The organism is Citrobacter sp. On2M (assembly GCF_018035235.1).
Lineage (GTDB): Bacteria > Pseudomonadota > Gammaproteobacteria > Enterobacterales > Enterobacteriaceae > Citrobacter > Citrobacter meridianamericanus.
Map to the genome: position 1 here is coordinate 1 of NZ_WPCV01000008.1, position 115343 is coordinate 115343.

Sequence of the window (115343 nt, forward strand, 5' to 3'; positions counted from 1 at the left end):
CGAAGTTCTCAGTGGAACCCCGCTGACCCGGCGGCTTGTAATCCGTTGTTCCGTGTCAGTGGAGGCGCATTATAGGGAGTTATTTCAGGCTGACAAGGGGAAATTTAAAATAACTTTCCGAACGCGTATTTTTTCATCAAAACTACCTAAACTGCCAGTTTTTCGAGCGTCTTAAAGCCATAACGCTGCAGTACGGGCAATAGTTGTTCAGCTTCTGTCGTCATTGCCATACAGAATGCGACATTGTCGTCGGATGATTTTGCATCTGGTGCTTCATGTTCTAATAACCAGGCCGTGCGACGCGCAATCGCAGCACCAGAATCAACCAGCCGCGTCCCCTCGGGCAGAACCTGTAAAAGCTCTTCCTGTAATAGAGGGAAATGAGTACACCCGAGCACCACTGTGTCAGGGGGTTCCGACATCCGCAGCCACGGACGCAGAATGCGGCGCAGCTCTTCCAGAGAAACTGTTTCACCGTGCAGCTTCGCTTCAGCCAGTTCCACCAGCTCGGCAGAACCCAGCATCGCTATCTGACATTCGTTTGCAAACCGCGCAATCAACTCATGAGTATATGAACGTTTCACCGTTGCACGCGTAGCCAGCAACCCCACCACGCCATTCGCCGTGAGTCGCGCCGCCGGTTTAATCGCAGGCACCACGCCAACTACCGGAAAAGCAAATTTCTCCCGTAACGCAGGGAGCGACACCGTGCTTGCCGTATTACACGCGATAACCGCAAGAGAGAGGGGATAGCGCTGCTGGACCGCAGTCACAATCTCAACAACGCGCTCAACGATAAACGCCTCGCTCTTCTCTCCATAAGGAAAGGCGACGTTATCAAAAGCGTAGATATAGTGGAGATCCGGGAGAAGACGCCGGATCTCGTCATAGACCGACAACCCACCGACGCCGGAATCAAACACCAGCACGGTGGGACGTGGATCAGAAGGTGTAGCTGCCAGACAAGGTGTATTCCCGTCCTGCAGTTGCGTAGCCATAAACTGTCTCGTAATCTTTATCGAACAGGTTGGCGATTTTACCACGAACTGTCAGCTGTGAGGTGATTGGATATGATAATCCGATATCCCATAAGCTGACGCCGCCCAATTTAACATCACGATTATTGTCGAAATCATTATCGTAACGTTTACCTATATATTGATACGCAACGTTCCAGCCCAAATCCTGGACCTGTCCGGTTAACTCATACTTAACCTGCTGTTTTGCACGGCGATAGAGCACCTTGTTTGTGTCATCATCACGCGGGTCAACGTATTGTAGCGTCAGATTATGTTCTACGGGGCCTGTCGTAAAGTTTCCGGTCCATTCCAGCCCTTTAATCGTGGCTGATTTAACGTTGACGTACTGATTATTCTTGTAGTCGATCAGGTTTTGAATTTCATAGTGGTATGCGGAAAGACGCCAATTAAGCGGCCCTGTCAATCCATCAATACCTGCTTCCCACTGTTTAGATTCTTCCGGTTTCAGATTCGGGTTGGCAGCGATACCCGGCCCATAGGATGAGGCAAAGCGCGTCGCCCCGTATTGCTGACCCAGCGAGGGCGCCAGGAAACCAGTACCGTAAGAGAGCGTTGCACGATAACCATCAACAAACTCCCAGCCAGCTGCGGTCTGCCAGGTACCATGCCAGCCGAATTGTTCGTCATGATCTTCACGGCCCGAGGCTTCCAGCGTGACGCTCTCAATTTGTTGCTGCCCGGTCAGATAAAGTCCCGTTGTATCACGTTTATAAGCATCTGATTTCGTCGTACTGCTGGATGTCAGCTTCTCTTGTTTCCAGTCGACACCGCCGCTAATTGCCCCATGCCCAACCGCAACGTTATTTCCCCACTGAATATAGCGTTGTTCCATATTATCCAGCGTAGCGTCTCCCGCATAACGGCCGAGTTCGTTGCTATAGTTGTAATCTTTGAGATGCTGGTAGTTAGCAATAAGTTGGGAGGAGTAGATACCAGAGCTGTAACGAAGACCTGAATCCCAGGACTGCGTGTAATTCTGGGCTTCGTCATTCCCTCCAGGATTACCCCACGAACCCTGGTCATAATCACTATTAGCGGTATATCCATAACCACGGAAGAAGCCGGAGACGTTATCGCTAAACTTGTGTTGAACGCCGCCCCAGAACAGCTTATTACGATAACCATCGCGGTCGCTGTCACCGCTGTAGGGTGAGTCGGGTTGAATGTTAAAACCTTTCGTCGTCTGGTAAGCACCAGCCGCCGTCACCATCGTGTCACCAAACCGCTTATTAACCGAGCCGTCATAGGTTTGATAACCATCAGTCCCCATACCCGCGTTGATCTGCGATTTCTCTTCATCACTCATCGTAATGATGTTAACCACACCACCGATCGCACCAGAGCCGTACACTGCTGAACGGGGTCCGCGAATGTATTCAACACGCTGCACCAACGATACCGGAATCTGGCCAATGTCGATCGCATTGCCGATGCCGGCACGTGCCATCGGCACACCATCAATCAATACCAGAACGTGACGAGATTCAGTGCCGCGAACATACAGAGAGGAACTTTTACCCATACCGCCGCTCTGGGAGATATCTACGCCTGGCAATCGACGCATGACATCGTTCAGATCTTTTGACTGCCAGCGTTGAATATCTTCACGCGTGACCACATCGGTGGGGGCAAGAACAGTATTAACAGGCTGCTGAAAACGGTTGGCAGTGACGACGAGAGTATCCGGGCGAGTGTCCTGTGCCCAACCAGAAAATGCCGTGACGGACAACGCCGTGCACAGCAATGATTTTTTGATCATTGTAAAGCATCCACAATTTAAGAAGGATGCCGCAGGTCCCACCGATAGTACGCGATGATGAAGACCAGATGCGACGTTAGCCGGCAGGTCTTCGGGCTTGGAGGCGACATAAAGAGACGATGACTTCCCGCGGCAAGCCGCAGTGTCTGCACCAGGTGCGCTCATCTCTTACCTTCCTTACCGCTGCGCGTCAGCTCCAGATTTACACTGGATTCCCTTTTAACTCACAGGACCGGAAAACGGATGCTACAGTTTGTTACAACCTGGTGTCCAGACCGCATATCACATTATCGGAAATCATCAATGACTGGACATCTGTTGAGCAATCCCTACAATCCCCGCGTACTTTTATTTTTCAGGACGCATCATGACCCCCGAACACCTTCCGACAGAACAGTACGACGCCCAGTTAGCTGAAAAAGTAGTGCGTCTGCAGAGCTTAATGACGCCATTTTATGCACAGGCTCCGGAAGTGTTTCGCTCACCGGTCAGCCATTACCGTATGCGCGCCGAATTCCGCCTGTGGCATGACGGTGATGACCTGTACCACATCATGTTCGACAGCCAGACCAAAAGCCGTATTCGCGTCGACAGCTTCCCGGCTGCCAGCGAGCTCATCAACACGCTGATGACGGCAATGATCGACGGCGTTCGCAACAACCACGTCCTGCGCCACAAACTGTTTCAGATTGATTACCTCACAACCCTGAGCGATCAGGCGGTGGTATCGATGCTGTACCATAAAAAATTAGATGATGAATGGCGTCAGGAAGCCGAAGCGCTGCGAGATGCGCTGCGGGCGCAAAACCTGAACGTCCATATGATTGGTCGGGCAACCAAAACCAAAATTGAGCTGGACCAGGACTACATTGACGAACGCTTGCCGGTAGCAGGTAAAGAGATTATCTACCGCCAGGTTGAGAACAGTTTTACCCAGCCGAATGCCGCCATGAATATCCAGATGCTGGAATGGGCAATTGATGTCACCAAAGGGTCAAAAGGCGATCTGCTTGAGCTGTACTGCGGCAATGGCAACTTCTCGTTAGCCCTGGCGCAAAACTTCAACCGTGTACTGGCCACCGAAATCGCCAAACCGTCCGTGGCTGCTGCGCAGTACAACATCGCGGCTAACCACATTGATAATGTACAAATTATTCGCATGGCGGCCGAAGAGTTTACTCAGGCGATGAACGGGGTACGCGAGTTCAACCGTTTGCAGGGAATCGATCTGAAGAGTTACCAATGTGAAACCATTTTCGTGGACCCACCGCGCAGCGGTCTGGACAGCGAAACAGAGAAAATGGTGCAGGCGTATCCGCGTATTCTGTATATATCCTGCAATCCGGAGACATTATGTAAGAACCTGGAAACGTTAAGCCAGACGCACAATGTTTCACGTCTGGCTCTGTTTGATCAGTTCCCGTATACGCACCATATGGAGTGCGGCGTGTTACTGACCGCAAAATAAGTGATGACCTGGCCGGGAGCGCTTCGCTTGCCCGGCCGACAAAGATTACTCCACAATTTCCTGTTTACGGTTACGCACTTTAAAACCGATCCAGAACACCAGAATCACCGACAGTACCGCCGGGAAGAAGTTAGAGCCAATATCCGGGTATTCAGCGCGTACCACGGTGCTGTACAACAGAACACCGAGAATAAAACAGGCGGCAGCCAGGCCCGGTAGTCCCACAGGCATGGTGCGGTTCTGATAGCGCTGATGCAGACAATAAACCGTCAGCACCAGCGAAATAATCGGGAATACTGAGAATGGCACAATGGAGCTAAACAGCGCCGCAAATGTGCCATTGATCGATAAGCCAGCAACCAGCGCCAGCAGCAGCGTACCTTTATCTTGACCTGACTGTTTCATTGCTTGTCCTTCTCGTTACTCGGAGTGGTGCGTCATCTTTTCTTGTTCACGGCGGTACCAATAGAATGCGCCTTTCGCGATCATGCGCAATTGCAATACCAGCCGCTCTTCCAGCTGCCGACGCTGTTCAGCGCCAACATCCAGTGCTTCTGCCCCGGCGCTGAACACAATGGTTACCATGGCTTCGGCTTGCGCTTCAGTAAACGCACGAGGCATATGGTTTTCGAGTTCCAGATAGTCCGCAAGTTCCGCAATGAAGTGCTGAATTTCACGTGCGACCGCTGCACGAAACGCTGCGGAAGTCCCCGAACGCTCGCGCAATAATAAACGGAAGGCGTTGGGATTGTTGCCAATGAACTCCATAAATGTTGAGACCGAGGTGCGGATCACACTCCCCCCCTTAGCAATACGCTGACGCGCCTGACGCATCAACTGGCGCAGCATCAGACCACTCTCGTCCACCATCGTCAGGCCGAGTTCATCCACATCGCGGAAATGGCGATAAAACGAGGTTGGCGCAATGCCCGCTTCACGAGCGACTTCGCGTAAACTGAGGCTGGCAAAACTACGCTCAGCGCTGAGTTGACTAAATGCGGCTTCTACCAGCGAACGCCGGGTTTTTTCTTTTTGTTGCGCTCTAACGCCCATCACGATGTCTGAATCCTTCCACATACCTTGCTGGCACTATACCAGAGATTAGGCGGTTGGCATGGCTTTGTGAATGATTGTTTACGCGCAGTTTGTGCTTCGACTTCGCAAAAAAGCACAACGATAATTGGGTTATCCTGACAACGATGTTACTATTCTGTTGCTTTTATGTATAAGAACAGGTAAGCCTGACCATGTCACATTCCTACGATTACGATGCAATAGTAATAGGTTCCGGTCCCGGCGGCGAAGGCGCTGCGATGGGTCTGGTTAAGCAAGGAGCGCGCGTCGCGGTGATTGAGCGCTATCATAACGTCGGTGGAGGCTGTACCCACTGGGGCACCATCCCGTCGAAAGCTCTCCGCCACGCCGTCAGCCGTATCATTGAATTCAATCAGAACCCACTTTACAGCGACCACTCCCGACTCCTTCGTTCTTCTTTCGCCGATATTCTCAACCACGCTGATAACGTCATAAATCAGCAGACACGTATGCGGCAAGGATTTTACGAGCGTAACCACTGCGAAATTTTGCAGGGCAATGCCCGTTTTGTTGATGAACACACGCTCGCTCTGGAATGCCACGACGGCACGGTGGAAACGCTGACCGCGGATAAGTTCGTTATCGCCTGCGGTTCACGCCCCTATCACCCTGTAGACGTCGACTTTTCGCATCCCCGGGTGTATGACAGCGACTCGATCCTGAGCCTGCACCACGAACCCCGCCACGTTTTGATTTATGGCGCAGGGGTCATTGGCTGCGAATATGCATCGATTTTTCGTGGAATGGACGTCAAAGTCGATTTAATCAACACTCGCGATCGTCTGCTGGCGTTCCTCGATCAAGAGATGTCCGACTCGCTCTCTTATCACTTCTGGAATAGCGGTGTCGTCATTCGCCACAACGAAGAGTACGAGAAGATTGAAGGCTGCGATGATGGCGTCATCATGCATCTGAAATCCGGTAAAAAACTGAAGGCCGACTGCCTGTTGTACGCCAATGGTCGCACCGGTAATACCGATTCGCTGGCGCTGGAAAATATTGGTCTGAAAACTGACAGCCGCGGACAGCTGAAGGTCAACAGCATGTACCAGACAGCGTTACCGCACGTCTATGCCGTTGGCGATGTGATCGGCTATCCGAGCCTGGCATCAGCAGCCTACGATCAGGGACGCATTGCCGCCCAGGCGTTGGTAAAAGGCGAAGCGACTGCGCATCTGATCGAAGATATCCCGACCGGGATTTATACCATTCCGGAAATCAGCTCCGTCGGTAAAACGGAACAGCAGCTCACGGCAATGAAAGTTCCCTACGAAGTCGGTCGCGCCCAGTTTAAACACCTGGCACGGGCACAAATCGTCGGTATGAGCGTCGGAACGCTGAAGATTCTGTTCCATCGTGAAACTAAAGAGATTCTGGGGATCCACTGCTTTGGGGAACGCGCGGCCGAAATTATTCATATCGGTCAGGCGATTATGGAGCAAAAAGGTGGTGGTAACACCATCGAGTACTTCGTTAACACCACCTTTAACTACCCAACGATGGCGGAAGCCTATCGGGTAGCGGCGCTAAATGGCTTAAACCGCCTGTTTTAACGCACTGTCGAAATGGCCATCCATTGATCCACGGATGGCCTCTGCCAGCTGTTCATAACGACTGCGCAGCGGCGAACCTGGACGATACACCAGGCCAATCGTCCGGCGTGGTTCAGGCTTGATGCAGGGCAGATAAACAACACCATCACGCTTACGCTCAGACGGAACAGCCAGCGCAGGCAATAAAGTAATACCGCTGCCTGCCGCCACCATGTTGCGTAGTGTTTCCAGACTGGTTGCCCGAAAATGGGTATCCTCATCAGCGCCCGCTTCAAAGCAGAAGCCCATCGCCTGATCGCGCAGGCAGTGACCATCCTCCAGCATCAGCAGTTTTTCACCCGCCAGATCGGACATCGGCACACAATCCCGGTTTGCCCATGGGTGATCTTCATAGATCGCCAGCAACATAGGCTCATCAAATAACGGCACTTCGATGAACGCTTCACTCTCTTTCACCAGCGCCAGAATGACGCAGTCGAGCTTACCGCTGTCCAGTTGCGCCAGCAGTTGATGCGTCTGCGCCTCATGGAGATACATTTCCAGTTTTGGGAAGGTCTGGTGCAACATAGGAATAATATGCGGCAGCAGGTATGGCCCCACCGTTGGGATCAAACCAATATGCAGCGGGCCAGACATTGTCTCGCCTTGTTGGCTTGCCATCTCCTTGAGCACTTTGACCTCGCGCAGCACGGTACGCGCCTGATCCACCAGCAGTAAACCTGCCTGAGTGAACAGCACCTTGCGACTTGTACGCTCCAGCAACATAACGCCAAGCTCATCTTCCAGCTTACGGATCTGGCCGCTCAGCGTTGGTTGGCTTACGTGACAGGAGTCTGCCGCTCGTCGGAAGTGACGATGTTCGGCGAGTGCCACCAGGTATTCAAGATCACGAATATTCATTATTCATCCTCCATCGCCACGATAGTTCGTAGCGATAGGTAGCATAGCAACGAACGATTATCCCTATCAAGCTTTCTGTTTAATAATGCACCACAGAAACGGAACGGTACCCCTTTAACCCTTGAAGCTACTGTCCGTTCTCATACTCGAAATAACTAAAGCCAACGTGAACTTTTGCGGACCTTGTGTCCGCATTTTTTTGCATAAAAAAGCCCGGCGTAGCGCCAGGCTCGAATCATTACCCATCAATTTACGCCAGACGCGCCTTCGCATAGTCGATCGCCTGCGCAACCTGCAGGGGCGAAACGCCGCCTTTCGCCGCACGTTTGTCTAAGCAAGATTGCAACGAGAGGATCGGGTAAACGTCATCGCCAATGACCTGGCTGAACCGTTGTAAATCGGCAAGCGACAGAGCTTCCAGCGGTTTGCCCTGCCGAATCGCCTCAACTACCGTTTCACCCACAATATGGTGCGCTTCGCGGAACGGAACACCTTTTGCCACCAGATAATCCGCCAGTTCAGTGGCGTTAGCATAGCCCTGCTGCGCAGCCTCCTGACAACGCGGACGTTTCACCTGAATGCCATCCAGCACCAGCGCGGCCATATGCAGGCAATCCAGCCAGGTGTCGAGCGCGTCAAACACCCCTTCTTTGTCTTCCTGCATATCTTTGTTGTATGCCAGCGGGAGGCCTTTTAACGTCATCATCATGCCGGTCAGCGCCCCCTGCACACGACCGCATTTACCGCGGATCAGCTCCAGTGCATCCGGGTTTTTCTTCTGCGGCATCAGAGATGAGCCCGAAGTCACACGATCGGACAGCTCAACAAAGCCCGCTTCCCCGGTATTAAAGAAAATAAGGTCTTCAGCAAAACGTGACAGATGCACCATACCGATAGAGGCGTCGGAGAGTAGCTCCAGCACGTGATCACGGTCAGAAACGCTATCCAAACTGTTGCGCGTCGCCGAGGCAAAACCCAGCCAACCGGCCAACTGCTCGCGATCGATTTCATATGCCGTACCCGCCAGCGCGCCACAGCCTAACGGGCTAACGTCTAAGCGTTTGAGTGTGTCCTGCAGACGGCTCTCGTCACGCGCCAGCATTTCAACATAGGCCAGGCACCAGTGGGCAAACGTCACAGGTTGCGCACGTTGCAGGTGGGTGTAACCCGGCATAACCGCGTCCTGGTTATTCTCTGCCGTCACCACCAACGCACTTTGCAACTGACGATTGGCCGACAGCAATTCAATAACCGTATCTTTACACCACAGTTTAAGATCGGTCGCGACCTGGTCGTTACGGCTACGTCCGGTATGCAGTTTTTTGCCAAGCTGGCCGACTTTATCGATCAGCTTTCCTTCTACCCAGCTATGAATATCTTCGGCATCGCTTTGCAGGATCTGCTGCGGATTCGCCCTAACCTCTTCCAGCAGAGTATTCAGCGCCTCTTCCAGCTGAAGCTGCTCATCGGCGGTCAGTACGCCAACTGTTACCAACGCTTTGGACCAGGCCACAGAGCCGACAATATCCTGTTCTGCCAGGCGGTAGTCAAAACGCAACGAGTCGTTGAACTGTTTGAACCGCTGATCTGCTGCCTGTGTAAAACGCCCACCCCAAAGTGCCATAACATCGTTCCTTTATTCATTAGTTCCGCCGGGTAGCGCTGCGCTTACCCGGCCTACAGTCATTCAATAAAAACTTACGCTAAAATCCGCGTACCAATTGGCGTGCCGTTAAACAGCGCCGGAAGTTGATCGGCATGACGCCAGGAGGCGATATCCACCGGACGGCCCAGCGTACGCGCAGCATCCAGTGCCGCATTGACCTTCACGATCATGCCATCAGTAATAATACCTTGTTCAATCAGTTGTTCCGCTTTGACGGCGGTCATTTCAGCAATACGCTGACCTTTACCATCCAGAATACCACTTACGTCAGAGAGCAGGATCAGATCCGCCCCCAACGTTGCTGCCAGCGCCGTTGCCGCCTGGTCGGCATTAACATTCATCAGTAGCCCGTCTTCAGTAACGCCAATGGAGCTCACTACCGGCAGAAAACCACCTTCCAGCAGCGTGTTAATCAGCTTAGGCGAACCCGGCTGCGCCAGTCCAACATGACCCAGCTCTTTATCGAGCGGCGTCACCTTTACGCTGTCACCATCGCCAAGATACAGACCCACAGACGCGATGTGATGTTTTTTTGCCCAGGCCAGTAAGGTTTTATTCGCTGTTCCCGCCAGGGCGCCGGTAATAATGTCAATTTGATCGGCTGGCGTGACGCGCAGGCCATTTTTCTTTTTTACCGGCAGATTGAGCTGCTTCATCAGCTCATCAACCACGCAGCCGCCACCGTGCACAATGACCAGTGGACGCTGATGCGACTCACGATAATTCACCAATGCGGTAAACAGACGCTCCAGCGCCTCTTCGCTATCCAGTAAAACGCCGCCCAGCTTGATAATTAATGGATTCATTGTTGCACCTTTACATAAGAGACTGCGTTTGGGCAAAGCCAAAACGAATATTTGCGCACTGCATCGCCTGTGCTGCCGCGCCTTTCAATAAGTTATCTTCAGTTGCCACCACGATCAGGTGCTCACCCTGTACAGCGAACCCGATATCACAGAACGGTAAGCCAACCACGTTCTTCAGCGCTGGAACGCCTTTGTCATACAAACGCACCAGTGGCTTATCGCCATACGCCTGTTGCAACGTCTGGGCCACTTGCGCATGGGTTACGCCCGCTTGCAAACGGCAGGTGATAGTTTCCAGGATGCCGCGGGGGAAGTTACCCAGATGCGGGGTGAAGATCACTTCCGCACCAAGGTGAATCGCGATTTCCGGCTGATGACGATGGGTAAACACGCCATACGGCTGTAGGCTCACCTCACAAAAGCTGTTGGAAATAGCCGCCTTACGCCCCGCGCCGCTCACGCCGCTGGTGGCGTTGATCACCGGCCACTGGCTGAGATCCAGCAGCCCGGCATCAATCAGCGGTTTAAGCGAAAGCTGCGCCGCTGTTGGGTAACAACCTGGTACGGCAATCAGATTCGCGTCTTTTAGTTGGTCTTCGCTCCACTCCGCCAGCCCATAAACGGCCTGCTCCAGCAGGTCAGGGTGCTGATGGGTAAAGCCGTAATATTTTTCATAGAACGCGCCGTCGTTTACGCGAAACGCGCCCGAAAGGTCAAACACCACGCATCCAGCCTGCAGGAACTGCGGGGCCAGGTCATGACTCACCTCATGAGCCGTTGCGAGGAACACAATGTCCACCCCTGCGCTAAACTCGCTGATATCTGACATTGGCTGCAACGGTAAATCGACAATGCCTTTCAACTGCGGATGCAAATCGGAGATTAATTTTCCTGCATCATTGCTTTGCGCTGAGACGGTCAAAGCGGTTATGTTCATATCAGGATGGCGATTTACATAGGTCACAAGCTCTGCGCCGGCATAACCACTGGCGCCCACAATCAGCGTATTCAACATCGGGGCTGCTCACCTTCTTAGATTCTGTTGCCAGGTATAAGCCTTTATCACCTCACCTTACACTTGGTGGGTTTTATTATGCTTAACGTTAATGTATTTTTATTCACAAATGTTGCATGAATATTGATACTATCATGACCCGAGGTGTGTCAACAATGAAAAACAATTTACCGCCATTTATCGAGATTTACCGCGCTCTGATTGCCACACCGTCGATTAGCGCCACCGAAGAAGCGCTCGATCAAAGCAATGCAGGTTTAATCACTCTGCTTGCGGGCTGGTTTAAAGATTTAGGCTTCAATGTAGAGGTCCAGCCGGTTCCCGATACGCGAAATAAATTCAATATGCTGGCGAGCATCGGGCAAGGGGCTGGCGGTCTGTTGTTGGCGGGCCATACCGATACCGTCCCGTTTGATGACGGACGCTGGACGCGCGATCCGTTCACTCTCACCGAGCATGACAATAAGCTCTACGGTCTGGGTACGGCGGATATGAAAGGCTTCTTCGCCTTTATCCTCGATGCGCTGCGCGACGTCGATGTCACGAAGTTGAAAAAACCCCTGTACATTCTGGCCACTGCCGACGAAGAAACCAGCATGGCGGGTGCACGCTACTTCTCTGAAACCACCGCCCTGCGACCGGACTGTGCGATCATCGGTGAACCCACCTCCCTGCAACCGGTCCGCGCGCACAAAGGTCATATCTCTAATGCGATTCGCATTTTGGGGCAATCGGGCCACTCAAGCGATCCGGCGCGTGGCGTCAATGCGATTGAGCTGATGCATGACTCCATTGGCCATATCATGACTTTGCGCGACGACCTGAAAGAGCGTTATCACCATGATGCGTTTACCGTCCCGTATCCGACGTTAAATTTGGGTCACATCCACGGTGGCGATGCTGCCAACCGCATCTGCGCCTGCTGCGAACTGCATATGGATATTCGCCCCCTCCCCGGCATGACGCTCAACGATCTCAGTGGCTTACTTAACGATGCGCTGGCCCCGGTCAGCGAGCGCTGGCCGGGTCGCCTGACGGTGTCGGAACTGCATCCGCCCATTCCAGGCTATGAGTGCCCACCTGACCATCAACTGGTACAAGTGGTTGAGAAACTGCTGGGCGCGCAAACGGAAGTGGTGAACTACTGCACCGAAGCGCCGTTTATCCAGACGCTTTGCCCAACGCTGGTGTTGGGTCCTGGCTCCATTAATCAGGCGCATCAGCCGGATGAGTATCTGGAAACGCGTTTTATCAAGCCGACGCGGGAGTTAATTACCCAGGTAGTGCACCACTTCTGCTGGCATTAACCGCTTATCGCCTCGCTAACCCTTTAGTGGTAAGCGAGGTAATTTATTAACATTTCCATAAGCAACGCTTATTTGATTCGATGTGAATTAAATAACGTAAATTGCCGCCATTTTTTCGTTTGCTGAACCGATTTCGCAGCAATTGACGCCACGAGTTTTACGTGGCTTTATAAAAGACGGCTAAAAAGTTAAGTCCGAAAAATACAGGGCTAATAATTTCAAAATGGGGTGTCTGGGTTAATGAACGAACAATATTCCGCGTTGCGTAGTAATGTCAGTATGCTCGGCAAAGTGCTGGGAGAGACCATCAAGGACGCGCTGGGAGAGAACATTCTCGACCGCGTAGAAACAATCCGTAAGTTGTCCAAGTCATCCCGCGCTGGCAATGAAGTCAATCGCCAGGAATTGCTCACTACGCTGCAAAACCTGTCTAACGACGAGCTGCTGCCGGTTGCCCGCGCGTTTAGCCAGTTTCTGAACCTGGCCAACACTGCCGAGCAGCACCACAGCATTTCGCCAAAAGGCGAAGCCGCCAGCAACCCGGAAGTGATTGCTCGCACCCTGCGTAAATTGAAAGACCAGCCCAACCTCGATGAAGCCACCATCAAGAAAGCCGTGGAGTCTCTCTCGCTGGAACTGGTACTCACCGCCCACCCGACCGAGATCACCCGCCGCACGTTGATCCATAAAATGGGCGAGGTAAACGCCTGCCTCAAACAGCTTGATAACAAAGACCTCGTCGATTACGAACGCCACCAGCTGATGCGCCGTCTGCGCCAGCTGATTGCCCAGTCCTGGCATACGGATGAAATTCGTAAACTGCGCCCAAGCCCGGTTGATGAAGCCAAATGGGGCTTCGCGGTGGTTGAAAACAGCCTGTGGGAAGGCGTGCCGAACTATCTGCGCGAACTGAACGAACAGTTGGAAGAGCACCTGGGTTATAAGCTGCCGGTTGATTTTGTCCCGGTTCGCTTTACCTCCTGGATGGGCGGTGACCGTGACGGCAACCCGAACGTAACGGCGGATATCACCCGCCACGTGCTGCTGCTCAGTCGTTGGAAAGCCACCGATCTGTTCCTGAAAGACATCCAGTTTTTGATTTCTGAACTGTCGATGGTAGATGCCACACCGGAACTGCTGGCGCTGGTGGGCGAAGAAGGTGCGGCGGAACCTTACCGTTATCTGATGAAAACGTTGCGTTCACGTCTGATGGCAACCCAGGCCTGGCTGGAAGCCCGTCTGAAAGGCGAGAAATTGCCGAAGCCTGCGGGCCTTCTTACCCAAAACGAACAACTTTGGGACCCGCTGTATGCGTGTTACCAGTCTCTGCAAGCTTGTGGCATGGGTATCATCGCCAATGGCGAACTGCTCGACACCCTGAGGCGCGTGAAATGTTTCGGCGTACCGCTGGTACGTATCGATATTCGTCAGGAAAGCACCCGTCATACTGAAGCTCTGGGCGAACTGACCCGTTATCTGGGCATTGGCGACTACGAAAACTGGTCAGAAGCCGATAAACAAGCTTTCCTGATCCGCGAACTGAATTCCAAACGTCCGCTGCTGCCGCGTCACTGGGAACCAAGCAACGACACCCGTGAAGTGCTGGACACCTGCCAGGTTATTGCCGAAGCACCGTACGGTTCCATTGCCGCCTATGTTATCTCGATGGCGAAAACGCCATCAGATGTGTTGGCCGTACACTTGTTACTGAAAGAAGCCGGTATCGGTTTTGCTATGCCGGTCGCACCGCTGTTTGAAACGCTGGACGACCTCAACAATGCCGATGACGTCATGTCCCAGCTCCTGAATATCGACTGGTATCGCGGCTTTATTCAGGGCAAACAGATGGTCATGATTGGCTACTCTGACTCCGCAAAAGATGCGGGCGTGATGGCCGCCTCCTGGGCACAATATCAGGCTCAGGATGCGCTGATCAAAACCTGCGAAAAAGCCGGTATCGAACTGACGCTGTTCCACGGTCGCGGCGGGTCCATTGGTCGCGGCGGCGCACCTGCCCATGCGGCACTGCTCTCCCAACCGCCAGGCAGCCTTAAAGGCGGCCTGCGCGTGACAGAACAAGGTGAGATGATCCGCTTTAAGTACGGCCTGCCGGAAGTGACCATCAGCAGCCTGTCGCTGTATACCGCAGCAATTCTGGAGGCCAACCTGTTACCGCCGCCAGAGCCGAAAGATAACTGGCGTCATATCATGGATGAGCTTTCCGATATCTCCTGTGAGCTTTATCGTGGATATGTGCGTGAAAATAAAGACTTCGTTCCTTATTTCCGCTCCGCGACGCCAGAGCAAGAACTGGGTAAATTGCCGCTCGGTTCACGTCCGGCAAAACGTCGCCCAACCGGCGGGGTTGAGTCTCTGCGCGCCATTCCGTGGATCTTTGCCTGGACGCAGAACCGCCTGATGCTCCCGGCATGGCTGGGTGCTGGTACCGCGCTGCAAAAAGTGGTTGAAGACGGTAAGCAAAGCGAACTCGAAGCAATGTGCCGCGACTGGCCATTCTTCTCCACGCGTCTTGGCATGCTGGAAATGGTTTTCGCCAAAGCGGATCTGTGGCTGGCAGAATACTACGATCAGCGCCTGGTCAAAAAAGAGCTGTGGCCGCTGGGCGAAGAACTTCGTCAGCGCCTGGAAGCAGATATCGATGTCGTGCTGGCGATTGCCAACGACTCACATTTGATGGCCGACCTGCCGTGGATTGCCGAGTCCATTCAGTTAAGAAATATTTATACTGATCCACTGAACGTCTTACAGGCTGAGCTGTTACACCGTTCACGCCTGGCCGAAGAGCAAGGACATGAACCGGATCCACGCGTTGAACAAGCGCTGATGGTGACTATCGCTGGTGTTGCCGCCGGTATGCGCAATACAGGCTAACACCCCTCCAGCTGTCGCCTTCGTGCTACTGTACGAAGGCGACAGTAAAAACCGCTGTTACAATCATTTCATTTTCAATATATTCCTGCCTGAACATATTCACTACGTGAATATTACAACAGCGAAACACGATCCTGAGATCGTGATGCTTCAGTTCCTCTTAATGTTTAGCCGCTACTCTTGGCGCTACAATTAAAGACAGGCTCATACTATGCAATCCTTACAACTCCAGTCTAAACCCGCGTTTAGCTGGAAAGCCCTGGGTTGGGCGCTCCTCTATTTTTGGTTTTTTTCCTCATTACTGCAGGCCGTTATCTATTTCAGCGGCTATAGCGGATCTACCGGCCTACGCGACTCCCTGCTGTTCAGCTCGCTGTGGTTGATCCCGGTATTTTTATTTCCAAACCGTATCCGCATTATTGCTGCCGTCATTGGCATAGTGCTATGGGCGGCCTCGCTGGCTGCTCTGAGCTATTACGTCATTTACGGGCAAGAGTTCTCGCAAAGCGTTCTGTACGTGATGTTTGAAACCAATGCGAACGAAGCCAGCGAGTACCTGAGTCAATACTTCAGTCTGAAGATCGTCTTAATTGCGCTGGCCTATACGGCAATAGCAATTCTGCTATGGACGCGCCTGCGCCCGGTACATATTCCATCGCCCTGGCGCTACCTGGTGTCGTTTGCGCTTTTATACGGTTTGATTCTGCATCCAATGACGGTGAACACCTTCATCAAACAAAAACCGTTTGAAAAAACGTTGGATGGCCTTGCTTCACGTATGGAGCCCGCCGCGCCGTGGCAATTCATCTCCGGGTATTATCAATATCGTCAGCAGTTGACCTCGCTCAATAGCCTGCTGAATGAGAACAATGCCCTGCCACCACTGGCCAACTTTAAAGACAGCTCAGGTGACGCACCGCGTACGCTAGTGCTGGTGATTGGCGAGTCAACGCAACGTGGCCGCATGAGCCTGTATGGCTACCCGCGTGAAACGACGCCAGAACTGGATGCGTTGCATAAATCCGATCCTAACTTCACCGTGTTCAATAATGTTGTGACCTCACGTCCGTACACCATTGAAATCCTGCAGCAGGCGCTGACCTTCGCTAACGAGAAGAACCCGGATCTGTATCTGACTCAGCCGTCTCTGATGAACATGATGAAACAAGCGGGTTATAAAACCTTCTGGATCACCAATCAGCAGACAATGACGGCCCGCAACACCATGCTGACCGTGTTCTCTAAGCAGACGGATAAGCAGTTCTATATGAACCAGCAGCGTACGCAAAGCGCACGCGAATATGACAGCAACGTGCTGGCACCATTTAAAGAAGTGCTGGCCGACCCGGCGCCGAAAAAGTTCATCATCGTGCACCTGCTGGGAACGCATATTAAGTACAAATTCCGCTATCCGGATGGCCAGGGTAAGTTCGACAATAATATCGACAATGTTCCCGCTGGCCTGAGTAACGATGAGCTGGAAGCCTACAACGATTACGACAGCGCGAATGTCTACAATGATCATATTATTGCCAGTCTGATCAAAGACTATAAAGCGACCGATCCGAACGGCTTCCTGCTGTACTTCTCCGATCATGGTGAAGAGGTTTACGATACGCCACCGCACAAAACGCAAGGTCGTAATGAGGACAGCCCAACGCGCCATATGTATACGGTGCCGTTCCTGTTGTGGACCTCGGAAAAATGGCAGGCCGCGCATCCACGTGACTTTTCACAGGATGTGAATCGTAAATACAGCAGCTCTGAGCTTATCCACACCTGGTCTGACTTAGCGGGCTTCACCTACGATGGTTTCGATCCAACTCGCGCCATTACCAACCCGCAGTTCAAAGAGACAACCCGCTGGATTGGCAATCCGTACAAGAAGAATGCCCTGATAGATTACGATTCCCTGCCTTACGGCGATCAGATCGGTAATCAGTAACTCTCGCACCGGCCACTCTTAAAGAGTGGCCTTTTTTTAGGATGGCGGTTACTGTTTCCCTGTCTGCTGCCTGCAAGGGATTAACATGTATCACGACGTAAGCCATCTTCTCTCCCGCCTGATTAACGGCCCCGCACCGCTGCGCCAGGTGTATTTTGCCAGCACCACTAGCACAACACCGGAACTGGCGTATCAGGTCGATTTTCCCCGGCTGGAAATTGTGCTGGAAGGTGAATTTGCGGATTCTGGCGTTGATAAGGTGCTTACCCCCGGCGATGTCTTGTTCGTTCCGGCTGGCGGCTGGAACTATCCGCAGTGGGTCACACCGGTCACAACACTCAGCATTCTGTTCGGCAAACAGCAACTGGGTTTCAGCATCGTCCAGTGGGACGGCAAGCAATATCAAAATCTTACCCGCCAACACGTCGCACGGCGCGGGCCACGTATTGGTTCTTTTCTGCTGCAAACGCTCCATGAGATGCAAATGCAGCCGCAAGAACAGCAAACGGCCAGGCTAATCGTTGCGAGTTTGCTGAGCCATTGTCGCGATCTGCTCGGCAGCCAGATCCAGACCGCATCCCGCAGCCAGGCCCTTTTCGAAGCCATTCGGGGTTATATTGACGAGCGTTACGCTGCGCCGCTCACCCGAGAATCCGTTGCGCAGGCGTTTTACATTTCACCCAATTACCTCTCCCACCTGTTTCAAAAAACGGGCGCAATCGGTTTTAACGAATACCTGAATCATACGCGACTGGAACACGCAAAAACGCTGTTAAAGGGTTACGAGCTGAAGATCAAAGAAGTAGCACACACCTGTGGATTTGTTGACAGCAACTACTTCTGCCGCCTGTTTCGCAAGAATACTGAACGTTCACCGTCAGAGTATCGTCGGCAGTATCACAGCCAGTTGACGGAGAAAAAAACTACTCCAGAGTAAGATGTGTGTGCTGCGGCGCTGACAGCAGCTTTCGTACTGCACTCATCACCCGTTGTGGTTCACGCAGAAAAGCGCTAATGCCCGACTGCACGTATCGACTCTGCGTAAAGCGTTCCGCCCCCGCAAGTTCAATATCGGTAATGAGCAACACCGCATCAGCGCGGTTAATATCTTCTTCCGTTAAGCGATTTTCGGTTCCCAGCGCGCCCTGAGTTTCAATCTTAATGCTCCACTTCTCTTGCTGGCAGAGCTTCTCCAGCCGTTCGGCAGCCATATAGGTATGTGCCACGCCGCTTACGCACGCGGTAACCGCAACCAGATATCGTACAGGTGCGACTGTCATATTAACCTCCTGTGGTTACCTGAAAACCAGCGCGTACCGCCATCCCACGCAATGCAGCCAACTCTTGCGCCGATGGCGCGGGCACATCTTTCATCGACCAGGGCAGGCCGAGCAGGCTGTATTTCGGTTCGCCATACCGATGAAACGGTAGCAGATGAACCTGTTTTATGCCTAAGGATGTCAGCAGCGTCAAAGCTTGTCGCAGGTTTTCCGCATTGAGCGTATATCCAGGAATTAACGGCAAACGGGGAATCACATTGATTCCCTCCCTCACTAACAGCCGCAAATTTTCAAGCACGCGCGGCAGGTTCATATTGACCACCTCGCGCGCCTGCACCACATCCATAATTTTGAGATCAAACAACACTTCATCGCATGCTTTTGCCAGCGGAAGCAGGCGGCTGGCCGGGGCGTCACCTGCAGTTTCAATAGCGCACCTAATCCCCAGCCGCTTCAGACGCTGTAAAAAGCGGATGGCAAAGGGCGCTTGCATCAGCACTTCACCACCGGAAAGCGTCACTCCGCCACCTGAGGTGCGAAAAAAGAGTTCATCTTTCAGCACCTCGCGTTCCAGCTCATCCAGCGTGATATCACGGCCAATATGTTCAAACGCCCCGGAAGGGCATTCATCAGCATCACGCAGGCAAGGCGCACAATGCAGGCATTTACTCTCTCGTCGTACCGTTTCAATACGTGGAGAGAGAGATTCGGGGTTAGCACACCACGGGCAGGTGTGCGGACAGCCTTTAAAAAAGACGACTGTGCGAATGCCTTGCCCATCATTTAGCGAGTAACGCTGAATGTTGAAGATGCGTGCGGCTTCATCGTCGCACTGCTCCACAACCTCACAGCTGATGCGCGGTGCGACGAATGATGTCATCCTGAATCTCCTTCGACAGCTCGACAAAGAAGGCGCTGTAACCCGCCACGCGCACCACCAGCCCGGCAAAATCTTGCGGACGATGCTGTGCCTCGCGCAATGTTTCGGCATTCACCACGTTAAACTGGATGTGCTGTAGCTTAAGTTGAGTAAACGCACGCAGGAAATCTGCCAACTTGCGTAATCCCACCTCTCCTTCAAGGGTAGCTGGCGTAAACTTCACGTTCAGCAAGGTACCGTTTGAAAGCAATGTGTTATCCAGCTTACTGACCGATTTCAGCACCGCAGTCGGCCCCTGCATATCCTGTCCCAGCATCGGCGACAGGCCACCGTCTGCCAGTTGCTCTCCGGTGAAACGGCCATCCGGCGTCGCCCCCACTACCGAACCCAGCGGCACGTGAGCAGAAACGGTATACGAACCTGGCGTAAATTGCCCACCGCGCGGATTTTGGTATTTTTCTACCTCTTTACAGTAAAAACGTAGCAGTTCAGCGCTGATGTTATCCACATCATCAATATCGTTGCCGTATTTTTCAAAACGGTTGATCAACCTGGCGCGTACCTTTTCACCTTCCGGCGTGGCAAAATTGTCTTTTAATACCGACAGCAGCTCGTCAAAACTTAAGCGCTGCTGTTCGAACACCAATCCATTAAGCGCATGTAAAGAATCACTCAGGTTGGCGATACCAATACCTTGCACGCCAGAGAAGTTATAGCGTGCGCCGCCGTCGGTAATATCACAACCTTTATCCAGGCAGTCGCTGATAAACGAAGAGAGCAGCGGTACCGGCGCCCAGTCACGATGGCCGATATCGCAGATATTGCTGCCCTCCACCATTAGCGTGATGTAGTGGCTAATTTTGGCGCGAATATGCGCCAGCAGACCGTCATACGTCAGCGCGCTGTTGCCTTCGTTCTCATACAGACTGATTTCCATCACTTTCAACAGGTTGAACATGGCAATGTCATGCAAGCCGTAAGTTCTGCCCGGAATCGACAGCTCCACACAGCCGACCACGGCGTAATCCCGCGCATCCTCCAGCGATACGCCACGGTTCAGAAACGCAGGCACCACCACTTCATCGTTAAAGATCTGCGGAATACCGGTGCCAAGACGAATGGTCTCCGCCGTCTTCATCAGGAAAGGTGTATCAATCAACGCATTGGTGCGCACGCCAAGATTTGGCTGCGGCAGTTGTACACTCTGGTAAGCATCAAGGCAGAGGAATGAGAGAACGTTTACCGCGCTGCGTCCGTTCTCCGTCAATCCGCCGAGCAGCGCGGTATATCCCGTCGGGAATCCAGCGAAATAACGCGCGCTACTGGTAGAACGCAACAATACGATGTCATTGCACTTTACCCACAATGATTCGAGGATCTCCTTTAAGAAAGCCGGATCGTCCCCCTGAGTCAGTGAGGTCTGGTAGAACGGCAGCATATACTGGTCGAAACGCCCCAGCGAAAGCGAGCTGGCGTTGGACTCATACTGCAAAATAATATTCATGTACCAGAACAGCTGGCACGCCTGCCAGAAGGTTTGCGGCTTGTGCTGCATGTTGTGGCGGGAGTTTGCGGCAATGGCGAGCAGTTCCTGACGACGCTGCGCATCCGGGCAATCTTCCGCCATTTTTTCTGCCAGCAGAGCGTAACGCAGAATATGGCTTTGCGAAGCTTCAAGCAGCAGCAACGCAGCCTGATAAAAGTGGTTATCCGGCTGCTGCTCGCAGTGTTGCCGCATCTGCGTGACCAGCTCACCAAGCCCGTGATTCAGCAGGCGCGGATAATCAATAATGATATGTCCCTGCCCTTTGTCCGTCTGGTTAATGCTAAAAATCTGGGTGCTGACGGCGGCTTTTACCTCATCGGTCATCTGACCGTTGATGAAATCCTTCATCGAGCGCTTTTCCCAGTACGGGTACAGCACATCACGATAGAGACGTTTATCTTCGTCACTAATATCAAAACGGTCCTGCGGACGCGTCGGGAACTGGTCCAGCTCTTTCAACAGCCAGTACGGATCCATCTCCGGCGACATTATTCCCGCCCGCGGCTTAACGGTACGGTTGCCTGCAATCAGCTCTTCATCACGAATCGAAATTTCAACGTACTCAAGGATATACGCGGTTGCTTTCGCCCGACGCAGAATGACCGGATCCCCTTCCGTCTGCTGATGGCTGGCGGTATACAGTTGCGCGCGCTCAAGTGAGATTTCACGATTATGTTGAAACAGAGCGGCTTTCAAACGTTGGATGCGATTGGTCATGAAAAACTCCTGTGGGCAAGCTTGTTGCCTGATGGCGGCGTGAACGCCTTATCTGGCCTACAGGATTAATAGCGTAGGACAGATAAGCTTGCGCCATCGGGCATTCTAAAGTTAAGCGGTTTGCGCAAGGTGTGCGCCAATCTTGTTCATGATGGCGTCGGCGCGTTTCACTGCATCGCTGATGTTGACGCGAACGATAGTTTTGCCCGCAAAACGCTCTTCAAACTTAATACCAATGTCCTTGGTCAGAATGACCATGTCGGCCTCAGCCACATCCGCCAGGGTCAGTTCGTTTTCCAGACCGATCGACCCCTGAGTCTCAACCTTTACGTCCCAACCTTTGGCTTTAGCGGCGCTTTCCAACGCTTCGGCTGCCATATAGGTGTGAGCAACGCCAGAAGGACATGCGGTTACTGCGATAATCTTAGTCATGACTCTTTCCTCACTTAATTCATTTCAAAATCTAAATCCAGATCGTCCTCTTTCTGCTCGACCTGAGACACTTTTTTCCGTGCCAGACTTTTCAGTACGTTAACGCACACGGCGGTCACCACAGCACCAACGGCAACCGCCGCGATATAACCCAGTTTTCCTTCCACAACGGGCAGAACAATCAGCCCACCCCAACCGGCATAACACTGCGCTCCAAACAGGGCGGCGGTTACTGTGCCACAGGCTGAGCCAACCATAATGGATGGGATAACGCGCAGCGGATCGGCGGCGGCAAATGGAATCGCGCCTTCCGTTACGCCAACGCAGCCCATCACTAGCGCAGCTTTACCGGCTTCACGTTCTTCAGAAGAGAAATTCTTGCGGCCAATCAGCGTCGCCAGCCCTAAGCCCAACGGAGGCACGCAGATCCCCACAGCGGCAATAGCGACCACGGTATAAACCCCTTGCGACACACAAATCAGCATGAAGGCATAAGCAACTTTGTTGACGGGACCACCCATATCAAATGCCAGCATGAGGCCTAAAATAACGGCCAACACGACAATGCTCCCCTGCTGCATCCCCTGCAGCCACTCGGTCAGACTCGTAGTTAATGCGCCAACGGGTTCTCCCAGGCCCCACATCATGATGCCTGCGGTAATAAACGTGCCGACAATAGGAATAACGAAGATAGGCATTACCGAACGCAATACCTTATGTACGGGGATTTTCTTCAGATAATGGACGACAATACCGCCAATAATCCCGGCGATTAGTGCGCCGAAAAAACCTGCGCCGAAGCTGTTTCCCACCCATGCGCCAATCGCACAAGGGGCCAGAGCGGAACGCTCGGCAATGGAATAACCGATATACGCGGCAAGGAATGGCACCATCAGCGTCAGCCCTGCAACGCCAATATCAAACAGCTTCTTGAGATTAGGATCCGTTGCGGCGTCCGGTACCGCGCCCTTGCCATACAGCATGACGGAGACCGCCAGTAAAATACCACCCGCCACGACAAAAGGGATCATATGCGAAACACCGGTCATCAGGTGCTGACGGGTATTTTTCAGGATCTGCACCAACTCTTTCATAAGTCGCTCCCGGGCTGCCTACAGCCCATATCCATAAGGTTGTTGGGGAAAACAATAGGCAATCCGTAGCGACGCAAACAGTGGATAAAAAGGCCATTTGCTGGATTTTTGTAATATCAGTACAAAAATGCGATCCGACTCATAACTTGCGGCTTCTCGGAATTTATAAGGAACACACTGACTTGTGAGGGATATCTCACTTTGATGGTTACATTACATTTATCCAGTTTTTGGCAGATTTATCACATGGCAAGCTCAGGCGTTGCCCTTTTATCCTGTAGCGAGAACTCGTTATGGGAGAGAGGCGATGGCCCTGATTGTGGAATTTACCTGTGAGCTGCCCAATGGCGTACATGCCCGTCCGGCAAGCCACGTTGAGACACTGTGCAATACGTTTACCTCACACATTGAGTGGCATAACCTGCGCACCGACCGTAAGGGCAATGCCAAAAGCGCGCTCGCGTTGATTGGCACCGACACGCTGGCTGGCGATAGCTGCAAGCTGTTGATTTCAGGCGCTGATGAGCTGGCTGCCCATCAGCGCCTGAGCCAGTGGCTGCGTGATGAGTTTCCACACTGTGATGCGCCGCTGGCGGAGATCAAAAACAGCGAACTGGAGCCGCTTCCCGCATCGTTGACCAACCTGAATCCTCAGCTGTTTCGTGCTCGCGCCGTTTGCAGCGGCAGTGCAGGCGGTGTTCTGAACCGGCTTTCCTCACTGGATCTCAACGCGCTGGATTCCCTCCCATCCGCGAAAGACATTGAAACCGAGCAAGCAGCGCTGGATAACGGTTTAACGCTACTGATGAAAAACCTTGAATTCCGCTTGCTCGACAGCGACGGCGCGACCAGTGCGATTCTGGAAGCACATCGCTCGCTGGCGGGCGATACATCATTGCGTCAGCACCTGCTTGCCGGAGTATCACGCGGGTTAAGCTGCGCTCAGGCGGTTGTCGAAAGCGCCGGGCATTTCTGTGATGAATTCACCCGCTCCAGCAGCAGTTATTTACAGGAACGTGCGCTGGACGTACGCGACGTCTGTTTCCAGCTCCTGCAGCAAATTTATGGCGAACAACGTTTCCCCGCACCGGGGAAGCTGACCCAGCCGACTGTCTGTATGGCTGATGAACTCACACCCAGCCAGTTCCTCGAACTGGACAAAACACTGCTGAAAGGCTTGTTGTTGAAAAGCGGCGGTACCACCTCGCACACGGTGATTCTCGCCCGCTCATTCAACATTCCTACGCTGGTTGGCGTAGATATTGAAGTCTTGACGCCATGGCTGCAGAAAATGGTTTATATCGATGGGAACGCAGGCGCGATTATCGTTGCACCAGATGAACCCGTCGTACGTTACTATCAGCAGGAAATGCGTGTACAAAATGCTCTGCGTGAACAGCAACGTATCTGGCTGACCCAGGAGGCGCGTACGACGGATGGCATCCGCATGGAAGTCGCCGCTAACATCGCCCACTCCGTGGAGGCGCAATCCGCCTTTGGTAACGGTGCCGAAGCGGTTGGGTTATTCCGTACAGAAATGCTTTATATGGACCGTTCCTGCGCCCCGAATGAAAATGAGCTATACAACATTTTCTGCCAGGCGCTGGAGCCTGCACAGGGGCGCAGCATTATTGTACGCACCATGGATATCGGTGGTGATAAACCCGTTGATTACCTGAATATTCCTGCCGAAGCCAACCCGTTTCTCGGCTATCGTGCGGTGCGTATCTATGAAGAATATGCCGCGCTGTTCACCACCCAGTTGCGCTCAATCCTCCGCGCATCGGCCCACGGTAGCCTAAAAATCATGATCCCAATGATCTCCTCGATGGAAGAGATCCTGTGGGTCAAAGAGAAGCTGGCAGAGGCTAAGCAGCAGCTACGTAACGAACATATTCCGTTTGATGAGAAGATCCAGCTTGGCATTATGCTGGAGGTTCCTTCAGTGATGTTCATCATTGATCAATGCTGTGAAGAGATTGATTTCTTTAGTATTGGCAGCAATGACCTGACACAATATCTGCTGGCGGTCGACCGCGACAACGCCAAAGTCACCCGCCACTACAACAGCCTGAATCCGGCCTTCCTGCGCGCACTGGATTTCGCCGTGCAGGCGGTACATCGTCAAGGAAAATGGATTGGCCTGTGCGGCGAATTGGGCGCCAAAGGTTCAGTGCTACCCCTGCTGATCGGATTGGGGCTGGACGAGATCAGCATGAGCGCCCCGTCAATTCCCGCCGCTAAAGCACGCATGGCGCAACTCGACAGCCGCGCCTGCCGTCAGTTGCTGAATCAGGCGATGGCCTGTCGTACCTCACTCGAAGTGGAACATCTGCTGGCTCAGTTCCGCATGACCCAACAGGATACGCCTCTGGTTACCGCCGAGTGCATCACACTGGATAGCGACTGGCGCAGCAAAGAAGAGGTCATTAAAGGCATGACCGACAATCTGCTGCTGGCCAATCGCTGCCGTTACCCGCGCAAGCTGGAGACCGATCTGTGGGCTCGCGAAGCGGTGTTCTCCACGGGTCTGGGCTTTAGCTTTGCCATTCCACACAGCAAATCTGAACATATTGAGCAGTCGACCATCAGCGTGGCGCGCCTTAAAGCACCGGTACGCTGGGGCGATGACGATGCGCAGTTCATCATTATGCTGACGCTCAACAAGCACGCCGCAGGTGACCAGCATATGCGTATCTTCTCGCGCCTGGCACGCCGCATTATGCACGAAGAATTCCGCAACGCGCTGGTTAACGCCGCCTCTGCCGAGGCTATCGCCAGCCTGCTGCAACATGAACTTGAACTTTAAAGAGGGTGTTTTTGTATGGAACTTTACCTTGATACCGCCAACGTCGCGGAAGTTGAACGTCTGGCACGCATCTTTCCTATCGCGGGTGTCACCACCAACCCAAGCATTGTAGCAGCAAGCAAAGAATCCATCTGGGATGTGCTGCCGCGCCTGCAAAACGCCATTGGCAAAGAGAGCATTCTGTTTGCCCAAACTATGAGCCGCGACGCGCAGGGCATGGTGGAGGAAGCCAAACGGTTGAGTCACGCTATACCCGGCCTGGTAGTGAAAATCCCCGTAACGTCTGAAGGTCTGGCCGCAATCAAGATGCTGAAAAAGGAAGGTATCACCACGCTGGGAACCGCTGTGTACAGCGCCTCTCAAGGGCTGCTGGCAGCGCTGGCGGGAGCTAAATACGTCGCGCCTTACGTTAACCGTATTGATGCTCAGGGCGGCGATGGAATTCGCACGGTACAAGAACTGCAAACATTGCTGGAACTGCATGCGCCAAACAGCATGGTACTGGCGGCCAGCTTTAAAACTCCGCGTCAGGCGCTGGATTGCTTGCTGGCAGGATGTGAAGCAATCACTCTGCCATTAGACGTAGCGCAACAAATGCTCAATACCCCTGCGGTAGAGTCAGCAATAGAGAAGTTTGAGCAGGACTGGAACAACGCATTTGGTCACATCAACCTGTGAGGTAAATAAAGTATGGATCGCATTATTCAATCGCCTGGTAAGTACATCCAGGGTGCCGATGTTATTACCCGTCTTGGCAGCTACCTCAAACCACTGGCAGAGCGCTGGCTGGTCGTTGGGGACAAGTTTGTCTTAGGCTTCGCCCAACCAGCACTGGAAAAAAGCTTCCAGGATGCCGGACTGACGCTGGAGATTGCACCATTTGGCGGCGAGTGTTCACAAAACGAAATCGACCGTCTGCGCGGCGTAGCGGAAAAAGCGCAATGTGGCGCAGTACTCGGTATTGGCGGCGGTAAAACGCTGGATACCGCCAAAGCGCTGGCGCACTTTATGAGCGTGCCTGTCGCCATTGCGCCAACCATCGCTTCCACCGATGCACCGTGTAGCGCGCTGTCCGTTATTTACACCGACGCGGGTGAATTCGACCGCTATTTGTTGCTGCCGAACAACCCGGACAGGGTCATTGTTGATACTAAAATTGTCGCGGGCGCACCGGCGCGTCTGTTAGCCGCGGGTATTGGCGATGCGCTGGCGACCTGGTTCGAAGCACGCGCCTGTTCGCGCAGCGGTGCCACCACCATGGCAGGCGGTCAATGTACTCAGGCGGCGTTGGCACTGGCTGAGCTGTGCTTTAATACGCTAATAGAAGAAGGTGAAAAAGCGATGCTGGCCGCCGAGCAGCATGTGGTCACGCCTGCGCTGGAGCGTGTGATTGAAGCCAACACCTATCTGAGTGGCGTCGGTTTTGAAAGCGGCGGTCTGGCTGCGGCACACGCCATTCATAATGGACTGACGGCAATCCCGGATGCGCACCACTACTACCACGGCGAAAAAGTGGCTTTCGGTACGCTGACGCAACTGGTGCTGGAAAACGCGCCGGTCGATGAAATTGAAACCGTTGCGGCACTGTGCCATTCAGTTGGTTTGCCAATTACGCTGGCGCAGCTGGATATCAAACAGGATATCCCGACGAAAATGCGCATTGTGGCAGAAGCCGCTTGTGCAGAAGGCGAAACCATCCACAACATGCCTGGCGGCGCAACCCCAGATCAGGTGTATGCCGCCCTGTTGGTGGCCGACCAGTACGGCCAACGTTACCTGCAAGAGTGGGAATAACCTGCCAATAAAAAATCCCCGCAAATGCGGGGATTTTTTATTCCTACCATGCCGGACCCGCGCAAGCGGCATCCGGCATCGTCTGTTACAGCAGATCGAAACGATCCAGGTTCATCACTTTCACCCATGCGGCAACGAAATCTCTCACGAACTTCTCGTGGGCATCGCTACAGGCATAGACTTCAGCCACTGCGCGCAGCACAGAGTTAGAACCAAACACCAGATCGGCGCGAGTTGCGGTGTATTTTACTTCGCCGCTCAGACGGTCACGACCTTCAAACAGCTCTTTTGACTCATCAACCGCCTTCCACTCATGACGCATATCCAGCAGATTGACGAAGAAGTCAGTGCTGAGTACGCCAGGACGATCGGTAAAGACGCCGTGCTGGCTACCATCAAAGTTGGTGCCCAGTACGCGCATACCACCCACCAGCACGGTCATTTCCGGTGCGGTCAGCGTCAGCTGTTGCGCTTTATCGATCAGCAGCGACTCGGTGGTCGATACGTCAGGACGGGCGCGATAGTTACGGAAACCGTCAGCAATCGGCTCAAGCAGCTCAAACATCTCAATATCTGTTTGATCCTGACGCGCATCCACACGACCCGGCGCAAAAGGTACCTTAATGCTGACTCCCGCAGCGCTAGCCGCCTGCTCGACACCAACCACACCGGCCAGCACGATAATATCGGCCAACGAGGCGGTATGGGCAGACTTATAAATCCCTTCCAGCACAGGCAGAACGCGTGCCGCGGTGGCATTCACATCCCAGCCGCGCTGTGGGTCCAGTGCCAGACGCGCACCGTTAGCGCCGCCACGCTTATCTCCACCGCGGAAAGTCGATGCCGAAGCCCATGCTACCGATACCAGTTCGCCCACGGACAGCCCGGAAGCAGCGATGGTCGCCTTCAGTTTCAGGATATCTTCTTCGCTTGGGTTGAAGAACGCATGCGGCAGCGGATCTTGCCAAATCAGATCTTCTTTTGGCACTTCCGGTCCGATGTAACGCGCTTTTGGCCCCATATCACGGTGCGTCAGTTTAAACCACGCACGAGCAAACGCTTCGTTGAACGCCTGCGGATCGTTCAGGAAACGGCGGGAGATTTTCTCGAACTCAGGATCGAAACGCAGCGTCAGGTCGGTAACCAGCATCGTCGGCTTACGTTTTTTCGACGGATCAAACGGATCGGGAATAATTTCTGGCGCATCAACCGCTTCAAACTGAATAGCGCCTGCCGGACTGCGAGTTTGTACCCACTCATATTTGAACAGGTTCTCGAAGAAATAGTTGCTCCATTGGGTTGGCGTCTGCGTCCAGACCACTTCCAGACCGGATGTAATGGCATCCGCACCCGCGCCGCTGCCGTAGCTGCTGGCCCAGCCCAGGCCCTGCGCTTCAATCGGTGCGGATTCTGGATCGGCACCAACATGCGATGCCGGTGCAGCCCCGTGGGTTTTACCCAACGTATGACCGCCACCAATCAGCGCTACGGTTTCTTCGTCGTTCATTCCCATGTTACCGAAGGTCGCGCGAATAGCCGCTGCCGCTGAAAGCGGTTCGCCGCTATGGTCCGGCCCTTCCGGGTTCACATAGATAAGACCCATTTCGGTTGCGCCCAGCGGCGCCTTAGCCAGCTCTTCCGGGTGACGGTGGGTCAGCCAGGCTTTTTCATCACCCCAGTTTACGTCGAGATCCGGTTCCCAGACATCTTCACGACCGGCACCAAAGCCAAAGGTACGAAAGCCTGAGTTTTCCAGCGCCACGTTACCCGCGAGGATAAACAGGTCAGCCCAGGAAATCTTCTGACCATATTTTTGCTTAATTGGCCACAGCAGACGACGCGCTTTATCAAGGCTAACGTTATCCGGCCAGGAATTTAGTGGTGCAAAACGCTGCTGTCCGCGACCCGCGCCACCGCGTCCATCAATGGAGCGATAGGTCCCTGCACCGTGCCATGCCATGCGGATAAACAATCCGGCATAGGTTCCCCAGTCAGCTGGCCACCACGGTTGAGATTCGGACAGAAGGGCTCTGAGATCCCCTTTCAGGGCAGAGTAGTCGAGTTTGCTAAATTCTTTGCGGTAGTCGAAATCCTCACCCAGCGGGTTAGAACGGTTGGAATGTTGGTTTAAAAGATCAACGCGCAGTTGATTTGGCCACCAGTCGCGGTTGTTCGTTCCAGCTCCCGCGCTCTGGTCGTGACCGCCCTGATGAAAAGGACACTTACCGGCAGTTGATGCGTTTTGGCTATCGTCGGACATGCTCATCTATATGCTCCCTTTACAGTGTTCTGACTACGATATACACCACCAGAGATAAGATATAGTCGAAATAACCCACAGATTCGATAGCTAATTCCTTTTATATTTTGCGTTACAGAGATGTAGATCAAAATGATCAAAAAAAGCCCTCCGTAGAGGGCTGAGTATCTGTTTAGTTCGGTCTTACACCCAGTGTATGACAAATAGCGTAGCTCATCTCGGCACGGTTGAGAGTATAGAAGTGAAAATCTTTCACCCCTTCGCGGCTGAGAATCTTCACCATGTCCATGGCGATATTGGCACCCACCAACTTGCGGGTTTCCGCGTCATCATCCAGACCATCAAACATGGTCGACATCCACGCCGGAATGCGGACGTTGGTCATGTCGGCAAATTTTTTCGCCTGCTTGAAGTTAGATACCGGCAAGATGCCAGGAATAATTTCCACATCGATTCCCGCAGACACGCAGCGATCTCGAAAACGCAGATAGCTTTCTACATCGAAGAAAAACTGAGTGATCGCACGGTTCGCACCGGCATCAACCTTGCGCTTCAGATTCAGCAAATCAGCCTGAGCACTCTTCGCTTCCGGGTGCACTTCCGGGTAAGCCGCAACGGAGATATCAAAGTCTGCAACGTCTTTCAGCAGTGTCACCAGGTCAGAAGCATACATATCCGGTTTACCGCTTCCCGGCGGCAGGTCACCACGCAGGGCAACAATATGACGAATACCGTTATTCCAGTAGTCCTGAGCAATAGTACGCAGCTCATCACGGGTCGCATCAATGCAGGTCAGGTGCGGCGCTGCTTCAAGACCCGTGCGATCCTTAATACCTTTAATAATGCTGTGCGTACGGTCGCGCTCACCAGAGTTTGCACCGTAAGTGACTGAAACAAACTTCGGCTTCAGGCTGCTCAGGCGATCGATGGAGTTCCACAGGGTTTGCTCCATTTCACTGGTGCGCGGCGGGAAAAACTCAAATGAAACGTTAATCTGACCGGCAACTTCTGCCAGGCTCTGATTCAGGGCTTCCCGCTGGTTGGCGTGAAAAAAGCTCATACCTTACCTCATCAATCTTTTGTTGTTATATGTTGTGTTGTGAACTGCTATACGTTTAGACGTCTAGATGTAAAAATGACGGAAAAGCATGCTGGCGTCAACACAAAAATCATCGCCAAAGGTGAGGAATACTCAGCCAACGTGAAAAAAATTCACATCAGTCTGAATTGATGAGGGATTGCGTCATGACCGTCTGCAGCCACTCTAATTTTTTTACGTTTTCAGGCAACATCACCAACCCCGTACTGATACGCAATTCGCTATCGGTAAGCGGCAGGAATATCACCCCCCGACGTTGGATTGCGGAAAAGGAGGCAGGAAGCAGGCTCAGACCGTCACCCTGCGCGATCCGCGCCAACAACACGTCATGTTCCAGCGGTTCTTCAATACAGGCAGGAGAGTAACCGGCACGACTAAAAATGTGTCGGGTGTAATCAAAATAGGCAGGGTTACGTTCACGTTTGAACCAGAACAGCGGTCGGTGGCTTAGCGACGTTAACGAGAGCGAAGGCAGCGCCGCTTCTGGCCAGAACGCGGGTAAGGCGACGATCAACGATTCTTGCCAGCCAAGTGGCGTGACGCTAAGCCCCGAGGTCTCAAGCGGTAGCGCCACCAGCGCGGCATCCAGTTTTCCACGACGCACCTGGCGCGCCAGTTCAGGCGAACCATGACGGACAATATGTCGCTTCTGCACATGCGTAGTCAGCTGTGACTCAAGCGCAGCAAAAACGCCCTGTTCAAACGCCGTACTTAGCCCTAAGCGCAGAGATGGCTCCCCGGCTTGCGTTAACTGACTCAACGCAACGTAGGTTTTGTCCTGGAGATCAAGCAGCGGGCGCACCATTTCAAGTACGCGCTGGCCGTCCTCCGTCAGCGTTAATCCACGGGTATGACGGACAAAAAGCGTGACCCCCAGGCGATCTTCAAGCTGGCGAATGTGGCGGCTCAACGGCGGCTGCGACATGAACAAACGCTGCGCCGCGCGGCTCATATTGTTCTCTTGTGCCACAACGGCAAAGTAACGCAGCAGACGAATATCCAGAGAGTGTAATGGCGATGTTGTCATACCGAAAAGGTATCACGGAAACGGTATTATCCAAATCATTCTACGCCCCCTATTCTCTCGCCATACGCCACACCTACGAGGGGAAAATCATGGAATCAGAACGTTTTGTTACTGGCCAGAAAATGCTGCAACAGGTAGATGGTAAAGGGGGAGAGGCCGTCGTTGAGAGCCTGAAGGAAATCGCGCCGGATTTTGCCCGCTACCTGCTGGAATTTCCGTTTGGCGACATCTACGCACGGCCAGGTCTGGATCTGCGCAGCCGGGAAATTGCCACCATCGCAGCGTTAACGGCCATGGGCAATGCCGCCCCACAATTGAAAGTGCATATTGGCGCGGCATTACACGTTGGTTTAACGCAGGATGAGATCGTTGAAGTGATTATGCAGATGGCCGTATATGCCGGCTTCCCTGCAGCTCTCAATGGTTTATTCGCCGCGAAAGAGGTGTTTGCCTCTCACAGAGGCTAAAACAACAGGCCAGCGGATTATCTGCTGGCCTGAGCTCACTATGGTTTCACATCTGCCACACGCATGCCTTTAAGCTGCTCATCCGTCAGCGTATTTCCCGCTTTGAAGTAATCAACGACAGCATTAGAGACATAATAACCGCCGGAGGTATTTCGCGCTTTACCTTCGGTAAATGCCGTAAAACCATCACCACCATCGGCCAGGAAGCTATTGGTGGCTATGTGATAAACCGTGGCGTCCTCAATCGGTTTACCGTTTAACGTTAATACGGTGACTCGCTGGCCGACCGGTTTACTGCTGTCATACTTCATCTCCAGTCCTTTGGACACCTGCAATACACCGTTGCTTAAACCCGCACCGTGCTCCATCAAGCCACGCAACTGCTTACCGGTGAGTTCCATCGTAGCCAGCTCATTTGGGAACGGGAAGGTGCTAATGACTGCACCCATCGTGATAGCACCCGCTGGGATTTCATTCCGGATCCCGCCTGAGTTAGTGAGCGCCAACTGGGTATCTTTACCCGCCGCCGCCAACAGTGCATCCGCCGCCAGATTGCCCAACGAAGAAGATTCTCCGTAAGCACGCGTCAGCTCAACCGGAGAGTTTGCAACCGTCTGTTGTACCACTTTATCGAGCTTTTTATTCCAGCCATCAATGACCTGTTTCGTCTGTGGGTTTGGCTGCCATTCATCAGCAAAAATGGTCTTCAGCTCGAAGTTCTTCACGGTCAATCGATGCGGTTTCTGCTGATAATCCAGCACCAGTTTACCCACATCAATACCGCCGCTGTCGGTAGAAAGAATCAGGGTGTTACCGACTTTAATCGGCTCCGGCGTGCCAACATGCGCATGGCCGGTAATCAGGATATCCAGCCCCTGCACCTGGCCTGCGGTCTGGATGTCTTTATCCAGCGCACGACGCACATCAGTACCCCCCAGACTGGACTGACGTGCTGGAGTGCCTTCATGGATCAACGCCACAGTGAGATCGACTTTACCTTTGAGTTCATCAATATAGCGTTGCAACCACTTCACTTCATCCCGCGCTTCAATACCGACACGTGTCGCAGCGGAAACCGTATCATCAAAAGCAAATACGCCGTGCAGGCCAAACACGCCAACCTTCACACCATCTTTTTCAATAATAGTGTAAGGCTTATCCCAGAACATTTTGCTGCTGTTTTGATAAAAGATATTACCCTGCACAATGGGGAATTTCGCCTGACTCAGCTGCAGCAGCGTATTGTCCCAACCGTGATCGAATTCATGATTACCTATGGTGACAGCATCAAAATTCATGGTGTTCATGATATCGATAATCGCCTTACCCTTAGTCAGACTGCTGATGTAAGGGCCCGTAAAGTAGTCGCCCGCATCAAAAAACCAGGTGGCGCTATTTTTCGCTTTCTCCTGCTTCACCATCGTGGCGATATTGGCCCAACCGCCAATATCGCGTGCGCCATTGGCAATCCATGGGACCTTATAAGGCTCAACGTGGGCGTGAAGATCGTTGGTGTAGATAATCGTGACATCTTTTGCCGATGCCCATAACGGCAGTGATACCAGAACACCAACAGCAAGCATTTTTAACTTCATAATCAATCCCTTTCAGTCATATAAAGAATCGCTACGTTACGTTCTGAAAGGTTTTTTTATGTGAGAAAACTCACATCCAGCTGTGATAGTTGCAGGTCAAAATCAACGACCATTAAAAATCGTTGGTAATACGATGACGTCGCTGTTCACCATCAATTGCTGTAAGTCTTTTGGCTGCAAAAATCTGGGGCTGGCGAGCTCACCAGATTACAGCTGGCCAGAGTATCGGTTGGGTTATGCTGCACTGCACTGCCGGGTATGCGGCAGTTATCCCCCGTTGTTTAATGAGGAACAGTTTCGTAGCTGGTTGTCGGAATATTTAACGGATTTTGCCGCCAAAAGCGGTCATTTTTGCCCACGTTGTTATCAGCGAGAAACCATCCGCTATGGGCATAATCCCCAGGGCAGCCAACGCCTTCAGTGCCGGAGCTGCAAAAAGGTCTGGACGCCAAAGCAGCAGCCGCTCGCCACCATTGTTCCACCAGAACAAATAGCAACGGTTCCCTTAATCGTCCCTTTTCAGGGAGCCTGCACCGAGCAGAAACTTTATGTATTATTCAGTTTTGATGCTATTCGTGGCAATGTTTTGCATATTTCCAGTAATTTCACGCCCCATCTCGTAGGGGATTCATTACGATACCGCTGGCGTGACAATGTTGAACCCGAAGTCATTCATGACGATATCGTTGAGCGAGTAAGACAGCGGGAAACCCTGTTTTTACGCCGTAGCCAGTTTGATGAAATCCAGTACGGTAGCGCCATGCTCAAACGGAGCGCCAACGGCGCGGTTTTACGTCCGGTCATTACCGCACACGGGCATTTCCGCATACTAAGTCACCTCTGGCCAGAGGTAAAAACACACATTATCTCTCACGAATGTTTTCTACGCGGCGCGACAATCACCGCTTGGGCAGAATCGTTTCGTAATCGTCACGCATCGCTGTGGTTTATAGATGAAGAGATAAATGACAATAAATGCACATTACCCTGGCAACTCCGGGGTAAAACGGACCAGGGATGGTGGCAGAACCAATGGCAGATTTTGGAGCAAGGCAGTAATCGTAAAATGGTATGTCTGCTAACAGAGGGGCACGTTGAAAAAGGGATATCAATAACTCTGGCGGCAGGCCATAATTTTCTCGACTGGTTGCGGCAACAGACGGAATTTCAGTGCAGTGCCCGTTACTCTGCCCATTCTGTTTTTCAGGCGATAAGAGCGCTGACAGGGAAATACAACGCCCTCATTGATAAACGGTAATGCTGCCGGATAGTAATACTGACGCATTTTATCCGGCAACAAAAACTACAGCAGTTGCGCCAGACGGTTGATGTCAGACTGAATCGCCCCAGCGGTAACATCACGGCCCGCGCCCGGCCCACGGATCACCAGCGGGTTGTCGCGATACCAACGGCTTTCAATGGCAAACACGTTATCGCACGGCAACAGCGCCGCCAGCGGGTGCTCAGGGCGTACCGCTTCAACACCAACGCGTGCTTTTCCGTTAGCGTCAAAACGCGCTACATAGCGCAGCACCAGCCCCATTTCACGGGCCGCTTCCAGGCGTTGCACCATCTGTTCGTTCAGCTCATCGCCATTTTCAAAGAAATGGTCAATGGAGCCTTCTTCACAGTGCGCAGGCACCAGTGACTCCACGCGTACCTGGTCCGGTTCGATGTCATATCCTGCCTCACGCGCCAGGATCACCAGCTTACGCATCACATCTTTACCCGAAAGATCCACGCGCGGGTCAGGCTCAGTCAGACCCTGCTGCCATGCCTGATCAACCAGATCGGTGAACGGGACCGTGCCATCAAATTGCAGGAACAGCCACGACAACGTGCCGGAGAAGATCCCGCTGATCGACAGAATGGTATCGCCACTATCAATCAGATCGCGCACGGTATGGTTGATCGGTAAGCCTGCTCCTACGGTGGCGTTATACAGCCAGTGGCGACCCGTCTTTTCGAAGGCATCATGAATCTGGCGGTAATTATTACTGCTGCTCGCCCCTGCCAGTTTGTTGGCGCTGATGACGTGGAAGCCATGACTGGCAAAATCCAGATATTGATCTGCCAGTTGCTCGCTGGCAGTGACGTCCAGCACCACTAAATCATCATACGGATGGGCGCGCATCCACAGGAATAATGATTCCTCATCCTGTTCTACCGCCTCGTCATCAAAAAAGGCCAACGCACGGCTGGCATCCAGCCCTTCATAATTAAGCAGGCTACGACGACTATCAACCACACCTGCCAGCACAAACTCTAATCCGGTGCGCGCAGAAAGCGTGCTCTGCTCGCGGGCAAACAGCTCCAGCCAGCGTGACCCAATATTGCCTTTGCCGAACAGCACCAGACCGATGCGTTTTTCAGCACGGAAGATTGACTGATGTAGCCCCTGGATCAGACTCTCCGTCGGCCCGGTACGCAATACCGCGACCAGGCTGATGCCCTCTTCCGATTGCCAGGTAAATTCAACCGGCTGACCTTTCAGCTGTTGCCAGAAACGGTGGCAATGCAGCGGATTACGCGTCACGCCCGCCCCAACCATCGCCACCAACGCCAGCCCCTGACGCAGGCGTAGCTCACCAGGCAGGCCTGCTTCATCAAGAATTTTCAGCGCGCCGTCGGCAACTTCGGAGGTGTAGCAAAATTGCAGCAGTTGGCGGTCAGGATGCACGCCCACCGCCAGCGGACGCACTTGGGCACGCTTCAGGATCTGGTCAATATCCTTATGCGCCAGCTTAAAGTCCTTGCTGGCAGGAACCTGAAACTCAATCAGGCAGACGTCGTCATGGCTGGTCACAATACGCGCCCCGGTACCAGAAGCCAGTACGCGTTCAATACGCGTCGATCCCTGATCCGGCGTGTAGCTACAACGCAACTGGAGGTCGATATCGCTGCCGGAAACTGGCTGTAAGGTGCGGGCATGCAGAACCGGTGCCGCCAGACGCGCCAACTCGCTGGCTTCATCCAGACGCAGCAGCGGCAGCAGGCACGCATCTTTCACTTTACGCGGGTCAGCGCTATATACCCCGGCAACGTCGCTCCAGATAGTGACGCGGGAAACACCTGCCAGCGCGCCAACCTGCGTCGCCGAGTAGTCCGAGCCGTTACGCCCCAGCAGTACCGTTTCACCCGCATTACTGCGGCTAATGAAGCCTGTTACTACCAGGCGCTTACCCGGATGCTGCGCCAGCAGTTGCTGCAATAATGGGTAAGAAAGACCTTCATCCACCTGCGGCTGAGCGCCGCGTTCAGCACGTAAAAAATCGCGCGCATCCAGCCAGGCCGACTCCAGCCCTTGTTGGTTAAGAACGGCAGACATCAAACGTGCGGACCACACCTCGCCATGCCCGACGACTTCAGCATAGACGGCATCGTTCACGCCGCTGTCGAGTAACCCGGCCAGGCGTTCCAGATCGTGAATAAACGCGCCGATCAACCCATCCGCCACCTCGGGGGGTAACAAACCGCTAATAAGCTCGCTTTGATAGCGACGTAACGCCTGTTGAACCTGATGCGCAGAGAGACGATCGGTCTGGCTTAACTTCAGCCAGCTAATCAACTGGTTAGTGGTACTGCCTGCGGCTGAAACAACCATCATGTCATCGGGCTGCGAGTACTCCGCCATAATGCCTGCGACACGCAGATAACATTTCACATCAGCCAGACTACTACCACCAAATTTGTGCAGTTGACGACCCTTCGTCCCTGCCTGCGCAATCACACTCATGTTTACCCCTTGTTTGCAGCCCGGAAGCCATTTTCCAGGTCGGCAATTAAATCTTCGCCATCTTCAATACCGGTGGAGATACGCAACAGCGTTTCCGAAATCCCGGCAGCAGCACGCGCTTCTGGCGCCATACCCGCGTGTGTCATGGTTGCAGCGTGGGAGATCAGACTTTCAACGCCCCCTAACGATTCCGCCAGCGTAAACAATGACAACCCGCCCAGGAAGCGACGCAGCGTTTGCTCATCGCCATCCAGTTCAAAACTCAACATCGCGCCAAACCCTTTTTGCTGGCGCGCGGCAATCTCATGGCCCTGGTTATCCGGCAATGACGGGTGATACAATTTTTTCACCAGCGGCTGAGTTTGCAGATAATCCACAATCGCCTGAGCATTACGTTGCGCCACCTCCATACGCGGTGACAGAGTACGCAGGCCGCGCAACAGCAGATAACTATCAAACGCGCCGCCGGTCACACCAATATTATTCGCCCACCATGCCAGTTCAGTGACCGTTTCCGGATCTTTCGCTATCACCACACCAGCCACCACGTCTGAGTGACCGTTTAAATATTTCGTGCATGAATGCAACACCAGATCGGCGCCTAATGCCAGTGGATTTTGCAGTGCCGGGCTTAAAAAAGTGTTGTCTACCACGCTGACCGCGCCAGCCTCACGCGCCAGTTGGCAGATTTTCGCAATATCCACCACGCGCAGTAGTGGGTTGCTTGGGCTTTCTACCAGCACCAGCTTCGGTTTTTCTGCCAGCGCCGCCTGCAATGCCTGCTCATCTCCTTGATCGACAAACAGTACGCGATAACAGCCACGTTTTGCCAGACTGTCAAACAGACGATAGCTCCCGCCGTAGCAGTCGTGCGGTGCAACCAGCAGATCGCCAGGCTTGAGGAATACCGTGGTCACCAGATGAATCGCCGACATACCGGTATTGGTCAGTACCGCTCCGGCCCCCCCTTCCAGTTCCGCGAGCGCACGCTGAACGACATCACGCGTCGGGTTACCGCGGCGTGAATAGTCATGGGCGCGAGGCTCATTAAAACCGGTAAAATTATAGGTACTGGAGAGGTGAATTGGCGGGACAACGCAACCGTACTGTTCGTCGTCATTTAATCCGCTACGCACTGCGATGGTGGCCTGTTTACGCGTCATATTGAGGAGATCCTGGCTGAGTCGGTGAAAAGTCAGGCACCAGAGTAAACATTGTCACAATAGACGTCAATACATCTGGACATCTAAACTTCTTTGCGTATAGATTGAGCAAACTGGAAATAGCCGTTAAAATTATATGCATTAGCGCACACATGCGACGGCTAACATCGTGTCACAACCGCGCCACTACGGTAAACTACGCGCAATGCAATTATGGCTCGGGCTCAGGTTCCGGCCTCATTATTACTGACAAAGAGGATTAGGTATCTCATGGCTGAATGGAGCGGCGAATATATCAGCCCATACGCTGAGCACGGTAAGAAGAGTGAGCAAGTCAAAAAAATTACGGTTTCCATTCCTCTGAAGGTGTTAAAAATCCTTACCGATGAACGCACGCGTCGTCAGGTCAACAACCTGCGCCACGCCACCAACAGCGAACTGCTGTGTGAAGCGTTTCTGCATGCTTTTACCGGGCAACCATTACCCAACGATGAAGACCTGCGTAAAGAGCGCAGTGATGAAATCCCGGAAGAAGCAAAGGTAATCATGCGTGAACTGGGTATCAACCCGGAAACGTGGGAATACTGATTGTTAGAACAAATGAGAAAAGGCGGGATTACTCCCGCCGCTTCTCGCTATTTTACTTACTGATACCATTAAGTTTATTCAATGTCTCTTCCATTTTTAGCGTCTCTTTACGGTTCAATGGATAGAAATAAATCAGAATAACCGCGGCCAAAAACAGGCATAACGCTGGTAAAAGATTCGCCATTGTATAGATGTTTTCCTGTACGATGCTGGTTTGCACAGCGCCGCCCGTTGACGAAGATTGATAACCAATGATGGCCAGCATAAAGCCGCCAATGGCTCCTGCGCACGCCTGACCAACCTTGCGGGCAAAGAAGTTCACGCCATAGACGGTGCCATCCTCACGATCGCCGGTGACATACTGGTGATAATCACAAACATCGGTCATAAACGCCCAAATCATCAGGTTGAATAGTCCAGCCCCCAACGTCGCCAGGAACAGGAAAACCAAATAGACTTTCGCGTCGGTAATATGGATGAAGTACATAATCAAATACATCGCTACTGCAAAGAGTAGTGCGCCGACGCTGGCCTCTTTTTTACCAAACCGCTTCGTGAGCCAGGATGCCGATGGCGCCAGCAGAACCAGAGAGCCAAAGGTGAAGAGCAAGGCAACGGACATGGCCTCTTTGTTATGGAAATAGTCATTAAACAGGTAAGTCATGTTGGTACCAGACAACCCCTGATTAATTACGATCAGCAGATCCACAACCACTAAAACAATCAGCGCTTTATTGCGTAATAGCCCTTTCAACAGCACTGAAACAGGCATGCTCTCTTTTTTCTCTACGCGCACACGCTCCGTCGTTAACTGGCAGGTCAATGTTAAAAAGATAAACCCCAACACCGCACAACCGATGGCGATCCAGAAGAAATGCTGCCCGGAGATCACCTGACTTCCGTCCACCAGCGTAGTGTACATCAGGATTGGAATAAAAAAGCCGGTTGCGCCGCCGCCGATAGCTGACCCAACGCTGCGCCAGGTTGACAGCGAGACACGATCTTCCGGGTTCGAGCTAATGGCTGCAGACATGGCCCCATACGGAATGCTCACGGTCGATAACAGTGAACCGTAGATAAAATAAGAACAGCAAATGTAGATAATTTTCGCCGTATAAGAAAAATCATTCACAAACGGCAGGAACAGGACGACCGCAATGATACAGAACGGGTACTTCATACGGCGTACCCACGGATTAAACCGTCCATGTATCGTCAGTTTAGAGGTATCACATAAGCGCCCTACGCCAACGTCGACAAACGCGTCAAAGAGTTTGGTCACAAAATAGAGTGAACCAACAATAACACCGGAAATACCGAGTACGTTGGTGTAATAAATCATTAAAAAACTATTTACCAGACCAAGAATAAAACAGGTTCCAAGGTCGCCACACAAATAACCAAATTTATCTCTTAATCCGAAAGGTCTGACAGCAATACTTTGATGATTTTCGATCATAGTTCCATCATTAGACATGATGTTAACTCCTTAGACACATTATTCACGCAAACTATGCGTATATACCGATACTCAGCGTAATAAACTGATATGAAATGTATTAATGGTCAGAAGTTATAACCAAGACCAACGCGATAACGAGTCTGACGATCGTCTGTGGTTGTGGTGTTATACCCCGAGGAAACGTTACCAACTTCAACAAATGGAACCCAGGAACCAATTTTATAAGCCACGCGGAAGTTATATTCGTAATCATCTTTTCGGTTATTATATAAATCTTCGCTGTCGGCAATTTTATAAATGCCGTTTAGCTCAAACATCCAGTCATTGATGTTATAACCGAGCCAGGCTTCCGGACGATAGACCATACGGTCATCCTTGCCGTCGGTGTTTCTGCGCATGTATTCCTGGCGATAGCGGAACGCGGTCCACCAGTTGTCATTGATGTTGTACTGCACGCGAATATACGGTTTATAAATCGCGATGTTATCACCCGTTTCAATCGCAATACCCGGTTGCCAGATAAGACCTTGCCAGGTGAACTGGTAGCTTGCCGTATACTCGTTACCATTACTCTCCATGTTATTCCACGCATCATTAGATTGCGTGTCTTCGGAACGTGAAATAGCTTCTACTGCCACGCCGAAACCTGTGGCAAAACGATGCGACATATAAACACGATCGTAATTACGACCATCATCATAATATTCATGCCGATAATCAACATAACCCGCTTGCGCGGCCGCAGAGAATAATGGAATCAGTAATAATGCGGTTTTAAATTTCATAGCCATCCCTCTTCACACTCAATCAAGGAAATTGCCCATCTCGTTTCGCCGATAAATGGAAAAACGATGAAGGATTAAGAATAATTTTATATTTCCACAAAAGTGTATTTTAGAAAGAAGAGAGAAACATTTGGTATTTTGCCAAGAATTGGCTTAAGTGGCAAAAACCAGAAGATGAAAATGACGAAGATCACCAGTTGAAACAATTTATCGTAAAAATAAAAACACTGTTTTATTTATTAGATAATAGACATCATTCAATACATCAATACGAACTTCAGACTACAGGTGTAGAAACAAAAAAAGCGCCATATGGCGCTTTTTTCTGACAGCTGAAACTTATTTGCTGCCTGGGATGCTGAAACGCTTGTTGAAGCGATCAACACGGCCACCGGTAGCAACATCACGCTGCTTGCCAGTATAGAACGGGTGGCACTTACTGCACACGTCCAGGTTCAGATCGTGACCGACTGTAGAGCGGATTTTCATGACGTTACCGCAAGAGCAGTTTGCAGTAATTTCTTCGTATTTCGGGTGAATATCTTTTTTCATGGGAAAACCTCGGTTTAAGGCCGCGTCGCTCTTCCAGCCCTAACGCCAGACACCACGCGATGTTAATAGTATAGGCCTATGATACAAATTCATATCAAAGGCGGCGAATCATACAGAAATTAACCTGCTCTTGCAAACTGATCCGCATTCTGTCCTTCACTAATGTGTATACTAACCCGCCAGATTTCAAGTCAGGATGATTCAATGCCCGTTGCGCACGTTGCCTTACCCGTTCCGCTACCTCGCACCTTTGACTACCTCTTGCCGGAAGGCATGAGCGCCAAAGCCGGGTGTCGAGTACGCGTGCCTTTTGGCAAACAACAGGAGCGCGTGGGTATCGTCCTTTCCGTCAACGAAAGCAGCGAACTGCCGCGGAGCGAATTAAAAACTATTCTTGAAGTGCTGGACAGCGAACCGGTTTATTCGACCTCCGTCTGGCGTCTGCTGTTGTGGGCGGCAGACTATTATCACCATCCTATCGGCGACGTACTGTTTCATGCCCTGCCGATTCTGTTGCGCCAGGGACGCCCGGCGACTAACGCGCCCATGTGGTACTGGTTTGCCACAGAAGAAGGTCAGATCATTGATCTGAACAGCCTGAAGCGCTCTCCCAAGCAGCAGCAGGCGCTGGCTGCGCTACGCCAGGGAAAAATATGGCGCGACCAGGTCGCTGAACTGGAATTTAATGACGCCGCATTACAGGCACTGCGGAAAAAAGGACTGTGCGATCTGGCGAGTGAAACGCCAGGCTTTAGCGACTGGCGTACGCACTACGCCGTTTCCGGTGAGCGTCTTCGACTGAATACCGAGCAAGCCACCGCCGTCGGCGCGATTCATAGCGCCTCGGACAGCTTTAGCGCCTGGCTATTAGCGGGCGTGACGGGGTCGGGCAAAACAGAGGTCTATCTAAGCGTACTGGAAAATGTCCTTGCCCAGGGTAAGCAGGCGCTGGTGATGGTGCCTGAGATTGGCCTGACGCCGCAAACTATTGCCCGTTTTCGCGAACGCTTCAATGCGCCGGTCGAAGTCCTGCACTCCGGATTGAACGACAGCGAACGTCTTTCAGCCTGGCTGAAAGCAAAGAATGGCGAAGCGGCGATAGTTATCGGTACGCGCTCCTCGCTGTTTACGCCGTTTAAAAACCTCGGCGTGATCGTCATCGACGAAGAGCACGACAGCTCTTATAAACAGCAGGAAGGCTGGCGCTATCATGCGCGCGACCTCGCAGTTTATCGCGCCCACAGCGAGCAGATTCCGATTATTCTCGGCTCTGCAACCCCGGCGCTGGAAACGCTGTGCAACGTGCGGCAGAAAAAATATCGCATGCTGCGCCTGACGCGACGCGCCGGAAATGCGCGCCCAGCCACTCAGCACGTGCTGGATCTCAAAGGTCAGCAAGTGCAGGCAGGACTCGCCCCTGCGCTTATCACCCGCATGCGTCAACATTTGCAGGCAGATAACCAGGTAATTCTGTTTTTGAACCGCCGGGGTTTTGCCCCTGCGCTGCTGTGCCACGACTGCGGCTGGATTGCCGAATGTCCGCGCTGCGATCACTACTACACCCTGCATCAGGCGCAGCACCATTTACGCTGCCACCACTGCGACAGCCAGCGCCCAATACCGCGTCAGTGCCCTTCCTGCGGTTCGACGCATATGGTTCCGGTTGGCCTCGGCACCGAACAGCTTGAGCAGGCTTTGGCACCTTTTTTCCCCGGTGTGCCAATTTCACGCATCGATCGCGATACCACCAGCCGTAAAGGCTCGCTGGAGCAGCATCTGGCGGAAGTACATCGCGGCGGCGCGCGAATTCTGATCGGCACGCAAATGCTGGCTAAAGGCCACCACTTCCCGGACGTCACCCTGGTGGCGCTTCTGGACGTTGACGGTGCACTGTTCTCTGCGGATTTCCGGTCGGCAGAACGCTTCGCCCAGCTCTACACACAGGTCTCCGGACGAGCAGGACGCGCCGGGAAACAGGGCGAAGTGGTGCTGCAAACGCACCACCCTGAACATCCGTTGCTGCAAACCTTGCTGTATAAAGGTTATGACGCGTTTGCCGAACAGGCGCTGGCCGAGCGACAAACGCTCCAGCTTCCACCGTGGACCAGCCATGTGATCGTGCGGGCTGAAGATCATAATAACCAGCATGCGCCAATGTTCTTACAGCAGTTACGAAACCTGATTCAGGCCAGTCCACTGGCCGATGACAAACTGTGGGTGCTCGGCCCGGTTCCCGCTCTGGCACCAAAGCGCGGCGGTCGGTATCGCTGGCAAATTTTGTTACAGCATCCGTCGCGAATTCGCCTGCAGCATATCGTCAGTGGCACATTGGCGCTGATCAATACGTTACCCGATGCACGTAAGGTTAAATGGGTGCTGGATGTCGATCCCATCGAGGGATAATCCCTCACGATGCGAGGCGGATCGTAAAATTAAAGATCCATCACACTTTTTATGAAAATTCTGTAACCGCTTCCATTAACTATCTGATAAAAATGTTTCAGATGAAGGCTATTCAAGGACGAGTCTGTGCCAGCAGCTCTCTGGCGAGGAGAAAGAGTGAAACCGAATAAGCAGGTTGCCGCCGCTACGATGAAAGATGTTGCTCTGAAGGCGAAAGTCTCAACGGCAACCGTATCCCGCGCATTAATGAACCCGGACAAAGTCTCACAGTCAACCCGTAACAAGGTTGAGCAGGCAGCCCTGGAAGTGGGATATTTACCTCAATCGATGGGACGCAATGTTAAGCGTAATGAATCACGTACCATTCTGGTGATTGTGCCGGATATCTGCGATCCGTTTTTTAGCGAAGTGATTCGCGGCATAGAAGTGACCGCCGCAGAGCAAGGATATCTGGTGCTTATCGGCGATTGTGCGCACCAGAACCAGCAGGAAAAGACCTTCCTCAACCTCATAATCACCAAGCAGATCGATGGCATGGTGCTGCTCAGCTCGCGCCTGCCGTTTGATGCCAGCGTGGAAGAGCAACGCAACTTGCCGCCGATGGTCATGTCCAACGAGTTCGCGCCAGAGCTGGAATTGCCCACCGTGCACATTGATAATCTCACCGCCGCCTTCAACGCGATGAACTATCTGCTGGAGCTGGGGCACAAACGCATTGGCTGTATCGCTGGACCAGAGGATATGCCGCTGTGCCATTACCGTCTGCAAGGCTACGTTCAGGCACTACGCCGTAGCGGAATTACGGTCGATCCGCATTTCATCGCGCGTGGTGACTTTACCTATGCAGCGGGAGCCGATGCACTGAAGCAGCTTCTTGAACTTCCGCAGCCGCCTACCGCGGTCTTTTGCCACAGCGACGTCATGGCACTAGGCGCGCTCTCATATGCCAAACGTCAGGGCCTGAAGGTGCCTGACGATTTATCCATCATTGGCTTTGATAACATTTCGCTCACAGAATTCTGTGATCCACCCCTGACAACCGTTGCACAGCCGCGTTTTGATATCGGACGTGAAGCTATGCTGTTACTGCTCGATCAATTACAAGGGCAGAACGTCAGCAGTGGCTCACGTTTACTGGACTGCGAGCTAATTATTCGGGGTACTACCCGGGCACTGACGTAAAGTAAAGTGCTTTCGGACTCCCCTGTCTGGTCAAAGGCCCGCCGCTTAAGTAACATGGCGGGCTGACGAACGAATAAATACAGCGAAACGATAGTGGCACAACGAGATTATGTACGTCGCGGCCAACCGGCACCTTCGCGGCGCAAGAAGAGCACATCACGGAAAAAACAACGCAATACGCCTGCGGTATCGCCCGCTATGGTTGCTATTGCTGCAGCCGTACTCGTGACCTTTATCGGTGGTCTGTACTTCATTACGCATCACAAGAAAGAAGAGTCCGAAACGCTGCAAAACCAGAAAGTCACCGGCAATGGCATCCCACCAAAACCGGAAGAACGCTGGCGATACATCAAAGAGCTGGAAAGCCGCCAGCCTGGCGTACGTGCGCCTACCGAACCGTCCGCTGGCGGCGAGGTGCTGAACGCCGATCAGCTAACCAATGAGCAGCGACAGCTATTAGCGCAAATGCAGGCTGATATGCGTCAACAGCCAACGCAGCTCAACGAAGTGCCGTGGAACGAGCAAACGCCTGAACAGCGTCAGCAAACGTTGCAGCGCCAGCGTCAGGTGCAGCAACAGCAATGGGCCAACACGCAGCAGCAGGCTCAGCAGCCGCGCACGCAACCACGGGTAACGGAACAACCGTACCAGCAGCAGCAAACGCGTACGGCGCAAGCAGCTCCAGTACAACAACAGCCGAAAGCACAGCCAAAACCGGCGGCCCAACAGCCGTACCAGGACCTGCTGCAAACGCCTGCGCATACTACCGCCGCTCAGCCGAAAACGCAGCCGGCCGCGCCAATAACGAATGAAACCCAGCCGCCAAAACAAACGGCGGAGAAAAAAGATGAACGCCGCTGGATGGTGCAGTGCGGGTCATTTAAAGGCGCAGAGCAAGCAGAAACCGTACGGGCGCAGCTGGCCTTTGAAGGCTTCAATTCACGTATTACCACTAATAACGGCTGGAATCGCGTGGTCATTGGTCCGGTTAAAGGCAAAGAGAATGCCGACAACACCATCAGCCGCCTGAAGGTTGCTGGTCACACAAACTGCATTCGACTCGCTACTGGGGGTTGAAACCCCTAAAATCCCCCCCATCTATACTTACATTCTGCCCCGTACGTGGTACGGGGCCCCTACGTCCGTATTTGTAAGAAGGGGTCTGCTCGTGACAACAATAGTAAGTGTTCGCCGTAACGGCCACGTCGTAATCGCCGGTGATGGCCAGGCCACACTGGGCAATACCGTCATGAAAGGCAACGTGAAGAAAGTCCGCCGTCTGTACAACGACAAAGTCATCGCGGGCTTTGCGGGTGGTACTGCGGATGCATTCACGCTGTTTGAACTGTTTGAACGCAAGCTGGAAATGCATCAGGGTCACCTGGTGAAAGCGGCCGTTGAACTGGCAAAAGACTGGCGTACCGACCGTATGCTACGCAAACTCGAAGCGCTGCTGGCCGTCGCAGATGAAACGGCATCACTCATCATCACCGGTAACGGCGACGTCATCCAGCCAGAAAACGATCTGATTGCCATCGGCTCCGGCGGTCCCTACGCCCAGGCTGCTGCACGCGCTCTGCTGGAAAACACCGAGCTTGGCGCGCGCGAGATCGCTGAGAAAGCGTTGGATATTGCAGGGGATATCTGCATTTATACCAACCACTTCCATACCATCGAAGAATTGAACTCCAAAGCGTAAGGATCCCCCATGTCTGAAATGACCCCACGCGAAATTGTCAGCGAGCTGAACAAACACATCATCGGCCAGGATAACGCTAAGCGTTCCGTGGCGATTGCCCTGCGTAACCGCTGGCGTCGTATGCAGCTCAACGAAGAGTTGCGCCATGAAGTCACGCCGAAAAACATTCTGATGATTGGCCCGACCGGCGTCGGTAAAACCGAAATCGCCCGTCGTCTGGCAAAACTGGCCAACGCGCCGTTCATCAAAGTTGAAGCAACGAAATTCACCGAAGTCGGCTATGTAGGTAAAGAAGTTGACTCGATCATCCGCGATCTGACCGATGCAGCCATCAAAATGGTTCGCGTTCAGGCGATCGAGAAAAACCGCTTCCGTGCTGAAGAGATGGCGGAAGAACGTATTCTCGACGTACTGATCCCACCGGCTAAAAATAACTGGGGACAGTCAGAGCAGCCGCAGGAACCTTCAGCAGCGCGTCAGGCATTCCGTAAAAAACTGCGTGAAGGCCAACTGGATGATAAAGAGATCGAAATCGATCTCGCGGCCGCACCGATGGGCGTTGAAATCATGGCACCTCCGGGAATGGAAGAGATGACCAGCCAGTTGCAGTCTATGTTCCAGAATCTGGGCGGACAGAAACAAAAACCGCGTAAGCTGAAAATCAAAGACGCGATGAAGCTGCTAATTGAAGAAGAAGCGGCCAAACTGGTGAATCCGGAAGAGCTAAAACAGGAAGCTATCGACGCCGTTGAACAGCACGGGATCGTGTTTATCGACGAAATCGACAAAATCTGTAAGCGCGGCGAATCCTCCGGCCCGGACGTATCCCGTGAAGGCGTTCAGCGCGACCTGCTGCCGCTGGTTGAAGGCTGCACGGTCTCCACCAAGCACGGTATGGTGAAAACAGATCACATTCTGTTTATCGCCTCTGGCGCATTCCAGGTGGCGAAACCGTCTGATCTGATCCCGGAACTGCAGGGTCGTCTGCCGATTCGTGTGGAGCTTCAGGCGCTGACCACCAGCGATTTTGAACGTATCCTTACCGAACCGAATGCCTCCATCACTGTGCAGTACAAAGCGCTGATGGCGACCGAAGGTGTGGACATTAACTTCACCGAGTCGGGCATTAAACGCATTGCCGAAGCGGCCTGGCAGGTCAACGAAACCACCGAAAACATCGGTGCGCGTCGTCTGCATACCGTTCTTGAGCGTCTGATGGAAGATATTTCCTATGATGCGAGCGATTTGAACGGCCAAAGCATCACAATTGATGCCGAATATGTGAGCAAACATCTGGATGCGCTGGTCGCAGATGAAGATCTGAGCCGTTTTATCCTATAATCGCGTTCAATGCATTTTCATCACTGTTGATGGGGCTGATAAAGCCCCATTTTTATTGGCGCTAAATATGACTGAACAACAACAAATTAGCCGCTCACAAGCCTGGCTGGAAAGTTTACGACCTAAGACCTTACCGCTCGCCTTCGCGGCGATCATCGTCGGTACGGCATTAGCATGGTGGCAAGGGTTCTTTGATCCACTGGTCGCTCTGCTGGCACTCATTACCGCGGGACTGCTGCAAATCCTGTCGAATCTCGCGAACGACTATGGCGATGCCGTCAAAGGCAGCGACAAGCCCGACCGCATAGGACCGCTGCGCGGTATGCAAAAAGGGGTTATCACCCAACAGCAGATGAAGCGGGCGCTGATCGTCACCGTGGTGCTGATCTGCTTGTCCGGTCTGGCCCTGGTTGCTGTGGCTTGTCACACGCTGGCAGATTTTGTCGGCTTCCTGGTGCTCGGCGGCCTGTCGATCATTGCCGCAATCACTTACACCGTGGGCAATCGCCCTTACGGATATATCGGTCTGGGCGATATTTCCGTGCTGGTGTTCTTCGGCTGGCTGAGCGTTATGGGAAGCTGGTATCTGCAGGCGCATACGCTGATTCCGGCGCTCATTCTGCCTGCCACCGCCTGCGGCCTGCTGGCAACTGCCGTGCTCAACGTCAACAATCTGCGCGATATCAACAGCGACAGAGAGAACGGCAAGAACACGCTGGTCGTGCGTTTAGGCGCCGTCAATGCCCGCCGCTACCACGCCTGTCTGCTGATGGGCACGCTGGTCTGTCTGGCGCTGTTTAACCTGTTCTCACTGCAAAGCCTGTGGGGATGGCTGTTTGTTCTCGCCGCTCCGTTGCTGATTAAACAGGCGCGATACGTGATGCGTGAGATGAACCCTGAGGCAATGCGCCCGATGCTGGAACGCACCGTAAAAGCGGCACTGTTAACTAACCTGCTGTTTGTCGTTGGAATTTTCTTGAGTCAGTGGTCTCTTTAACTGACAAATATCAATTAACAATTGATGATTTTGCCAACAGTACACATAGCGCGATATACTAAAAATTCTCGCAGCAACTGAACGTTGAGCCTATGAAATACGATACATCCGAGCTTTGTGACATCTATCAGGAAGATGTCAACGTCGTGGAACCACTGTTCTCTAACTTTGGAGGGCGGTCGTCGTTTGGCGGACAAATCATCACGGTAAAATGTTTCGAGGACAACGGGTTGCTGTACGATCTGCTCGAACAAAACGGCCGTGGTCGCATTCTGCTGGTCGATGGCGGCGGTTCTGTCCGTCGTGCGCTGGTCGATGCCGAACTGGCTCGACTGGCCGTACAGAATGAATGGGAAGGTCTGGTCATCTACGGCTCAGTCCGTCAGGTAGACGATCTGGAAGAACTGGATATCGGCATTCAGGCGATTGCCGCAATTCCGGTCGGTGCCGCAGGGGAAGGTATTGGAGAAAGCGATGTACGCGTCAACTTTGGCGGTGTAACGTTCTTCTCCGGCGATCACCTGTACGCTGACAACACCGGGATAATCCTCTCCGAAGACCCGCTTGATATCGAGTAAGTAAAAAAGGCCATCAGCAAATTTGATGGCCTTTTTTTCATTCATTTGATTCGTAATGAATGACTTTAATATCATACTTTTCATTTTTTTCTTCGGCAACGACGCTCATCATCTCACGACTGGCAGGATAAGTTTCGATATAAGCATTTAATTTATCCTCAGCTATCTGAAGGTCACTCTTTTGTATTCCGGTAAAAATTATTTCACTGAGTTGAAGATGGCTACCTTCATCTGAATAGCTTACAAAAAACCAGTCGCTGGATACCCTTGGAACCTGTTTAAGAGGTGTCGGTGTTAGCAGATGATAGAATAATAAATTCTGCTGTGTATAGATTTTTTCTGTAAAGATGCTCAACATGAAACAGCAATAAAGTAGCGAAATTAAAATCATAAATACAATAATAAAACCTGATTTCCTGAACTTCATATGCGGAGTTCCCGAACATAATTTGGATTCGCAACAGGTTTTATTATATCCATAAATAAAGGTAATTCCCCTGAGTAGGGTTCATGTTTCTTATTCTTATCTATTGGGTCAGGAAATAGTAACGGAATAACGCTTTTGTTTTTATACTCACCAACAGGACCATAGAAGTCCCAGATACGATAAGCCTTTTCTTTCGAACAGATCCGAAGACGAGAGGTGTAATCTGCATAATTTACAGCTTGGTAAAAACCAAATAAGTTCGATACCAAATCTTCAGCACTATAGCCACTATCCGTTAAATATACGTAAGGCCAAAAATCCTGCAAGGATTCGAAGCGATGTGACGTACCTAAGAATATCGATAAAGCAATACCTTGTAAGGTTCGTTCCGGTAATCCTCGTCGCACCATAAATCTACGATATATACCAGTATTAATATTTAGGCCATGAATGTTTTTGGACATACTTTGATGATAATTTACTTCATAAAATTCGCTATCACCACCACGAGCGCTTATCATTTCAAACCATAATCTTTCAGCCCCTACTGGATTAGCATGGCCTAAATCAATCCATCCTAGATTCTCTGTATAGATAAGGCCATATTTAATATCACTGGTGATAAATCGATCCGAATTATCAATAATATCGTTTCTTTTTGTCATATCGTATTCTTTGAAATTTAAAAGTTACGATATCCTAATATCTACATAGTAAAAAGGCATCCATTATGGATGCCTTTTTAAAGAAATCAGAATTAGACTTCTTCCATACGACCCAGGAGGGCATGCAGACGATCCTGCCAGCCATTCTGCTGTTCTTTCAGGTTGTTGTTCTCACGCTCCAGCTCTTCACGCTGCTGCAGTGCAGTCTGAACTTCCTGCGACAGTGAGTTGTTTTTTTCTTTCAGCTCTTCGATTTCCATCTGTAACAGCGTGATGGTATCAATCGCCTGCTGTACTTTTGCTTCCAGTTTCTCAAACACTTCTAATGACATCGTCATACCTCTCCTGAATTGCAAGGCGTTGATGGATAAAAATCCTCGTCCCGATAACCGGCGACGCCTTAATAAAAACGAGCGCACTCTACTTAGCTCCGATTGTATGAAGCCGCGCCATCGCTGTCCAGCGGCATCCCGCGCAGATTGCGGTTTGCAACACTTTTCGTCTTTCTCCTGGTGACATTACTGTCATAACTCTTAAGTGTTAACGAATTGATCATTGAAATGATTCAGCTCACACTATTTTTGTATAACAAATACCGCCAGATGGCGCGATAACGCTCATTTTGTTGATGCAGTACACACATTTTAATTTCGATATTTCTCGTTTTTGAGCGTTAACGATAAATTAACAGTGTGCCTACCGGCTCCGGGGATGTCAGTGACCTTCTCGCACATAAACATTAATCTCTCTTCAGGATCCGATTATGAGTCAAACCTCAACCTTAAAAGGCCAGTGCATTGCTGAATTCCTCGGTACCGGGTTGTTGATTTTCTTCGGTGTGGGCTGTGTCGCTGCACTCAAAGTGGCCGGGGCTACTTTTGGTCAGTGGGAAATCAGTGTCATCTGGGGCCTGGGGGTAGCGATGGCTATCTATCTGACCGCAGGCGTTTCTGGTGCACACCTGAATCCCGCGGTAACCATCGCACTCTGGCTGTTCGCCTGTTTTGATAAACGCAAAGTTATCCCTTTTATTATTTCGCAAATTGCCGGCGCCTTTTGCGCAGCGGCACTGGTTTACGGGCTTTATTACAATCTATTCCTCGATTTCGAACAAACTAACCATATCGTGCGCGGCAGTACCGAGAGCCTGGGTCTGGCAGGTACTTTCTCCACCTATCCGAACCCGCATATCAATTTTGTGCAGGCCTTCGCGGTTGAAATGGTCATTACCGCTATTCTAATGGGGCTGATTCTGGCTCTGACCGACGATGGTAACGGTGTACCTCGTGGTCCGCTGGCACCACTGCTGATCGGCTTGTTGATTGCCGTTATTGGTGCTTCCATGGGTCCGCTGACAGGTTTTGCGATGAACCCGGCACGTGACTTCGGACCGAAACTCTTCGCCTGGATGGCCGGATGGGGTGAGATTGCCTTCACGGGTGGTCGTGATATCCCTTACTTCCTGGTACCGGTGTTTGGCCCAATTACCGGCGCGATTTTGGGCGCATGGGCATATCGCAAACTGATTGGTCGCCATTTACCGTGCGATGTCTGCGTGATTGAAGAAAAAGACGCGGCGGCCAACACTCAACAAAAAGCTTCGCTGTAATGTGACTACGGGACAAAAATTATGACTGAAAAAAAATATATCGTTGCGCTCGACCAGGGCACCACCAGCTCCCGCGCGGTCGTAATGGACCACGATGCGAATATCGTTGCCGTTTCACAGCGCGAATTCGAGCAAATCTACCCGAAAGCAGGTTGGGTAGAACACGACCCAATGGAAATTTGGGCAACCCAAAGCTCTACGCTGGTTGAAGTTCTGGCGAAAGCCGATATCAGTTCCGATGAAATTGCAGCAATCGGTATTACTAACCAGCGTGAAACCACCATCGTCTGGGAGCGTGAAACCGGTAAACCAATCTATAACGCCATTGTGTGGCAGTGTCGTCGCACCGCGGATATCTGCGAAAAGCTCAAGCGCGATGGCATGGAAGAGTATATCCGTAACAACACCGGCCTGGTGATTGACCCGTACTTCTCCGGTACCAAGGTGAAGTGGATCCTCGACCACGTTGAAGGCTCACGTGAGCGCGCTCGTCGCGGCGAACTGCTGTTTGGTACCGTGGACACCTGGCTTATCTGGAAAATGACGCAGGGACGCGTACACGTCACGGATTACACCAACGCTTCACGTACCATGCTGTTTAACATCCATACCCTGGACTGGGATGACACGATGCTGGATGCGCTGGATATTCCGCGCGCCATGCTGCCAGAAGTGCGTCGTTCTTCTGAAGTGTACGGCCAGACCAACATTGGTGGTAAAGGCGGCATTCGTATTCCTATCTCCGGTATTGCCGGTGACCAGCAGGCGGCTCTCTTTGGTCAGCTGTGCGTGAAGGAAGGGATGGCGAAAAACACGTACGGTACCGGCTGCTTCATGCTGATGAACACCGGCGAGAAAGCCGTTAAGTCCGAAAACGGGTTGCTGACTACTATCGCCTGCGGACCGACCGGGGAAGTGAACTACGCGCTGGAAGGTGCGGTATTTATGGCTGGCGCATCCATTCAGTGGTTGCGCGATGAAATGAAGCTCATCAGCGATGCATTCGACTCTGAGTATTTCGCCACCAAAGTGAAAGACACCAACGGCGTGTACGTCGTTCCGGCATTTACTGGCCTGGGCGCACCGTACTGGGACCCGTATGCACGTGGCGCCATCTTCGGCCTGACCCGTGGCGTAAACTCCAACCACATCATCCGCGCAACGCTTGAGTCTATCGCTTACCAGACCCGCGACGTACTGGAAGCAATGCAGGCTGACTCCGGAATTCGTCTTCACGCCCTGCGCGTTGACGGCGGTGCAGTTGCCAACAACTTCCTGATGCAGTTCCAGTCTGACATTCTGGGCACCCGCGTTGAGCGCCCGGAAGTCCGCGAAGTCACCGCATTGGGTGCAGCGTACCTGGCTGGTCTGGCAGTAGGCTTCTGGCAGAATCTGGATGAGTTGCAAGAGAAAGCGGTCATCGAGCGTGAATTCCGTCCAGGCATCGAAACCACCGAGCGTAACTTCCGTTACAGCGGCTGGAAAAAAGCGGTCAAACGCGCAATGGCGTGGGAAGACCACGACGAGTAATACGTCATTGCCGGATGGCGACTGTGCCTAATCCGGCAATCTCTTCTTGCGGGGGCAACCCCGCACACACATCAATAATCTCGCCCCCTCCCCTGTGCTACACTTCGCGCCATTCCTTTCAGCTACGAGTTTGCAATGAGACGAGAACTTGCCATTGAATTTTCACGCGTGACCGAAGCGGCCGCGCTGGCTGGCTATAAATGGCTGGGCCGCGGCGATAAAAATACCGCTGACGGCGCGGCGGTGAACGCCATGCGTATTATGCTCAACCAGGTCAACATCGACGGCACCATCGTGATTGGCGAGGGTGAGATTGATGAAGCGCCGATGCTGTTTATCGGCGAGAAAGTCGGAACCGGTCGCGGTGATGCGGTCGACATCGCCGTCGATCCTATCGAAGGCACGCGCATGACGGCCATGGGCCAGGCCAACGCGTTGGCCGTACTGGCGGTTGGCGATAAAGGCTGCTTCCTCAACGCGCCGGATATGTACATGGAAAAGCTGATTGTCGGCCCAGGCGCAAAAGGGTCCATCGACCTGAACCTGTCGCTGGAAGCCAACCTGCGTAACATTGCTACCGCGCTCAACAAACCGCTCGGCGAACTGACCGTCACCATCCTGGCAAAACCACGCCATGACGAGGTTATTGCCGAGATGACAAAACTGGGCGTACGCGTCTTCGCCATTCCTGACGGCGACGTTGCGGCCTCGATCCTGACCTGCATGCCCGACAGCGAAGTTGACGTGCTGTATGGCATTGGCGGGGCGCCGGAAGGGGTGGTTTCCGCGGCTGTTATCCGCGCGCTGGATGGCGACATGCAGGGCCGTCTGCTGGCACGCCATGACGTCAAAGGCGACAGCGAAGAGAACCGTCGCATTGGCGAACAAGAACTGGCGCGCTGTGCTGCCATGGGCATTGAAGCGGGCAAAGCGTTACGTCTGGATGAAATGGCGCGCAGCGACAACGTCATTTTCTCCGCAACCGGCATCACCAAAGGCGATCTGCTGGAAGGAATTAGCCGTAAAGGTAATATCGCAACCACCGAAACGCTACTGATCCGCGGCAAATCGCGGACGATCCGCCGTATTCAGTCGATTCACTACCTCGATCGCAAAGATCCTGATGTGCAGGCGCACATTCTGTAATTGATTTGATCAATAGAGCCTTCCAGCCCATCCGGGCTGGAAATCTTTCGCCCAACGAACGAAGATAAGGCAATCAAAGCAGACAGGAGAAAACCATGGCAGATTGGGTAACAGGCAAAGTCACAAAGGTGCAGAACTGGACCGATGCCCTGTTTAGTTTGACCGTGCGAGCTCCGGTTCTTCCTTTTACCGCAGGTCAGTTCACCAAACTTGGCCTTGAGATTGACGGCGAGCGCGTCCAGCGCGCCTATTCATATGTTAATGCGCCTGACAACCCTGACTTAGAATTTTATCTGGTGACGGTTCCCGACGGCAAACTCAGCCCTCAACTGGCAGCGCTAAAGCCAGGTGATGAAGTCCAGGTGGTGAGTGAGGCAGCTGGATTCTTCGTACTGGATGAAGTCCCTGATTGCGAAACGCTATGGATGCTGGCAACCGGCACCGCTATCGGTCCGTATTTGTCGATTCTGCAGTTAGGCAAAGACCTGGATCGCTTTAAAAATCTGGTGCTGGTGCATGCCGCACGTTATGCCGCCGATTTGAGTTACCTGCCGTTGATGCAGGCGCTTGAAAAGCGCTACGAAGGTAAATTACGCATCCAGACGGTTGTCAGCCGGGAGACAGCTGCAGACTCGCTGACCGGGCGCGTACCGGCGCTGATTGAAAGCGGTGAACTGGAAAAAGCGGTAGGGCTGTCAATGGATAAAGAAACCAGCCACGTGATGCTGTGCGGAAACCCGCAAATGGTACGCGATACACAGCAACTGCTGAAAGAAACCCGGCAAATGACCAAACACCTGCGTCGTCGACCGGGCCATATGACCGCTGAGCACTACTGGTGAGGGCTTGCCGGATGGCGTTAACGCTTATCCGGCCTACGAGTCAGCTCTGTACTTCACGTCCTGCGTATCCTTCCCATATTTATTTTCATCCTGGGTGCCAATGAACGCGCCCAGATCGATTAGCATACCGACCAGAATCAACGTCGGCACAAAGCGACCAACCGCCCATTGCCAGACGCCTGGTAACATCGCCCAGTTCCCGGCCAGCAGCATCCACGCCAGAATCATCAACAGCGCCCATGCTCCTGAACGCCCCCTATCGTGCAGGCGTTTTACCGTCACCGCAGCCGTTGGCCACAGCAGACATACCAGACAAAATGCCGCCGTCTGAATATCGAGTAATTGTTTACTCGCCAGCGAAAACAAAACCAGCATTCCAACGATCCACAGGCCTATCCAAATCCAGAAATCACGGCGCCCGATGCGCCCTTTAAATGAGAATAACCACTGCTGTATGGTCATGTAAGTTCCTTTATTATTACCTTCCAGAACAGTTTACCCTTTTGACAAGCCCGACAGTTACCGTTTTAATCGTGAGCAGTGAGAATGAAAGGTACTATTGATGAAGCAAGGATTTATACTGTTTTTATTATTGTTTTCAGCCTTAACAGCCAGTGCTGCGGCACGGGCGGAAGAGCCATCGACAGCAACCACGGCCCCCTATTTACTGGCGGGTGCGCCAACCTTTGACCTGTCGATCAGCCAGTTTCGCGAAAACTTTAATACGCAGAATCCGAAGCTTATCCTGAATGAGTTCCGCGCCATCGACAGCAGTCGCGATCGAGCAAATCTCACCCGCGCAGCCAGTAAAATTAATGAAAACCTGTATGCGTCCTCCGCACTTGAGCGCGGCACCTTAAAAATCAAAAGTATGCAGATAACCTGGTTGCCCATTCAGGGGCCAGAACAAAAAGCGGCCAAAGCGAAAGCGCTGGAATACATGATCGCCGTTATTCGCACCGTCGCGCCGCTGCAGACGAAAGAACAGAGCCAGAAAAAGCTACAAAAACTGCTCGCTGCCGGCAAAGGCAAGCGCTATTACGCAGAAACAGAAGGCGCAATTCGCTATGTTGTTGCAGACAACGGTGAAAAAGGACTGACCTTCGCTGTTGAACCGATTAAGCTGGTACTATCAGAAAGTCTTGAGAAGGCGAATTGATGACAAAAAGCAAAGCCTTTCAGGGGATGAATCTCTATACTGTTTCACAGACCATGCTGCCCTCACGGGCGGCCATATTCCTTAATTCGCTGACAAGCGTGGAGAAATGAAATGCGACATCCTTTAGTGATGGGTAACTGGAAACTGAACGGCAGCCGCCATATGGTAAACGAACTGGTTGCTAATCTGCGTAAAGAACTGGCTGGCGTTGCTGGCTGTGCAGTAGCGATCGCTCCGCCGGAAATGTATATCGACCTGGCAAAACACGCCGCTGCCGGTAGCCACATCATTCTGGGCGCGCAGAACGTTGACCTAAACCTGTCTGGCGCATTCACCGGTGAAACTTCTGCTGAAATGCTGAAAGATATCGGCGCGCAGTACATCATTATCGGTCACTCTGAGCGTCGTACTTACCACAAAGAGTCTGACGAGCTGATCGCTAAAAAATTCGCTGTGCTGAAAGAACAGGGTCTGACTCCGGTTCTGTGCATCGGTGAAACCGAAGCAGAAAACGAAGCGGGCAAAACTGAAGAAGTTTGTGCACGTCAGATCGACGCCGTTCTGAAAACTCAGGGCGCGGCAGCATTCGAAGGCGTGGTTATCGCTTACGAACCAGTATGGGCTATCGGTACCGGTAAATCAGCAACTCCAGCGCAGGCTCAGGCTGTTCACAAATTCATCCGTGACCACATTGCTAAAGCTGACGCGAAAATCGCTGAACAAGTTATCATCCAGTACGGCGGCTCCGTAAACGCAGCAAACGCTGCTGAACTGTTTGCTCAGCCGGACATCGACGGCGCGCTGGTTGGCGGTGCTTCTCTGAAAGCTGACGCCTTCGCCGTGATCGTTAAAGCAGCAGAAGCCGCTAAACAGGCGTAATGCGCGTTAATGCCTGATGGCGCTATGCTTATCAGACCTACGGAATCATGTAGGCCTGATAAGACAACGTCGCCATCCGGCATTTATTACAATTTCCCCAACACATTAAACCAGGCGTAATCCAACGGCAGAAGAAGCAGATACGTTGCCGCCGCCAGCGCGATACACAGCAGCATTCCCGCCCTCGCAGGCACTTTCCCAAGCGCCATCGCTACCACAATCGGCGAAGCCTGATACGGCAACAACGGTGTGGAATAACCCAATACCTGGATCATAATCACCGACAGCAGCGGGAACCCTGTTGCATCAGCAAAACTTTGCGCCAGCGTGGTATACAGCGCCGGAACGCCGTTCGCTGTCATAATAAAGTTGAGCGCGGTGGTAATGCCAGTCAGCGCGAGAAAGCTGGTAAACGGTTTTTCTGCATCCAGTGGCATCACCTGCAGCAACGCTTCGCCCACCGCACTGCCAATGCCGGTCTGGGTAACGGTAATCGCCAGCCCCAGAATGCCCGCCACGTAAATACAGGTCCGGATATTTACCCCAGAGGAAAACTCCTCGCCATTGATAAAACCAACCCGTGGTAGCAGCGTGATAACCGCCGCCGCCAATCCGGTCCACGCGGGGCCAATGCCGTGCCAGCTTTCGCTTACCCAAAGAAGCAACACCACCGCTAACATCCAGGCCAGACGTTTTTCATCTCCGCTCATCGGTTCCGATGGCGTGAGATCGCGCGGCGCATGAGGCTTGCCAGGGAACAGCCAGCAGATAAGCGCGATGAGAACCGCACCTTTGAGCCAGCCCAGCACCGGCGTATGCAACAGCAAATAGGGAAGATAATTGAGATGGATACCGTAAGAGCCTTCCGCCGTGCCGCTCATCACCAGATTCGGGACGTTGGCGGGTAAAATCGTCGCGGAAAGCTGGAATGTCCCAAACCCGACGGCCAGCGCCAGACCATACCAGGCGCGCGTACCATCATTAATTCCGGCTCGTTTCGCCATCGCCGCGACAATCGGCATCAGTAATGCAATACGCCCCATGTTGGACGGCATCACAAACGCCAGCGCGTAACTGAGCAGCACCACACTCGCCACCATCAACGGCCAGGAATCGGTCAACCGCGATGACAGCGCCCTCGCCGCCCTGTCCGCCAGCCCCGTTTTGCGAATCGCGATCCCCAGCACAAAGCCACTAAAGACCAGCCAGAACGCCGACGATGCAAAGCCGCCAAAAATCACATCCGCTGGCGCGATTTTGGCCACCATTGCCACGGCAAAGAACAACAGCGCGGTGATAAATTCCGGCAGCAGCGACGTAGCCCAGAGCAGGATGGTGATACCAACCACCAGAGAGGGGATAAACAGAGGGTGTGTAAGCCAGATCGACATGCCTGTCTCCTGTTGTTTTTTTCAACAAGAATACGGGGACAGGCATGCGGAGTAAACGCCAGATTAGGTGGGTCGACTGAAACCATTTATTCCATAATAGATCGGATAACTTAAATCGGAATGAACGTCCCTTAGTTTTTTGACTATCAGAACCATGTTTCTAACTGGGCGCCAAACAACAACGAACCACCGCTGTGATAACCCGTACTCCCAGGCGTATCCGTACTTGAATAATCATCCAGCGATTTATTCCAGTTCATATACGTCACAAAAAAGCGTATCTCAGGCCGTTCAAAGAAATCGGTGACATTTTGCATTTTGAATGTTGGCGCGAAGGTCAGTTTGACGTAGCTACCGCTGGTTGCTTTGTTATTGTTAAAACCTTGTGGATCGATATCCATATACTGATAACTGGTTTCATATTGCAGCGCAAAGTTTTGATTAATTTCCTGAATAAAACGCGAGTTCAGCGTTATCCAGTTATAGCGATCGTCAGTGATATAGCGATTATTGCTCGTTTGCGCCATAAATACCGGAGCCCAACTGAATTTATCCGTTAACGGGGTGATACCATAAGAGGCAAATTTAATCGTCCAGGCGTCATCAATCAGGTATCCATCTGACCCCGGAGCCCGCACCTCGGCCCCCAGCGCTTTACCATACTGCAGGATCGTTTTCGACATTCCCTCGCCTATGCCGTAAAAGCTGTCGCCATGGTACGCCAGCATCGTATTGATACCCTGTGATGCCGCTTTGTTCGTCGCTAACCCGTCGTTGATTCGTTTGTCATTATCCTTTGAATACAGACCATTAACCATCCATTGCCATGGGCCCAGACGATTATTCAGAGAAAAGGTGTAATTCTGCACGAAGGTGTTCGCCGCACCGGTCATATTGTTGTATTCAACATTCCCCATATCCTCAATATCATTGAAGTTGCGGCCATAAACCGAAAAGTTTGTTTTTACGCCATCAACAAAACTCACATCATAAATACCCGCCCCGGTCCCCACCAGACTCATCATGTCAGAATCGAGCCAGTGGATATCAAAGTTATCACGATCCTCACGCTTACCAGCCCACAGCGTTGCATTTTGAAAAGCGCCACTAAAGGAGGGCATATCGCTCATTTCCGCAAATGCCTGCCGTAAGTTCATTTCACCATTGAAGGCACTATCGGTATTATATGTTTTGTCCCATTCCGCTATTTTCATGTAATAACGTAATTTCGAATTATTGGCATATTGGTGCAAAAAGTTCATATCAGCAGTCACATACGTGTCCGCTTCATTCCCTAAACGTCCTACGCTGCCCCCGGTGCTGCCCGCTGGCGTCATGGAAGGCCCGACGGTCGTAGAGGAACCGGTTTTACCCGTCAGGATCCCCGTACGCGCATAACCGCCGAACTTAATCTCCGTCCGCTCTCCCGCCGGGGTCTCTTTGCCGAAGGACGGTGCCATAGTCAACGCAATATTCGGTTGCGATGACGATTGTGATTGTTGTATCGCCCGCAATTTTTCCTGTACCTGCGCCGTATTTCGTTCTGCCGCTGCTGCACGTTTTTCTGCACTGTCGATTTTTCGTTCCGCCTGAACCAACTGCGCTCGCGACTGCTGCAACTCCCGCTCCAGCACTTCTAACCGGGCGTTAATATCGCTGAGGGTTATGTCCGCACTTTGCGCTGTTAAAGGCAATAACAGCCCCATAAAAGCAACGTTATTGAGTTTCATAATAATCCCAAAGATGGGCAACGGATATTCGGGCAAAAGCAGGCCTTACGCACCGTTGCGCATAACATAATTTATTAACAATAATTTATATCAATAATAGCTCTACATCATTCGAGGCGTAGTGAACACACGTACAACCTGAAATATGATGTTTCTATTCCTTATTTATGATTTTCTGTTTTATCTCCAGGCGCATCATTAATTTTTACGAGCAGCGTGGTCATGATAAAGGCGAGGATAAATACGGCAACGCCTACACAGATATAACTCACAACCTGATAATGATCGTAAATATACATTAATGGTGATAACAATACTGCCAGCCCATAAGAATTGGCTTTTATAGACAATAATGATAATACCATTCCGCCAAGCGCGGAGCAGATAAGCATTATAGCGATAGCACGAATTCCTGTTCGCATCACAATACCAAATAGCGCAGGTTCTGAGACACCAAGAAGTTGCGTCGCGGTTGCGGAAATACCAGCCGTTTTAAATGATGGACTGCGTGATTTCAATGAAATAGCAAGACACACGGCAGCATTGGCGAAGCCATACATCGCGCAGACGGTGATTAAAGGGTTAAACCCTGTGCCCGCTATCAGGGAGGTTTCAATCATAATGAACATATGATGCATCCCGGTCATGACGGCTATCGGGTAGAGGAATCCAATTAGCAATCCACCAATTCCTGCTGGTAAAGAAAGGAATTGCTGTATAGCTAAGATCGCGTAATGTTCAAAACCATGAACTAATGGCCCTAATACAAGTAAAGCAATGGACACCGACAGTAAAATGACCACAAACGGCGTAAAGATAAGGTCCATCGAATCTGGCATAACCTTCCGCAATACAATCTCCAGTTTCGCACCGATAATGCCAGTGATGAGCGCCGTTAAAATTGAGCCCTGATAGCCCACCAGTGGAATAAAGCCAAAGACATAAATTGGGTTCGCATTACCGTAGGCGACGTCATAAGCGTTAGGCAATGCCGGTGAAACCAGCATCAGGCCAATCAAAAATCCAACGATCGGCGTCCCGCCAAATTTTTTAAATGCCGACCAGCAGATAAACGCTGCCAAAAAGGCAAATGCCGTATCGCACAGCACCGTGGTCAGGGTTTTCAGGTACAGAGGAATATTGTCAGCATTACTCCCAAACCAGGCCAGTACGGTATCGTTGAATAGTACCCCTTTCAGACCAAGGAACAGGCCGGTTGCCCCGAGAATGGGGACAATGGGCACAAACACGTCCGATAAATTGCGTATACCACGTTGTAAGCGATTTCCGCTCTGCTGGATCATCTCCTCTTTGCTGACCTCAGTAACATTAAAAGCGGCGGCAAACTCACTATAGACTTTATTAACGATTCCAGTACCAAGGATAATCTGGTATTGCCCAGAATTAAAAAATACGCCCTTTACATCACTAATACTGCGGATTTTTTCGTCATTAATACGCTCACGGTCTTTTACTTGCAAGCGTAATCGGGTGGCGCAATGGGTGGCCGAAATAATATTATCAATGCCAATTGTATCGACAATCTCAACGGCAATTTTTTTAAACTTGCTCATTTGTTACACACTCTTTAATGATAATTGTCTGGTAGGGTTTCAGGTTAGAATCAATGCTGTCATAGTTATTAAGCAGAACTTCCCCAACCGGAATCACATAAGATAATGGAGTATTACTCATATTGGTTATGGAAATAAGACGCTGATTATCGGTATGCCGTGCATACGCGACGATGTCATCACTGTGGGTTTCTAACGGGCTAAAATTGCCATAAATCAACACTTCTGGATATTCAAGATTACGTAGCTGAATCAGACGTTGATAAAAATGGAACACGGAATCTGAACGATGTCGCTGCTCTTCAGCGTTAATCTCAAAATCACGGTGGGTGAATTCCAGCCACGGCTGTGCTCCCGAATTGAAGCCTCCATTAATCGTTTTAGCCCACGGGAACGGCGTTCGTGAGTTATCCCGGGAACGTTGATTAATAAACTCCAGTGCCTGGGCAGAAGTAAAACCCTCCGTGAGTGCGCGATGATAGTTATCAATACTGGAAATATCGTCGAACTGCTCAATGCGAGTCCGATTGAAATTTTTCATTCCCAGCTCCTGGCCCTGATAAATAAAAGGCGTTCCGTGCATGAAGAAATACATGGCCGCCAGGGCTTTAGCACCTGTTTCATTTTGAAATACCGGATCGCGGATCAATTTTGAAAGTGCGCGGGGCTGGTCGTGGTTTTCGATAAATGTCGTTCCCCAGCCGGATGCGATAAACGCTTGCTGGCTGGCAAAGAGCGCCTGTTTAAACTCTTTCACGGTCCAGTCACGTCGACGGAACCATTCAGAACCATTTTCCACATCGATATCGGCAGCATGAAAATCGAAGATCATGTCGAAATAGCCCTGCGGCCCGATAAACTGACCGTAATCCGCCAGAGGTACGCCCGGCGCTTCCCCAACGGTAACGCAGCCAAAACGCTGAAAAGTGCGTTCTTTTAGCTCGTTAAGAAAAACCTCAATCCCGGGGCGGTTGCGTGATTTCCATTTTATCGATACCAGGCCGTCAATCCCATCGGCAGGCAAGGAACCATAATCCTGGTCTTTCTTAATGAAGGTGATGGCGTCAACCCGAAAACCCGCAATGCCTTTCTCTAGCCACCAGGTGATCATGGCGTAAATCTCTTCCCGTAACGCCGGGTTTTCCCAGTTAAGATCGGGCTGTTTGCGGTGAAAGGTGTGCAGATAGTAACACGCTTCACCCGCTACTTTTTCCCACGCGCTGCCGCCGAAAATAGAGCGCCAGTTATTTGGCGGCGCATCGTTGATGGCGGGTTTGAAAATATAGTAATCGCGATATTTCGACTGGGGCTGCGCCAGCGCCTGCGTAAACCAGGGATGCTCATCGCTGGTATGGTTTATAACCAGATCAATCATGACCTGAATACCATGTTCTTTGGCGCACGCAATGAGATTTTCCACATCCTGCATATCGCCAAAATCCGGATTTACGGCATAGTAATCCGCAATATCATACCCATTATCCGCCATCGGTGACTGATAAAACGGCGAAACCCAAATCATGGTGATTCCCAGTTCTTGCAGATAAGGCAATTTAGCGATGATTCCCTGGATATCACCAATACCGTCATTGTTACTATCGTAAAAACTCTTTGGGTAGACCTGGTAGATCACCGCCTCCTTCCACCACGCGTGGCGGTTTTTTTCCATCTTTGGCATAACATCCCCTGATATATGAAATCGATACCATATCGAATTAAAAAAAATTTATGCCGACTGTCGAATCACTAACTCTGGTTTCAACTCGGCCGGATCATACTTGTATTGCTGCCCATTGATTAACGCCAGCATATACTCTGCCGAAATCCTGCCCAGAGCCACGATGGGCTGACTGACGGTCGTTAACGGAATATTGAGCATTTCAGCCACGGGTAAATTATCGAACCCGATAACCGCCAAATCTTCCGGTATTTTCATACCGTTCATGGTCAGAGTGCCTATCACTCCGCAGGCAACTTCATCACTTCCGGTGAAAATGGCATCCGGGCGCTCCTCAGGCATCATTTGCAGGATCTGAAGTGCAATCTCCTGACCATCATGATAAGTATGCTGTTCACGAAATAACCAACGTTCATTGACGGTCAACCCCATCTCGTTCATCGCCGCCAAAAAACCGTTGTTTCTTCGGCTACCATGCCCCTTTTGCTGAAATTTTCCGCCAGTGGCGTACGCAATACGGCGATAACCTTTTGCCATTAAGTAGCGAATCGCATGATAGGTTGCGTTCCGATCGTCTACCCGAACCACCGGCAGAGTCGTCATTTCACCACCGGTATTACACAACAAAATCGGGCCATATTTTTCATATTCTTCAATAACATGCGATTCGCTTTCCATTGCACAAAGGATCAGCCCATCGATGATTTTTTTCTTTAACAGATCCAGACAGTTCTTTTCTTCTCCAGGGCTGTTGTGGTTCTGAACAATCAGCACCGAATAACCATTTTTACGCGCGGTACTTTCCAGCGCATCAACCAGACTGGCAAAGAAAGGGTTAGTGATCCGCGAAATCAGTACGCCAATACGCTGGCTTTTCACGCCACGCATCTGCTGCGCCGCGGTGCTGGGTTCATAATCCAGCGCTTTCATCGCTGCCAGAATTTTTTCCCTTTTATCTTCAGAAATATAGGGATGGTTATTAAGAAACCGGGAGACGGTGGTTATTGATAAACCTGCTTTTTCAGCAACATCTTTAATCGTGGCCATGGCGTATTATGAAATCGATATCATGTAATCATCAGAATAAGGGGGGAAGGACAGAGAAAATACTACAATGTTTTGAAAATATGATTGCTATCACAAAGTAAAATAATCTCTTCCTCGTCGCGGGGGAAAATTTGCCTGCCTCCTATTCCGCTTGATCCTGAACTGTGTTTAACTTAGCTAAACCGGTTTAGCACTGTTTAGCTAAAAGAGGAATTATGGTGAGCAGAAAAGTTTGGGTCCTTGGGGATGCTGTCGTTGATTTATTGCCGGATGGTGAAGGGTGCCTGCGACAGTGTCCCGGCGGCGCGCCAGCGAATGTGGCAGTAGGCGTGGCCCGTCTGGGCGGGGACAGCGGATTTATCGGTCGCGTTGGCGATGATCCTTTTGGTCATTTTATGCTCCAGACGCTGAAACAAGAAAACGTCGACGTCGGGTACATGTCTGTTGATGGTGAGCATCGGACATCCACCGTCGTGGTCGCACTCAATGAAGACGGCGAACGAACTTTCACGTTCATGGTTCGCCCCAGTGCTGATTTATTCTTACAGCAACGCGATTTGCCACTATTCACTTCCGGGCAATGGTTGCATATTTGCTCAATTGCACTCAGCGCAGAACCGAGTCGCAGCACAGCTTTTGCCGCAATGGAAAAGATAAAATATGCGGGAGGCTACATTAGCTTCGACCCAAATATCAGGGCCGATCTGTGGCGTGATGAGCAACTGCTGCGTGACAACATTCAACGCGCGTTGACCATGGCAAATGTAGTTAAACTGTCGGAAGAAGAGTTGGTGTTTATCAGCGCCAGTGATGACCCGTCCGAGGGCGTGCGCTGGATGATGGAGCGTTACCAGCACGACCTCCTGATGGTAACCCGAGGTAAAGAAGGGGTCATAGTGGCCTTTCGTGGGCAGGTTTTGCATTTCCCTGCTCGCCCGACGATCAGCATTGATACCACTGGCGCTGGCGATGCTTTTGTCGCAGGTTTACTCTTCAGTCTGGCGGCACATGGACTTCCACAGAATGCGCAGTCTCTGGAAAAAAGCATCACGTTGGCACAAACCTGCGGTGCGCTGGCGACCACCGCCAAAGGTGCAATGACGGCGTTACCTCGTCTGTCAGACCTTGCGTAGTGCCTTTTTCGAGGCAAGAATGATGTCAATACTCATCTCATTCCTCATTAAATCGGTTTAGCATGGTTGATTAAAGTCAGCCCCCTCACCTGAGATGGCCACGTTTAATACTGGCCAGGTTTTATTCTCTGCGGGCGCCGTACCGATAGCGAAATCAATCACTGATACAACGCAGGGTTGTAACTAAACGATAAAATGGACGTGAACTAATGTCATTACCTTCCCGACTGCCTGAAATTTTGCAGGCGGTAATGCAAGGCCAGCCCCGCGCGTTGGCTGATGATCATTATCCTCACTGGCACCATGCGCCGGTGACCGGATTAATGAACGATCCTAATGGATTTATCGAATTCGCTGGCCGATACCATCTGTTTTACCAGTGGAATCCTTTCGCTTGCGATCATACCTTTAAATGCTGGGGGCACTGGAGCTCTGCTGACCTAATCCACTGGCGGCATGAACCAATTGCCCTGATACCAGATGAGGAGTATGACCGTAATGGCTGTTACTCCGGTTGTGCAATAGATCATGAAGGGATCTTACGTCTTTTCTATACCGGCAACGTCAAGTTTGCCGATGGGGCGCGCACGGCGTGGCAATGTCTGGCGACACAGTGCGAAAATGGAGCGTTCAGTAAACAAGGTCCGGTATTGCCGCTCCCGACGGGATACACTGGCCATGTGCGCGACCCAAAAGTCTGGTGGCATCACGATCGCTGGTATATGGTGCTGGGCGCTCAGGATCTGCAGTTGCGGGGGAAAGTGTTACTGTTCAGCTCCACAAACCTACAGCAGTGGCTTAGCCATGGCGAAATAGCGGGCCACGGCCTTAATGGCCTCTCCAGCGGCGGCTATATGTGGGAATGCCCCGATCTTTTTCCCCTCAACGGGACGGATATTCTCATCTGCTGCCCACAGGGATTACCACGTGAAGAATACCGCTTCCTCAACACCTATCCCGCCGTGTGGATGCAGGGGCAGCTCGATTACGCTCGCTCCGCGTTTGAGTGTAGTGAACTCCATGAACTGGACAGCGGCTTTGAATTTTATGCTCCGCAAACCTTGCTATCGAGCGATGGCCGTCGTCTGCTGATAGGATGGATGGGCGTTCCGGACGGCGAGGAGCTGTCGCAGCCAACCTGCGCGCAGGGATGGATTCACCAAATGACCTGCCTGCGTGAACTCACCTGGCGTAATGGCACGCTATACCAGACCCCGGCGCGGGAACTTGCGGCACTTCGCGGCGAAATGCAAGGCTGGCAAGGGGGCGTATTGCGCTTAGTGCCAATGGAGTTGGCTTTTGATATCGCCTGCGGCGACGAACTGACCATCGACTGTGCTGGCGCGTTGCATCTCCGCGTTAACGGTGATGGCTTACGGCTCTCACGCCAAAGTCTACAAACTGCGGAAATCCATCATCGTTACTGGCGCGGGACGGTGTGCCATCTGCACATTTTAATTGACCGCTCCAGCATAGAGATTTTCATCAACCACGGCGAAGGAGTAATGAGCAGCCGTTTTTTCCCCGATTATCCAGGAGAACTCACTTTCACGGGTAGCACGCCAGTTGCATTCCGTTACTGGCCGCTTCTGCCACACATGATAGAATAAATACCTTGAGTTTAAATGACTTTTCCGTGATGAAAACCAGACGCGTTACTATCAAAGATATTGCCGAAATGGCTGGGGTATCAAAAGCGACAGCCAGCCTGGTGTTGAGTGGCCGTGGCAAAGAGATGCGCGTCGCGCAAGAGACGCGTCAACGCGTGCTGACCATCGCCCGCGAACAGCACTATCAACCGAGTATTCACGCCCGTTCATTACGCGATAATCGCAGCCATACTATTGGTCTTGTCGTGCCAGAAATGACCAACTACGGCTTCGCCGTTTTTTCACATGAACTAGAAATGCTGTGCCGTGAGGCTGGCGTGCAGTTGCTGATTGCCTGTACGGATGAAAATCCGGCGCAGGAAAGCATCGCGGTAAATAATATGGTCGCTCGTCAGGTTGATGGTCTGATTATCGCCTCCTGCCTGCATAGCGATGCCGACTACCGGAAGCTAAGCCAGCAATTGCCAATAGTGCTGTTTGACCGCTGCCCGGGAAAAAGCGATCTGCCACTGGTCATGACCGACTCCATTACGCCTACGGTCGATCTTATCTCACGTATCGCCCAAAAGCATCGAGACGAATTCTGGTTCCTCGGCGGCCAACCGAGATTATCCCCCACCCAGGACCGGCTGGCGGGCTTTACTCAAGGTTTGATAAAGGCTGGCGTCGAGCTGCGTCCGGAGTGGGTGATTAACGGCAGTTTCCATCCCAGTTCAGGCTATGAGATGTTTGCGGCCCTTTGCGCACGCTTAGGGCGCCCGCCAAAAGCGGTGTTTACCGCTGCCTGTGGGTTGCTGGAAGGGGTGCTGCGCTATATGAGCCAACATCATTTACTGGCTAGCGATATTCATCTGGCCAGCTTCGACGATCATTATCTGTACGACTCACTCTCTGTGCGCATCGATACTATTCAGCAGGATAACAAGCTGTTAGCCTGGCACTGCTTCGAACTGCTTAATCAATTGATTAATGGCGAAACGCCGCAGTCCCGGCAACGATGTTTACCGGCTACTTTGCAGCTTCGCTTTAGATAAGTATGGCCGTGGCAATAGCTCTTAATACTTATATAGGTTTCCATTAAATAACTCAGCCGGATCACCGTTTCCTGCTGTGTTTCATCTCTGTCTACCACACAGGAACGATCAGCAAACGTAACTGATTAATAACAACACTCGTTATACGCACATGAGAAGTCCCTTTAATTCATATTCCTGGCTTACTCTGAAATAAGAACCCTGCCAGACAATCAAACTAATTTTGAGAATTTGCCAACAGCTTACAGTCGTGATCCTGAATTTCCTCAGCGGAGGCGAGATTGAGCGCCAGCAGATTGCGCTGGGTCGCCAGCAGAACAAAAGACTCATCGCTCTGACGCACCATCGCCAGCGCATAGCTGCCCATATGTTCACGCGCATCCGGCACCTCTTCTGCCAGCATCATAAATGGACTGCGTTGCGCCAGTTCATTTTCCGTGACGCGACGCGCCAGATATTCATGACCGCGCAGTCCACCCGGTAAAGGCAGCCAGCGAGTACTGATTTTCGCCAGGTTGTCATCAAGCTGTTGTCTGACATCGGTTCGCAGGCAGGAGATATGAATATGCAGATGATTTTGTGTACGCCCGCTACGCGAGTTAATGGTCAGAGAGACCGCTTTGTCAGGGATTTCGTGGCCGTATTTTTGGCTCATAAAGCTACGCGCCTGCCAGGCCAACCAGAAAAAGTTCGGCGTGCCTGATTTTAACAGCAGTGGGCTTTCTGTACCGTTGATGCGGTAAGTGGGCATCAACAAATATTGCAAAGGGCCATTTCGGTCTTTGAACACCGCATATCCGGCATCTGGCTTCACTTCTGCGCACGGCGCAGGATCCTGCTGCTGCAACTGGTGCGGCAGGCATTGCTGAAGAACAATCTGGCGTAATGCGTCCGGGTTGCCGGTAAATTTCCAGTACCCGATACCTGCAGCGACGGCAACAACCATTACCGCCAGAAAAAGATAGCCTGCTTTTTTCATTACGCGTTTCCTGTATCCCATTGAAGGGCAAGAGTAACGCAAAACCATGACAAATAAAAAACCCGGTTGCGTTAAGCCACCGGGTCGGTAAATCACAGAATTATTTAGCGTTTGCTGATCTGATCGAACGTACCGCCGTTAGAAAAGTGCTCTTTCTGCGCTTTTGTCCAGCCGCCAAACTCTTCGTCGATGGTGAACAGCTTCAGCTTCGGAAATGCGTTTTCGTATTTCTTCGCAACGTCTGCATCACGTGGACGATAGTAGTTTTTCGCTGCAATTTCCTGACCTTCCGGGGAGTAGAGATACTTCAGATAAGCCTCCGCCACCGCTTTGGTGTCTTTCTTTTCCACCACTTTATCGACCACGGAAACGGTCGGCTCCGCGAGGATAGATTCACTCGGCGTCACTATCTCGAATTTGTCTTTGCCCAGCTCGTTCGTTGCCAGCAGCGCTTCGTTTTCCCAGGCGATCAGCACATCACCGATACCGCGTTCTACAAAAGTATTGGTTGAACCACGCGCACCGGAATCCAGCACTTCAACGTTCTTATACAGGGCCTTCACGAAGTCTTGTGCCTTGGCCTGATCGTTGTTGTTGTGGTGTAAAGCGTAGCCCCATGCCGCCAGATAATTCCAGCGTGCGCCACCTGAGCTTTTCGGGTTCGGCGTAATAACCGACACGCCGGGTTTGATCAGATCGTTCCAGTCATGAATTTGTTTGGGATTCCCTTTGCGGACCAGAAACACGATGGTGGAGGTATAAGGCGCGGAGTTATCCGGCAGGCGCTTAATCCAGTTTTTATCGATACGACCACGTTCAGCAATGGCATCAACATCATAAGCCAGTGCGAGCGTCACAACATCGGCTTCAATGCCGTTGATGACGGAGGTTGCTTGCTTACCCGAACCGCCGTGCGACTGACGGATCACAACGTTGTCACCTGTTTCTTTCTTCCAGTGCGTGCTGAAGGCTTTATTGTACTGCTCGTACAGCTCACGCGTTGGATCGTACGATACGTTAAGTAGCTGAATATCCTTTGCCAGAACGCTGGTCGATGCCAGCAATAATGTTAACCCTACGCCCCATTTGTTCATCGCCCAGCTCTCTTATGTGATGTCGTAATGAGCAAAGCGTGCCAGAAAGGCATCCAAACATTAAAGAATAAAAAAAGATTTGCTATAACTTCGAGGAATAAAACTGAGGGGTTGCCGGATGGCGGCTAGCGCCTAACCCGGCCTACAACGTGTAATCTTGTCGGCCCGGTAAGCAAAGCGCCACCGGGCAACAAAAAGCAATCAGTACAGTTTTTTCGCGCAGTCCATCCAGTCACCTTTGAACGGACGCTTCATATTTTCGATAGCGTCGATGATGTCGTGGTGAACCAACTGCTCGTTCTGAATACCAACACAGCGACCGCCGTGACCTTCCAGCAGAAGTTCGATGGCATAGGCGCCCATGCGGGATGCCAGAATACGGTCGTAAGGAACCGGGGAACCACCACGCTGAATGTGGCCCAGCACGGTTGAACGCGTTTCGCGGCCCGTTTCCTTCTCGATGTAATGCGCCAGTTCGTCAACGTCACACATGTGCTCAGTGATCGCTACGATTGCGTGTTTTTTGCCCTTCGCGATGCCGGCTTTGATTTCAGCAACCAGATCGTCACGGCTGAATTCCACTTCCGGAACCACCACGAACTCACAACCCCCGGCAATTGCAGCCGCCAGGGTCAGATCGCCACAGTAGCGCCCCATCACTTCAACGATGGAAATACGCTGGTGAGAAGAAGAGGTATCACGCAGACGGTCAATCGCTTCAACTACGGTACCCAGCGCGGTGAAGTAACCGATGGTGTAGTCAGTGCCTTTGATATCGTTGTCGATAGTGCCCGGCAGACCGATGCAGGGGAAGCCCATTTCAGTCAGGCGTTTCGCCCCCAAATAAGAACCGTCACCACCGATAACAACCAGCGCGTCAATGCCACGCTTTTTCAGGTTTTCGATAGCCACCGCACGGACGTTTTCGTCGCGGAATTCCGGGAAACGGGCTGAACCGAGGAAAGTACCGCCACGGTTGATCATGTCGGACACGCTATAACGGTCAAGTTGAACCATACGGTCTTCATACAAACCCAGGTAGCCATCATGGATCCCCATGACTTCCAGCCCTTCCGTCAACGCTGCACGTACAACACCACGGATTGCTGCGTTCATGCCCGGCGCATCACCGCCGCTTGTCAACACACCGATTTTCTTAATCATGACTACCTCTGAACTTGGAATGCAAAATGAAATCTGCTGCCGGAAGTCGATTCCGCATATCGAAACGATCCAACGAATATGCAGATAGTATAACAATCACTTTCTGCTGAATTGATTCAGGTCAGGCCGAATGGTGGTAATTTATACACAAAATGCTGGCCTGGTTCACTTTTTTTACAACGAATCATGAAAGCTTAAACATCTTGCCTTCCTTGGGTACGACCGAACAGGGATCCTGATGAATGATGACATCTGATCCCGGGAAACGCCGTAAAATTGCCTGCTCAACCTCTTCAGCCACTAAATGCGCCTGAACGAGCGGCAGATTATCTTCCATTTCCAAATGAATCTGAATAAAGCGGGTCGGCCCTGACTGCCGCGTGCGAAGATCATGGGCGCCACTGACTCCAGGCCATGACGTCACGATATCAATAATTTCCTGACGTTCTTCATCGGGTAAAGCGCGATCCAGCAAGGACTGCACCGCCTCATATCCCATGCGTAATGCGCTAAATAAAATATAGATGCCAATCCCAAGCGCAAACAAGGCATCAGCACGATGCCAGCCGTACCATGCCAGGCCAAGCGCCAAGAGAATTGCACCGTTCATCATAACATCAGACTGATAATGAAGCATATCCGCCCGAACGGCCTGACTTTGCGTGCGTTTCACCACCCAGCGCTGAAACGAGACCAGAATGATTGTACACACTAACGCAATGATGGTGACCGCCACCCCAACACCAGGATCTTTCATTGGCGTGGGTTGGATGAGATGCTGAATCCCGGTCAGGAATAAAAACAGCGCCGAACCGGAAATAAACATGCTTTGCGCCAGTGCAGCCAGTGATTCCGCTTTTCCGTGTCCGAACGTATGTTCATCATCGGCCGGTTGCAGCGAATAGCGCACCACCAACAGGTTGGTTAACGACGCCGCGATGTCCACCAAAGAATCCACCAATGCAGCCAGAATACTGACCGATCCGGTGTACCACCACGCAAAAATTTTGATCAAAAGTAACAGCGTTGCCATCACGGTAGCCGCGATTGCTGCCCGGCTAACCAGCCGTCCATAAGTATGATTCATAAACACTCCCGCCAGAATATGCCGCTAGTATAACGGATGAAGTAAAACAGTCAGGCAATAACCGAGTGACAAATTTTGGGCAAAAAAAACCACATCATGTGGGGAAAGACAGGGATGGAATGTTGTAGCAATACATAACACACTTAAATTAGAAATTTATTCTAATAAAAAATCTACATTACGGCCTATCTTACAGCCGGATCAGCATGATCCATACACCACCTGAATACGTTTTATTCTGAATTTTTGAGACCTCTCTATAACTCTTCCAATGCTCATTTACTTTAGATGTACGATAAACACTCAATCAACATATCTTGAGGGATTAAGATGGCGTATTACCCTAATTCTATTGACTGGCAACCGATCAAGGAAGGAGGTCTGCGTAGGCTAAGGCTTGGCGAGATAAATCTTGCAAACTCGCTCTTTGGTTTCAGCATTCTTTACCAGCAAGTTTGGGTTCATCTGGAAAGTTATCTTCCTTTTGATAGTCAAAACCCCGGCCAGGCGATGACGCCCAATGGCGAAATGTGGTTTAGAAAAATAAAATACGAAGATGATTTCTCGATGCCTACAAAACAGCCAACTCCAAATGCCCAGCATCTATTTTTACATGAAATGATGCATGTTTGGCAGCACCAATATGGAATGTGGGTACGAACACGCGGAGCGTTCTGATGGGCAGCTGATTATACATACAGTCTAAATGAGAAAAACTTACTTGATTACGGACTGGAGCAGCAAGCATCCTTAGTCAGCGATTACTGGTTGTTAAAGCATTATGGGTTTGATGGGCATAGCGATCTGTATGTTTACCGTGATTATGACCCAGAAGAACCGGTGCTGGAGTTAATTCAGAAATATGAAAAGGTACTAGGGGACTTTCCGATATGAAGAAATCGATCACTTTTCTCCCTTTACTTTTATTTCTCGCCGGGTGCCCAGGGAAAGATAGAGAGGGTGCAGAGTCCGGCGAAAGACGGGCGATCTACGTAGACAACAATCGTGTTTGCTTTACCACTGATAAAAACGATGTGTTAAACCGCTATATTCTGTCAACTAATAGTATAGAAAATAAAAATTTATTAGTTGGCGATTTTAAGCATCTCACCTACCCAAGTACCTGCTTTACGGTAAATTTAGAAAAAGGGTTAGTGTATGGCGCAAGCTATACCTTAAATGGAAAAAATCACTACTACACCTTTATCATTACCAATGATGGCATTGTGTTGGATTTAGGAAAAAGCTAAGCATTATTATCAGAGTACACGGCCCTACATAGAGGCAGTAAGTTACATTGAGGTCAGCCACACATAACAAAAGCGTTTATACGCTCCAAATATCTTCTGTAAGTAGCTGCTTGTCTTTGGTAATTCGCTGTAATTTGGGCAAAAAAAACCCCCTCATCATGAGGGGGAAGACAGGGATGGTGTCTATGGCAAGGAAAACAGGGGTACTACTGGGAACGTGAGTTGCTACTACTCAATAAATTTAACGATGAGCTTTGTTTCCATTGCGCTACGTCGCGCAGTTGCTCCATTCGTTGTTCATGTTTCTCATTTAAAACCGCTTGCTGCTCGGGCGTTAACAGGCGATACATCTGATTGCGAATCCTGGCTATTTCAACCTGGCGAGCAACCTGTTCTTGCGCCATTCTTTCTGCCTGAGCGCGCACAGCGCTTTCATCAAATTTCTCTGCGGTGACAAGGCGATGCATTGTCTCCATTTCGCTAACATTAACAGGAGGCTGTTCGTGTCTTGCCTGCTGCATTAAATCTCGCATCTGTTGACGTTGATGTTCGGTTAAACTGATACCGTCAAACATGTGGCTCTGTACGCTGCGTTGCGATGAGCCATCACCCAGGTGCCAGTGATCGCCTGTGACGACTTCAGCTGCATGGCTTAAAGTACTGAATGCCAGCGTTGAGGCCATGACGGCAGCGGTAACTTTGCCCATCACTTGCTCCCAAAATCTTTTCTGTCGCGATTCAACGAGAGACAGTTTACGATTCGGGCTGCAAACATGCGTCAGGGGGTGTAAAACAACGTAAAGTCATAGATTAGCGACGCCTGATGACGTAATTTCTGCCTCGGAGGTACGTAAACAATGAATAAAATCCTGTTAGTTGATGATGACCGAGAGCTGACTTCCCTGTTAAAGGAGCTGCTCGAAATGGAAGGTTTCGATGTGCTGGTTGCCTATGATGGGGAACAAGCGCTTGAGCTTCTTGATGACAGCATCGATTTACTTTTGCTCGACGTCATGATGCCGAAGAAAAACGGTATTGATACGCTGAAAGCACTTCGTCAGACACACCAGACTCCCGTAATCATGCTGACCGCTCGCGGCAGCGAATTGGATCGCGTACTTGGCCTTGAACTGGGTGCGGACGACTATTTACCTAAACCGTTCAACGACCGTGAACTGGTCGCGCGCATCCGCGCTATTCTGCGTCGCTCGCACTGGAGTGAGCAGCAGCAGAACAGCGACAACGGTTCGCCGACGCTGGAAGTGGATGCGTTAAGCCTTAACCCGGGCCGCCAGGAAGCCAGCTTTGATGGGCAAATCCTGGAGTTAACCGGCACCGAATTCACCCTGCTCTATTTGCTGGCACAGCATCTTGGTCAGGTGGTTTCGCGTGAACATTTGAGCCAGGAAGTCCTGGGCAAACGCCTGACGCCTTTCGATCGCGCGATCGACATGCATATCTCGAACCTGCGTCGTAAGCTGCCAGAGCGTAAAGACGGACACCCGTGGTTTAAAACTCTGCGTGGTCGCGGCTACCTGATGGTCTCCGCTTCATGATAGGGAGCTTAACCGCACGCATCTTTGCCATCTTCTGGTTGACGTTGGCGCTGGTGTTGATGTTGGTGCTGATGTTACCCAAGCTCGATTCACGTCAGATGACCGAGCTACTGGACAGCGAGCAGCGCCAAGGGTTGATGATTGAGCAACACGTTGAAGCTGAACTGGCGAACGACCCACCCAACGATTTGATGTGGTGGCGTCGCTTGTTTCGGGCAATAGACAAGTGGGCGCCGCCAGGACAGCGGTTATTGCTTGTTACGACGGAAGGACGCGTGATCGGCGCAGAACGCAACGAAATGCAGATCATTCGTAACTTTATTGGTCAGGCCGATAACGCTGACCATCCGCAAAAGAAAAAATACGGTCGCGTTGAGATGGTCGGGCCTTTCTCCGTCAGAGACGGGGAAGATAACTACCAGCTGTATCTCATTCGACCTGCCAGCAGCTCACAATCAGATTTTATCAACCTGCTGTTCGACCGACCGCTGTTGTTGCTGATTGTCACTATGTTAGTCAGCTCTCCGCTATTGCTCTGGCTTGCCTGGAGCCTGGCGAAACCGGCGCGAAAATTGAAAAATGCGGCGGATGAAGTGGCCCAGGGCAACCTGCGTCAACATCCGGAACTGGAAGCGGGTCCGCAGGAGTTTCTGGCGGCAGGCGCCAGCTTTAACCAGATGGTGACGGCGCTGGAGCGAATGATGACCACGCAGCAACGCCTGCTGTCGGACATCTCTCACGAATTGAGAACGCCGTTAACCCGTCTGCAACTGGGCACTGCGCTGCTGCGCCGTCGTAGCGGTGAGAGTAAAGAGCTGGAGCGTATTGAAACCGAGGCGCACCGGTTGGACAGCATGATCAACGACCTGCTGGTGATGTCGCGTAATCAGCAGAAAAACGCGCTGGTCAGTGAAACGGTGAAAGCCAATCAGCTGTGGGGCGAAGTGCTGGATAACGCCGCCTTTGAAGCGGAGCAGATGGGTAAATCGCTCACGGTGAATTTCCCGCCGGGTCCGTGGCCGCTGTACGGTAACCCAAATGCGCTGGAAAGCGCGCTGGAAAACATTGTGCGCAATGCCCTGCGCTATTCACACACGAAGATCGAAGTGGGCTTCGCGGTGGATATCGACGGGATCACCATCACTGTAGACGATGATGGCCCGGGCGTAAGCCCTGAAGACAGAGAACAGATTTTCCGTCCGTTCTATCGTACCGATGAAGCCCGCGATCGCGAGTCTGGCGGAACTGGTCTGGGTCTGGCGATTGTTGAAACCGCAATCCAGCAGCATCGCGGCTGGGTGAAGGCCGAAGACAGCCCGCTGGGTGGTTTACGGCTGGTGATTTGGTTGCCGCTGTATAAGCGATCTTAACAGACTTCCCCGGTAATTATATTACCGGGGAAGCTCTCACCTTATGCCGCAGCCGTTGCAGTCGCCAACTTTTGCTTTTTAATCCGCTTCACCAGAATAGTCGAGCAGACAAAGCCCATTAAGCTGAACGCAATCATTACGCTAAATACATAGTTGTATCCCGTGATGCCGCTATTGGTATCCAGAAGATAGCCGTATAACGTATACGCAAACATGGCTGGCATGTAGCCAATGATACAGCCAAACGCCATTGCCGAACCGGCATACTCGCGCGGGGTACCAATCTCATCCATCGGCGCGAAGAAAATGGCACGCTGGGAGAAAATAATCGCCCCAAACCCTAATGTCGCCGCCATGCCGATATACACATTCATTGTTTGATGCGGCAATTGCATGAAAACAAGCATCGCCACGGCGGAAATCAGAAATGTCCACTTCAGGTATATTGTCGGCGATTTAGCCACCTTGTCCGCCAGTAGCCCACCAATCGGCCCTCCCACCATTTTCAACGCATACTGATTGATGATGCCGTAAGCGCCAACGAGGGCTACCGGAAGCATATAGATATCTTTCAAGAACGGGATGAAGTAGGTCAGCCCACAGTATGCAGCGTAAACGAAGAAAATCCCTAGTGAAGCCAGCCAGACGTTAGGACAGGACAACACATGCTTGATACCCTTTAACACTTCCATGTTGGCACTGGTTTTCTCGCCACCTTTAACTTCGTCATTATCGACAATAAAGTACGTCACAATACCTGCCGCAATGGTGATGAGCGTATAAAACAACAGCCCCGCCTGCATGCCTGCTTTCCCCTCACCAAACTGGACGAAGACAAACAGGGCACCAGAAGCGACAATGACGTCTACCACACCGCGTCCGGCCTCTAAAAAGCCAAACATGCGACCTTGTTCTTCTTTCGTGCCCAGCAGACGTACGGCTTTCAGCAATACCGGCCAATAAACCACATCGGCAAAGAACGCCATTGCAGCAAAGCAAATGAGATAACCGGTAAATGACGGTAGCGTTGCCAAATATAAGCCGCAAAGCCCAACACCAATGAGACCTAATGGTAATAATATTTTCTTAGAATAACGATCTGCGATATAGAGCGAAAGAAAAAGCCCGGTTGTCTGAACAATCGTATAAACCGTAAAACTCAAGCCAATTTGCGTATTGGTTAAGCCCCAGTCATTTTGCATTGGCACATAGAAAACATCTTTCATACTTGAAAGTTTAAATATTGTGCCGCCGCCTAAAATTAAAAAACAGAGTCTTGCCCATTTATTCATGAACATGATTAAACCCTCATTGCTTGTTGAGAGAAATATTCAGTTAAAATATTTAACTAATAAAGTAGATAGACTATTTGCATAATCCTTTTTACATATTAATAATATTAAGGAAATTTATTGATTAGTTATAAATTTATCGCATAAAGTACGAATATATTTTATTTGTGCAAGAGCATGTTCTTTTTCCAACGCTAGTCGCGCGTCAATCTTGTCACTCTCGGGCAGCGGTGTATAACTTGCATCACGCCATGGGATCCAGGGGTTATCACCTTCATCATCGAAGCGAAATGCTGGAGCATAATATTCAACTTCTTCTTCCAGACCAAAAGCATAGACTTGCGGCTTATCTTCACCTAAAAGTAATAATGCCTTAAGCATCTCTTCCATTGGTAAGTCACCATACCCTGATCGACAAGCCTCATGCCCCCAACCTTTACCTTCTTTAATAATTTTAGCGTCTTTGATATGCACCTGAGTGATCAAAGGAGACATGATTTCTAACGCAGAAAGCGGCTGCTCATTGGCATTAATCATGTTGCCAAAATCAAACAGAATAGAGAGATTCTTCATTCCACTATTTTTAACCAGCGTCACCAACTCATGACTTTGCAGGTCTTCATGTTGTTCAATAGTAAAGCTTAGCCCGCAGTCGTCATACCGGGACAACCACGCGATATCTTTAGCAATCTTCGCCATAACATCGTTGAGATGCCCTTCATAGCGCGGGTAGAAACGTACTGACGTTGCGCCAGTCGCCATCGCAATACGGATCGCATCCGTCAACGTCTCTTGGTCCGATGCGCTCGTTTCAATATGTACATCCAGGTTATATTGTTTGGCTTTCTCTTTAAAGTCGTGTAACTGCCGATCGTTCAGTTTCTGTAGTGATTGGGATTCACCATCTTCAACATGTATTTTCACGCCCTTTAATTTTTGCTGGTGCGCAATATCCAGAAGATCGCCCGGAAGGACTCTCTCATAACGCATATTCAGATGAAAAGCATAAGCATGTAGATACAGTGGTATATTTCTCGCACGTTCAGCAAGAAGTTCCTGGTTAAATTTATCCATTATTTCTCTCATTCATCACGAATAACAAGTTCCACTGATTCAAGTCGCCAATACTCAAAGTCAACCTGAACCACTTTTTTATCTCGGGTGGCCCGATGTTTTTCTACTAAAATTCCATACGTATTAGGCGCAACGCCCAGTTCTTTGCAGGCCACTTCTGGCATATTGACCGGTTTAAAGATCATTTCTTTGATGTTTAAAATATGACCATATACATCTTCCCAGACGCTTGCAAAAGACTGAGTACCCAGTTTGTTAATAAATTCTGGCGCAATATCGGCATCAATATAGGATTCATGGTAAAACACTTTATGCGAATCAAGCCCACACCAGCCGGTAACTAAATAACGTTCGCCGGAGGAGAGAAAAACCTCTTCAACATGATGCGGAACGGTCTCAATCGTTTCTTTGGTTAAATAATCCCAAAAAGGTTTACGACCCTGAGCACAGGCTTCAGCATTGAAACTGGAAAGTGATTTAGGGTTATAAATAAATCGCTTCGACGAAATAAACCAACCACTGCGGTTCTTTCGGAAAATACGTGCATCGATCTCAAGCTCAATCAGAACCTGACGTAAGGTCATGCGCTTCGCATCCAGCAACTCACATAACTCTCTCTCTGAGGGCAACTTGGAGCCCGCTGGCAAATTATTCTCGTTTAACCAGCTTTCAAAGCGCTCTCTGAGAACATCAACATTGTTTTTCTTTTTCATTTTTCTCAATCTGGTTTAAACCAATTTGAAGCTAAGATATTTGAGTGCAGGAAATACTCAAGTTTTTTTTCAACGCAGAGTTTCTTTTTGTGGGCCAGGTATCAAGAATGCCCTGAAAGCATGGTGTGGCAGGGGGGGTTTTTACCCGCTTTAGTACGCAGAGATAAGTGCTACGAGAGAAGTAAATCAGGTGTCACCACCTGATTTAATTGCATGAACAGAGTGAGTCTATTTTCCCCACAAACGGCGGGAATTGTCTTCGATTTTGCCGCTTAAACGACGCTTTTGCATCGTTCTGGTCCAGCTTTTCGATAGCCCGGCAGCCGACAATAAACGGTGATATTGCGAGTCATCAAACGGCATATGCCAGGCAATAGCAATCGCCTCCCGCACACTGACGTCGCTCACGCGTGACGCCAGGATCAACGGCGCGTCTGCCGATACCAGCCCGGGCGCGATAACGCTGCACAGCCAGCCTGTCTTGCCCGCATCCTGCATCTGGCTGGCCATATCGCTGATGCCAAAATGGAAATTTAGCTTGAAGCACGGCGAGCGTGGCTGCGTGACCTGAATCAACGCTTCCCCCCACTGGAAAATATCGCCAATATACACATTATCTTCCGTCAGCCCCTCAGTAGAGAGGTTCTCACCAAAAGCAGGCGCAACGAACAATTCCGTCTGTTCAGGAAAGGCTTGTTTCCAGTGCTGATAGTGTTCACGCGGATAGTGACACAAGGCGCGATCTGGCCCGCCGTGAATTTTCTTTTCCGCCTGCTCATCACCCGTCAGCCCCAGTTCAGTCAGCATCAACTCGCCGTCAACCTGAACCTTAGCAATCGCACTGGGACGGCTTCCCGTGTAGTCCCGAACTTTGCCTGTAAAAACATCGACCGGATATCGCATCTGTTCCCTCTCCCGATAAATTTCCACCATTACACCACATTTATTTTATCCCAGTCGCTCAAAATGAGAGCACGGTTCACATGAAAGTTAGGGACACATGCTATCAATACAAGCTGGTTTTGAAACATCATTTCAAATAAGGAGTCGACAACGTGATTGGTCAATCGCAATTTGCTGGCGTCTGGTGTCCTTCCATTACGCCAATGGACAATGACGGCAAGATCGATCTTAACGGTCTGAGCCAGCATCTTAAACGCCTTACCGAAGCCAACATCGACGTGATTTTGTTGATGGGCAGCATCGGGGAATTTGCCTCCTTTACGCTCGAGGAAAGATTGCTGCTAATCCGCGAGGCTCGCGCTATGAGCTCGCTGAAGATGGTCGCCAACGTCTCATCCACCTGCCAGAATGATGTGCTGTTGATGGCACAGGAAGCGTATCGCGCCGGTTACGATGCCGTGATGATCCTGCCGCCTTACTATTACGGGCAAACGGCGAAACAGCTACTGAGCTACTTCCGTCAATTGGGGCAGAAACTCAGTGGGAAATGGTTTGCCTATAACTTTCCGGCACGTACCGGTTGCGATTTAACGCCCGAGCTGGTTGCCACTCTTGCTTCTGAGTTCCCCAACTTCGCAGGCATCAAAGATACCGTCGACTGCCAGTCCCATACCCGTAGCATGATCCAGACCACCCGCGCCGTACGCGAAGATTTTGCGGTGCTGTCCGGCTATGACGAATACTATATTCCTAACCTGTTGGCAGGCGGCGCGGGTATTATTTCAGGATTAAACAACGTCATGCCGGAGTTGTTTGTCTGCGCACGAGAAGCGTTTAAGCAGGGTGACCTGGCTGCGCTTCGCGATATTCAGGACCAGATTGGCACTTACATGTCCATCTACGCCATCGGTGAGGATTTCGTCACCACCATCAAAACCGTAGTATCGCGTAAGTTTGGCTATTGCACCGGGGTTTCGCGTAATGCAGGCGGGGAGCTGAATGAAAGTGAGTGTCGAACAATTGATGAGGTGTTTGTAATCAAGGGTTAAAACAGTTATGCCGGATGGTACAAACCATCCGGCATAATCACGTTACTTCACCGCGCTGCGCATATCGATTGCCACCGCTCTGGCTTTGGCTCTTTTTGACCAGATAGAAGTGATAATCGGCACGAGGATGGAGGTTACAATCACTGACGTCGCCACCAGAGAGGTTGCCGCCGGCGCCATGGGTTTAAACGCCGGGACCATTTCCGCAATCAGTACCGGCGTGGCGACCGCTGCCCCCGCAGAACTGGAAGCCGCAATCCCCGCCGTTCCATCGCCGCCGCCGATCAGTTTATCAGCGATAATCAATGGAATGCCGGTGATGATAATCACCGCCACGCCCAGCAGAATCCCCAGTACGCCGGTCTGTGCAATCACGCTCAAATCAATAGTGTTACCTAATGCGAAGGCGAAGAAAGGGATCAACGTCTGCACCGCTTTGCTGAAGAACTCCCGCAGCTCAGGATCCAGATTCCCCAGTGCAAAGCCGATCAAAAACGGTAATACGGCACCCACAAACACGTGCGGTTCAAACGAAGCGATCCCGGCAGTTCCCAGAATCACCATCGTCATCAACGGGCCAGACTCCAGCGACATCAGGACAAACGCCCCGGCCTCTTCTTTGGTGCCGTACTGCTGCATAATCGAGGCATACAGCCCACCGTTGGTCATATCCATGGCCGCCACCAGCGCCAGCGTGGAAAGTCCGGCGAAGAATCCAACCTCCACGCCATGTTCCGGCAGAATGCGTGAGGCAATCGCCGCAACCACCCACGCCACCAGAATCTTGGTTATCACTAACGTGCCGGACTTACGCAGCACGGTGCCAGTGGCGCTTAACTTAATCGACGCACCCATGCAAAAGAACCACACCGCCAAAATCGGCACCGTACCGGTGATCATGCCGTTGGTAAAGGAGCCGAAGTATTTCCCGGCTCCGGGGGAGAAGGTGTGACATAACGCACCCAGAAACAGCGGCACCAGCATCATACCGCCTGGGATTTTCTCTATCGTACGTTTGATCTGCATTTCCATCACCTGTAGACATAAAAATGGCGCAATCTTTATGGGCGGCTGCATAGTGCTTTTGAGATGCGCCGTCTTGATGAAAAGAAGATAGACATTCGCAGAGACTATAAAAGTGATCCCACTCGCACAATAAAACATTGTTTCATTTTAAATGGATCATTGTTTTTATATTGATTTTGATCACAAAAAAACCCCCACAAGCATTGCTTGCAGGGGCTTAATTAACGCGTCGGACTTATTTTTTCGCGGCGAAACGTGCAGCAGCTTCGTCCCAGTTCACCACGTTCCAGAACTCTTTGATGTAGTCCGGGCGACGGTTCTGGAATTTCAGGTAGTAAGCGTGTTCCCAAACGTCCAGGCCCACAATCGGGAAGCCGGAAGCGCCAGAGATTGCTTCACCCATCAGCGGGGAATCCTGGTTAGCAGTGGAAACAACAGCCAGTTTGTCACCTTTCAGCACCAGCCACGCCCAGCCGGAGCCAAAACGGGTTGCCGCAGCTTTTTCAAATTCAGCTTTGAAGTTGTCCACGGAGCCGAAATCACGTTCGATAGCCGCTTTCAGGTCACCCTGCAGCGTAGTACCGGTTTTCAGGCCTTTCCAGAACAGGCTGTGGTTAGCGTGACCACCCGCGTTGTTACGCAGTACGGTTTTCTTGTCTGCTGGCAGTTGATCCAGTTTGGTGATCAGTTCTTCAGCGGACAGGCTGGCGAATTCTGGCAGGCTTTCCAGCGCGGCGTTCGCGTTGTTAACATAAGCCTGGTGGTGTTTGGTATGGTGGATTTCCATCGTCTGCTTATCGAAGTGCGGTTCAAGGGCATCATAAGCGTACGGCAGGGATGGCAGTGTATAACTCATAATCATCTCCAGTATTGTCGGGCGGCCAGTGTTAACGCCGCGTAAGCAGTTGGGTCATTATAGTTAATTAAATGATATTGAAAATGATTATCAATGCCGTACTTTTTACATGGCTATTATGAGGTAAAAGTGTGAGCATTACCGGGAGAATCAGGCAGATTTTGCCAATTGGCTAGAAAACAGGCAGCGACATGAAGGACATGGGAGATAAAGCACGACATAGTCTGAGAATTATCTCACAAGGAAATATTGCTATGTCTGTCAACATCGCCCTTTTTGGTATCGGCCTCGACACATACTGGCCCCAGTTTACAGGCCTGGAGTCACGTCTTCAGGGCTATCTGCAAGCAATTGATGAGCGTCTGACGGCGCAACAAGCCACCGTGATTAATGGCGGCCTGATTGATAACGTCGATAAAGCCGATGCCCTTACCAGACGGTTGCAGCATCAGCCGGTCGATGCGGTCTGCCTTTACATCAGCACCTACGCGCTCAGCTCAACGGTGCTACCCCTGGTGCAAAGTATCAATAAACCGGTCATTATTCTGGCCCTACAGCCAGAACCAGGATTGCCCTATTCAAAAATCCGTCAGATTCCCGATCGGGGCGGTCGTACTGGAGAATGGCTGGCGCACTGTCAGGCCTGCAGCGCTCCCGAACTGGCGAACGTCTTTAACCGCGCGAATATCCGTTTTCAACTTATTGTGGGTGCATTACAGGGCGATGAGTACGTCTGGCAACAAACGGCGCAGTGGCTACAGGCCCTTAACGCTCGTCAAATGCTGGCAAATTGTCAGGTTGGCGTACTCGGACACTATTATGACGGTATGGTGGACGTTTACAGCAATATGACGAACTTATCCGCGAAAATGGGCGTACGCTTTAAGCCACTGGAGATGTGTGAGCTGGCGGAATATCGCGAGCAGGTCAGCGAGGCAGACCTCAACGCCAAACAACAGGAAATGCACCGTGTCCTTCAGTTGGATGCGACATGCGAACCTGCAGAGCTTGATCGCGCACTCACCACTGCCTGCGCCATGGATAAACTGATCGCTCAGAATAAACTCGGTGCATTAGCCTATTACTACGAAGGTCGTAACGGCAATGCTTACGAGAACATCATCACCTCAATAATTCTCGGCAACACGCTACTCACTCATCGTGGTATTCCTGTAGCGGGAGAATATGAAATCAAAAATGTGCTGGCGATGAAAATTCAGCAACTTCTGAGTGCTGGCGGTTCATTCTCAGAACCTTACGGTATTGAATTTAAAGATGATGTTGTTTTGTGGGGACATGATGGTCCGGCACACCCGTTGATGGCGGATGGTCCGGTGAGTCTGGTTACGCTGCCAGTTTATCATGGTAAACCCGGTAAAGGCGTGTCTATCCAGATGACCGTGAAACCTGGCCCGGTAACCTTTCTTTCGGTAATTGAAGATGTCGAAAACGGGGTACGTTTACAGTATGCCGAAGGTGAAGCAGTGGCAGGTGAAGTTCTGGATATTGGCAACACCAACAGCCGCTATCGCTTCCCGTTATCGGCTCGCGAGTTCACCACGCAATGGTGCATAGGCGGTCCAGCTCATCATTGCAGCATTGGCCTGGGACACCATGGCGAGGCACTGGAAAAACTCGCCTGGCTAATGGGTATTCAGGCAGTAAGAATCTGCTAACCCTCAATATTTCCGCCCTTCTCAAAAAAGAGGGGCGGAACTGCATTTGTGATCAATATCCCTTTCATCCCGTGAATTTTGCCAGCATTACTCATCACGCGGCAGCATGCTGAAGGTTAGTTTATTGCTCACTCTTTAAACTTTTGAACATCAAAACGGTGATTTTCATCCTGTCAAATCGATAATTCAAAAGGAAACAGAATGGGTAATGCAATTACGATGGGGATAATATGGCATCTTATTGGTGCCGCTAGTGCCGCTTGTTTCTACGCCCCCTTTAAAAAAGTACAACACTGGTCCTGGGAAACCATGTGGTCCATAGGCGGTTTTGTATCATGGCTGATCCTTCCCTGGCTCGTCAGCGCGATCCTGCTGCCGGACTTCTGGGCCTATTACAGTTCATTCAGCGCATCCACACTGCTGCCGGTGTTTTTGTTCGGTGCCATGTGGGGGATTGGTAATATCAACTATGGCCTGACTATGCGCTATCTCGGTATGTCGATGGGGATAGGGATCGCCATCGGCATTACGCTCATTGTTGGCACCTTAATGACGCCAATCATAGCCGGTAAATTTGGCGTACTCATCGGCACGCCTGGAGGACGTATGACATTGCTCGGCGTGCTGGTCGCCCTGATCGGCGTGGCAATTGTAACCCGTGCCGGACAGTTAAAAGAGCGCAAGATGGGCATCAAAGCCGAAGAGTTCAATCTGAAAAAAGGTCTAATACTGGCGGTGATGTGCGGCTTTTTCTCCGCCGGGATGTCCTTTGCCATGGATGCGGCTAAACCAATGCACGAAGCCGCTGCTGCGCTCGGTATCGATCCGCTGTATGTCGCCCTGCCAAGCTATGTGGTCATCATGGGCGGTGGTGCAGTGATCAATCTGGGATACTGCTTCATTCGCCTGGCAAAAATGAAAAACCTGTCAGTAAAGGCCGACTTCTCGTTAGCAAAACCGCTGATTATCAGCAATATCCTGTTCTCGGCGCTTGCTGGTCTGATGTGGTACCTCCAGTTCTTCTTTTACGCCTGGGGCCACGCCAAAATTCCGGCACAGTATGACTATATGAGCTGGATGCTGCACATGAGCTTCTACGTCCTGTGCGGTGGTATCGTGGGCCTGATCATGAAAGAGTGGAGCAATGCCGGGAGACGCCCAGTCAGCGTACTAAGCCTTGGCTGCGTGGTGATTATTATCGCGGCAAATATTGTTGGACTGGGAATGGCCAGCTAATTATGTTGGGTGCTGAGATGACGCCACTGACTCGGCGTCATCCCGGTTTCCCGCGTGAATACCACCGAAAAGTAGTTACTGTCCTCAAAACCGCAGCGCATGGAAATCTCGCTAATCATCAACCGGCTATGTTTGAGCAGATACTGAGCATGGCAGACCCGTACCTGGCGCAGATACTGATTGATGGTCATCCCAGTCTGGCTACGAAACTGCTGGCGTAAAACCCGCTCGCTGCACTGCTCACGCTCGCAAAATTTACCCAGTTCAAAGGCATGTTCATGGCTGCCGGCTAACGCGGTTATCAGTTTATCCAGCAGCGTTTCACTCGAGGTCGCCGGGAGCGTATCCGTGGCATAACGATGGCGTTTAAGGTGCGTGACCAGTTGTCCGAACAGCAACTCCGCCATGGTAAAAGCCTGCGCATCACGCTGATTACTTTCATGCTCAAGCTGGCTGATCACATGCCGGGCCTGTGTCATACCAACGCTGCCTAGCCGCCAGTGCGGCTGCCTCGGCGTACCGTTAAATCCGGGGATCGCAGCTTGCCAGTCAACATTTAGTGTCAGCCGCTCCGGGCAGTAGATGATATTTTGCAACACAAGGTCGTTAACGGAAGTGTATGAGTGTTTATCCTCGGCACGAATGTAAAAAAGATCGCCACGGGTTATCCGATACGGGCGATCGTTAAGGACATGCAGACCATTGCCGCGCCAAACCAGCACCAGCTCGCAAAACTCGTGAGTATGCTCAGCGAAGGCATCCTGCGGATAACGATCGGCCACGGCGACAGCCTGCTGCTCATGCGCAAAAAAGTCTGATTTCAAAAGGATTAGCTGATTCGCCATCACATAACCTCAACCTGAACGCACCCGCCATCTGGCATGAAAGGCTATGATTATCAGCAAACTGACGGTAAAAAACGTTGATAGCTTTCGCGTTACTGGAGGCTGTCGCCCGCGATAAGATCACGCCCTTGACGAATATCGCGCGGCGACCACTCGAACTCACGGCGAAACAGCGTCGAAAAGTGGTTACTGTCGCCGAAACCGCAGAGATAAGCGATATCTGTCACGCTGTCATCACTGTGACGTAGCAGATGCCTGGCTTTAATCAGCCGCAAACGGTTAAGGTAGCGTTGCGGCGTCAACCCTGTTTGTTGTTTAAGCTGACGGTGTAAAGTGCGTAAAGAGAGCGAAAACTTCTCCGCCAGCGCTTCCCAACACACCTCGTCGGCAAAGTTATCTTCCAGCCATGCCATCAGAAGGTTAAGCCGTGCATCGTTATCAGTCGCCGTTTCCATCAGACTGGTTTTACGCAGCAGTACCAGCAACTGCATAAACAGAATCTCGCGATTTGCCGCCGTCGGCGTATCCATTCCCTCGCCAAGCGCTTCCATCTGCCCCACCAGATGACGAACCTGCTGCAATACATTCTGATTTACGCGCCAATGGGAGGGATACTGCCCATTTTGTTCCTGAGGCAAAAGCTGATTCAGCCCAGCCAGAAATTGAAACGCCTCCGGGGAACGATACAGAACATTGGTCAGACACAGATTGTCAGTATGTTCGTATAAATGCCTGTCATGATCGCGAACGAAACACACCGTTCCGCCGCTAATGGTGTAAGGCTGTCCGTTAAACACATGGATCCCCGTACCATGTTCGACCACCACAATTTCATGAAAATCATGATGATGCTCGGGAAACGCGGGTTGGGGAAGCCGTGGTTCAATAGCCACTGTCGCTTTACCTGTCGGAAAAAAATCCACGCAATGCAGTACGGTCATGACGGCTCCCCCTGATTAACGAATATGGCTGAATAGTAATTAAGGGTTACTACCCTCACCTTAAATTTTTGACGCCAAAGTGCGTAAACAGAGTTAATTCTTCAAGAAATGGCGGGAAAGATCGGGAAATGCGGAAGGCGTCACATCCACCCAAATACACACCATTAGCGGAAACTGTGAACAGCATCACGTTCACCTTTGCCACGCTGCCAGCCGATTATTGTGGCTGTCACTAACAAGAAGGTACGCCTTTTCAGGGGTTCTTAGACTGAGTGCAATAAAACTCAGAAGGATCTCGCTATGACTTTTCGCCATTGTGTCGCTGTCGATCTGGGCGCATCCAGTGGACGCGTAATGCTGGCGCGTTACGACAGTGACCACCGCACTCTGACGCTGCGTGAAATCCATCGCTTCGTTAACTGCCTGCAAAAAACAGAGGGTTTTGACACCTGGGATATCGACAGCCTGGAAAACGACATTCGTCTGGGGCTGAAGAAAGTCTGCGATGAAGGCATTCTCATTGACAGTATCGGCATCGATACATGGGGCGTGGATTACGTTCTGATTGATAAAAACGGTCAGCGCATCGGCCTGCCAGTTTCCTATCGCGACAGTCGCACGACCGGCATTATGTCACAGGCGATGGCGCAGCCCGGAAAAGGCGAAATCTACCGTCGCAGCGGCATTCAGTTTCTGCCCTTTAACACCTTGTATCAACTGCGTGCGCTGGTCGAACAGCAGCCGGAACTGCTCCCGCAGATAGCACATGCTCTGCTAATCCCCGACTACTTCAGCTTCCGCCTGACCGGCAAAATGAACTGGGAATACACCAACGCCACCACCACCCAGTTAGTCAATATCAACACCGACGACTGGGATGACACGCTGCTGGCATGGACCGGGGCAGACAAAGCCTGGTTTGGGCGTCCAACACACCCGGGGAACATAATTGGCCACTGGATTTGCCCGCAGAAAAACCAAATTCCGGTCGTAGCCGTCGCCAGTCACGACACTGCCAGCGCGGTCATCGCATCGCCGCTGGCCGATGAAAATAGTGCGTATCTCTCATCCGGTACCTGGTCGCTGATGGGCTTCGAGAGCAGAACACCGTATACCAACGATGCGGCGTTGGCGGCGAACATTACCAACGAAGGGGGCGCGGAAGGGCGCTACCGCGTACTGAAAAATATCATGGGACTGTGGTTGCTCCAGCGCGTTTTAAAAGAGCGTCAGATTACAGACCTGCCAGCACTTATCGCCCAAACGCAAGCGCTGCCGGCCTGTCAGTTCCTGATAAACCCAAACGACGATCGCTTTATCAATCCCGACGATATGAGCGCGGAAATTCAGGCGGCCTGTCGTGAATCAGGTCAGCCCGTTCCCCAACAAAATGCCGAACTGGCACGCTGTATCTTCGACAGCCTGGCATTGCTGTACGCCGACATCCTGCAAGAACTTGCAACGCTGCGTGGCGCAGCATTTAGCCAACTGCACATCGTGGGTGGCGGCTGTCAGAACGCCTTGCTGAACCAGCTGTGCGCGGATGCCTGCGGTATACGCGTGATGTCCGGGCCAATTGAGGCCTCCACGCTCGGCAATATTGGCATCCAGTTGATGACGCTGGACGAGCTTAACAACGTCGATGATTTCCGTCAGGTGGTGCGCGCCAACTACGACCTGACCACCTTCATTCCCAATCCTGAAAGTGAAATTGCCCGCTACCAGGCGCAGTTTCAATCACTACGACAGACAAAGGAGCTTTGCGCATGACCACTCAACTTGAACAAGCCTGGGAACTGGCAAAACTGCGTTTCGCCGCGGTAGGCATTGATGTCGAGGCGGCCTTGCGCCAACTCGATCGTCTGCCGGTCTCCATGCACTGCTGGCAGGGCGATGATGTCGCCGGTTTCGAAAATCCGGAAGGTTCGCTCACTGGAGGTATTCAGGCTACCGGTAACTATCCGGGCAAAGCACGCAACGCCACCGAACTGCGGGCCGATCTGGAGCAGGCGCTGAGCCTGATCCCGGGTCCAAAACGTCTGAATTTGCATGCGATCTATCTGGAGTCTGAAACGCCAGTCGCCCGCGACAAAATCAAACCTGAACACTTTAAAAACTGGGTTGAGTGGGCGAAAACGAACCAGTTAGGGCTTGATTTCAACCCGTCCTGCTTCTCGCACCCGCTGAGTGCAGACGGCTTCACGCTGGCTCACGCCGATGAAACCATTCGCCAGTTCTGGATTGACCACTGCAAAGCCAGCCGCCGCGTCTCGGCGTATTTTGGCGAGCAGTTGGGTACGCCGTCGGTGATGAACATCTGGATCCCGGACGGCATGAAAGACATCACCGTTGACCGTTTAGCACCACGCCAACGCCTGCTGGAAGCCCTGGACGAAGTGATCAGCGAGAAACTCGACCCGGCGCACCACATCGACGCCGTCGAGAGCAAACTGTTTGGTATTGGCGCAGAAAGCTATACCGTCGGTTCCAACGAGTTCTACATGGGTTACGCCACCAGCCGCCAGACCGCGCTGTGTCTGGATGCAGGTCACTTCCACCCAACAGAAGTGATCTCCGACAAAATCTCCGCCGCCATGCTGTACGTGCCGCGCCTGCTGCTGCACGTCAGCCGTCCGGTGCGTTGGGACAGCGATCACGTGGTGCTGCTGGATGATGAAACGCAGGCGATTGCCAGCGAGATCGTGCGCCACAACCTTTTTGACCGCGTACACATCGGCCTCGACTTCTTCGACGCCTCCATTAACCGCATCGCCGCGTGGGTGATCGGCACCCGCAATATGAAAAAAGCCCTGCTGCGCGCGCTGTTAGAACCGACCGAGCAATTGCGTCAGCTCGAAGCCAGCGGCGACTACACCGCACGTCTGGCCCTGCTGGAAGAGCAAAAGTCGCTGCCGTGGCAGGCCGTCTGGGAGATGTATTGCCAGCGTCACGACACACCAGCGGGCAGCCAGTGGCTGGACAGCGTTCGCGCTTATGAAAAAGAGATTTTGAGTAAACGTAGCTAACCCTTTTTGCCGGATGGCGGCTTCGCTTTATCCGGCATTGAATAAGACAGGTATAAAATATGCAAAACATTACCACTTCCTGGTTCGTCCAGGGGATGATTAAAGCCACTTCCGATGCCTGGCTGAAAGGCTGGGACGAACGCAACGGCGGCAACCTGACACTGCGCCTGGATGAGGCAGATATTGCGCCATTTAGCGCCGATTTCCACGAAAAACCGCGTTATATCGCACTGAGTCAGCCGATGCCGCTGCTGGCGAACACACCATTTATCGTCACCGGTTCGGGGAAATTTTTCCGCAACGTCCAGCTCGATCCGGCCGCCAATTTGGGCGTGGTGAAAATCGACAGCGATGGCGCGGGTTACCACATTCTGTGGGGTCTGACCCACGAAGCCGTGCCGACCTCCGAACTGCCCGCGCACTTCCTTTCCCATTGCGAACGTATTAAAGCTACCAATGGTAAAGACCGCGTGATCATGCACTGCCATGCCACCAACCTGATCGCCCTGACCTACGTACTGGAAAACAACACCGCGCTAATGACCCGCAAACTGTGGGAAGGCAGCACCGAGTGTCTGGTGGTGTTCCCGGACGGCGTCGGCATTCTGCCGTGGATGGTGCCGGGTACAGATGAAATCGGTCAGGCCACCGCTGAAGAAATGCAGAAACATTCGCTGGTGCTGTGGCCATTCCACGGCGTGTTCGGCAGTGGATCCACCCTCGACGAAGCGTTCGGTTTGATCGATACCGCAGAGAAGTCCGCTGAAGTTTTAGTCAAAATCTATTCGATGGGCGGTATGAAGCAGACCATAACGCGTGAAGAGCTAATCGCACTTGGCAAACGCTTCGGCGTGACGCCGCTGGCAAGCGCACTGGCATTGTAAGGAGAATAGTGATGAGCTTTATGTTGGCACTGCCAAAAATTAGCCTGCATGGCGCAGGCGCAATTGCCGATATGGTGAACCTCGTGGCGAATAAGCAATGGGGTAAAGCGCTGGTCGTCACTGATGGTCAACTGGTAAAGCTGGGCCTGTTGGATAGCCTGTTTGCCGCGCTGGATGAACATCAGATGTCTTATCACCTGTTTGATGAGGTGTTTCCAAACCCGACGGAAGCGCTGGTGCAGAAAGGCTTTGCGGCATACCAAGGCGCAGAGTGTGATTACATCATCGCTTTCGGTGGCGGTAGCCCGATCGATACCGCCAAAGCGGTGAAGATCCTGACCGCCAACCCCGGTCCGTCTACCGCCTATTCCGGCGTGGGCAAGGTAAAAAATGCTGGCGTACCGCTGGTCGCCATCAATACCACCGCCGGAACAGCAGCAGAGATGACCAGCAACGCGGTTATTATCGACTCAGCTCGCAAGGTTAAAGAGGTGATCATCGACCCGAATATCATCCCGGATATCGCCGTGGATGACGCCAGCGTCATGCTGGACATCCCGGCTTCCGTCACCGCCGCAACTGGCATGGACGCCCTGACCCATGCGGTAGAAGCCTATGTTTCCGTTGGCGCGCATCCGCTCACCGACGCCAACGCGCTGGAAGCGATTCGCCTGATCAACCTGTGGCTACCGAAAGCGGTCGACGAGGGTCATAACCTTGAAGCCCGTGAACAAATGGCGTTTGGTCAGTATCTGGCGGGGATGGCATTCAATAGCGCTGGCCTGGGTCTGGTGCATGCGCTGGCACATCAGCCGGGCGCGACCCATAATCTGCCGCACGGCGTCTGCAACGCCATCCTGCTGCCGGTAATCGAAAACTTTAACCGCCCGAACGCCGTGGCGCGCTTTGCCCGCGTGGCGCAGGCGATGGGCGTTGATACGCGCGGTATCAGCGATGAAGCGGCAAGCATGGAGGCTATTAATGCGATTCGTGCCCTGAGCAAACGCGTTGGCATTCCGGCAGGCTTTAGTTCGCTTGGCGTGACGAGAGAAGATATTGAAGGCTGGCTGGATAAAGCGTTGGCCGATCCGTGTGCGCCGTGCAACCCGCGCACTGCCAGCCGCGACGAGGTTCGCGAGCTGTATCTGGAGGCGTTATGATCCGCAAGGCCTTTGTGATGCAGGTGAATACCGACGCACATGTTGAATATCAACGTCGGCACAATCCCATCTGGCCAGAACTGGAAGCGGTGCTGAAAGCACACGGCGCCCATCACTACGCGATTTATCTCGACGAAGAGCGCAATCTGCTGTTCGCCACCGTTGAGATTGAGTCCGAAGAGCGCTGGAATGCCGTCGCCAGCACCGACGTGTGCCAGCGTTGGTGGCAGCATATGCGCGACGTAATGCCGGCCAACCCGGACAACAGCCCGATCAGCGCAGAGTTAAAAGAAGTATTTTATTTACAGTAGTCTTGTAGGCCGGATAAGGCGCTAACGCGCCGCATCCGGCACAACTCAACATAACAGTTAGTTCTGCTCAGAAACCAGAATCGCTTGGGTGTCAGGCTCCAGCGCTTTAAATATATGCGCCTGGTCCGCGGGGTAACAAATATAGTCACCCTCGCCTAGCTCCTCCGGCGATTCCGTTAATCCCACCATCGCCTTACCCTGCGTCACGATGATATGTTCAACCGATCCCGGTGGATGTGGTTCTGAAATTCGATCCGCGCCCGGTTGCGTCAGCAGCAGATAGATATCCCGCCGCGCGCCCGGTGGGCAGGCCGCCAGTAAAATGGCCTGATAATGAGCCTGCTCAGCCACGACTTTTGTCCCTTCACCACGGCGAATCACCTGCGTTTTTTGCTCCTGCGGTTCCAGCAGGCGCGCAAAGGGAATATCCAATGCTACACACAGCGACCACAGCGTTTCCAGGCTAGGATTTCCATTGCCCGCTTCCAATTGCGAGAGTGTCGATTTTGCAATTCCTGCACGACGGGCAATCTCCGCCAGCGATAAACCGGTGCGCTGACGTTCACGCACAAGACTTTTCGCGATCATACTGATGGGTTGGGTCATTCACGACTCCGCGTTCTTTATATCGAACAAATCGTTCGACTTGTAAATCAAACTTGTTGCGTTCATTATAATGAAAACTCGTTCGATACGGCTAAAACGGTATGAAACATTATTTTTCCAGTCTCAAAGGCGACACGATAAAAGCAATATTTTTAGTCTGTCTGGCCGTCGGGGTTGTGGGCATGTCTTACGGCTCGCTGGCGATGGCTTATGGCTTCCCGCTGTGGGTACCGTTTGTGCTCTCTGTTACGGTGCTGGCGGGCGCGTCCGAGTTTATGTTTATCGGTATCGTCGCCAGCGGCGGTAATCCACTGGCGGCTGCGGCTGCCGGTTTACTGGTTAACGCCCGGCACGTGCCGTTCGGCGTTACGGTGCGCGATCTGGTAGGGAAACGTGCCGCCAGCTACCTCGGCTGCCATATCATGAACGACGAAAGCGTGGTGTTTGGCCTGTCGCAAAAAACGCCAGAACAGCGTAAAGCCGCCTACTGGCTGTGCGGTCTGGGCGTCGCGGTTTTCTGGCCTGTTGGCACGCTGGTCGGCGCGGTCGTCGGCAGGCTTCTGCCCGCTCCGGAAACTATCGGTCTGGATGCCGTCTTCCCTGCCATTCTGCTGGCGCTAGTCGTCCCGGCATTTAAAAACCGTACGACGCTTATCCGCGCCTGCAGCGGTGCCACGCTGTCTCTCGCCGCCGTCCCTTTTGCACCGGTGGGTTTGCCGGTACTGCTTTCGCTGTTTGGCTTACTGACGAGGAAAAAATGATGGGCAATATGACGCTGTTTATCGTCGGTATCGCCGTGTTATCTCTGGGAACCTATTTAATGCGTTTAGGGGGAACTAAGCTGGGGAGCCGTTTAGCACTCTCAGAACGCTCGCAGGCGCTGCTTTCCGACGCTGCCACCGTATTACTGTTTTCCGTTGCGCTGGCGACCACCTTTTACGAAGGCGAACACTTTGCTGGCATGGCTCGCGTGCTGGGCGTGGCTTTTGCGGTGTTTCTCGCCTGGCGTAAGCTGCCGCTGATTGTAGTGATCGTTGCCGCCGCAGTGGTGACCGCGTTGTTAAGAATGGCAGGTATACATTAAAAAAGCGCCTCCAGGGCGCTCTTTCGACAATACAAAGATCTCTTATTTCAGCAATTCTGCGGTCATATGCACGCGGTTACCGGTGTATGCCTGAGTGATTTTGTAATCGCTGGCACCTGCACGTTCAGCCTGAGCGGCAATTTTTGCTTCAGCGCTTTCCAGCGTAGAACCGGTCGCGGTAACTGTCTGAGCAGCGAAAGAACCGAAAGAAGTAGCCAGAGCGATAACTGCGACAAAAGTTTTGATGCTTTTCATGATATAAACCCTTTAACTTAGTTGTTTGAGTAAGGCACCGTGCCTTGATGTGATGAATAATAGCCCTCACATCACACAACTAAAAGCGGAAGGATTTGCCAGTCTTATTCAAATTAATTGAACACCTGTTATTCTGTTACCAGACGCTCGGGATGGGTATAAATCGTTGCCCTGCCCGGTTTACAAAAGCCCACCAGCGTCAGGTTACAGCGTTCGGCAACCTCTACCGCCAGCGTTGTCGCGGCAGACACAGCAAACAGAATCTCCACGCCGCACATCGCCGACTTCTGCACCATCTCGTAGCTGGCGCGACTGGAGACTAATACCGCGCCCGGTCGCCAGGCTTCCCCTTCGATAGCACGTCGTCCCAGCAGTTTATCCAGCGCAACATGGCGCCCAACATCTTCATGTCCGCCCGCCAGATAACCTGACGGCTGTACCCAGGCAGCCGCGTGCGTGCAACCTGTCAGTTGCCCAACAGGCTGGAAATCAGGGAGATGCCTTAAAGCGTTATCGAGATGTGCCAGATCGAATGTCTGGGTAAACGGCAGAGGCTGGACCGGCTTGCCAATGTCATTGAGTTGTTCAACGCCGCAAACGCCACAACCGGTACGACCGGCCAGCGCACGACGTCGCTCCTTCAACCCCATAAAACGACGGCTGGACAGCTCAACCTGCACTTCTAATCCGTTACAAGAAGGAACCACTTCCATCCCGTAGATATCCTGTGGGCGCTCAATAATGCCTTCAGAAAGTGAAAAGCCCATCGCAAAGTGCTCAAGATCTTTCGGTGATGCCATCATCACCACGTGCGAAATCCCATTATAAACCAGCGCAACCGGTACTTCTTCAGCGACGACATCCAGCTGAGAATGTAGCAAATCCTCGCGTTTCCAGAGGGTCAGTTGGCGCGATCCTGTCAAACTCATCACATTTTTGATGTTTTCTTGAATAATCTTATTCACTTTCTTTTAACCATATTGGAACACGCATACCAACATTGTGGTATTCTTTACAAACCCCTCCTGGAGGGAGGGAAATTCACCCAATTCTGGACCTTTGCGGTCCCGTCCGCAAAGAAAAATAACAACCACTTCCCTCACGCTCGAGTAACGGAAAAGTGAAGGGAACGTGACAATGTCGAAACAAGGAGCAAACCATGCAGGTCAGCAGAAGGCAGTTCTTTAAGATCTGCGCTGGCGGTATGGCAGGCACCACGGCAGCGGCACTGGGCTTTGCACCCGGCGTAGCGCTCGCGGAAACACGGCAATATAAACTGCTGCGTACCCGCGAAACCCGTAACACCTGCACTTACTGTTCCGTTGGCTGTGGACTGTTAATGTACAGTCTCGGTGACGGAGCAAAAAACGCCAAAGCATCCATCTTCCATATCGAAGGGGACCCGGATCACCCGGTGAACCGTGGCGCGCTGTGCCCGAAAGGGGCAGGACTTGTGGACTTCATCCACTCCGAAAGTCGCCTGAAATTCCCGGAATACCGCGCACCAGGCTCTGATAAGTGGCAACAGATTAGCTGGGATGAGGCATTTGATCGCATCGCTAAGCTGATGAAAGAAGACCGCGACGCAAACTACGTTGCACAAAACGCCGAAGGCGTAACCGTTAACCGCTGGCTTTCCACCGGGATGCTGTGTGCTTCCGCTTCCAGTAACGAAACCGGCTATTTAACGCAAAAATTCTCCCGCGCGCTCGGTATGCTCGCGGTCGACAACCAGGCACGCGTCTGACACGGACCAACGGTAGCAAGTCTTGCTCCAACATTTGGTCGCGGTGCGATGACCAACCACTGGGTCGACATTAAAAACGCCAACCTCGTTGTGGTGATGGGCGGTAACGCCGCTGAAGCTCACCCGGTCGGGTTCCGCTGGGCGATGGAAGCCAAAATTCACAATGGCGCGAAGCTGATTGTTGTCGATCCGCGCTTTACGCGAACCGCAGCGGTGGCTGATTTCTATGCTCCGATTCGTTCTGGTACTGATATTGCATTCCTGTCAGGCGTCTTGCTGTACCTGCTGAATAACGAAAAATTCAACCGCGAATACACGGAAGCCTATACCAACGCCAGCCTGATCGTACGTGAGGATTACGGTTTCGAAGATGGCCTGTTCACTGGCTACGACGCGGACAAACGCAAGTATGACAAAACCAGCTGGAACTACGAACTGGATGAAAAAGGCTTCGCCAAACGCGATGTCACGCTGCAACACCCGCGTTGCGTGTGGAACCTGCTGAAACAGCACGTTTCCCGCTACACGCCGGATGTCGTAGAAAACATCTGCGGTACGCCGAAGGCTGATTTCCTGAAAGTGTGCGAATACATCGCAGAAACCAGTGCAAAAGACAAAACCGCGTCGTTCCTGTACGCACTGGGCTGGACGCAGCACTCCGTTGGTGCACAGAACATCCGTACCATGGCGATGATTCAGTTGCTGCTTGGCAACATGGGGATGGCTGGTGGTGGCGTTAACGCTCTGCGCGGTCACTCCAACATTCAGGGTCTGACCGACTTAGGCCTGCTGTCACAAAGCCTGCCGGGCTATATGACCCTGCCAAGCGAGAAACAAACTGACCTGCAAACCTACCTCGCCGCCAACACGCCAAAACCGTTGCTGGAAGGTCAGGTGAACTACTGGGGCAACTACCCGAAATTCTTCGTTTCCATGATGAAGGCCTTCTTTGGCGATAAAGCGACAGCGGAAAACAGCTGGGGCTTCGACTGGCTACCGAAGTGGGATAAAGGGTACGATGTCCTGCAGTACTTCGAGATGATGAACCAGGGCAAAGTGAATGGCTATATCTGCCAGGGCTTTAACCCGGTAGCATCGTTCCCGAATAAAAACAAAGTTGTGGCTTCACTGTCCAAACTGAAGTTCCTGGTCACCATCGACCCGCTCAACACCGAGACGTCGACCTTCTGGCAGAACCACGGTGAGTCGAACGATGTGGATCCGTCGAAAATCCAGACCGAAGTATTCCGTCTGCCGTCCACCTGCTTCGCCGAAGAGAACGGTTCTATCGTCAACTCCGGTCGCTGGTTGCAGTGGCACTGGAAAGGCGCGGACGCCCCGGGGATTGCCGTTACCGATGGTGAAATCCTCGCCGGTATCTTCCTGCGCCTGCGTAAGATGTATGCCGAGCAGGGTGGTGCGAACCCGGAACAGGTGCTGAGCATGACCTGGAACTACTCCACACCGCACGAACCGGCTTCGGAAGAAGTGGCGATGGAGAGCAATGGTAAAGCGCTGGCCGATATTACCGACCCGGCAACGGGTGCAGTCATCGTTAAGAAAGGCCAACAGCTTAGCTCGTTCGCCCAACTGCGTGACGACGGTACCACTTCCAGCGGCTGCTGGATTTTTGCCGGGAGCTGGACGCCGGAAGGCAACCAAATGGCGCGTCGCGATAACGCCGACCCGTCAGGTCTTGGCAATACGCTGGGCTGGGCATGGGCGTGGCCGCTCAACCGCCGCATTCTGTATAACCGCGCGTCTGCTGACCCGCAGGGGAATCCGTGGGATCCAAAACGTCAGATCCTGAAATGGGATGGGGCGAAATGGAGCGGGATGGATATTCCAGACTACAGCGCCGCCGCACCGGGCAGTAACGTTGGGCCGTTCATCATGCAGCCGGAAGGGATGGGACGTCTGTTTGCTATCGATAAGATGGCGGAAGGTCCGTTCCCGGAACACTACGAGCCGTTTGAAACGCCGCTGGGGACTAACCCGCTGCATCCGAACGTTATCTCTAACCCTGCCGCGCGTATCTTCAAAGATGACGCTAAAGCGCTGGGTAAAGCGGATAAATTCCCGTACGTCGGTACGACCTATCGTCTGACTGAGCACTTCCATTACTGGACCAAGCATGCGCTGCTCAATGCCATCGCACAGCCAGAACAGTTTGTGGAAATTGGCGAGAAGCTGGCGAATAAGCTCGGCATCTCTCATGGCGATACCGTCAAAGTCTCCTCTAACCGCGGCTACATTAAAGCCAAAGCAGTGGTGACTAAACGTATTCGCACGCTGAAGGCCAACGGTCAGGATATCGACACCATCGGTATTCCGATTCACTGGGGTTACGAAGGTGTGGCGAAAAAAGGCTTTATCGCTAACACGTTAACGCCATTCGTCGGTGATGCGAACACGCAGACGCCGGAATTTAAGTCCTTCCTCGTGAACGTGGAAAAGGTGTAACGGAGACGACCTATGGCTTATCAATCGCAAGACATCATTCGTCGTTCCGCCACTAACGGTTTCACCCCCGCGCCTCAGGCGCGGGATCACCAGGAAGAGGTGGCGAAGCTTATCGACGTCACCACCTGTATCGGCTGTAAAGCGTGTCAGGTGGCCTGTTCGGAATGGAACGACATCCGTGATGAAGTGGGCAGCAACGTTGGGGTGTACGACAACCCGGCTGATTTGACCGCTAAATCCTGGACGGTAATGCGCTTCTCAGAAGTGGAACAAAACGACAAACTGGAGTGGCTTATCCGCAAGGATGGCTGTATGCACTGTGCCGATCCGGGCTGCCTGAAGGCGTGTCCGGCTGAAGGCGCAATCATTCAGTATGCCAACGGTATCGTCGACTTCCAGTCCGAGCAGTGTATCGGCTGTGGCTACTGTATCGCAGGCTGTCCGTTCGACGTGCCGCGCCTCAATCCGGAAGACAACCGCGTGTATAAATGTACGCTGTGCGTTGACCGTGTCGTGGTCGGGCAAGAACCGGCCTGCGTGAAAACCTGCCCAACCGGCGCGATTCATTTCGGTACCAAAGAATCGATGAAAACGCTGGCGGGCGAGCGAGTGGCGGAGCTGAAAACCCGTGGCTACGAAAATGCAGGTCTGTACGATCCGGCAGGCGTTGGCGGTACACACGTGATGTACGTATTGCACCATGCCGACAAGCCGAATCTGTATCACGGCCTGCCGGAGAACCCGGAAATCAGCGCCACCGTGAAATTCTGGAAAGGCATCTGGAAACCACTCGCAGCCGTTGGCTTTGCAGCGACATTTGCGGCCAGTATCTTCCACTACGTCGGCGTAGGTCCAAACCGTGCGGAAGAGGAAGAAGACAATCTGCATGAAGAAAAAGACGAGGTGCGCAAATGAAACGACGTGACACCATCGTGCGCTACACGGCGCCGGAACGCATCAACCACTGGATCACCGCCTTCTGTTTCATTCTGGCGGCAGTGAGCGGGATGGGCTTTCTCTTCCCGTCTTTTAACTGGCTGATGCACATCATGGGCACGCCGCAACTGGCGCGAATTGTGCACCCATTTGTCGGCGTGATTATGTTTGCCTCGTTCATCATCATGTTTTTCCGTTACTGGCACCACAATCTAATCAATCGGGATGATATCTTTTGGGCGAAGAATATTCGTAAGATTGTCGTCAACGAGGAAGTAGGTGACACGGGACGTTATAACTTCGGCCAGAAATGCGTATTCTGGGCGGCGATTATCTTCCTGGTCCTGTTGCTGGTGAGCGGAGTGGTCATCTGGCGTCCATATTTTGCGCCTGCTTTCTCAATCCCGGTGATCCGATTCGCGTTAATGCTGCATTCATTTGCCGCAGTAGCGCTAATTGTGGTTATCATGGTGCACATTTACGCCGCCCTTTGGGTGAAAGGCACCATTACCGCGATGGTGGAAGGATGGGTTACCAGTTCATGGGCGAAGAAACATCACCCGCGCTGGTACCGTGAAGTCCGCCAGAAACAGGAAAAGTCATCTGAATGAGTATTCGCATAATCCCGCAAGATGAGCTGGAGAAGAGCGAGAAACGCACGGCGGATATGATTCCGCCGTTATTATTCCCCAGACTCAAAAATTTGTATAACCGCCGCGCTGAACGTCTGCGCGAGCTGGCCGAAAACAACCCGCTGGGCGATTACCTGCGCTTTGCTGCGCTGATCGCCCACGCACAGGAGGTGGTGCTGTACGACCATCCGCTGCAGATGGATCTGACCGCGCGCATCAAAGAAGCGAACGATCAGGGCAAACCGCCATTGGATATCCACGTCCTGCCCCGCGACAAACACTGGCAAAAGCTGCTGCAGTCGTTGATTGCTGAGCTGAAGCCGGAGATGAGCGGTCCCGCGTTAGCGGTGATCGAGAATCTGGAAAAAGCCTCAGAGCAGGAACTGGAGCTGATGGCCAGCGCGCTGTTTGCCTCTGATTTTGCCTCCGTCAGCAGCGACAAAGCACCGTTCATTTGGGCTGCCCTGTCGCTCTACTGGGCGCAGATGGCGAGCCTGATCCCCGGCAAAGCCCGTGCGGAATACGGTGAACAGCGTCAGTTCTGCCCGGTGTGTGGTTCAATGCCGGTCTCCAGCATGGTGCAAATCGGTACCACTCAGGGCCTGCGTTATCTGCACTGCAACCTGTGCGAAACCGAGTGGCACGTAGTGCGCGTAAAGTGCAGCAACTGCGAGCAGAGCCGTGATTTAAACTACTGGTCACTGGATAACGAACAGGCGGCAATCAAAGCTGAAAGCTGCGGTGACTGCGGGACTTACCTGAAGATTCTGTATCAGGAAAAAGACCCGAAAGTCGAGGCCGTGGCCGACGATCTCGCTTCACTGATGCTGGACGCGCACATGGAGCAGGAGGGCTTTGCCCGCAGTTCCATCAACCCGTTCCTGTTCCCGGGTGAAGGGGAGTAAGGTCTTTACACTACCGGGCGGCGTAGGTCGCCCGGGTTACAGTGTATACGGTGTAACCACACCAGATATGCCTGCAAAATCCTTAGTATTTCGCGTAACCAGCGTAAGACGATGAATCTGTGCTGTTGCCAAAATAATGGCATCCGGCAATTTCATCCCATATTCCTGCCTGATACTCACGCTTCGTTCAGCAATATCCTGTGAAACACCGATCACGTTAAATGCGCTCAACGCAACGCGTGTGCGGGATTCCTGATGGTATTTCTTTGCCGCAACCATCACTTCCATCCAAGTGATCAGGCTGATCGCATTCTGTGGCGGCCATGTTTCTATCGCTTGCTTTGCTTCACTCATTCCACTAAACAGGTCGATGAGGATGTTAGTGTCAAAAAGCGCGGATCCTTTGACCATTACCATTCCTCACGAAGTTTGCGTTGGTACTCAACGCCATCTTCCTCACAACCTTTCCAAAGTCCGAGAGCGCTGGAAATTGTGGTTGCAGCCTGATCCTGCCTTTCCAGATACTGCTCAACGGCCTCGCGCAAGAGTTCAGCACGAGGTAAGTTGCGCTGCACCTTGAGATCATCAAGACGTTTAATCACTTCATCTGATAAATCGAGTAATATTCTACCCATATCCATCCCAGTCATTATACTAATATATACCTCAAGTATATCATCAGCGATTAATTTCCACACAACATACACCTGAGAAAAGCGGGAAAATAGCCTTCACGTGAACGATTTTTACTTTTGCGAGCCACTTTCCAGAATCATACCCGCCCCCATTTTCATTCATGCCAATCCAGGTTATAAAACTGTATATCCATACAGATAAGAGTATTTAAAAATGACACTGGAAAGCGGGATTGCGCAGTTAGTTGAGGCATTTATCGCGGCGGGACGTCCTTCTTCCCGTGAGCAGAGTATTGATGACCGGAGAGCCGGCTATATTGCCAGTACGACATTGGCCGGAGAAACAGAAACCCGCGTACAGGTTGAAGATATTGAACTCGATACCATGACATTTCGCGTTGTTTCGCCTCTAAACACTGCGGGAACGCTACCCTGCGTCATTTACTATCATGGCGGATGTTTTGTCAGCGGTGGGTTTGCTACGCATGATAACCAGCTAAGGCAGCTCGCCTGGTTCAGCGGGTGTCGGGTCATTGCAGTACAGTACCGCCTTGCGCCAGAGCATACCTTCCCGGCAGCACATGATGACGCTGAAACCGGGGCCAATATCATCTGGAAGTATGCAGAAAAACTAGGTATTGATCGCGAGCGCATCACACTTGCTGGCGACAGTGCGGGTGGACACCTGGCGCTGGTCACTGCACTACGCCTGAAAGCGGCCAGGCAATGGCAACCTGCGCAGCTTATGCTGATCTACCCGATGCTGGACGCAACCACCAGGTTTGCGAGCTATGAACATAATGGGCAGGATTACATTATCACCCGCGACACGCTGCTTTCGGGCTACGAGATGTATATGCCGAAAATCGACCCGTTGCATCCCGAAGTCAGCCCACTCTGGCGTGAAGACTTCAACGGTTTGCCGCCCACGCATATCATTACCGCTGAATTCGACCCACTGCGAGATGAAGGCGAGGCCCTGTATCAACGTATCCAGGAGCAGGGTGTAGAGTGTACTTGCCAACGCTATCTCGGCGTTATCCACGGGTTTTTCCAGTTGGCAGGGGTGAGCCCGGCGGCAAGAAGCGCTATGCGGGATGTGGCCTGGCGGTTTAGCCAATAAGGGTATTCATGAGTTCTGAAATTAAGGAGGGTACTCATCAATACAACCACCGCCAGCATGCGTTTTTTATCAAAATGCGGATTATGGCGTTTTCATAATCCGCATTTTACATCAGCAAATGTACCCAATATTACATTTCAGCTACAGAAACTACTCTTCCTCATTCCCGCCTTCTTCATACGCGCCAAACGGTTTCGCGGGTAGCACAATATAGGTACCTTCAAACACGACACCCGGCGTGTCATCGCCAAACACCCCGACCTGCATCTGCACACGCGCCTTGCGGCCTCTTGCCAGACGGTCGAGGTCACCGCTCAGCGACCCCAGGTCGGCAATAGCAGTTGGTTTTCCGGTGATCGGCCTGCTGTATCGGATATGCGCGTCGGCGAGGATGATCGTTCCACCCAGATGACGCTCGCGCAGCATCAGCCAGATCAGCCCCCAGCCCGTTAACGTCGCCAGTGAAAACAGGCTTCCGGCAAACAGCGTGTGGTGGGGATTCTGATTGCCTGTCTCGGGCATCGTGGTGATAAATTTCTGCCCGGTGTACTGCTGAATGCGCACGCCCATTTTCTCGCTCAATGGTATATGTTCGTACCAGGCTTGCTGTAGCTGTCCACACCAGTCCCCGCGATGGAGAATATCGTCCAGCGTCGCAATGGGCTTAATCATCAAAAAGTGGCGCACAGGCGTGGTTTGCGGTGTGGTGATTTCCCCCTGGCTCACAAAACCGAGCTTGGCGAAAAATTCGACAGCATCTTCACGGGCGCTACAAGTGACGCGCTTTACCCCTTCCTGACGTGCCACAGACTCCAGGGTCATCGCCATCAGCGTGCCCAGCCCTTTCTCTTGCACGGAGGGGTCTACGGCCATAAAACGTATGGAGGCTTCGTTATCCGCATTGATATACAGACGCCCTACCGCAACCAAATTCCCCTCTTCGTCCACCACCATCTGGTGATGCGCCATCGCGTCCCAGGCATCCCGTTCGGAGCCTTTTGGCTGGTGCAATGGTTTACGCAGCATCTCCCAGCGAAACTGGTAGTAGCGCTCCAATTCTTCTTCTGTTTGCGGTACTCGAAGGTGATACATAGTCGTATTCTCTCTTGTTGTCCGCGGCCATACCGGTAGCTGGTTCATACTTGTAACCAGAACGTCACGGGACCATCATTAACCAGTGAAACCTGCATATCCGCAGCGAATCGACCGGTTTGCGTATTCATTTCCTGTTGGCGGCAACGCTCAACAAAGTATTCATACAGCGCTTCTGCCCGCTCGGGCGCTGCGCCTTTCGAAAACCCCGGACGCATGCCGCGCTCGGTATCTGCCGCCAGCGTAAACTGTGAAACCACCAGCATGCTGCCGCCTGACTGCTGCACGTTGAGGTTCATTTTGCCTTCGGCATCGCTAAAAATCCGATAGCCGAGTACGCGCTCACACAGACGGTTCGCTTTCTGTTCGTCATCATCCCTTTCGACACCTAACAGGACCAAAAGTCCCGGGCCAATTTCACCCGTCACCTCGCCCTCCACGGTGACGCTGGCACGGGTTACGCGCTGAATTAATGCAATCATGGTTGCTCTGCTTCTTCTTCTTTTGCGGCTTGTTTAAGTTTGCGGTATTCCCCGAGAGTGACAGTTATTTCCGCGCCTAGCAAGACGATACACCACGTCCAGTATACCCAGACAAATAAAATGGGAATCACCGCCAGAACACCGTAAATGAGCTGATACGACGGGAACATCGTGATGTAGAGCGCAAATCCTTTCTTTCCGGCTTCGAACAACACGGCGGCCACAAAGGCGCCAATAACCGCGTCACGGTTGGGCACACGCGTAGTCGGTACAATGCTGTAAAGCAGCCAGAATGAGAGCCAGGAAAGCACCAGCGGGAAAATACGCAGGACGTTATCAATCACCGTGTTGAGATCGCTGGCCCAGCGCAGTGACAACAGATAAGAACTGATCGCCAGACTGGCTCCCGCCAGCAGTGGGCCCAGCGTTAAAATCATCCAGTAAACGGCGAAAGAGTAAACTTTAGGGCGAGTGCGTTTACTGCGCCAGATAGTATTCAGCGAATTATCAATGGCATACATTAACAATAACGCTGTGACAATCAGCCCACATGCCCCGACTGCCGTCATTTTATTCGAGTTGGCGACAAACTGTTCGATATAACGTTGAATGACGTCTCCCGTCGCCGGGATAAAGTTTGCGAAAATAAAATGACGTAACTGGACACTGACGTCGGAAAACATCGGAAATGCGGCGAAAAGCGCAAATACGACGGCAATAAGCGGCACTAATGAGAGCAATGAAACGTAGGCAAGATTCCCTGCCAGCGTCGTCATGTTGTCCTCATCAATCCGCTGCCATAGTAGCTTCAGCCAGTCTCGTACAGGACGCGTATGATGCCTGGCTTGCTGCTGAACATTTTTTAGCATAACAACGTCGCGAAATAGTCAGGAATGGTCTTTTTATCGACGACCTGGATACTGGTGATCCCTAACCGGTTAGCCCCTTCAATATTATCGGCGTTATCGTCAAAAAAGACCGCATCGTGCGCAGAAAAACCTTCAGACTGCAGGACGTGCTGGTAAATTCGCGCTTCCGGTTTACGCATGCCCAGTTCCTGGGAAAGGTAAATATGATCAGCAGCCTGACGGATCTCGGGGTATTCATCCGGCCAAAACGTGGTGTGCAGGCGGTTGGTATTTGACAAGACCACCACCCGATGCCCCTGCTCACGCAGCTTTTGCATGATGTCGATAACCTCAGGGCGCAAGGCGACAAACACGGCCTGCCAACCGTGAGAGAACTGCTCGTAACTTAGCGGCAGCGCCATCTCATGACATAACGCCTCGGCGAAAGCTTCATCCGTTATTTCGCCTCTCTCGTGCTGGTGAAAAGCCTCTCCCATGGTGAAACTTTGCTTTAGCGAAGCCAGTGGTACACGGCTTAGATCGCTCCATGTACCCAACACGCGGTTGAAGTCGATATCGACAATCACATTACCCAAATCAAAGATATAGAGCATGCCCTTCTCCTTATTCGCCGTGGATGAATAACTGTAGCGGGAAAGGAGAAGTTTGACTATGCGAGAGTGAAGGCTGCGAACTTATCGGGCCATCATTGGGAAGAACTACACGGCCAGAGCATCATCTTGCGAAGGACTCACCTGCACAATTTCAACCTGCTGTGACTGGAGTAAATTGTGCAATGCCGGACCAGGGTATTCATCAGTAAATAGCGCTGTCACCTGAGACACGTTGCCAATTTCTACTGCGGCAGAAGCCGTATATTTCGTATGATCCGCTGCCAGCAGAATGTGTCTTGAATGCGACATCATCGTTTTCACTACGCTGGCCTCGTTAACATCAAACTCCAGCAGCGCGCCGTCACTTTCGATCGCACCAACGCTGGTTACCAGGTAATCGGCCCGAAAATCAGCGACAAATGCCGAGGCTGAGGGACCAATGATGCCACTGTTGTGCGGGCGTAATGTTCCCCCCGGCACCATGACCTCAAAACGCGGATTGTTATAAAGAATGTGCGCCACGCGCAAGCTATTGGTGATAATACGCAAATGATTATGGTTTAACAGCGCGCGGGCCACCTGCTCGACGGTGGTGCCAATTGTAATGAACACTGTCGAGCCGTCAGGAATGTAGTCAGCCACCGCCTCCGCGATGGCTTTTTTCTCTTCCGTCCAGGAGACTTCACGCTGCTCAAACGCCGTATTCACCACGCTGGAGGCTCTTCCAGCCCCACCATGATGACGCGTAATTAATCCCTGCTCGCTGAGTTTACGAATATCACGACGCACGGTCTGCGTGGACACATCCAGCAGACTGGCCAGCTCGTCGATATTCATATAACCGCGCTCGCTAATCAGCATCAACAGCTGATCGTGTCGCGGGTTACCGGTCAGTTCGGTAAGACTCATGAAATTTCCTCGAAAAACCATTGCCCTGGCATTTTATACAAAAAGTGACAGAAAAGATCGGGTTTGATCACAGTCAGGGATTCCAGCCCTTCCTCCCGGACGCGTGCATTTTAGCGCAGCAACCCCACTGGCGAACCTGACCGCGTCTTCCGGGGCATCACCACCAGCCAGGCTGAACGCGAGCGCTCCGTGGAAAACGTCTCCGGCCCCCGTAGTATCCACAACGTCGACTTTAAATCCAGATTGATGCTGCAACGCATTATTTTTTATCCAGTCACAGCCCTCACTGCCGCGCGTTACATAAACATGTCCATTTGTGAGCGTTTTTGATTTTTTCAGTCCAGCTACAGGATCGGTTATCCCGGTTAAACGCGCCAGACCCGGTTCAGAAAACGCAGCATGATCGCTTAACGCCACCAGCTCACTGATATCTTGTGGCGTGACGTCACCATCCAGTACCGTCATCACTCCCGCCTGACGCGCCAGTGTGAACGCCTCCCTGGCGCCTTCGTGCCAGCGAACATCCGCCAGAACCACATCCCACTGGGAAAAATCGATCTCGTTGAGCCAGCCAGCGTCATGCAGTAAGTCCGGGCTGGGGTAGTTAACGATAATACGCTCCCCTTGCGCATCCACCATAATCGCCGATTGCGAAGACTTTGCCCCCGCATAGCGCCGGGTGTAGCGGGTGTTTACCCCCAGGGACTCCAGCTCCGCCAGCAGGCTATTTCCGGTGTCGTCATCGCCCACACGGCCAATAAAGTCCACCTGTGCGCCCAGCTTCGCTGCAGCCACTGCGGCCGTTGCAGCAGGCCCGCCGCCCACTTCCGTATAACGCTTCGCCACATACTTACCTCCTTCAGTCGGTAAACCTTCCACGTAATAGATGCGATCCATCACGGCAATACCTACACAAGCAATACGAATCATGGTCATTCCTTAGGCGTTTCAAGATGGGATCATTTTAATTTCACAAAATGTTTAAAAAGTGACGGCTGTCAATTTTTTGACCATAAATTACAAATACGATCAAAAACAGACAAAAACAAACGACCTTAAATGACAAAAAATGACATCCACGTCTCAGGAGAACGTTATGGCAGTTATAGCATTTATCGGATTAGGTCAGATGGGTTCACCCATGGCGAGCAACTTGCTGAAGCAGGGTCATCAACTCAGCGTCTTTGACGTTAACCCGGATGCCGTTCAGCGCCTGGTGGAAAAAGGAGCCCAACCTGCCAGCAGCCCGGCTCAGGCAGCAAAAGGGGCAGAATTTGTTATCACTATGCTGCCAAACGGCGATCTGGTGCGCAGCGTACTGTTCGGCGAGCAGGGTATCTGTGAAAGCCTTTCCCCACAGACATTAGTGATTGATATGTCGACTATTCACCCACTGCAAACTGACAAACTGATCGCAGATATGCGTGCCAAAGGCTTCGACATGATGGATTGCCCGGTTGGACGTACCTCCGATCACGCTATCGCGGGAACGCTGTTGCTGCTGGCAGGTGGAACGGCACAGCAGGTAGAACGCGCCACACCGGTCCTGATGGCGATGGGCAATGAATTGATCAATGCAGGGGGGCCCGGCATGGGCATTCGCGTCAAGCTCATCAACAACTACATGAGCATCGCGTTAAACGCCTTGTCTGCTGAAGCCGCCGTGTTGTGCGAAGCGCTCGGCCTCTCCTTCGATGTGGCCTTGCAAGTCATGAGCGGCACTCCCGCCGGGAAAGGCCACTTCACTACCTCCTGGCCGAACAAAGTGCTGAAAGGCGATCTTTCCCCGGCCTTTATGATCGATTTAGCTCATAAGGATCTTGGCATCGCTCTGGACGTTGCCAACCAATTACACGTACCGATGCCGCTCGGCGCCGCCTCCCGCGAAGTCTATAACCAGGCGCGCGCCGCTGGCCGTGGCCGGGAAGACTGGACGGCCATTCTTGAACAGGTTCGCGCATCCGCCGGGCTAAATAAACATACAGATAAGTAAGGACTGAACAATGACGAAGTACACCCTGAAAGATATCACCCGAGCTTCCGGCGGTTTTGCCATGCTGGCAGTCGATCAGCGCGAAGCCATGCGCTTAATGTTTGCCGCAGCGGGTGCAAAATCCCCGGTCAATGACAGCGTGCTGACCGATTTCAAAGTCAATGCGGCAAAGATCCTGTCCCCCTATGCCTCCGCCATTCTGGTCGATCAGCAGTTCTGCTACCGCCAGGTTGTAGAGCAAAACGCGGTCGCCAAAAGCTGCGCCATGATTGTGGCCGCTGATGAGTTCATTCCGGGTAACGGAATTCCGGTCGATAGCGTGGTGATTGATAAAAAAATCAACCCTCAGGCTGTGAAGCAAGATGGTGCTAAGGCCCTCAAATTGCTGGTGCTGTGGCGTAGCGATGAAGATGCCCAACAGCGTCTTGATATGGTGAAAGAATTTAATGAGCTATGCCATTCCAATGGACTGCTGAGCATCATCGAGCCGGTTGTTCGCCCACCGCGTCGTGGCGATAAGTTCTGCCGTGAACAGGCCATCATCGATGCCGCGAAAGAGCTGGGCGATAGCGGTGCCGATCTCTACAAGGTCGAAATGCCGCTGTACGGCAAAGGAACCCAACAGGAATTGCTTAGCGCCTCTCAGCGCCTGAATGAAAATATCAACATGCCGTGGGTCATTCTCTCCTCTGGTGTGGATGAAAAACTGTTTCCACGCGCGGTCAGCGTAGCAATGACCGCAGGCGCATCCGGCTTCCTGGCCGGGCGGGCGGTCTGGTCATCGGTTGTTGGCCTGCCGGATACCGAACTGATGCTGCGTGATGTTTCTGCACCGAAGTTGCAGCGTCTGGGCGATATCGTCGACGAAATGATGGCCCGCCGCTAATAGAGGATCAAAGCATGAAATGGTTTAACACCCTAAGCCACAACCGCTGGCTGGAACAGGAAACCGATCGCATCTTTAACTTTGGTAAAAATGCTGCTGTCCCTACTGGATTTGGCTGGCTGGGAAATAGTGGTCAGGTCAGAACGGATATGGGAACGCATCTGTGGATCACCGCCCGCATGCTGCACGTCTATTCCGTTGCCGCCTCCATGGGTCGCCCAGGTGCATATCAACTCGTCGACCACGGCATTAAGGCGCTGAACGGCGCGCTACGTGACACACGCTACGGCGGTTGGTACGCCTGCGTCAATGACGAAGGCGTGATGGACGCCTCCAAGCAGGGTTATCAGCATTTCTTCGTCTTACTTGGCGCAGCAAGCGCGGTTACTACCGGTCATCCGCAGGCCAGAAAATTGCTGGATGACGCCATCGAGGTGATTGAGAAATACTTCTGGAGCGAAGACGAGCAAATGTGCCTGGAGTCCTGGGACGAGGCCTTCAGCCAGACGGAAGATTATCGCGGCGGCAACGCTAACATGCACGCAGTCGAGGCTTTCCTGATCGTGTATGACGTGACTCATGACCGTAAATGGCTCGATCGCGCACTGCGCATCGCTTCGGTGATTATTCACGACGTGGCCCGTAGCGGGGAGTACCGCGTCAACGAACACTTCGATTCACAGTGGAATCCAATCCGCGATTACAACAAAGATAATCCAGCTCACCGTTTCCGCGCCTACGGTGGCACGCCGGGTCACTGGATCGAGTGGGGCCGCCTGATGCTGCATCTGCATGCCGCGCTGGAAGCTCGCTTCGAAACACCACCCGCCTGGCTGCTGGAAGATGCAAAAGGACTTTTCCACGCCACTATCCGCGATGCCTGGGCACCGGACGGCGCAGACGGTTTTGTCTATTCGGTGGATTGGGACGGCATACCGATCGTTCGCGAAAGAGTGCGTTGGCCAATAGTCGAAGCGATGGGTACCGCCTACGCCCTGTACACCCTCACAGGCGACAGCCAGTACGAAGCCTGGTACCAGAAATGGTGGGATTACTGCATCACCTACCTGATGGATTACGAGACCGGTTCATGGTGGCAGGAGCTGGACACCGATAACAAGGTGACCACCAAAGTCTGGGACGGCAAGCAGGATATTTATCACCTGCTGCACTGCCTGGTGATCCCACGTCTGCCGCTGGCTCCGGGCCTTGCTCCGGCTGTTGCCGCCGGTCTGCTGGATATCAACGCTAAATAAGTAACAAGGTGGGCTGCCATGCATAGCGGTGGAAAAACCATTCATCTTCAGGCCGGACACTACCAGGCAAAAATCGTCACGGTTGGCGCTGGGCTAGCGGAATTGACGCACCGTGGGCGTCATATCGTTATTCCCCACAAACCGGAAGAAATGCCGCTGGCACACTTGGGGAAGGTGTTAATCCCCTGGCCAAACCGCGTTGTAGACGGCAGCTATCACTATAACGGCAAGGATTACCAACTTGCCGTTAACGATCCTGTTATGCATACCGCCATTCATGGATTACTGGCCTGGCGGGACTGGCAGATTAACCAGCAGTCGGCATCGGAAGTGTCGCTGACGATTTTTCTGCCGCCTTCTTATGGTTATCCCTTTGCGCTGGTTTCAGAGGTGATTTACCGACTGGAGGCAGACTGTGGATTGCACGTTTTTATCCACACACAGAATGTGGGTGACGAAATCGCGCCGTACGGCGCGGGAGCACATCCCTATTTGACCTGTAATCTGCAACCCATTGATGACTGTGAATTAACACTCCCGGTGAGTGAAGAAACGTGTGATGAACGATATTTCACCACGCCGCAACGCATTGCGCAGACCGCTATCGATCATACGTTCCGGACTCTGCCACCTGACGCTGAGTGGGAAGTCAGGATGACCTGCCCATCGCAAAACATGTCAACTTTTTTACGTAGCCACCAGCCCTGGTTGCAAGTGTATACCGGCGAAAAATTGGCAAGGCGCGGCCTGGCGGTTGAACCGATGACCTGCCCGCCCGACGCCTTTAACTCCGGAATAAGCCTGATTCATCTCGCGCCCGGAGAACAACATCAGATGCATTTTTTAATCGGCAGTGAATAACAGATTTCCGACAAATTACCGAATTACCCTATTTTTACGGAGACGACAATGAATTCGCTACAACAACGGTCAACCGCCTTAGAACTCACATCATTACCTGATGGATTTGCTTTAACGTACCACCAGCGCCTGATTATA

Annotated in this window: 107 protein-coding genes and 1 riboswitch (1 of these 108 running past the window's edge); of the genes, 52 read left to right on the top strand and 55 right to left on the bottom strand. The window is 52.0% G+C overall.

What is annotated here, in order from left to right; genetic code table 11:
* Positions 1 to 146: 146 nt before the first annotated feature.
* Both murI and btuB read right to left on the bottom strand, forming a co-directional pair.
* On the bottom strand, positions 147 to 998 hold the full coding sequence (gene murI, locus On2M_RS22770; RefSeq protein ID WP_210905493.1) for a glutamate racemase: 852 nt from the start codon (positions 996 to 998) through the stop codon (positions 147 to 149).
* The gene (btuB, locus tag On2M_RS22775; protein WP_187260213.1) at positions 943 to 2799 is read right to left on the bottom strand and encodes a TonB-dependent vitamin B12 receptor BtuB; all 1857 of its coding nucleotides are present in this window, start codon (positions 2797 to 2799) and stop codon (positions 943 to 945) included. Before btuB ends, murI begins: the two co-directional genes overlap by 56 nt.
* Before the next feature lie 64 nt (positions 2800 to 2863).
* Positions 2864 to 3051: riboswitch (cobalamin riboswitch) on the bottom strand.
* A 115-nt stretch (positions 3052 to 3166) separates the two neighbouring features.
* On the opposite strand from btuB, the gene trmA reads away from it, so the two are divergent.
* Positions 3167 to 4267, top strand: a complete 1101-nt coding sequence (trmA, locus tag On2M_RS22780; RefSeq protein ID WP_210905494.1) for a tRNA (uridine(54)-C5)-methyltransferase TrmA — start codon at positions 3167 to 3169, stop codon at positions 4265 to 4267.
* Between the two features lie 45 nt (positions 4268 to 4312).
* Here trmA and On2M_RS22785 read toward each other — a convergent pair whose 3' ends face one another.
* Positions 4313 to 4672, bottom strand: a complete 360-nt coding sequence (locus On2M_RS22785; RefSeq protein WP_003028863.1) for a YijD family membrane protein — start codon at positions 4670 to 4672, stop codon at positions 4313 to 4315.
* Between the two features lie 15 nt (positions 4673 to 4687).
* Entirely contained in the window at positions 4688 to 5323 is a 636-nt protein-coding gene (gene fabR, locus On2M_RS22790) for an HTH-type transcriptional repressor FabR (protein ID WP_003028862.1), read from the bottom strand.
* Positions 5324 to 5514: 191 nt separating this feature from the next.
* Between fabR and sthA the strand changes: the two genes are divergently transcribed.
* Complete coding sequence (gene sthA, locus On2M_RS22795) at positions 5515 to 6915, top strand: Si-specific NAD(P)(+) transhydrogenase (RefSeq protein WP_114683787.1); 1401 nt, start codon at positions 5515 to 5517, stop codon at positions 6913 to 6915.
* Here the strand turns inward: sthA and oxyR are convergent.
* The 4 genes from oxyR to argC all read right to left on the bottom strand — a co-directional run bounded on the left by oxyR (position 6898) and on the right by argC (position 11302).
* Positions 6898 to 7815, bottom strand: coding sequence for a DNA-binding transcriptional regulator OxyR (gene oxyR / locus On2M_RS22800; protein WP_151218472.1), 918 nt, complete (start codon positions 7813 to 7815; stop codon positions 6898 to 6900). The two genes, sthA and oxyR, sit on opposite strands and share 18 nt — an antisense overlap.
* A 250-nt stretch (positions 7816 to 8065) precedes the next feature.
* Positions 8066 to 9439, bottom strand: coding sequence for an argininosuccinate lyase (gene argH / locus On2M_RS22805; protein WP_151218471.1), 1374 nt, complete (start codon positions 9437 to 9439; stop codon positions 8066 to 8068).
* Positions 9440 to 9513: 74 nt separating this feature from the next.
* Positions 9514 to 10287, bottom strand: a complete 774-nt coding sequence (gene argB, locus On2M_RS22810) for an acetylglutamate kinase (protein WP_151218470.1) — start codon at positions 10285 to 10287, stop codon at positions 9514 to 9516.
* 10 nt (positions 10288 to 10297) lie between these two features.
* Entirely contained in the window at positions 10298 to 11302 is a 1005-nt protein-coding gene (argC, locus tag On2M_RS22815; protein WP_187254041.1) for an N-acetyl-gamma-glutamyl-phosphate reductase, read from the bottom strand.
* Between the two features lie 155 nt (positions 11303 to 11457).
* Here argC and argE point away from each other — a divergent pair, with 155 nt between their 5' ends.
* From argE to On2M_RS22835, 4 genes are all read left to right on the top strand, one after another.
* Positions 11458 to 12609 carry an acetylornithine deacetylase gene (argE, locus tag On2M_RS22820; protein WP_210905495.1) on the top strand — a complete coding sequence of 384 codons (1152 nt, stop codon included), beginning with the start codon at positions 11458 to 11460 and terminating at the stop codon, positions 12607 to 12609.
* 240 nt (positions 12610 to 12849) lie between these two features.
* Complete coding sequence (gene ppc / locus On2M_RS22825) at positions 12850 to 15501, top strand: phosphoenolpyruvate carboxylase (RefSeq protein ID WP_151224169.1); 2652 nt, start codon at positions 12850 to 12852, stop codon at positions 15499 to 15501.
* 211 nt (positions 15502 to 15712) lie between these two features.
* Positions 15713 to 17446 (top strand): phosphoethanolamine transferase CptA, encoded by a 1734-nt coding sequence (locus On2M_RS22830; protein ID WP_151218467.1) that lies wholly within the window; start codon positions 15713 to 15715, stop codon positions 17444 to 17446.
* An 85-nt stretch (positions 17447 to 17531) separates the two neighbouring features.
* The gene (locus tag On2M_RS22835; RefSeq protein WP_151224168.1) at positions 17532 to 18383 is read left to right on the top strand and encodes an AraC family transcriptional regulator; all 852 of its coding nucleotides are present in this window, start codon (positions 17532 to 17534) and stop codon (positions 18381 to 18383) included.
* On the opposite strand, the gene On2M_RS22840 is transcribed toward On2M_RS22835, so the two are convergent.
* The 5 genes from On2M_RS22840 to On2M_RS22860 form a co-directional block, all read right to left on the bottom strand.
* Positions 18370 to 18726 (bottom strand): PTS fructose-like transporter subunit IIB, encoded by a 357-nt coding sequence (locus On2M_RS22840; RefSeq protein WP_151218465.1) that lies wholly within the window; start codon positions 18724 to 18726, stop codon positions 18370 to 18372. The genes On2M_RS22835 and On2M_RS22840 overlap by 14 nt on opposite strands.
* Before the next feature lies 1 nt (position 18727).
* Positions 18728 to 19606, bottom strand: a complete 879-nt coding sequence (locus tag On2M_RS22845) for a [formate-C-acetyltransferase]-activating enzyme (RefSeq protein WP_210905496.1) — start codon at positions 19604 to 19606, stop codon at positions 18728 to 18730.
* Positions 19572 to 21869, bottom strand: coding sequence for a formate C-acetyltransferase (locus On2M_RS22850; RefSeq protein WP_210905497.1), 2298 nt, complete (start codon positions 21867 to 21869; stop codon positions 19572 to 19574). Before On2M_RS22850 ends, On2M_RS22845 begins: the two co-directional genes overlap by 35 nt.
* Before the next feature lie 111 nt (positions 21870 to 21980).
* Positions 21981 to 22301, bottom strand: a complete 321-nt coding sequence (locus On2M_RS22855) for a PTS fructose-like transporter subunit IIB (RefSeq protein ID WP_151218463.1) — start codon at positions 22299 to 22301, stop codon at positions 21981 to 21983.
* A 14-nt stretch (positions 22302 to 22315) separates the two neighbouring features.
* Positions 22316 to 23395, bottom strand: coding sequence for a PTS fructose transporter subunit EIIC (locus tag On2M_RS22860; protein ID WP_151218462.1), 1080 nt, complete (start codon positions 23393 to 23395; stop codon positions 22316 to 22318).
* A gap of 307 nt (positions 23396 to 23702) precedes the next feature.
* Here On2M_RS22860 and ptsP point away from each other — a divergent pair, with 307 nt between their 5' ends.
* Genes ptsP through On2M_RS22875 form a run of 3 tightly spaced genes read left to right on the top strand, consistent with a single transcriptional unit; the run spans position 23703 to position 27998 of the window.
* Positions 23703 to 26204, top strand: a complete 2502-nt coding sequence (gene ptsP, locus On2M_RS22865; RefSeq protein ID WP_210905498.1) for a phosphoenolpyruvate--protein phosphotransferase — start codon at positions 23703 to 23705, stop codon at positions 26202 to 26204.
* A gap of 15 nt (positions 26205 to 26219) precedes the next feature.
* The gene (gene fsa, locus On2M_RS22870) at positions 26220 to 26882 is read left to right on the top strand and encodes a fructose-6-phosphate aldolase (protein WP_151218460.1); all 663 of its coding nucleotides are present in this window, start codon (positions 26220 to 26222) and stop codon (positions 26880 to 26882) included.
* Between the two features lie 12 nt (positions 26883 to 26894).
* Positions 26895 to 27998: a glycerol dehydrogenase gene (locus On2M_RS22875; RefSeq protein WP_151218459.1), complete on the top strand. Its 1104-nt coding sequence runs from the start codon at positions 26895 to 26897 to the stop codon at positions 27996 to 27998.
* A gap of 85 nt (positions 27999 to 28083) precedes the next feature.
* On the opposite strand, the gene katG is transcribed toward On2M_RS22875, so the two are convergent.
* The 3 genes from katG to On2M_RS22890 all read right to left on the bottom strand — a co-directional run bounded on the left by katG (position 28084) and on the right by On2M_RS22890 (position 32384).
* The gene (katG, locus tag On2M_RS22880; protein ID WP_151218458.1) at positions 28084 to 30264 is read right to left on the bottom strand and encodes a catalase/peroxidase HPI; all 2181 of its coding nucleotides are present in this window, start codon (positions 30262 to 30264) and stop codon (positions 28084 to 28086) included.
* Between the two features lie 166 nt (positions 30265 to 30430).
* Complete coding sequence (gene metF / locus On2M_RS22885; RefSeq protein WP_003028830.1) at positions 30431 to 31318, bottom strand: methylenetetrahydrofolate reductase; 888 nt, start codon at positions 31316 to 31318, stop codon at positions 30431 to 30433.
* Between the two features lie 157 nt (positions 31319 to 31475).
* Positions 31476 to 32384 (bottom strand): LysR family transcriptional regulator, encoded by a 909-nt coding sequence (locus tag On2M_RS22890; protein WP_187260220.1) that lies wholly within the window; start codon positions 32382 to 32384, stop codon positions 31476 to 31478.
* Positions 32385 to 32473: 89 nt separating this feature from the next.
* Between On2M_RS22890 and On2M_RS22895 the strand changes: the two genes are divergently transcribed.
* Positions 32474 to 32851 (top strand): carboxymuconolactone decarboxylase family protein, encoded by a 378-nt coding sequence (locus tag On2M_RS22895; RefSeq protein ID WP_151218457.1) that lies wholly within the window; start codon positions 32474 to 32476, stop codon positions 32849 to 32851.
* 38 nt (positions 32852 to 32889) lie between these two features.
* Here the strand turns inward: On2M_RS22895 and On2M_RS22900 are convergent, their stop codons facing one another.
* Positions 32890 to 34446 carry a bifunctional UDP-sugar hydrolase/5'-nucleotidase gene (locus tag On2M_RS22900; protein WP_210905499.1) on the bottom strand — a complete coding sequence of 519 codons (1557 nt, stop codon included), beginning with the start codon at positions 34444 to 34446 and terminating at the stop codon, positions 32890 to 32892.
* A 133-nt stretch (positions 34447 to 34579) separates the two neighbouring features.
* Here On2M_RS22900 and On2M_RS22905 point away from each other — a divergent pair, with 133 nt between their 5' ends.
* On the top strand, positions 34580 to 35704 hold the full coding sequence (locus On2M_RS22905) for a cytoplasmic protein (RefSeq protein WP_210905500.1): 1125 nt from the start codon (positions 34580 to 34582) through the stop codon (positions 35702 to 35704).
* Positions 35705 to 35749: 45 nt separating this feature from the next.
* Here the strand turns inward: On2M_RS22905 and metL are convergent, their stop codons facing one another.
* Positions 35750 to 38182 carry a bifunctional aspartate kinase/homoserine dehydrogenase II gene (metL, locus tag On2M_RS22910; RefSeq protein ID WP_187254033.1) on the bottom strand — a complete coding sequence of 811 codons (2433 nt, stop codon included), beginning with the start codon at positions 38180 to 38182 and terminating at the stop codon, positions 35750 to 35752.
* Positions 38183 to 38184: 2 nt separating this feature from the next.
* Positions 38185 to 39345: a cystathionine gamma-synthase gene (gene metB, locus On2M_RS22915; protein WP_003028818.1), complete on the bottom strand. Its 1161-nt coding sequence runs from the start codon at positions 39343 to 39345 to the stop codon at positions 38185 to 38187.
* Positions 39346 to 39615: 270 nt separating this feature from the next.
* Here metB and metJ point away from each other — a divergent pair, with 270 nt between their 5' ends.
* The gene (gene metJ, locus On2M_RS22920; protein ID WP_003028816.1) at positions 39616 to 39933 is read left to right on the top strand and encodes a met regulon transcriptional regulator MetJ; all 318 of its coding nucleotides are present in this window, start codon (positions 39616 to 39618) and stop codon (positions 39931 to 39933) included.
* 52 nt (positions 39934 to 39985) lie between these two features.
* Here the strand turns inward: metJ and On2M_RS22925 are convergent, their stop codons facing one another.
* From On2M_RS22925 to rpmE, 3 genes are all read right to left on the bottom strand, one after another.
* The gene (locus tag On2M_RS22925; protein WP_151218453.1) at positions 39986 to 41410 is read right to left on the bottom strand and encodes an MFS transporter; all 1425 of its coding nucleotides are present in this window, start codon (positions 41408 to 41410) and stop codon (positions 39986 to 39988) included.
* Between the two features lie 89 nt (positions 41411 to 41499).
* Positions 41500 to 42180, bottom strand: coding sequence for an oligogalacturonate-specific porin KdgM family protein (locus On2M_RS22930; RefSeq protein ID WP_151218452.1), 681 nt, complete (start codon positions 42178 to 42180; stop codon positions 41500 to 41502).
* Between the two features lie 339 nt (positions 42181 to 42519).
* Positions 42520 to 42732, bottom strand: a complete 213-nt coding sequence (rpmE, locus tag On2M_RS22935) for a 50S ribosomal protein L31 (protein WP_151218451.1) — start codon at positions 42730 to 42732, stop codon at positions 42520 to 42522.
* Between the two features lie 204 nt (positions 42733 to 42936).
* On the opposite strand from rpmE, the gene priA reads away from it, so the two are divergent.
* The 7 genes from priA to rraA all read left to right on the top strand — a co-directional run bounded on the left by priA (position 42937) and on the right by rraA (position 50932).
* On the top strand, positions 42937 to 45135 hold the full coding sequence (priA, locus tag On2M_RS22940; RefSeq protein WP_151218450.1) for a primosomal protein N': 2199 nt from the start codon (positions 42937 to 42939) through the stop codon (positions 45133 to 45135).
* A gap of 156 nt (positions 45136 to 45291) precedes the next feature.
* A complete protein-coding gene (gene cytR / locus On2M_RS22945) occupies positions 45292 to 46317 on the top strand; it encodes a DNA-binding transcriptional regulator CytR (protein ID WP_151218449.1) in 1026 nt (341 codons plus the stop codon).
* Between the two features lie 93 nt (positions 46318 to 46410).
* A complete protein-coding gene (gene ftsN / locus On2M_RS22950) occupies positions 46411 to 47394 on the top strand; it encodes a cell division protein FtsN (protein ID WP_210905501.1) in 984 nt (327 codons plus the stop codon).
* A gap of 91 nt (positions 47395 to 47485) precedes the next feature.
* On the top strand, positions 47486 to 48016 hold the full coding sequence (gene hslV / locus On2M_RS22955) for an ATP-dependent protease subunit HslV (protein ID WP_003028805.1): 531 nt from the start codon (positions 47486 to 47488) through the stop codon (positions 48014 to 48016).
* Between the two features lie 9 nt (positions 48017 to 48025).
* Positions 48026 to 49357: an HslU--HslV peptidase ATPase subunit gene (gene hslU / locus On2M_RS22960; protein WP_003028803.1), complete on the top strand. Its 1332-nt coding sequence runs from the start codon at positions 48026 to 48028 to the stop codon at positions 49355 to 49357.
* A gap of 67 nt (positions 49358 to 49424) precedes the next feature.
* The gene (menA, locus tag On2M_RS22965) at positions 49425 to 50354 is read left to right on the top strand and encodes a 1,4-dihydroxy-2-naphthoate polyprenyltransferase (protein ID WP_151218448.1); all 930 of its coding nucleotides are present in this window, start codon (positions 49425 to 49427) and stop codon (positions 50352 to 50354) included.
* Positions 50355 to 50446: 92 nt separating this feature from the next.
* Positions 50447 to 50932 (top strand): ribonuclease E activity regulator RraA, encoded by a 486-nt coding sequence (gene rraA / locus On2M_RS22970; RefSeq protein ID WP_003028798.1) that lies wholly within the window; start codon positions 50447 to 50449, stop codon positions 50930 to 50932.
* Positions 50933 to 50969: 37 nt separating this feature from the next.
* Here rraA and On2M_RS22975 read toward each other — a convergent pair whose 3' ends face one another.
* The 3 genes from On2M_RS22975 to zapB form a co-directional block, all read right to left on the bottom strand.
* On the bottom strand, positions 50970 to 51359 hold the full coding sequence (locus On2M_RS22975; RefSeq protein ID WP_151218447.1) for a hypothetical protein: 390 nt from the start codon (positions 51357 to 51359) through the stop codon (positions 50970 to 50972).
* Positions 51356 to 52024: a hypothetical protein gene (locus On2M_RS22980; RefSeq protein ID WP_210905502.1), complete on the bottom strand. Its 669-nt coding sequence runs from the start codon at positions 52022 to 52024 to the stop codon at positions 51356 to 51358. Before On2M_RS22980 ends, On2M_RS22975 begins: the two co-directional genes overlap by 4 nt.
* Before the next feature lie 92 nt (positions 52025 to 52116).
* Positions 52117 to 52362: a septal ring assembly protein ZapB gene (gene zapB, locus On2M_RS22985; protein ID WP_210905503.1), complete on the bottom strand. Its 246-nt coding sequence runs from the start codon at positions 52360 to 52362 to the stop codon at positions 52117 to 52119.
* Positions 52363 to 52787: 425 nt separating this feature from the next.
* On the opposite strand from zapB, the gene On2M_RS22990 reads away from it, so the two are divergent.
* The 4 genes from On2M_RS22990 (at position 52788) to fpr (ending at position 57151) form a co-directional block, all read left to right on the top strand.
* The gene (locus On2M_RS22990) at positions 52788 to 53633 is read left to right on the top strand and encodes an MIP/aquaporin family protein (protein ID WP_151218445.1); all 846 of its coding nucleotides are present in this window, start codon (positions 52788 to 52790) and stop codon (positions 53631 to 53633) included.
* A 21-nt stretch (positions 53634 to 53654) separates the two neighbouring features.
* A complete protein-coding gene (gene glpK / locus On2M_RS22995) occupies positions 53655 to 55163 on the top strand; it encodes a glycerol kinase GlpK (protein ID WP_151218444.1) in 1509 nt (502 codons plus the stop codon).
* Positions 55164 to 55298: 135 nt separating this feature from the next.
* Positions 55299 to 56309: a class II fructose-bisphosphatase gene (gene glpX / locus On2M_RS23000; protein WP_151218443.1), complete on the top strand. Its 1011-nt coding sequence runs from the start codon at positions 55299 to 55301 to the stop codon at positions 56307 to 56309.
* A gap of 95 nt (positions 56310 to 56404) precedes the next feature.
* Complete coding sequence (gene fpr / locus On2M_RS23005) at positions 56405 to 57151, top strand: ferredoxin--NADP(+) reductase (protein ID WP_151224163.1); 747 nt, start codon at positions 56405 to 56407, stop codon at positions 57149 to 57151.
* Positions 57152 to 57184: 33 nt separating this feature from the next.
* Here fpr and On2M_RS23010 read toward each other — a convergent pair whose 3' ends face one another.
* A complete protein-coding gene (locus On2M_RS23010) occupies positions 57185 to 57613 on the bottom strand; it encodes a DUF805 domain-containing protein (RefSeq protein ID WP_151224162.1) in 429 nt (142 codons plus the stop codon).
* 100 nt (positions 57614 to 57713) lie between these two features.
* Between On2M_RS23010 and On2M_RS23015 the strand changes: the two genes are divergently transcribed.
* Together On2M_RS23015 and tpiA are read left to right on the top strand one after the other, a co-directional pair.
* Positions 57714 to 58310, top strand: coding sequence for a DUF1454 family protein (locus tag On2M_RS23015; RefSeq protein WP_151218440.1), 597 nt, complete (start codon positions 57714 to 57716; stop codon positions 58308 to 58310).
* A gap of 111 nt (positions 58311 to 58421) precedes the next feature.
* Positions 58422 to 59189, top strand: a complete 768-nt coding sequence (gene tpiA, locus On2M_RS23020) for a triose-phosphate isomerase (RefSeq protein WP_003028783.1) — start codon at positions 58422 to 58424, stop codon at positions 59187 to 59189.
* Positions 59190 to 59275: 86 nt separating this feature from the next.
* Here tpiA and On2M_RS23025 read toward each other — a convergent pair whose 3' ends face one another.
* From On2M_RS23025 to On2M_RS23045, 5 genes are all read right to left on the bottom strand, one after another.
* The gene (locus tag On2M_RS23025) at positions 59276 to 60580 is read right to left on the bottom strand and encodes an SLC13 family permease (RefSeq protein ID WP_210905504.1); all 1305 of its coding nucleotides are present in this window, start codon (positions 60578 to 60580) and stop codon (positions 59276 to 59278) included.
* 146 nt (positions 60581 to 60726) lie between these two features.
* Complete coding sequence (locus On2M_RS23030; protein WP_151218438.1) at positions 60727 to 62310, bottom strand: carbohydrate porin; 1584 nt, start codon at positions 62308 to 62310, stop codon at positions 60727 to 60729.
* Between the two features lie 161 nt (positions 62311 to 62471).
* Positions 62472 to 63884: a PTS transporter subunit EIIC gene (locus On2M_RS23035; protein ID WP_187254025.1), complete on the bottom strand. Its 1413-nt coding sequence runs from the start codon at positions 63882 to 63884 to the stop codon at positions 62472 to 62474.
* Complete coding sequence (locus On2M_RS23040) at positions 63871 to 65562, bottom strand: alpha-glucosidase (RefSeq protein ID WP_247605075.1); 1692 nt, start codon at positions 65560 to 65562, stop codon at positions 63871 to 63873. Before On2M_RS23040 ends, On2M_RS23035 begins: the two co-directional genes overlap by 14 nt.
* Positions 65563 to 65610: 48 nt before the next feature.
* On the bottom strand, positions 65611 to 66609 hold the full coding sequence (locus On2M_RS23045) for a LacI family DNA-binding transcriptional regulator (protein WP_210905505.1): 999 nt from the start codon (positions 66607 to 66609) through the stop codon (positions 65611 to 65613).
* 218 nt (positions 66610 to 66827) lie between these two features.
* Here On2M_RS23045 and On2M_RS23050 point away from each other — a divergent pair, with 218 nt between their 5' ends.
* From On2M_RS23050 to On2M_RS23060, 3 genes are all read left to right on the top strand, one after another.
* Positions 66828 to 67742, top strand: a complete 915-nt coding sequence (locus On2M_RS23050) for an aminoimidazole riboside kinase (RefSeq protein WP_151218480.1) — start codon at positions 66828 to 66830, stop codon at positions 67740 to 67742.
* Between the two features lie 209 nt (positions 67743 to 67951).
* Complete coding sequence (locus On2M_RS23055) at positions 67952 to 69352, top strand: sucrose-6-phosphate hydrolase (protein WP_151218436.1); 1401 nt, start codon at positions 67952 to 67954, stop codon at positions 69350 to 69352.
* 29 nt (positions 69353 to 69381) lie between these two features.
* The gene (locus On2M_RS23060) at positions 69382 to 70386 is read left to right on the top strand and encodes a LacI family DNA-binding transcriptional regulator (RefSeq protein WP_151218479.1); all 1005 of its coding nucleotides are present in this window, start codon (positions 69382 to 69384) and stop codon (positions 70384 to 70386) included.
* A 217-nt stretch (positions 70387 to 70603) separates the two neighbouring features.
* Here the strand turns inward: On2M_RS23060 and On2M_RS23065 are convergent, their stop codons facing one another.
* The 4 genes from On2M_RS23065 to fieF all read right to left on the bottom strand — a co-directional run bounded on the left by On2M_RS23065 (position 70604) and on the right by fieF (position 74710).
* On the bottom strand, positions 70604 to 71365 hold the full coding sequence (locus On2M_RS23065) for a CDP-diacylglycerol diphosphatase (protein ID WP_187254024.1): 762 nt from the start codon (positions 71363 to 71365) through the stop codon (positions 70604 to 70606).
* A gap of 104 nt (positions 71366 to 71469) precedes the next feature.
* On the bottom strand, positions 71470 to 72459 hold the full coding sequence (gene sbp / locus On2M_RS23070) for a sulfate/thiosulfate ABC transporter substrate-binding protein Sbp (RefSeq protein ID WP_187254023.1): 990 nt from the start codon (positions 72457 to 72459) through the stop codon (positions 71470 to 71472).
* 201 nt (positions 72460 to 72660) lie between these two features.
* A complete protein-coding gene (pfkA, locus tag On2M_RS23075) occupies positions 72661 to 73623 on the bottom strand; it encodes a 6-phosphofructokinase (protein ID WP_151218433.1) in 963 nt (320 codons plus the stop codon).
* 184 nt (positions 73624 to 73807) lie between these two features.
* Entirely contained in the window at positions 73808 to 74710 is a 903-nt protein-coding gene (fieF, locus tag On2M_RS23080) for a CDF family cation-efflux transporter FieF (RefSeq protein WP_151218432.1), read from the bottom strand.
* Between the two features lie 330 nt (positions 74711 to 75040).
* Here fieF and On2M_RS24340 point away from each other — a divergent pair, with 330 nt between their 5' ends.
* Positions 75041 to 75388, top strand: coding sequence for a hypothetical protein (locus tag On2M_RS24340; RefSeq protein ID WP_247605076.1), 348 nt, complete (start codon positions 75041 to 75043; stop codon positions 75386 to 75388).
* Positions 75389 to 75600: 212 nt separating this feature from the next.
* Positions 75601 to 75960 (top strand): putative T6SS immunity periplasmic lipoprotein, encoded by a 360-nt coding sequence (locus On2M_RS23090; protein WP_210905506.1) that lies wholly within the window; start codon positions 75601 to 75603, stop codon positions 75958 to 75960.
* A 206-nt stretch (positions 75961 to 76166) separates the two neighbouring features.
* Here On2M_RS23090 and cpxP read toward each other — a convergent pair whose 3' ends face one another.
* Entirely contained in the window at positions 76167 to 76667 is a 501-nt protein-coding gene (gene cpxP, locus On2M_RS23095; protein ID WP_151224158.1) for a cell-envelope stress modulator CpxP, read from the bottom strand.
* 150 nt (positions 76668 to 76817) lie between these two features.
* Between cpxP and cpxR the strand changes: the two genes are divergently transcribed.
* Both cpxR and cpxA read left to right on the top strand, forming a co-directional pair.
* Positions 76818 to 77516 carry an envelope stress response regulator transcription factor CpxR gene (gene cpxR, locus On2M_RS23100; protein ID WP_003028763.1) on the top strand — a complete coding sequence of 233 codons (699 nt, stop codon included), beginning with the start codon at positions 76818 to 76820 and terminating at the stop codon, positions 77514 to 77516.
* Positions 77513 to 78886: an envelope stress sensor histidine kinase CpxA gene (gene cpxA / locus On2M_RS23105; protein ID WP_003840485.1), complete on the top strand. Its 1374-nt coding sequence runs from the start codon at positions 77513 to 77515 to the stop codon at positions 78884 to 78886. The genes cpxR and cpxA overlap by 4 nt, the downstream gene beginning before the upstream one ends.
* 41 nt (positions 78887 to 78927) lie before the next feature.
* Here the strand turns inward: cpxA and On2M_RS23110 are convergent, their stop codons facing one another.
* The 4 genes from On2M_RS23110 to yiiM form a co-directional block, all read right to left on the bottom strand.
* Complete coding sequence (locus tag On2M_RS23110) at positions 78928 to 80178, bottom strand: MFS transporter (RefSeq protein WP_210905523.1); 1251 nt, start codon at positions 80176 to 80178, stop codon at positions 78928 to 78930.
* Positions 80179 to 80295: 117 nt separating this feature from the next.
* Positions 80296 to 81252: a TIM barrel protein gene (locus On2M_RS23115; protein WP_151224157.1), complete on the bottom strand. Its 957-nt coding sequence runs from the start codon at positions 81250 to 81252 to the stop codon at positions 80296 to 80298.
* 8 nt (positions 81253 to 81260) lie between these two features.
* The gene (locus On2M_RS23120) at positions 81261 to 81965 is read right to left on the bottom strand and encodes a GntR family transcriptional regulator (protein WP_187254020.1); all 705 of its coding nucleotides are present in this window, start codon (positions 81963 to 81965) and stop codon (positions 81261 to 81263) included.
* 228 nt (positions 81966 to 82193) lie between these two features.
* Complete coding sequence (gene yiiM / locus On2M_RS23125) at positions 82194 to 82868, bottom strand: 6-hydroxyaminopurine reductase (RefSeq protein WP_151218428.1); 675 nt, start codon at positions 82866 to 82868, stop codon at positions 82194 to 82196.
* 152 nt (positions 82869 to 83020) lie between these two features.
* Here yiiM and On2M_RS23130 point away from each other — a divergent pair, with 152 nt between their 5' ends.
* Positions 83021 to 83917: a dihydrodipicolinate synthase family protein gene (locus On2M_RS23130; RefSeq protein WP_151218427.1), complete on the top strand. Its 897-nt coding sequence runs from the start codon at positions 83021 to 83023 to the stop codon at positions 83915 to 83917.
* A gap of 42 nt (positions 83918 to 83959) precedes the next feature.
* Here On2M_RS23130 and kdgT read toward each other — a convergent pair whose 3' ends face one another.
* The gene (kdgT, locus tag On2M_RS23135) at positions 83960 to 84943 is read right to left on the bottom strand and encodes a 2-keto-3-deoxygluconate transporter (RefSeq protein WP_151218426.1); all 984 of its coding nucleotides are present in this window, start codon (positions 84941 to 84943) and stop codon (positions 83960 to 83962) included.
* A 235-nt stretch (positions 84944 to 85178) separates the two neighbouring features.
* Positions 85179 to 85799 (bottom strand): superoxide dismutase [Mn], encoded by a 621-nt coding sequence (gene sodA / locus On2M_RS23140; RefSeq protein ID WP_003840480.1) that lies wholly within the window; start codon positions 85797 to 85799, stop codon positions 85179 to 85181.
* Positions 85800 to 86053: 254 nt separating this feature from the next.
* Here sodA and On2M_RS23145 point away from each other — a divergent pair, with 254 nt between their 5' ends.
* Positions 86054 to 87475 carry an L-fucose/L-arabinose isomerase family protein gene (locus On2M_RS23145; RefSeq protein WP_210905507.1) on the top strand — a complete coding sequence of 474 codons (1422 nt, stop codon included), beginning with the start codon at positions 86054 to 86056 and terminating at the stop codon, positions 87473 to 87475.
* 201 nt (positions 87476 to 87676) lie between these two features.
* Positions 87677 to 88711 (top strand): L-rhamnose/proton symporter RhaT, encoded by a 1035-nt coding sequence (gene rhaT / locus On2M_RS23150; RefSeq protein ID WP_151218424.1) that lies wholly within the window; start codon positions 87677 to 87679, stop codon positions 88709 to 88711.
* Here rhaT and rhaR read toward each other — a convergent pair.
* Both rhaR and rhaS read right to left on the bottom strand, forming a co-directional pair.
* Positions 88708 to 89556, bottom strand: coding sequence for an HTH-type transcriptional activator RhaR (gene rhaR / locus On2M_RS23155; protein ID WP_210905508.1), 849 nt, complete (start codon positions 89554 to 89556; stop codon positions 88708 to 88710). The two genes, rhaT and rhaR, sit on opposite strands and share 4 nt — an antisense overlap.
* A gap of 92 nt (positions 89557 to 89648) precedes the next feature.
* Entirely contained in the window at positions 89649 to 90497 is an 849-nt protein-coding gene (gene rhaS, locus On2M_RS23160; protein WP_151218422.1) for an HTH-type transcriptional activator RhaS, read from the bottom strand.
* A gap of 300 nt (positions 90498 to 90797) precedes the next feature.
* Here rhaS and rhaB point away from each other — a divergent pair, with 300 nt between their 5' ends.
* The 5 genes from rhaB to rhaM are packed head-to-tail and all read left to right on the top strand — an operon-like array spanning position 90798 to position 95878.
* The gene (rhaB, locus tag On2M_RS23165) at positions 90798 to 92267 is read left to right on the top strand and encodes a rhamnulokinase (protein WP_210905509.1); all 1470 of its coding nucleotides are present in this window, start codon (positions 90798 to 90800) and stop codon (positions 92265 to 92267) included.
* The gene (rhaA, locus tag On2M_RS23170; protein WP_151218420.1) at positions 92264 to 93523 is read left to right on the top strand and encodes an L-rhamnose isomerase; all 1260 of its coding nucleotides are present in this window, start codon (positions 92264 to 92266) and stop codon (positions 93521 to 93523) included. Before rhaB ends, rhaA begins: the two co-directional genes overlap by 4 nt.
* Positions 93524 to 93582: 59 nt before the next feature.
* The gene (gene rhaD / locus On2M_RS23175; protein WP_210905510.1) at positions 93583 to 94407 is read left to right on the top strand and encodes a rhamnulose-1-phosphate aldolase; all 825 of its coding nucleotides are present in this window, start codon (positions 93583 to 93585) and stop codon (positions 94405 to 94407) included.
* 11 nt (positions 94408 to 94418) lie between these two features.
* On the top strand, positions 94419 to 95567 hold the full coding sequence (gene fucO / locus On2M_RS23180) for a lactaldehyde reductase (protein WP_210905511.1): 1149 nt from the start codon (positions 94419 to 94421) through the stop codon (positions 95565 to 95567).
* A complete protein-coding gene (rhaM, locus tag On2M_RS23185) occupies positions 95564 to 95878 on the top strand; it encodes an L-rhamnose mutarotase (protein ID WP_151218418.1) in 315 nt (104 codons plus the stop codon). Before fucO ends, rhaM begins: the two co-directional genes overlap by 4 nt.
* A gap of 57 nt (positions 95879 to 95935) precedes the next feature.
* Here rhaM and On2M_RS23190 read toward each other — a convergent pair whose 3' ends face one another.
* Positions 95936 to 96484 carry an XRE family transcriptional regulator gene (locus On2M_RS23190; RefSeq protein ID WP_151218417.1) on the bottom strand — a complete coding sequence of 183 codons (549 nt, stop codon included), beginning with the start codon at positions 96482 to 96484 and terminating at the stop codon, positions 95936 to 95938.
* A gap of 101 nt (positions 96485 to 96585) precedes the next feature.
* On the opposite strand from On2M_RS23190, the gene On2M_RS23195 reads away from it, so the two are divergent.
* Both On2M_RS23195 and On2M_RS23200 read left to right on the top strand, forming a co-directional pair.
* Positions 96586 to 97245: an AzlC family ABC transporter permease gene (locus tag On2M_RS23195; protein WP_151218416.1), complete on the top strand. Its 660-nt coding sequence runs from the start codon at positions 96586 to 96588 to the stop codon at positions 97243 to 97245.
* Positions 97245 to 97568 (top strand): AzlD domain-containing protein, encoded by a 324-nt coding sequence (locus On2M_RS23200; protein ID WP_151218477.1) that lies wholly within the window; start codon positions 97245 to 97247, stop codon positions 97566 to 97568. Before On2M_RS23195 ends, On2M_RS23200 begins: the two co-directional genes overlap by 1 nt.
* 42 nt (positions 97569 to 97610) lie before the next feature.
* Here On2M_RS23200 and On2M_RS23205 read toward each other — a convergent pair whose 3' ends face one another.
* A complete protein-coding gene (locus On2M_RS23205) occupies positions 97611 to 97823 on the bottom strand; it encodes a DUF1471 domain-containing protein (protein WP_003825262.1) in 213 nt (70 codons plus the stop codon).
* A 128-nt stretch (positions 97824 to 97951) separates the two neighbouring features.
* Entirely contained in the window at positions 97952 to 98788 is an 837-nt protein-coding gene (fdhD, locus tag On2M_RS23210) for a formate dehydrogenase accessory sulfurtransferase FdhD (protein ID WP_151218415.1), read from the bottom strand.
* 194 nt (positions 98789 to 98982) lie between these two features.
* Between fdhD and fdnG the strand changes: the two genes are divergently transcribed.
* From fdnG to fdhE, 4 genes are read left to right on the top strand one after another with little or no spacing between them, the layout of a single operon-like run.
* Positions 98983 to 102033 (top strand): formate dehydrogenase-N subunit alpha, encoded by a 3051-nt coding sequence (gene fdnG, locus On2M_RS23215; protein WP_151224153.1) that lies wholly within the window; start codon positions 98983 to 98985, stop codon positions 102031 to 102033.
* Positions 102034 to 102045: 12 nt separating this feature from the next.
* Entirely contained in the window at positions 102046 to 102948 is a 903-nt protein-coding gene (fdoH, locus tag On2M_RS23220) for a formate dehydrogenase O subunit beta (protein ID WP_106107909.1), read from the top strand.
* Entirely contained in the window at positions 102945 to 103580 is a 636-nt protein-coding gene (gene fdoI / locus On2M_RS23225) for a formate dehydrogenase cytochrome b556 subunit (protein WP_003028686.1), read from the top strand. The genes fdoH and fdoI overlap by 4 nt, the downstream gene beginning before the upstream one ends.
* Positions 103577 to 104506 (top strand): formate dehydrogenase accessory protein FdhE, encoded by a 930-nt coding sequence (fdhE, locus tag On2M_RS23230; RefSeq protein ID WP_187254014.1) that lies wholly within the window; start codon positions 103577 to 103579, stop codon positions 104504 to 104506. The genes fdoI and fdhE overlap by 4 nt, the downstream gene beginning before the upstream one ends.
* A gap of 36 nt (positions 104507 to 104542) precedes the next feature.
* On the opposite strand, the gene On2M_RS23235 is transcribed toward fdhE, so the two are convergent.
* Both On2M_RS23235 and On2M_RS23240 read right to left on the bottom strand, forming a co-directional pair.
* Positions 104543 to 104917 (bottom strand): type II toxin-antitoxin system VapC family toxin, encoded by a 375-nt coding sequence (locus On2M_RS23235; protein WP_187260235.1) that lies wholly within the window; start codon positions 104915 to 104917, stop codon positions 104543 to 104545.
* Complete coding sequence (locus tag On2M_RS23240) at positions 104917 to 105159, bottom strand: CopG family transcriptional regulator (RefSeq protein WP_187254043.1); 243 nt, start codon at positions 105157 to 105159, stop codon at positions 104917 to 104919. Before On2M_RS23240 ends, On2M_RS23235 begins: the two co-directional genes overlap by 1 nt.
* A 196-nt stretch (positions 105160 to 105355) precedes the next feature.
* On the opposite strand from On2M_RS23240, the gene On2M_RS23245 reads away from it, so the two are divergent.
* Positions 105356 to 106264, top strand: coding sequence for an alpha/beta hydrolase (locus On2M_RS23245; RefSeq protein ID WP_210905512.1), 909 nt, complete (start codon positions 105356 to 105358; stop codon positions 106262 to 106264).
* Between the two features lie 150 nt (positions 106265 to 106414).
* Here On2M_RS23245 and fabY read toward each other — a convergent pair whose 3' ends face one another.
* From fabY to On2M_RS23275, 6 genes are all read right to left on the bottom strand, one after another.
* A complete protein-coding gene (fabY, locus tag On2M_RS23250; RefSeq protein ID WP_003825286.1) occupies positions 106415 to 107356 on the bottom strand; it encodes a fatty acid biosynthesis protein FabY in 942 nt (313 codons plus the stop codon).
* Between the two features lie 44 nt (positions 107357 to 107400).
* Entirely contained in the window at positions 107401 to 107838 is a 438-nt protein-coding gene (dtd, locus tag On2M_RS23255; protein WP_210905513.1) for a D-aminoacyl-tRNA deacylase, read from the bottom strand.
* On the bottom strand, positions 107835 to 108707 hold the full coding sequence (locus tag On2M_RS23260) for a virulence factor BrkB family protein (protein ID WP_210905514.1): 873 nt from the start codon (positions 108705 to 108707) through the stop codon (positions 107835 to 107837). The genes dtd and On2M_RS23260 overlap by 4 nt, the downstream gene beginning before the upstream one ends.
* Complete coding sequence (gene yihX / locus On2M_RS23265) at positions 108701 to 109300, bottom strand: glucose-1-phosphatase (RefSeq protein WP_003028663.1); 600 nt, start codon at positions 109298 to 109300, stop codon at positions 108701 to 108703. The genes On2M_RS23260 and yihX overlap by 7 nt, the downstream gene beginning before the upstream one ends.
* Before the next feature lie 105 nt (positions 109301 to 109405).
* On the bottom strand, positions 109406 to 110209 hold the full coding sequence (locus tag On2M_RS23270) for a DeoR/GlpR family DNA-binding transcription regulator (RefSeq protein WP_003847907.1): 804 nt from the start codon (positions 110207 to 110209) through the stop codon (positions 109406 to 109408).
* Positions 110210 to 110242: 33 nt separating this feature from the next.
* On the bottom strand, positions 110243 to 111139 hold the full coding sequence (locus On2M_RS23275) for a sugar kinase (protein ID WP_151218411.1): 897 nt from the start codon (positions 111137 to 111139) through the stop codon (positions 110243 to 110245).
* A 166-nt stretch (positions 111140 to 111305) separates the two neighbouring features.
* Here On2M_RS23275 and yihU point away from each other — a divergent pair, with 166 nt between their 5' ends.
* The 5 genes in view from yihU to On2M_RS23300 are tightly spaced (at most 48 nt apart) and all read left to right on the top strand, a layout consistent with a single transcriptional unit that may run on beyond the window.
* Positions 111306 to 112202: a sulfolactaldehyde 3-reductase gene (yihU, locus tag On2M_RS23280; RefSeq protein WP_151218410.1), complete on the top strand. Its 897-nt coding sequence runs from the start codon at positions 111306 to 111308 to the stop codon at positions 112200 to 112202.
* A 10-nt stretch (positions 112203 to 112212) separates the two neighbouring features.
* Complete coding sequence (gene yihT / locus On2M_RS23285; RefSeq protein ID WP_003028656.1) at positions 112213 to 113088, top strand: sulfofructosephosphate aldolase; 876 nt, start codon at positions 112213 to 112215, stop codon at positions 113086 to 113088.
* A 14-nt stretch (positions 113089 to 113102) separates the two neighbouring features.
* Complete coding sequence (gene yihS / locus On2M_RS23290) at positions 113103 to 114344, top strand: sulfoquinovose isomerase (protein ID WP_151224149.1); 1242 nt, start codon at positions 113103 to 113105, stop codon at positions 114342 to 114344.
* Between the two features lie 18 nt (positions 114345 to 114362).
* Positions 114363 to 115205 (top strand): aldose-1-epimerase, encoded by an 843-nt coding sequence (locus On2M_RS23295; protein WP_187260238.1) that lies wholly within the window; start codon positions 114363 to 114365, stop codon positions 115203 to 115205.
* A 48-nt stretch (positions 115206 to 115253) separates the two neighbouring features.
* Positions 115254 to 115343 carry the 5' end (the start) of an alpha-glucosidase gene (locus tag On2M_RS23300; RefSeq protein ID WP_210905515.1) on the top strand. The gene runs 1947 nt beyond the window's last position, so 90 of the gene's 2037 nt are visible here — the first part of the coding sequence; its start codon is at positions 115254 to 115256; its stop codon lies beyond the right edge, outside the window.

Excerpts from the sequence above, each read along its gene's own strand:
- rhaR (WP_210905508.1), bottom strand. The coding sequence starts at position 89,556 with ATGGCGAATCAGCTAATCCTTTTGAAATCAGACTTTTTTGCGCATGAG.
- fabY (WP_003825286.1), bottom strand. The coding sequence starts at position 107,356 with ATGTATCACCTTCGAGTACCGCAAACAGAAGAAGAATTGGAGCGCTAC.
- yihT (WP_003028656.1), top strand. The coding sequence starts at position 112,213 with ATGACGAAGTACACCCTGAAAGATATCACCCGAGCTTCCGGCGGTTTT.
- metB (WP_003028818.1), bottom strand. The coding sequence starts at position 39,345 with ATGACGCGTAAACAGGCCACCATCGCAGTGCGTAGCGGATTAAATGAC.
- menA (WP_151218448.1), top strand. The coding sequence starts at position 49,425 with ATGACTGAACAACAACAAATTAGCCGCTCACAAGCCTGGCTGGAAAGT.
- trmA (WP_210905494.1), top strand. The coding sequence starts at position 3,167 with ATGACCCCCGAACACCTTCCGACAGAACAGTACGACGCCCAGTTAGCT.
- On2M_RS22785 (WP_003028863.1), bottom strand. The coding sequence starts at position 4,672 with ATGAAACAGTCAGGTCAAGATAAAGGTACGCTGCTGCTGGCGCTGGTT.
- On2M_RS22850 (WP_210905497.1), bottom strand. The coding sequence starts at position 21,869 with ATGACCAATCGCATCCAACGTTTGAAAGCCGCTCTGTTTCAACATAAT.
- On2M_RS22835 (WP_151224168.1), top strand. The coding sequence starts at position 17,532 with ATGTATCACGACGTAAGCCATCTTCTCTCCCGCCTGATTAACGGCCCC.
- yihS (WP_151224149.1), top strand. The coding sequence starts at position 113,103 with ATGAAATGGTTTAACACCCTAAGCCACAACCGCTGGCTGGAACAGGAA.
- fsa (WP_151218460.1), top strand. The coding sequence starts at position 26,220 with ATGGAACTTTACCTTGATACCGCCAACGTCGCGGAAGTTGAACGTCTG.
- sodA (WP_003840480.1), bottom strand. The coding sequence starts at position 85,799 with ATGAGTTATACACTGCCATCCCTGCCGTACGCTTATGATGCCCTTGAA.
- On2M_RS23245 (WP_210905512.1), top strand. The coding sequence starts at position 105,356 with ATGACACTGGAAAGCGGGATTGCGCAGTTAGTTGAGGCATTTATCGCG.
- On2M_RS23040 (WP_247605075.1), bottom strand. The coding sequence starts at position 65,562 with ATGCCAAAGATGGAAAAAAACCGCCACGCGTGGTGGAAGGAGGCGGTG.
- rraA (WP_003028798.1), top strand. The coding sequence starts at position 50,447 with ATGAAATACGATACATCCGAGCTTTGTGACATCTATCAGGAAGATGTC.
- On2M_RS22925 (WP_151218453.1), bottom strand. The coding sequence starts at position 41,410 with ATGTCTAATGATGGAACTATGATCGAAAATCATCAAAGTATTGCTGTC.
- On2M_RS22980 (WP_210905502.1), bottom strand. The coding sequence starts at position 52,024 with ATGACAAAAAGAAACGATATTATTGATAATTCGGATCGATTTATCACC.
- On2M_RS22990 (WP_151218445.1), top strand. The coding sequence starts at position 52,788 with ATGAGTCAAACCTCAACCTTAAAAGGCCAGTGCATTGCTGAATTCCTC.
- pfkA (WP_151218433.1), bottom strand. The coding sequence starts at position 73,623 with ATGATTAAGAAAATCGGTGTGTTGACAAGCGGCGGTGATGCGCCGGGC.
- btuB (WP_187260213.1), bottom strand. The coding sequence starts at position 2,799 with ATGATCAAAAAATCATTGCTGTGCACGGCGTTGTCCGTCACGGCATTT.
- On2M_RS23190 (WP_151218417.1), bottom strand. The coding sequence starts at position 96,484 with ATGACCCAACCCATCAGTATGATCGCGAAAAGTCTTGTGCGTGAACGT.
- rhaB (WP_210905509.1), top strand. The coding sequence starts at position 90,798 with ATGACTTTTCGCCATTGTGTCGCTGTCGATCTGGGCGCATCCAGTGGA.
- yihX (WP_003028663.1), bottom strand. The coding sequence starts at position 109,300 with ATGCTCTATATCTTTGATTTGGGTAATGTGATTGTCGATATCGACTTC.
- rpmE (WP_151218451.1), bottom strand. The coding sequence starts at position 42,732 with ATGAAAAAAGATATTCACCCGAAATACGAAGAAATTACTGCAAACTGC.
- argE (WP_210905495.1), top strand. The coding sequence starts at position 11,458 with ATGAAAAACAATTTACCGCCATTTATCGAGATTTACCGCGCTCTGATT.
- On2M_RS23025 (WP_210905504.1), bottom strand. The coding sequence starts at position 60,580 with ATGTCGATCTGGCTTACACACCCTCTGTTTATCCCCTCTCTGGTGGTT.
- cpxP (WP_151224158.1), bottom strand. The coding sequence starts at position 76,667 with ATGGGCAAAGTTACCGCTGCCGTCATGGCCTCAACGCTGGCATTCAGT.
- On2M_RS22900 (WP_210905499.1), bottom strand. The coding sequence starts at position 34,446 with ATGAAGTTAAAAATGCTTGCTGTTGGTGTTCTGGTATCACTGCCGTTA.
- rhaM (WP_151218418.1), top strand. The coding sequence starts at position 95,564 with ATGATCCGCAAGGCCTTTGTGATGCAGGTGAATACCGACGCACATGTT.
- rhaS (WP_151218422.1), bottom strand. The coding sequence starts at position 90,497 with ATGACCGTACTGCATTGCGTGGATTTTTTTCCGACAGGTAAAGCGACA.
- On2M_RS23200 (WP_151218477.1), top strand. The coding sequence starts at position 97,245 with ATGGGCAATATGACGCTGTTTATCGTCGGTATCGCCGTGTTATCTCTG.
- rhaD (WP_210905510.1), top strand. The coding sequence starts at position 93,583 with ATGCAAAACATTACCACTTCCTGGTTCGTCCAGGGGATGATTAAAGCC.
- On2M_RS23115 (WP_151224157.1), bottom strand. The coding sequence starts at position 81,252 with ATGGATAAATTTAACCAGGAACTTCTTGCTGAACGTGCGAGAAATATA.
- On2M_RS23035 (WP_187254025.1), bottom strand. The coding sequence starts at position 63,884 with ATGAGCAAGTTTAAAAAAATTGCCGTTGAGATTGTCGATACAATTGGC.
- fdoI (WP_003028686.1), top strand. The coding sequence starts at position 102,945 with ATGAAACGACGTGACACCATCGTGCGCTACACGGCGCCGGAACGCATC.
- On2M_RS22930 (WP_151218452.1), bottom strand. The coding sequence starts at position 42,180 with ATGAAATTTAAAACCGCATTATTACTGATTCCATTATTCTCTGCGGCC.
- metL (WP_187254033.1), bottom strand. The coding sequence starts at position 38,182 with ATGAGTGTGATTGCGCAGGCAGGGACGAAGGGTCGTCAACTGCACAAA.
- fieF (WP_151218432.1), bottom strand. The coding sequence starts at position 74,710 with ATGAATCATACTTATGGACGGCTGGTTAGCCGGGCAGCAATCGCGGCT.
- On2M_RS23275 (WP_151218411.1), bottom strand. The coding sequence starts at position 111,139 with ATGATTCGTATTGCTTGTGTAGGTATTGCCGTGATGGATCGCATCTAT.
- zapB (WP_210905503.1), bottom strand. The coding sequence starts at position 52,362 with ATGACGATGTCATTAGAAGTGTTTGAGAAACTGGAAGCAAAAGTACAG.
- On2M_RS23110 (WP_210905523.1), bottom strand. The coding sequence starts at position 80,178 with ATGAATAAATGGGCAAGACTCTGTTTTTTAATTTTAGGCGGCGGCACA.
- On2M_RS23260 (WP_210905514.1), bottom strand. The coding sequence starts at position 108,707 with ATGCTAAAAAATGTTCAGCAGCAAGCCAGGCATCATACGCGTCCTGTA.
- cpxA (WP_003840485.1), top strand. The coding sequence starts at position 77,513 with ATGATAGGGAGCTTAACCGCACGCATCTTTGCCATCTTCTGGTTGACG.
- rhaT (WP_151218424.1), top strand. The coding sequence starts at position 87,677 with ATGGGTAATGCAATTACGATGGGGATAATATGGCATCTTATTGGTGCC.
- On2M_RS23015 (WP_151218440.1), top strand. The coding sequence starts at position 57,714 with ATGAAGCAAGGATTTATACTGTTTTTATTATTGTTTTCAGCCTTAACA.
- katG (WP_151218458.1), bottom strand. The coding sequence starts at position 30,264 with ATGAGCATGTCCGACGATAGCCAAAACGCATCAACTGCCGGTAAGTGT.
- priA (WP_151218450.1), top strand. The coding sequence starts at position 42,937 with ATGCCCGTTGCGCACGTTGCCTTACCCGTTCCGCTACCTCGCACCTTT.
- fdoH (WP_106107909.1), top strand. The coding sequence starts at position 102,046 with ATGGCTTATCAATCGCAAGACATCATTCGTCGTTCCGCCACTAACGGT.
- On2M_RS22855 (WP_151218463.1), bottom strand. The coding sequence starts at position 22,301 with ATGACTAAGATTATCGCAGTAACCGCATGTCCTTCTGGCGTTGCTCAC.
- kdgT (WP_151218426.1), bottom strand. The coding sequence starts at position 84,943 with ATGCAGATCAAACGTACGATAGAGAAAATCCCAGGCGGTATGATGCTG.
- On2M_RS23145 (WP_210905507.1), top strand. The coding sequence starts at position 86,054 with ATGTCTGTCAACATCGCCCTTTTTGGTATCGGCCTCGACACATACTGG.
- On2M_RS23120 (WP_187254020.1), bottom strand. The coding sequence starts at position 81,965 with ATGAAAAAGAAAAACAATGTTGATGTTCTCAGAGAGCGCTTTGAAAGC.
- On2M_RS23235 (WP_187260235.1), bottom strand. The coding sequence starts at position 104,917 with ATGGTCAAAGGATCCGCGCTTTTTGACACTAACATCCTCATCGACCTG.
- yihU (WP_151218410.1), top strand. The coding sequence starts at position 111,306 with ATGGCAGTTATAGCATTTATCGGATTAGGTCAGATGGGTTCACCCATG.
- rhaA (WP_151218420.1), top strand. The coding sequence starts at position 92,264 with ATGACCACTCAACTTGAACAAGCCTGGGAACTGGCAAAACTGCGTTTC.
- glpK (WP_151218444.1), top strand. The coding sequence starts at position 53,655 with ATGACTGAAAAAAAATATATCGTTGCGCTCGACCAGGGCACCACCAGC.
- On2M_RS23090 (WP_210905506.1), top strand. The coding sequence starts at position 75,601 with ATGAAGAAATCGATCACTTTTCTCCCTTTACTTTTATTTCTCGCCGGG.
- sthA (WP_114683787.1), top strand. The coding sequence starts at position 5,515 with ATGTCACATTCCTACGATTACGATGCAATAGTAATAGGTTCCGGTCCC.
- On2M_RS24340 (WP_247605076.1), top strand. The coding sequence starts at position 75,041 with ATGGCGTATTACCCTAATTCTATTGACTGGCAACCGATCAAGGAAGGA.
- On2M_RS23060 (WP_151218479.1), top strand. The coding sequence starts at position 69,382 with ATGAAAACCAGACGCGTTACTATCAAAGATATTGCCGAAATGGCTGGG.
- On2M_RS23205 (WP_003825262.1), bottom strand. The coding sequence starts at position 97,823 with ATGAAAAGCATCAAAACTTTTGTCGCAGTTATCGCTCTGGCTACTTCT.
- argB (WP_151218470.1), bottom strand. The coding sequence starts at position 10,287 with ATGAATCCATTAATTATCAAGCTGGGCGGCGTTTTACTGGATAGCGAA.
- On2M_RS23055 (WP_151218436.1), top strand. The coding sequence starts at position 67,952 with ATGTCATTACCTTCCCGACTGCCTGAAATTTTGCAGGCGGTAATGCAA.
- On2M_RS22845 (WP_210905496.1), bottom strand. The coding sequence starts at position 19,606 with ATGACATCATTCGTCGCACCGCGCATCAGCTGTGAGGTTGTGGAGCAG.
- On2M_RS22840 (WP_151218465.1), bottom strand. The coding sequence starts at position 18,726 with ATGACAGTCGCACCTGTACGATATCTGGTTGCGGTTACCGCGTGCGTA.
- On2M_RS23295 (WP_187260238.1), top strand. The coding sequence starts at position 114,363 with ATGCATAGCGGTGGAAAAACCATTCATCTTCAGGCCGGACACTACCAG.
- On2M_RS23270 (WP_003847907.1), bottom strand. The coding sequence starts at position 110,209 with ATGAGTCTTACCGAACTGACCGGTAACCCGCGACACGATCAGCTGTTG.
- murI (WP_210905493.1), bottom strand. The coding sequence starts at position 998 with ATGGCTACGCAACTGCAGGACGGGAATACACCTTGTCTGGCAGCTACA.
- oxyR (WP_151218472.1), bottom strand. The coding sequence starts at position 7,815 with ATGAATATTCGTGATCTTGAATACCTGGTGGCACTCGCCGAACATCGT.
- On2M_RS23030 (WP_151218438.1), bottom strand. The coding sequence starts at position 62,310 with ATGAAACTCAATAACGTTGCTTTTATGGGGCTGTTATTGCCTTTAACA.
- ptsP (WP_210905498.1), top strand. The coding sequence starts at position 23,703 with ATGGCCCTGATTGTGGAATTTACCTGTGAGCTGCCCAATGGCGTACAT.
- yiiM (WP_151218428.1), bottom strand. The coding sequence starts at position 82,868 with ATGCGATATCCGGTCGATGTTTTTACAGGCAAAGTTCGGGACTACACG.
- cpxR (WP_003028763.1), top strand. The coding sequence starts at position 76,818 with ATGAATAAAATCCTGTTAGTTGATGATGACCGAGAGCTGACTTCCCTG.
- On2M_RS23045 (WP_210905505.1), bottom strand. The coding sequence starts at position 66,609 with ATGGCCACGATTAAAGATGTTGCTGAAAAAGCAGGTTTATCAATAACC.
- On2M_RS22875 (WP_151218459.1), top strand. The coding sequence starts at position 26,895 with ATGGATCGCATTATTCAATCGCCTGGTAAGTACATCCAGGGTGCCGAT.
- metJ (WP_003028816.1), top strand. The coding sequence starts at position 39,616 with ATGGCTGAATGGAGCGGCGAATATATCAGCCCATACGCTGAGCACGGT.
- On2M_RS23195 (WP_151218416.1), top strand. The coding sequence starts at position 96,586 with ATGAAACATTATTTTTCCAGTCTCAAAGGCGACACGATAAAAGCAATA.
- On2M_RS22860 (WP_151218462.1), bottom strand. The coding sequence starts at position 23,395 with ATGAAAGAGTTGGTGCAGATCCTGAAAAATACCCGTCAGCACCTGATG.
- fdhE (WP_187254014.1), top strand. The coding sequence starts at position 103,577 with ATGAGTATTCGCATAATCCCGCAAGATGAGCTGGAGAAGAGCGAGAAA.
- sbp (WP_187254023.1), bottom strand. The coding sequence starts at position 72,459 with ATGAACAAATGGGGCGTAGGGTTAACATTATTGCTGGCATCGACCAGC.
- On2M_RS22905 (WP_210905500.1), top strand. The coding sequence starts at position 34,580 with ATGACGTCGCTGTTCACCATCAATTGCTGTAAGTCTTTTGGCTGCAAA.
- On2M_RS22975 (WP_151218447.1), bottom strand. The coding sequence starts at position 51,359 with ATGAAGTTCAGGAAATCAGGTTTTATTATTGTATTTATGATTTTAATT.
- On2M_RS22830 (WP_151218467.1), top strand. The coding sequence starts at position 15,713 with ATGCAATCCTTACAACTCCAGTCTAAACCCGCGTTTAGCTGGAAAGCC.
- tpiA (WP_003028783.1), top strand. The coding sequence starts at position 58,422 with ATGCGACATCCTTTAGTGATGGGTAACTGGAAACTGAACGGCAGCCGC.
- glpX (WP_151218443.1), top strand. The coding sequence starts at position 55,299 with ATGAGACGAGAACTTGCCATTGAATTTTCACGCGTGACCGAAGCGGCC.
- hslU (WP_003028803.1), top strand. The coding sequence starts at position 48,026 with ATGTCTGAAATGACCCCACGCGAAATTGTCAGCGAGCTGAACAAACAC.
- ppc (WP_151224169.1), top strand. The coding sequence starts at position 12,850 with ATGAACGAACAATATTCCGCGTTGCGTAGTAATGTCAGTATGCTCGGC.
- On2M_RS23010 (WP_151224162.1), bottom strand. The coding sequence starts at position 57,613 with ATGACCATACAGCAGTGGTTATTCTCATTTAAAGGGCGCATCGGGCGC.
- dtd (WP_210905513.1), bottom strand. The coding sequence starts at position 107,838 with ATGATTGCATTAATTCAGCGCGTAACCCGTGCCAGCGTCACCGTGGAG.
- argC (WP_187254041.1), bottom strand. The coding sequence starts at position 11,302 with ATGTTGAATACGCTGATTGTGGGCGCCAGTGGTTATGCCGGCGCAGAG.
- On2M_RS23065 (WP_187254024.1), bottom strand. The coding sequence starts at position 71,365 with ATGAAAAAAGCAGGCTATCTTTTTCTGGCGGTAATGGTTGTTGCCGTC.
- metF (WP_003028830.1), bottom strand. The coding sequence starts at position 31,318 with ATGAGCTTTTTTCACGCCAACCAGCGGGAAGCCCTGAATCAGAGCCTG.
- fpr (WP_151224163.1), top strand. The coding sequence starts at position 56,405 with ATGGCAGATTGGGTAACAGGCAAAGTCACAAAGGTGCAGAACTGGACC.
- argH (WP_151218471.1), bottom strand. The coding sequence starts at position 9,439 with ATGGCACTTTGGGGTGGGCGTTTTACACAGGCAGCAGATCAGCGGTTC.
- fucO (WP_210905511.1), top strand. The coding sequence starts at position 94,419 with ATGAGCTTTATGTTGGCACTGCCAAAAATTAGCCTGCATGGCGCAGGC.
- On2M_RS22895 (WP_151218457.1), top strand. The coding sequence starts at position 32,474 with ATGGAATCAGAACGTTTTGTTACTGGCCAGAAAATGCTGCAACAGGTA.
- On2M_RS22890 (WP_187260220.1), bottom strand. The coding sequence starts at position 32,384 with ATGACAACATCGCCATTACACTCTCTGGATATTCGTCTGCTGCGTTAC.